Annotated in this window: 104 protein-coding genes and 1 pseudogene (2 of these 105 only partly in view); 37 read left to right on the top strand and 68 right to left on the bottom strand. The window is 41.3% G+C overall.

Annotated elements, in window-relative coordinates; translation table 11 throughout:
• Positions 1-1,180 carry the start of an isopeptide-forming domain-containing fimbrial protein gene (locus M2353_RS04025; protein ID WP_284725000.1) on the bottom strand. Its footprint begins 1,799 nt before the window's first position, so the window shows 1,180 of its 2,979 coding nt (coding positions 1-1,180); the start codon lies at positions 1,178-1,180; its stop codon lies beyond the left edge, outside the window.
• 55 nt (positions 1,181-1,235) lie between these two features.
• Positions 1,236-1,988, bottom strand: a complete 753-nt coding sequence (locus M2353_RS04020) for a hypothetical protein (protein ID WP_284724999.1) — start codon at positions 1,986-1,988, stop codon at positions 1,236-1,238.
• Between the two features lie 384 nt (positions 1,989-2,372).
• Between M2353_RS04020 and M2353_RS04015 the strand changes: the two genes are divergently transcribed.
• The gene (locus M2353_RS04015) at positions 2,373-3,875 is read left to right on the top strand and encodes an AcpB/EbpR/MafR family transcriptional regulator (RefSeq protein WP_284724998.1); all 1,503 of its coding nucleotides are present in this window, start codon (positions 2,373-2,375) and stop codon (positions 3,873-3,875) included.
• 254 nt (positions 3,876-4,129) lie between these two features.
• Here M2353_RS04015 and M2353_RS04010 read toward each other — a convergent pair whose 3' ends face one another.
• The 4 genes from M2353_RS04010 to M2353_RS03995 form a co-directional block, all read right to left on the bottom strand.
• Complete coding sequence (locus M2353_RS04010; protein ID WP_284724997.1) at positions 4,130-4,942, bottom strand: leucine-rich repeat domain-containing protein; 813 nt, start codon at positions 4,940-4,942, stop codon at positions 4,130-4,132.
• Between the two features lie 416 nt (positions 4,943-5,358).
• Positions 5,359-5,685, bottom strand: coding sequence for a hypothetical protein (locus M2353_RS04005; protein WP_284724996.1), 327 nt, complete (start codon positions 5,683-5,685; stop codon positions 5,359-5,361).
• Positions 5,678-6,280, bottom strand: coding sequence for a class D sortase (locus tag M2353_RS04000; protein WP_284724995.1), 603 nt, complete (start codon positions 6,278-6,280; stop codon positions 5,678-5,680). Before M2353_RS04000 ends, M2353_RS04005 begins: the two co-directional genes overlap by 8 nt.
• 21 nt (positions 6,281-6,301) lie before the next feature.
• Positions 6,302-12,454, bottom strand: a complete 6,153-nt coding sequence (locus M2353_RS03995) for a SpaA isopeptide-forming pilin-related protein (RefSeq protein ID WP_284724994.1) — start codon at positions 12,452-12,454, stop codon at positions 6,302-6,304.
• A gap of 681 nt (positions 12,455-13,135) precedes the next feature.
• On the opposite strand from M2353_RS03995, the gene M2353_RS03990 reads away from it, so the two are divergent.
• Entirely contained in the window at positions 13,136-14,644 is a 1,509-nt protein-coding gene (locus M2353_RS03990) for an AcpB/EbpR/MafR family transcriptional regulator (protein WP_284724993.1), read from the top strand.
• Positions 14,645-14,701: 57 nt separating this feature from the next.
• Here the strand turns inward: M2353_RS03990 and M2353_RS03985 are convergent, their stop codons facing one another.
• The 10 genes from M2353_RS03985 to M2353_RS03940 all read right to left on the bottom strand — a co-directional run bounded on the left by M2353_RS03985 (position 14,702) and on the right by M2353_RS03940 (position 23,675).
• Positions 14,702-14,983 (bottom strand): hypothetical protein, encoded by a 282-nt coding sequence (locus M2353_RS03985; RefSeq protein WP_017366847.1) that lies wholly within the window; start codon positions 14,981-14,983, stop codon positions 14,702-14,704.
• A 370-nt stretch (positions 14,984-15,353) separates the two neighbouring features.
• Positions 15,354-16,628 (bottom strand): hypothetical protein, encoded by a 1,275-nt coding sequence (locus tag M2353_RS03980; protein WP_284724992.1) that lies wholly within the window; start codon positions 16,626-16,628, stop codon positions 15,354-15,356.
• Positions 16,629-16,659: 31 nt separating this feature from the next.
• Complete coding sequence (locus M2353_RS03975; protein WP_284725986.1) at positions 16,660-17,229, bottom strand: hypothetical protein; 570 nt, start codon at positions 17,227-17,229, stop codon at positions 16,660-16,662.
• Positions 17,230-17,468: 239 nt separating this feature from the next.
• Positions 17,469-18,299, bottom strand: a complete 831-nt coding sequence (locus tag M2353_RS03970; RefSeq protein ID WP_284724991.1) for a DNA alkylation repair protein — start codon at positions 18,297-18,299, stop codon at positions 17,469-17,471.
• Positions 18,300-18,489: 190 nt separating this feature from the next.
• Positions 18,490-19,677, bottom strand: coding sequence for an MFS transporter (locus tag M2353_RS03965; protein WP_284724990.1), 1,188 nt, complete (start codon positions 19,675-19,677; stop codon positions 18,490-18,492).
• 26 nt (positions 19,678-19,703) lie between these two features.
• Positions 19,704-20,531: a MerR family transcriptional regulator gene (locus tag M2353_RS03960; protein WP_284724989.1), complete on the bottom strand. Its 828-nt coding sequence runs from the start codon at positions 20,529-20,531 to the stop codon at positions 19,704-19,706.
• Positions 20,532-20,665: 134 nt separating this feature from the next.
• Complete coding sequence (locus tag M2353_RS03955; protein WP_284724988.1) at positions 20,666-21,184, bottom strand: hypothetical protein; 519 nt, start codon at positions 21,182-21,184, stop codon at positions 20,666-20,668.
• Between the two features lie 26 nt (positions 21,185-21,210).
• Positions 21,211-21,621 (bottom strand): DUF6508 domain-containing protein, encoded by a 411-nt coding sequence (locus M2353_RS03950; protein ID WP_342394134.1) that lies wholly within the window; start codon positions 21,619-21,621, stop codon positions 21,211-21,213.
• Positions 21,622-21,941: 320 nt separating this feature from the next.
• Positions 21,942-22,247: a hypothetical protein gene (locus M2353_RS03945; protein ID WP_045034484.1), complete on the bottom strand. Its 306-nt coding sequence runs from the start codon at positions 22,245-22,247 to the stop codon at positions 21,942-21,944.
• Between the two features lie 12 nt (positions 22,248-22,259).
• Positions 22,260-23,675, bottom strand: coding sequence for a hypothetical protein (locus M2353_RS03940; RefSeq protein ID WP_045034483.1), 1,416 nt, complete (start codon positions 23,673-23,675; stop codon positions 22,260-22,262).
• A 50-nt stretch (positions 23,676-23,725) separates the two neighbouring features.
• Here M2353_RS03940 and M2353_RS03935 point away from each other — a divergent pair, with 50 nt between their 5' ends.
• A complete protein-coding gene (locus M2353_RS03935; protein WP_007496632.1) occupies positions 23,726-24,088 on the top strand; it encodes a DUF1433 domain-containing protein in 363 nt (120 codons plus the stop codon).
• Positions 24,089-24,359: 271 nt separating this feature from the next.
• Here the strand turns inward: M2353_RS03935 and rlmD are convergent, their stop codons facing one another.
• Positions 24,360-25,745, bottom strand: coding sequence for a 23S rRNA (uracil(1939)-C(5))-methyltransferase RlmD (rlmD, locus tag M2353_RS03930; protein WP_373368004.1), 1,386 nt, complete (start codon positions 25,743-25,745; stop codon positions 24,360-24,362).
• A gap of 102 nt (positions 25,746-25,847) precedes the next feature.
• Positions 25,848-26,717 (bottom strand): DNA-3-methyladenine glycosylase family protein, encoded by an 870-nt coding sequence (locus M2353_RS03925; RefSeq protein WP_282916941.1) that lies wholly within the window; start codon positions 26,715-26,717, stop codon positions 25,848-25,850.
• Positions 26,718-27,150: 433 nt separating this feature from the next.
• Between M2353_RS03925 and M2353_RS03920 the strand changes: the two genes are divergently transcribed.
• The 3 genes from M2353_RS03920 to M2353_RS03910 all read left to right on the top strand — a co-directional run bounded on the left by M2353_RS03920 (position 27,151) and on the right by M2353_RS03910 (position 29,276).
• The gene (locus M2353_RS03920; RefSeq protein ID WP_024720250.1) at positions 27,151-27,657 is read left to right on the top strand and encodes a hypothetical protein; all 507 of its coding nucleotides are present in this window, start codon (positions 27,151-27,153) and stop codon (positions 27,655-27,657) included.
• 131 nt (positions 27,658-27,788) lie between these two features.
• A complete protein-coding gene (gene corA / locus M2353_RS03915) occupies positions 27,789-28,748 on the top strand; it encodes a magnesium/cobalt transporter CorA (RefSeq protein ID WP_007496624.1) in 960 nt (319 codons plus the stop codon).
• A 33-nt stretch (positions 28,749-28,781) separates the two neighbouring features.
• A complete protein-coding gene (locus M2353_RS03910) occupies positions 28,782-29,276 on the top strand; it encodes a DUF2716 domain-containing protein (RefSeq protein ID WP_284724987.1) in 495 nt (164 codons plus the stop codon).
• A gap of 234 nt (positions 29,277-29,510) precedes the next feature.
• Here M2353_RS03910 and pdaA read toward each other — a convergent pair whose 3' ends face one another.
• Both pdaA and M2353_RS03900 read right to left on the bottom strand, forming a co-directional pair.
• Positions 29,511-30,302, bottom strand: coding sequence for a delta-lactam-biosynthetic de-N-acetylase (gene pdaA / locus M2353_RS03905; RefSeq protein ID WP_284724986.1), 792 nt, complete (start codon positions 30,300-30,302; stop codon positions 29,511-29,513).
• A gap of 102 nt (positions 30,303-30,404) precedes the next feature.
• Positions 30,405-30,596, bottom strand: coding sequence for an SE1561 family protein (locus M2353_RS03900; RefSeq protein WP_003218031.1), 192 nt, complete (start codon positions 30,594-30,596; stop codon positions 30,405-30,407).
• Positions 30,597-30,743: 147 nt separating this feature from the next.
• On the opposite strand from M2353_RS03900, the gene yfkAB reads away from it, so the two are divergent.
• The 3 genes from yfkAB (at position 30,744) to M2353_RS03885 (ending at position 33,710) form a co-directional block, all read left to right on the top strand.
• Positions 30,744-31,865, top strand: coding sequence for a radical SAM/CxCxxxxC motif protein YfkAB (gene yfkAB, locus M2353_RS03895; RefSeq protein ID WP_017358799.1), 1,122 nt, complete (start codon positions 30,744-30,746; stop codon positions 31,863-31,865).
• Positions 31,866-31,872: 7 nt separating this feature from the next.
• Positions 31,873-32,709 (top strand): mechanosensitive ion channel family protein, encoded by an 837-nt coding sequence (locus tag M2353_RS03890; protein WP_025206933.1) that lies wholly within the window; start codon positions 31,873-31,875, stop codon positions 32,707-32,709.
• Positions 32,710-32,990: 281 nt separating this feature from the next.
• Entirely contained in the window at positions 32,991-33,710 is a 720-nt protein-coding gene (locus M2353_RS03885; protein WP_007496614.1) for a YebC/PmpR family DNA-binding transcriptional regulator, read from the top strand.
• A 374-nt stretch (positions 33,711-34,084) separates the two neighbouring features.
• Here M2353_RS03885 and M2353_RS03880 read toward each other — a convergent pair whose 3' ends face one another.
• From M2353_RS03880 to M2353_RS03870, 3 genes are all read right to left on the bottom strand, one after another.
• Positions 34,085-34,867 (bottom strand): YfkD family protein, encoded by a 783-nt coding sequence (locus M2353_RS03880; protein ID WP_396466804.1) that lies wholly within the window; start codon positions 34,865-34,867, stop codon positions 34,085-34,087.
• 67 nt (positions 34,868-34,934) lie between these two features.
• A complete protein-coding gene (cax, locus tag M2353_RS03875; protein WP_060832170.1) occupies positions 34,935-36,002 on the bottom strand; it encodes a calcium/proton exchanger in 1,068 nt (355 codons plus the stop codon).
• A 65-nt stretch (positions 36,003-36,067) separates the two neighbouring features.
• Positions 36,068-36,445, bottom strand: coding sequence for an OsmC family protein (locus M2353_RS03870; RefSeq protein ID WP_024720244.1), 378 nt, complete (start codon positions 36,443-36,445; stop codon positions 36,068-36,070).
• A gap of 75 nt (positions 36,446-36,520) precedes the next feature.
• Here M2353_RS03870 and M2353_RS03865 point away from each other — a divergent pair, with 75 nt between their 5' ends.
• The gene (locus tag M2353_RS03865; RefSeq protein ID WP_284724985.1) at positions 36,521-37,684 is read left to right on the top strand and encodes an MFS transporter; all 1,164 of its coding nucleotides are present in this window, start codon (positions 36,521-36,523) and stop codon (positions 37,682-37,684) included.
• 14 nt (positions 37,685-37,698) lie between these two features.
• Entirely contained in the window at positions 37,699-38,208 is a 510-nt protein-coding gene (locus tag M2353_RS03860) for a GNAT family N-acetyltransferase (RefSeq protein WP_284724984.1), read from the top strand.
• Positions 38,209-38,415: 207 nt separating this feature from the next.
• On the opposite strand, the gene M2353_RS03855 is transcribed toward M2353_RS03860, so the two are convergent.
• From M2353_RS03855 to M2353_RS03845, 3 genes are read right to left on the bottom strand one after another with little or no spacing between them, the layout of a single operon-like run.
• Positions 38,416-39,234 carry a YihY/virulence factor BrkB family protein gene (locus M2353_RS03855; RefSeq protein WP_008341753.1) on the bottom strand — a complete coding sequence of 273 codons (819 nt, stop codon included), beginning with the start codon at positions 39,232-39,234 and terminating at the stop codon, positions 38,416-38,418.
• 18 nt (positions 39,235-39,252) lie between these two features.
• The gene (locus M2353_RS03850) at positions 39,253-39,585 is read right to left on the bottom strand and encodes a hypothetical protein (RefSeq protein WP_284724983.1); all 333 of its coding nucleotides are present in this window, start codon (positions 39,583-39,585) and stop codon (positions 39,253-39,255) included.
• A 20-nt stretch (positions 39,586-39,605) separates the two neighbouring features.
• The gene (locus M2353_RS03845; RefSeq protein ID WP_045034476.1) at positions 39,606-40,076 is read right to left on the bottom strand and encodes a low molecular weight protein-tyrosine-phosphatase; all 471 of its coding nucleotides are present in this window, start codon (positions 40,074-40,076) and stop codon (positions 39,606-39,608) included.
• A 174-nt stretch (positions 40,077-40,250) separates the two neighbouring features.
• On the opposite strand from M2353_RS03845, the gene M2353_RS03840 reads away from it, so the two are divergent.
• A complete protein-coding gene (locus M2353_RS03840; RefSeq protein WP_284724982.1) occupies positions 40,251-41,606 on the top strand; it encodes an alanine/glycine:cation symporter family protein in 1,356 nt (451 codons plus the stop codon).
• Positions 41,607-41,681: 75 nt separating this feature from the next.
• Positions 41,682-41,897, top strand: coding sequence for a DUF1128 domain-containing protein (locus M2353_RS03835; protein WP_008341757.1), 216 nt, complete (start codon positions 41,682-41,684; stop codon positions 41,895-41,897).
• 107 nt (positions 41,898-42,004) lie between these two features.
• Here the strand turns inward: M2353_RS03835 and M2353_RS03830 are convergent, their stop codons facing one another.
• Positions 42,005-42,523: a type 1 glutamine amidotransferase domain-containing protein gene (locus M2353_RS03830; protein ID WP_041090693.1), complete on the bottom strand. Its 519-nt coding sequence runs from the start codon at positions 42,521-42,523 to the stop codon at positions 42,005-42,007.
• A 254-nt stretch (positions 42,524-42,777) separates the two neighbouring features.
• On the opposite strand from M2353_RS03830, the gene M2353_RS03825 reads away from it, so the two are divergent.
• Positions 42,778-47,058: a multifunctional 2',3'-cyclic-nucleotide 2'-phosphodiesterase/3'-nucleotidase/5'-nucleotidase gene (locus tag M2353_RS03825; protein WP_284724981.1), complete on the top strand. Its 4,281-nt coding sequence runs from the start codon at positions 42,778-42,780 to the stop codon at positions 47,056-47,058.
• A 213-nt stretch (positions 47,059-47,271) separates the two neighbouring features.
• On the opposite strand, the gene M2353_RS03820 is transcribed toward M2353_RS03825, so the two are convergent.
• The 7 genes from M2353_RS03820 to M2353_RS03790 form a co-directional block, all read right to left on the bottom strand.
• Positions 47,272-47,706 (bottom strand): terpene synthase, encoded by a 435-nt coding sequence (locus tag M2353_RS03820; RefSeq protein WP_284724980.1) that lies wholly within the window; start codon positions 47,704-47,706, stop codon positions 47,272-47,274.
• A gap of 64 nt (positions 47,707-47,770) precedes the next feature.
• Positions 47,771-48,487 (bottom strand): trehalose operon repressor, encoded by a 717-nt coding sequence (gene treR / locus M2353_RS03815; protein ID WP_284724979.1) that lies wholly within the window; start codon positions 48,485-48,487, stop codon positions 47,771-47,773.
• A 19-nt stretch (positions 48,488-48,506) separates the two neighbouring features.
• Positions 48,507-50,207: an alpha,alpha-phosphotrehalase gene (gene treC / locus M2353_RS03810; protein ID WP_284724978.1), complete on the bottom strand. Its 1,701-nt coding sequence runs from the start codon at positions 50,205-50,207 to the stop codon at positions 48,507-48,509.
• A 15-nt stretch (positions 50,208-50,222) separates the two neighbouring features.
• Positions 50,223-51,656, bottom strand: coding sequence for a PTS system trehalose-specific EIIBC component (treP, locus tag M2353_RS03805; RefSeq protein ID WP_284724977.1), 1,434 nt, complete (start codon positions 51,654-51,656; stop codon positions 50,223-50,225).
• Between the two features lie 162 nt (positions 51,657-51,818).
• On the bottom strand, positions 51,819-52,205 hold the full coding sequence (locus M2353_RS03800) for a DnaJ family domain-containing protein (protein ID WP_041506607.1): 387 nt from the start codon (positions 52,203-52,205) through the stop codon (positions 51,819-51,821).
• Between the two features lie 82 nt (positions 52,206-52,287).
• Positions 52,288-54,012: a methyl-accepting chemotaxis protein gene (locus tag M2353_RS03795; protein WP_024720238.1), complete on the bottom strand. Its 1,725-nt coding sequence runs from the start codon at positions 54,010-54,012 to the stop codon at positions 52,288-52,290.
• Between the two features lie 31 nt (positions 54,013-54,043).
• On the bottom strand, positions 54,044-55,702 hold the full coding sequence (locus M2353_RS03790; protein WP_008341763.1) for a pyridoxal phosphate-dependent decarboxylase family protein: 1,659 nt from the start codon (positions 55,700-55,702) through the stop codon (positions 54,044-54,046).
• A gap of 578 nt (positions 55,703-56,280) precedes the next feature.
• Here M2353_RS03790 and ltaS point away from each other — a divergent pair.
• Together ltaS and M2353_RS03780 are read left to right on the top strand one after the other, a co-directional pair.
• Positions 56,281-58,263 carry a lipoteichoic acid synthase gene (gene ltaS, locus M2353_RS03785; protein ID WP_008341764.1) on the top strand — a complete coding sequence of 661 codons (1,983 nt, stop codon included), beginning with the start codon at positions 56,281-56,283 and terminating at the stop codon, positions 58,261-58,263.
• A gap of 102 nt (positions 58,264-58,365) precedes the next feature.
• Positions 58,366-58,953, top strand: coding sequence for a YjgB family protein (locus M2353_RS03780; RefSeq protein ID WP_284724976.1), 588 nt, complete (start codon positions 58,366-58,368; stop codon positions 58,951-58,953).
• 42 nt (positions 58,954-58,995) lie between these two features.
• Here the strand turns inward: M2353_RS03780 and M2353_RS03775 are convergent, their stop codons facing one another.
• On the bottom strand, positions 58,996-59,499 hold the full coding sequence (locus tag M2353_RS03775) for a DoxX family protein (RefSeq protein ID WP_017366814.1): 504 nt from the start codon (positions 59,497-59,499) through the stop codon (positions 58,996-58,998).
• Positions 59,500-59,693: 194 nt separating this feature from the next.
• Here M2353_RS03775 and M2353_RS03770 point away from each other — a divergent pair, with 194 nt between their 5' ends.
• The gene (locus tag M2353_RS03770; RefSeq protein WP_039168058.1) at positions 59,694-60,452 is read left to right on the top strand and encodes a DUF817 domain-containing protein; all 759 of its coding nucleotides are present in this window, start codon (positions 59,694-59,696) and stop codon (positions 60,450-60,452) included.
• An 18-nt stretch (positions 60,453-60,470) separates the two neighbouring features.
• Here the strand turns inward: M2353_RS03770 and nagE are convergent, their stop codons facing one another.
• Positions 60,471-61,835: an N-acetylglucosamine-specific PTS transporter subunit IIBC gene (gene nagE / locus M2353_RS03765; RefSeq protein WP_284724975.1), complete on the bottom strand. Its 1,365-nt coding sequence runs from the start codon at positions 61,833-61,835 to the stop codon at positions 60,471-60,473.
• A 190-nt stretch (positions 61,836-62,025) separates the two neighbouring features.
• Between nagE and map the strand changes: the two genes are divergently transcribed.
• The 3 genes from map (at position 62,026) to M2353_RS03750 (ending at position 63,332) form a co-directional block, all read left to right on the top strand.
• Positions 62,026-62,775, top strand: coding sequence for a type I methionyl aminopeptidase (map, locus tag M2353_RS03760; protein WP_008341769.1), 750 nt, complete (start codon positions 62,026-62,028; stop codon positions 62,773-62,775).
• Positions 62,776-62,898: 123 nt separating this feature from the next.
• On the top strand, positions 62,899-63,060 hold the full coding sequence (locus M2353_RS03755) for a hypothetical protein (RefSeq protein ID WP_008341770.1): 162 nt from the start codon (positions 62,899-62,901) through the stop codon (positions 63,058-63,060).
• A 134-nt stretch (positions 63,061-63,194) separates the two neighbouring features.
• Entirely contained in the window at positions 63,195-63,332 is a 138-nt protein-coding gene (locus M2353_RS03750) for a YflJ family protein (protein WP_008341771.1), read from the top strand.
• 41 nt (positions 63,333-63,373) lie between these two features.
• On the opposite strand, the gene M2353_RS03745 is transcribed toward M2353_RS03750, so the two are convergent.
• Positions 63,374-64,024 (bottom strand): MOSC domain-containing protein, encoded by a 651-nt coding sequence (locus tag M2353_RS03745; RefSeq protein ID WP_035703652.1) that lies wholly within the window; start codon positions 64,022-64,024, stop codon positions 63,374-63,376.
• A 122-nt stretch (positions 64,025-64,146) separates the two neighbouring features.
• On the opposite strand from M2353_RS03745, the gene M2353_RS03740 reads away from it, so the two are divergent.
• Positions 64,147-64,419 carry an acylphosphatase gene (locus M2353_RS03740; protein ID WP_039962563.1) on the top strand — a complete coding sequence of 91 codons (273 nt, stop codon included), beginning with the start codon at positions 64,147-64,149 and terminating at the stop codon, positions 64,417-64,419.
• 14 nt (positions 64,420-64,433) lie between these two features.
• Here the strand turns inward: M2353_RS03740 and M2353_RS03735 are convergent, their stop codons facing one another.
• The 3 genes from M2353_RS03735 to M2353_RS03725 all read right to left on the bottom strand — a co-directional run bounded on the left by M2353_RS03735 (position 64,434) and on the right by M2353_RS03725 (position 66,728).
• Complete coding sequence (locus M2353_RS03735) at positions 64,434-64,859, bottom strand: hypothetical protein (protein WP_284724974.1); 426 nt, start codon at positions 64,857-64,859, stop codon at positions 64,434-64,436.
• Between the two features lie 100 nt (positions 64,860-64,959).
• A complete protein-coding gene (locus M2353_RS03730; protein ID WP_047946767.1) occupies positions 64,960-66,066 on the bottom strand; it encodes a nitric oxide synthase oxygenase in 1,107 nt (368 codons plus the stop codon).
• A gap of 104 nt (positions 66,067-66,170) precedes the next feature.
• Complete coding sequence (locus tag M2353_RS03725; RefSeq protein ID WP_284724973.1) at positions 66,171-66,728, bottom strand: PadR family transcriptional regulator; 558 nt, start codon at positions 66,726-66,728, stop codon at positions 66,171-66,173.
• Positions 66,729-66,840: 112 nt separating this feature from the next.
• Here M2353_RS03725 and M2353_RS03720 point away from each other — a divergent pair, with 112 nt between their 5' ends.
• Positions 66,841-67,326 (top strand): phenolic acid decarboxylase, encoded by a 486-nt coding sequence (locus tag M2353_RS03720; protein WP_025206914.1) that lies wholly within the window; start codon positions 66,841-66,843, stop codon positions 67,324-67,326.
• Positions 67,327-67,389: 63 nt separating this feature from the next.
• Here M2353_RS03720 and M2353_RS03715 read toward each other — a convergent pair whose 3' ends face one another.
• From M2353_RS03715 to M2353_RS03660, 12 genes are all read right to left on the bottom strand, one after another.
• On the bottom strand, positions 67,390-69,030 hold the full coding sequence (locus M2353_RS03715; protein WP_216895728.1) for a M14 family metallopeptidase: 1,641 nt from the start codon (positions 69,028-69,030) through the stop codon (positions 67,390-67,392).
• Positions 69,031-69,211: 181 nt separating this feature from the next.
• The gene (gene citM / locus M2353_RS03710) at positions 69,212-70,510 is read right to left on the bottom strand and encodes an Mg(2+)/citrate complex secondary transporter CitM (protein WP_024719341.1); all 1,299 of its coding nucleotides are present in this window, start codon (positions 70,508-70,510) and stop codon (positions 69,212-69,214) included.
• A 191-nt stretch (positions 70,511-70,701) separates the two neighbouring features.
• Positions 70,702-71,679, bottom strand: a complete 978-nt coding sequence (locus tag M2353_RS03705) for a tripartite tricarboxylate transporter substrate-binding protein (protein ID WP_284724972.1) — start codon at positions 71,677-71,679, stop codon at positions 70,702-70,704.
• Between the two features lie 2 nt (positions 71,680-71,681).
• On the bottom strand, positions 71,682-72,380 hold the full coding sequence (locus tag M2353_RS03700) for a response regulator (protein ID WP_025206910.1): 699 nt from the start codon (positions 72,378-72,380) through the stop codon (positions 71,682-71,684).
• Positions 72,381-72,383: 3 nt separating this feature from the next.
• Positions 72,384-73,979, bottom strand: a complete 1,596-nt coding sequence (locus tag M2353_RS03695; RefSeq protein WP_212361153.1) for a sensor histidine kinase — start codon at positions 73,977-73,979, stop codon at positions 72,384-72,386.
• 142 nt (positions 73,980-74,121) lie between these two features.
• Positions 74,122-76,644 (bottom strand): exosporium glycoprotein BclB-related protein, encoded by a 2,523-nt coding sequence (locus M2353_RS03690; protein WP_284724971.1) that lies wholly within the window; start codon positions 76,642-76,644, stop codon positions 74,122-74,124.
• A gap of 116 nt (positions 76,645-76,760) precedes the next feature.
• On the bottom strand, positions 76,761-77,843 hold the full coding sequence (ribD, locus tag M2353_RS03685) for a bifunctional diaminohydroxyphosphoribosylaminopyrimidine deaminase/5-amino-6-(5-phosphoribosylamino)uracil reductase RibD (protein WP_284724970.1): 1,083 nt from the start codon (positions 77,841-77,843) through the stop codon (positions 76,761-76,763).
• A gap of 281 nt (positions 77,844-78,124) precedes the next feature.
• Entirely contained in the window at positions 78,125-79,882 is a 1,758-nt protein-coding gene (locus M2353_RS03680) for a WD40 repeat domain-containing protein (RefSeq protein ID WP_284724969.1), read from the bottom strand.
• Between the two features lie 4 nt (positions 79,883-79,886).
• Entirely contained in the window at positions 79,887-80,690 is an 804-nt protein-coding gene (locus tag M2353_RS03675; RefSeq protein WP_024718589.1) for a formylglycine-generating enzyme family protein, read from the bottom strand.
• A gap of 32 nt (positions 80,691-80,722) precedes the next feature.
• Positions 80,723-81,448, bottom strand: coding sequence for a GTP cyclohydrolase II (locus M2353_RS03670; protein ID WP_017360404.1), 726 nt, complete (start codon positions 81,446-81,448; stop codon positions 80,723-80,725).
• A 517-nt stretch (positions 81,449-81,965) separates the two neighbouring features.
• Positions 81,966-82,622: a class I SAM-dependent methyltransferase gene (locus tag M2353_RS03665; protein WP_284724968.1), complete on the bottom strand. Its 657-nt coding sequence runs from the start codon at positions 82,620-82,622 to the stop codon at positions 81,966-81,968.
• A 934-nt stretch (positions 82,623-83,556) separates the two neighbouring features.
• Positions 83,557-83,904, bottom strand: coding sequence for a YflT domain-containing protein (locus M2353_RS03660; RefSeq protein ID WP_017360406.1), 348 nt, complete (start codon positions 83,902-83,904; stop codon positions 83,557-83,559).
• Positions 83,905-84,126: 222 nt separating this feature from the next.
• Between M2353_RS03660 and M2353_RS03655 the strand changes: the two genes are divergently transcribed.
• The gene (locus tag M2353_RS03655) at positions 84,127-84,504 is read left to right on the top strand and encodes a YfmB family protein (protein WP_017366799.1); all 378 of its coding nucleotides are present in this window, start codon (positions 84,127-84,129) and stop codon (positions 84,502-84,504) included.
• A 121-nt stretch (positions 84,505-84,625) separates the two neighbouring features.
• Positions 84,626-85,630 (top strand): annotated as a pseudogene (locus M2353_RS03650) (NADP-dependent oxidoreductase).
• 35 nt (positions 85,631-85,665) lie between these two features.
• Here the strand turns inward: M2353_RS03650 and M2353_RS03645 are convergent.
• Positions 85,666-86,808, bottom strand: a complete 1,143-nt coding sequence (locus M2353_RS03645) for a DEAD/DEAH box helicase (RefSeq protein ID WP_159159447.1) — start codon at positions 86,806-86,808, stop codon at positions 85,666-85,668.
• Between the two features lie 152 nt (positions 86,809-86,960).
• Here M2353_RS03645 and M2353_RS03640 point away from each other — a divergent pair, with 152 nt between their 5' ends.
• Entirely contained in the window at positions 86,961-88,514 is a 1,554-nt protein-coding gene (locus M2353_RS03640) for an ABC-F family ATP-binding cassette domain-containing protein (RefSeq protein WP_008343192.1), read from the top strand.
• A gap of 48 nt (positions 88,515-88,562) precedes the next feature.
• On the opposite strand, the gene M2353_RS03635 is transcribed toward M2353_RS03640, so the two are convergent.
• Together M2353_RS03635 and M2353_RS03630 are read right to left on the bottom strand one after the other, a co-directional pair.
• Positions 88,563-89,753: an MFS transporter gene (locus M2353_RS03635; protein ID WP_039168586.1), complete on the bottom strand. Its 1,191-nt coding sequence runs from the start codon at positions 89,751-89,753 to the stop codon at positions 88,563-88,565.
• Positions 89,754-90,012: 259 nt separating this feature from the next.
• A complete protein-coding gene (locus tag M2353_RS03630) occupies positions 90,013-90,438 on the bottom strand; it encodes a MerR family transcriptional regulator (protein ID WP_017366797.1) in 426 nt (141 codons plus the stop codon).
• 143 nt (positions 90,439-90,581) lie between these two features.
• Here M2353_RS03630 and folE2 point away from each other — a divergent pair, with 143 nt between their 5' ends.
• Entirely contained in the window at positions 90,582-91,478 is an 897-nt protein-coding gene (gene folE2 / locus M2353_RS03625) for a GTP cyclohydrolase FolE2 (protein ID WP_284724967.1), read from the top strand.
• Positions 91,479-91,506: 28 nt separating this feature from the next.
• Here folE2 and M2353_RS03620 read toward each other — a convergent pair whose 3' ends face one another.
• Positions 91,507-93,399: an ABC-F family ATP-binding cassette domain-containing protein gene (locus M2353_RS03620; RefSeq protein ID WP_284724966.1), complete on the bottom strand. Its 1,893-nt coding sequence runs from the start codon at positions 93,397-93,399 to the stop codon at positions 91,507-91,509.
• A 133-nt stretch (positions 93,400-93,532) separates the two neighbouring features.
• Between M2353_RS03620 and M2353_RS03615 the strand changes: the two genes are divergently transcribed.
• Together M2353_RS03615 and bcaP are read left to right on the top strand one after the other, a co-directional pair.
• Complete coding sequence (locus tag M2353_RS03615) at positions 93,533-94,606, top strand: tetratricopeptide repeat-containing glycosyltransferase family 2 protein (RefSeq protein ID WP_041090656.1); 1,074 nt, start codon at positions 93,533-93,535, stop codon at positions 94,604-94,606.
• A gap of 179 nt (positions 94,607-94,785) precedes the next feature.
• A complete protein-coding gene (bcaP, locus tag M2353_RS03610; protein ID WP_284724965.1) occupies positions 94,786-96,177 on the top strand; it encodes a branched-chain amino acid transporter BcaP in 1,392 nt (463 codons plus the stop codon).
• 35 nt (positions 96,178-96,212) lie between these two features.
• Here bcaP and M2353_RS03605 read toward each other — a convergent pair whose 3' ends face one another.
• Positions 96,213-96,446 carry a hypothetical protein gene (locus tag M2353_RS03605; protein WP_284724964.1) on the bottom strand — a complete coding sequence of 78 codons (234 nt, stop codon included), beginning with the start codon at positions 96,444-96,446 and terminating at the stop codon, positions 96,213-96,215.
• A 6-nt stretch (positions 96,447-96,452) separates the two neighbouring features.
• A complete protein-coding gene (locus M2353_RS03600; protein ID WP_212361132.1) occupies positions 96,453-96,710 on the bottom strand; it encodes a hypothetical protein in 258 nt (85 codons plus the stop codon).
• A 65-nt stretch (positions 96,711-96,775) separates the two neighbouring features.
• On the opposite strand from M2353_RS03600, the gene M2353_RS03595 reads away from it, so the two are divergent.
• Positions 96,776-97,255 (top strand): Hsp20/alpha crystallin family protein, encoded by a 480-nt coding sequence (locus M2353_RS03595; RefSeq protein ID WP_008344182.1) that lies wholly within the window; start codon positions 96,776-96,778, stop codon positions 97,253-97,255.
• Here the strand turns inward: M2353_RS03595 and M2353_RS03590 are convergent.
• Positions 97,236-97,463 carry a hypothetical protein gene (locus M2353_RS03590; RefSeq protein WP_058336484.1) on the bottom strand — a complete coding sequence of 76 codons (228 nt, stop codon included), beginning with the start codon at positions 97,461-97,463 and terminating at the stop codon, positions 97,236-97,238. The two genes, M2353_RS03595 and M2353_RS03590, sit on opposite strands and share 20 nt — an antisense overlap.
• A gap of 91 nt (positions 97,464-97,554) precedes the next feature.
• Between M2353_RS03590 and M2353_RS03585 the strand changes: the two genes are divergently transcribed.
• On the top strand, positions 97,555-97,959 hold the full coding sequence (locus tag M2353_RS03585) for a hypothetical protein (RefSeq protein ID WP_056705609.1): 405 nt from the start codon (positions 97,555-97,557) through the stop codon (positions 97,957-97,959).
• Here the strand turns inward: M2353_RS03585 and M2353_RS03580 are convergent.
• Positions 97,891-99,321, bottom strand: a complete 1,431-nt coding sequence (locus tag M2353_RS03580; RefSeq protein WP_284724963.1) for an SLC13 family permease — start codon at positions 99,319-99,321, stop codon at positions 97,891-97,893. The two genes, M2353_RS03585 and M2353_RS03580, sit on opposite strands and share 69 nt — an antisense overlap.
• Before the next feature lie 231 nt (positions 99,322-99,552).
• Here M2353_RS03580 and pbp4 point away from each other — a divergent pair, with 231 nt between their 5' ends.
• The 3 genes from pbp4 to M2353_RS03565 all read left to right on the top strand — a co-directional run bounded on the left by pbp4 (position 99,553) and on the right by M2353_RS03565 (position 104,437).
• Entirely contained in the window at positions 99,553-101,592 is a 2,040-nt protein-coding gene (pbp4, locus tag M2353_RS03575; protein WP_284724962.1) for a penicillin-binding protein PBP4(5), read from the top strand.
• A gap of 146 nt (positions 101,593-101,738) precedes the next feature.
• Positions 101,739-102,977 (top strand): MFS transporter, encoded by a 1,239-nt coding sequence (locus M2353_RS03570; RefSeq protein WP_056408120.1) that lies wholly within the window; start codon positions 101,739-101,741, stop codon positions 102,975-102,977.
• A gap of 104 nt (positions 102,978-103,081) precedes the next feature.
• Positions 103,082-104,437, top strand: coding sequence for an IS1182 family transposase (locus tag M2353_RS03565; RefSeq protein WP_284724961.1), 1,356 nt, complete (start codon positions 103,082-103,084; stop codon positions 104,435-104,437).
• 106 nt (positions 104,438-104,543) lie between these two features.
• On the opposite strand, the gene M2353_RS03560 is transcribed toward M2353_RS03565, so the two are convergent.
• From M2353_RS03560 to rfbF, 5 genes are read right to left on the bottom strand one after another with little or no spacing between them, the layout of a single operon-like run.
• A complete protein-coding gene (locus tag M2353_RS03560) occupies positions 104,544-105,473 on the bottom strand; it encodes a putative nucleotide-diphospho-sugar transferase (RefSeq protein WP_284724960.1) in 930 nt (309 codons plus the stop codon).
• Positions 105,474-106,664 (bottom strand): glycosyltransferase family 2 protein, encoded by a 1,191-nt coding sequence (locus M2353_RS03555; protein WP_284724959.1) that lies wholly within the window; start codon positions 106,662-106,664, stop codon positions 105,474-105,476.
• Positions 106,661-107,572, bottom strand: a complete 912-nt coding sequence (locus tag M2353_RS03550; protein ID WP_163116088.1) for a putative nucleotide-diphospho-sugar transferase — start codon at positions 107,570-107,572, stop codon at positions 106,661-106,663. The genes M2353_RS03555 and M2353_RS03550 overlap by 4 nt, the downstream gene beginning before the upstream one ends.
• Before the next feature lie 12 nt (positions 107,573-107,584).
• Positions 107,585-108,556: a GDP-mannose 4,6-dehydratase gene (locus M2353_RS03545; RefSeq protein WP_133124489.1), complete on the bottom strand. Its 972-nt coding sequence runs from the start codon at positions 108,554-108,556 to the stop codon at positions 107,585-107,587.
• Between the two features lie 4 nt (positions 108,557-108,560).
• Complete coding sequence (rfbF, locus tag M2353_RS03540) at positions 108,561-109,325, bottom strand: glucose-1-phosphate cytidylyltransferase (protein ID WP_096881107.1); 765 nt, start codon at positions 109,323-109,325, stop codon at positions 108,561-108,563.
• Between the two features lie 354 nt (positions 109,326-109,679).
• Here rfbF and M2353_RS03535 point away from each other — a divergent pair, with 354 nt between their 5' ends.
• The gene (locus M2353_RS03535; RefSeq protein WP_008344201.1) at positions 109,680-109,829 is read left to right on the top strand and encodes a DUF1540 domain-containing protein; all 150 of its coding nucleotides are present in this window, start codon (positions 109,680-109,682) and stop codon (positions 109,827-109,829) included.
• Between the two features lie 200 nt (positions 109,830-110,029).
• Complete coding sequence (locus M2353_RS03530; RefSeq protein ID WP_017360425.1) at positions 110,030-111,109, top strand: DUF3900 domain-containing protein; 1,080 nt, start codon at positions 110,030-110,032, stop codon at positions 111,107-111,109.
• 63 nt (positions 111,110-111,172) lie between these two features.
• Here M2353_RS03530 and M2353_RS03525 read toward each other — a convergent pair whose 3' ends face one another.
• Entirely contained in the window at positions 111,173-112,372 is a 1,200-nt protein-coding gene (locus tag M2353_RS03525) for an MFS transporter (RefSeq protein ID WP_284724958.1), read from the bottom strand.
• A 103-nt stretch (positions 112,373-112,475) separates the two neighbouring features.
• On the opposite strand from M2353_RS03525, the gene M2353_RS03520 reads away from it, so the two are divergent.
• Positions 112,476-113,384, top strand: a complete 909-nt coding sequence (locus M2353_RS03520; RefSeq protein WP_284724957.1) for a LysR family transcriptional regulator — start codon at positions 112,476-112,478, stop codon at positions 113,382-113,384.
• Positions 113,385-113,416: 32 nt separating this feature from the next.
• Here the strand turns inward: M2353_RS03520 and M2353_RS03515 are convergent, their stop codons facing one another.
• Positions 113,417-113,896 carry an aminoacyl-tRNA deacylase gene (locus tag M2353_RS03515; protein WP_073414509.1) on the bottom strand — a complete coding sequence of 160 codons (480 nt, stop codon included), beginning with the start codon at positions 113,894-113,896 and terminating at the stop codon, positions 113,417-113,419.
• A gap of 146 nt (positions 113,897-114,042) precedes the next feature.
• Here M2353_RS03515 and M2353_RS03510 point away from each other — a divergent pair, with 146 nt between their 5' ends.
• Complete coding sequence (locus M2353_RS03510) at positions 114,043-115,245, top strand: MFS transporter (protein ID WP_284724956.1); 1,203 nt, start codon at positions 114,043-114,045, stop codon at positions 115,243-115,245.
• A 13-nt stretch (positions 115,246-115,258) separates the two neighbouring features.
• On the opposite strand, the gene M2353_RS03505 is transcribed toward M2353_RS03510, so the two are convergent.
• Positions 115,259-115,343, bottom strand: the 3' end of a protein-coding gene (locus M2353_RS03505; RefSeq protein ID WP_045034443.1) for a MurR/RpiR family transcriptional regulator. The gene runs 647 nt beyond the window's last position; only the last 85 of its 732 coding nucleotides appear in the window; its start codon lies off the right edge, out of view — the gene reads right to left on this strand; it ends in the stop codon at positions 115,259-115,261.

Raw genomic sequence — 115,343 nt, 5'->3', positions numbered from 1 at the left:
GATCCCCATCCAAATTACTGCCTTTTGGCCATACAGCTAGATCTGAATTTGTTGATGTGAAGCTTGAGGTGCTATTAAGCTGAAAAATAGATCCACCTCCACTTCGATTATTTCTAAAATCATAGAATTTTGGATTATCTACTTTGACTGTGGCATGTCCAGCATTAAATATGCCATTATTAATACCACTTGTTCTGCCTTCTGCTATGAAAGTCGTTCCTCGGCCAGCTTCAATGCTGCCTCTGTAACTTTCCATATCAATAGCAGGACCATTCTCTGCTTGAATATTCATGATAGAGTCTTCATCTTGAATGTCAAAGATGGCATCATTTCCAGCGGTGAATAGCATACCTTGATTTGCTGCATCGCTTCCTCCATTTGCAGGGGAGCCATTACCAGCATTTTCAATACTAACCTTTCCACCGCTCCTTACAATAAACTTGTTATTGTCGCCGTACATTCGAACTGCCGGCGCATTACCACCGGTTTTATTGATATTGATTTCAGCATGATCCGTTACATTAAAGGTCATATTACCTGACAATCGAAACCTTAATGTGGCACCTAAATTATTGGTATTATCATCAGAACGTAAGTTTAACTTTGAATTACCACTGACATTAAAAACGCCCCCACTACTATTCATTAACATAGCGGTTGTCCGTTTACTGTTTACATTGATTTCGGCATGGTCTGTGATATTTATGACAGCACCGTCACCAACCAATGAAATAAGTGCCCCGGCATCTCCGGTTTGATTTGAATTTCCTTCTACTTTTAGCAAGGTGTGTTGACCTGTTACATTAAAATCTGTTTTGGCGTTCATCTGCATAGCCACATCATATTCACTATAAAAGGAAACTTGAGACCCTTCACTGATTTGAACAGTAGAACCATCTATGTCAGTGTAATACAACACGTTTGAACCACTTGCATTCAAAATGGCTCCATTCTTTATAATGAAATGCTTTGCAATAAACGCTGTATTTGTTGTGATATTGTAGGTGTTTTGCCCGCCATCAAACTGAATTGTTCCCTGCGGTAGATTGGCTAGTCCTGAGGTCGTGCCATCTTCACTTTCAACGTTTTGAAAAACAACCGTCCAGCCGGCACCATTGCTAAGAATCGTTGATGTCAAAATAGGGATATTACCCGTTTTTTTGACCTTTACATTTTTCATTGTGAATGTAGCTTCTGATACTTGTCCTAATGTCAAAGCACTTAGTGTCCCAAAATCAATCGTATGACCATTCCCCGTTAATTGTAATGTCCCTTCGGTAAGTGCCTAAGCTGATACCAAAACCTTTGGAAATACTTTGGCTAAGCGAAATCACATGTACAGCAGGATCAGCAAGTGCTTGAATAAATTCACTCCAGCTTGAAACAATCGTCCCTACATCCTCTGATTGTGTAGATAACGCTTTAAATGTTGAATTTTGCACCATTTGTTGTTTAATTCGTGCCAGCTTTTTTCCCTCATTTAATTTGAGTTCAGCTGTCTCTTTATTTAATTCGGTCTCTTCTTTTTTCTTCTCGACGTTAATTACCAAAGGGGGTGATTGAACCATTGTGTTTTCAATTACTGCTTCAGCTGTTAAGCTGTATGTTGAGGCTTTACTCAATTTAAAAACCATGAAGACGTTCCCTATGGCTTTCTCTTCTCCTTCACCTTTTAAGGAGGAAATTGTCACTGTAGATGAAAAAGCGTCCCAATTAAATTGGACATGTTCATTCCTTTTATCTTCTTTCATTTGTTGAAGTGAAATGGATAAACCATTGGGTATTTTCACTTGAATCTTTTGAATTGGATGAAGGATGTCCAATGTGGTTTCAAATAAATCCCCTTCATTGAGCTGAACTGAATCACTACCCCATGACAGGTCCCCTTTATTCGAATCTTCATCAACAGCTGCTGCTGAGGGTATTAACTTCTGGGTGAATATCATAATGATGATCATAAAAATGCTGATAGCCTTACTTTTATTCACTCCATCCTCTCCTTTGTATTCACAAAAGTGCCGCCTTCTGGATCTAAGTCATTCTTTTGATGTATGATCTTAGAACCTTTTATTTCCTAGCACCCTTCATTTATCATAGTATACTTTTGTAAGTTAGTTATTTTTTATTTTTAAAAATAGAATGCAAAATTCTATTTAATTTATTATAATAAATCAACATTTCTTCATCATTATCTACACATTAGACAAAAAAAGAGCGATTTCACACCTCATTCTGACTGTAGTCGCTATTTTCATTTTAAAAATTGCTGCACTCTTTGCATTTTTTAAAACAAATTTGATTTGATAAAACAAGACAATAATTCAAATTTCAATTCTTATTCTGATGGAATTCGTTGGAGGAACTTCATTTATATGAAATTAATAGATACTAAGTCTAAGAGAATGATCAGCATTTTAAATTTACTCGTTTCCCAGAACAAATGGTGGACAATTCAGGAGTTTGTCGATCTCGAAATTGGATCCTTCCGTGCCATACAACATGATCTGGAAATCATGAAAAGTTATTTAACTGATGACAATGAACCACTTTTACAATTTCAGCTAAGGAAAGGAATGAGCATTCAATTTTCTCTGCGGCTCCGAGTTGATGACTACATCAGGCAAATCTTGCTTGAAAATACAACCATTCAATTAGTGACTGGCATTATATTTGAACCTCCGAAGCCATTTGGAGATTGGGTGAATGATTTAAATGTTAGTCGATCGACTTTATATTCAAAGATTAAAAAAATTAATGAGGAATTAAAAGAGTATGATATAGAGTTGAGATCCGATACAATGCAATTTCACGGAAACGAAAAAGAGATTCGACGGTTTTTCGTCGAATTCTCATTTGAAATCTATGGAAATCACTACTGGCCATTTTTGCGAATTGAAAAACAATCTGTCTCCGCTTTTCTTTCAAAACTTTGTGAACTTTTTCATACCAACTTACCAGAAATAACGATCAATAAATATTCTTTTTGGTTGGCCATCATTATTCAACGTTTAAAAGAAAATCAAACGATTCAGCCTGTTACCTATCCAATCTATTCGCAACCAATATCATACGAACTTAAGAAATCAGGGGAATCAATTCAGGACTGCTACCATGCTTTATATGAAGAATTCTTCAAGCAGTTTAAGATAAAAATTCCCCATGCAGAATTAACTTATTTTCTAGTCCTTATTCCAATAGTAGGAAATTTCAAATCCATTTACTCTATTCAAGAAAATGTTAATTTATTACAAATTCATTATCCTGATCTTTATAATAGAATTCAATGTTTTATTGAACAACTAGATAACATTTATTCTCAAAAAATTAGCAATCGTCAAGAGCTTACGATCCAATTAATACAATTTTACTTAAGAACAAAGGAATTAAGAGGTGAAAGTGAATTCATCTTTAATACAAAAAGAAATCTTTTGGAACAGGTTAAGCTCCGTTTACCCTATTTCTACAAACGAATGACTCAGATTATTCAGCTATTGAATGCAGATGATCTTCTAGCATCTTTTGTACATAATCAAGATGCTCTCATATGCCTTATTACCTCTAACTGGAGAGGACTATACTCATTAGAATTACAGAAAAAACCTACTATCAATATGTTCATCACTTCTTCATTGGGAAATAATCATGCATTGTTGATCGGAGAATTAATGAGAGAAAATATACCACATCACCTTCAAATCATTACGGATTACGACCAAATATTAGATGAACAGTTTTTATTTGATCAAAAAATTGATTTGATTATTACCGATATTAGATTACCTAAAGACGTGAATTTACCCATAATCAAGATAAGTGCTTTTCCTACACAAAAAGAATTTGAATGTATTAACAATATAATCATCGAACTGTTCTGATCATGGCTCTGTCTTGTTTCATATGATTCTATTTAAAGAGCTGAAAAACATGATTTGCATACTTAGCTTGCTGCTGATTGTGATTGGTGTGGTTGGGCTGAAGTTATTTGCGTAATTGAATAACAAAAAAGGAAGGGATTAAAGCCTGATGGAAAATATCAATTAGAACACTGTGACATGAAATGTATGATGGTATTAGCCATTAATTTAGCGATAGAAAAAGCAATGGACTTGATTTCCCATTGCTTTTTAAGTTAATTTATATACTTTTCTTGGTACGCTTTAAATTGTTCTTCGTATTTTTGTAACTTTTTCACATCGACTTTTGAATTTAATTTCGGTTTCCGCTTTCCAATTACCATTACATCTTTATCTACAATAGGACTTGATAAAAAGATGTATGGTGCAAAACGATCACACTTCGTATTTGGAAGGGTTACGGATAATCTAGCGTATTCTTCTGTCGGGAATTGGTTTGAAATGTCAAGTTCCTTGAGTCCCTCTAATGCCGATATTGGCTCTAAAGACTCGTCCTTCACTTTTATATTTGATAAGCACAGATATTTTAAATTCTTAAGGTATCTTAAAGGTTGAAGAGTATTTAAATTTAATGTATTCCAAATCCCGCCTGACAATTGCAACCATTCTAAACCAGTGTTTTTTTGCAAAGGGGCTATGTCATTCAACTTTGAAAAATCTGTTAAGGATAAAGATTTTAAAAAAGTGTTTTTTGATAGATCCCATAAACTTTGTGCCTTTGTATTCCATTCAAGTGCCAATACCTCAACATTTTCAAGAGAACTGATGATTGATAAATCTTCTACTCTCAGTTCACGCATATAGAGCATTTTGGGATTAACTAAGCTCAAGATCGTATTGAATTCCTTTTGGCTCACTTTGTAAATCCATAATTTCGTGAGGTTAGAAAAAGAGTTCAACCTTTCAATATTTTTTGTTTTTCCTGTGATTAACAACTCGGTGGAATTTTCATCTACATCGGCTAAATCATGAACAACTTCTGGTTGGGCATCATGATGAAAAATATAATCAGGGTCTTCTTTGTGCATTCTTTTACCTCCACACCTACGAATGATGGATATCTAAATGAATTTTATCAGAAGTTTGGAGTCAAAACATTATTCTTTCCGATATTTCTGCCGAAGAAATAGGGGAAGGGATAAAAACTAGATGATCTTCTTTGGTCCGTTTAACCACAATCCGCTGATGATTACGTCTATTTTCAAATCCATTTTATAAAATCTTTATCATCTAAAATATGGAACAACAACATATCAACGACTTCGCTTTCACTATACTCCATATATTCTGCACAGGTCTTGACGATAGCTCGTACTCTTTCATATAAACAAATAAAAGAACTCCAATTCATATACGAATTAGAGTCCTCATTATATGACTAATACAATTTTCCCACCTTAAAACCGTACCCGTTAATCAAAGGCCTTCCTTTTTTATTTCTCGTTTAATGTGGATCATGCTGCTCTAGCAAGAGATCCATTGCGTAAATCGATTCGCCTTTTTCATCCAATAAAAAGTACACAATCAAAGGCTCTCCAAAGGACCCTGTCTGCTGCGTGAACAAAACACATGTGAATTTTTCAATACCTGCCGGAATCTTTCTTCTTAATAAAGGATGAAGAATAGGCGAAGTCCGAATTGTATCTATATCCACATCCCAGCGTTCGTTTTTTAAAGTGGGATAATGCTCTACTAACAGTTGGTGTAACATGTCGGTCGTGAACACTGCTTTTCCAGCATACCCATCATCTATTATGTTGGTGTTATACATCCGACGGTTGCTTATCCTTTGAAGCATTGATTCGTATTCCTTTTAAGACAAATCGTTTCTGGCCATCAAGAGTACAAGTGATTAATGTCAGTTCTTTTATCCCGCGATCCTTTAGTACATCAACATCCGTCGGTTCAATCGTAGCTGAGCTGACAATTTTGTATTCGTATGTTTCTGCTTGATGATGTAAGACGACTTTTTCTCCTTTAGGCACCTCTGGCAGCTGCCGGAAAAGCCGGTCGCCTCTATACCCTCTATGGCCTGCAATCGTGAAATTTCCTTCACCTGGCATTTGATGAGATTTGATTTGAGTCAGTGCAATACCTAAATTTTCTTTTGTTGTAACAGGAAGCACTTTTTCGTTTAAATCAATTGACGGGATCTCAAGCTCCATCGTATCTCGCAGGTCTTCTTCGGACACTGTTAAATGTGGAATAGAAGAAAGGGCATCACTGTCATTTTCTTCAATCATTTTCAATGCCTGTTCCATGGCTGCTGTCTCCTGAGAAGTTCGCCACTCATATAGAAAAGGAACGGAGATGAGCATTAGTCCCGCGACCACCAAAAAGCTGCCTAATAAGGTTCTTTTTTTCATCAATACACTCGTTCCTTCCTTTTACTGAATGGTTCTTCTTCTGACTACAAGAAGAACAGTTCCAGACACTACTAGTAAAATCCCTGCATACATCAAATAACGTAGCCATTCTTCTCCAGTCTTTGGCAATTCACCGTTTGAGTCATGAGGCGGATGTTGATCCCCTTGATCTGAGGCTGGAGGATTCGTGTGGTCCCCTTCATTCTTCATTGGAGCATTTTTCACAATCAATGTCTTGATCTCCACTTCGCCCATTTGAATTGTAAAAGCGAGTGGTTTTTTTAACGCTACATAACCATTTGGAGCTTTCGTCTCTGTGAGTGTATAATCACCAGGTTTAAGCCCTTTGACAATGGCTTCTCCGTCTTTTCCTGTTGTCACAGATTTTATCGTTTTCCCAGCTTTTGTACGAATGTCAAAGGCTGCACCTTTTAAGGTTCTATCTGTCTGCTGGTCTACCTTTATGATACGCAGACTTCCTAAAATCAAGTGATTCTTCGCTGTTAATTGAAGAGGCTTCTGCTGATTTTTCTCAATCGTAAACCGGATCGGCTGATCATCTAATTCATAGCCGTGAGGCGCTTTCGTTTCAACGAATTGATATTCTCCCGGTTTTAGATCGTTGATGTGAAGCTTTCCTTTTTGATCCGTTACAAGTGATTTCTTCAACGTTTTCCCGTCTTTACTCATAAGCGTGAACTCTGCATGTTCGAGCGTATGTCCCTCATCATCTACTTTGGTCAGTTCCACTGCTCCACGCGTCAGTTTGTTGATCATTTCTACTTTTGCTGGTTTGTCTTGACCTAATCGAATCGTAAATGAGACAGGTGTCTGATCCAATTCATAGCCGGCAATGCTTGCTGTTTCGACAAATCGATAGGTTCCTGGCTTCAGTTGATCGACTGTCAGTTGACCGTTTTTGTCTGTCTTTAAGTCTTTCTTCACACGCTGACCGTGCGCATCAATCAGGTCAAAGGTCACGCCAGCGAGCAATTGACCATCCTCCCCTTTTTTCTCAAGCTTCACAGCACTTGTCGTCCGAATATTTTCTTTTGTCACTTTCACCAGTTGATTTGGATTGAAATCAATCTTGAAGTCTACTGGTTCTGCATCAAGTTGATGTCCAAAAGGAGCCTTCGTTTCAACCAATTGGTAAGCGCCTGGTTTCAAATCGTTGACAGTGATGATGCCTTTTTCGTTGGTTGTTAAACCTGACATCAATTCTTTACCATCGTCATTGAAAAGTGTAAATTCTGCGCCTTTCAATCTTTCTTTTTCTTCCCCTATTTTTGTGAGTTCTACAGAGCCTTTCTTGAGCTGATTGATGGCTTCCACTTGAATCAATTCTTTTTGACCTAATTCAACTTCAAAGACAAGTGGTTTCGTACTCAATTCATAGCCTTCAAGACTCTTTCTTTCAACAAATTGATAGGTTCCAGGTTTTAGACCTGTGAAGGTAATCTTTCCATCCTGATTGGTTGTAATCCCTTCTCCTCCTGCCACTATCTTTCCTTTGGCATCAGATAGATCAAAGACAACCCCTTCTAATGATTTCCCATCTTCACCTTTTTTGTGTAACAGCACTCCGCCAGTTGTGCGGCTATTTTCTTTTGTCACACTGACCAGCTTCTCAGGGTTAAATGGCATAGCAAAAGTGACAGGTGTTTCGTCAAGCTCATGACCGAAAGGAGCCTTCGTTTCAACAAACTGATAGGTTCCAGGTTTCAGATCGTTGACGATGATCTTCCCGTTCTCATCTGTGACGAGACCTGTTTTTATCTCTTTTCCATTTGCATCTACAAGCTTGAATTCTGCTCCTTCAAGCGCTTCATTCTTTTCACCAAGCTTCGTGAGCTGGACAGCTCCAGTTTTGAGATCATTGATCACTTTGATCTCTGCCGGTTTTTTTTGTGCGATTTCGATGGTAAACGGATAAGGTTTATTTTTCTTTTGGTAACCATCAATACTCTCTGTCTCCACAAGCTGATATTTGCCCGGTTTGAGGTGATCGACCAAAAGCTTCCCATCTTCATCTGTTGTCAAATCTTTACGCACGACTTTGTCATTTTGATCCGTGATTTCAAATCGAACATCTTGAAGCTTCTTGCCATCTTCTCCTTCTTTCAACACTTCTAATGCACTTGTTTCATAGAGGTTCTTTTGTGAAATGATGACTGGTTCTTTCGGATCGAGTGGGATTTCAAATGTGATGGGTGTTTCATCTAATACATAACCGTCTGGTGCTTTCGTTTCAATGAGTTGATACGTACCCGGTCTTAGTTCGTTGATCGTGATCTTGCCATCTTCTCCTGTGACAAGCGCATCATTTAGCTCATGTCCGTCTTGATCTAAGAGCTTGAACTGTGCACCTTCTAGTCTCTCTCCGCCTTCACCTATTTTGCTCAATTCTGCAGAGCCTTTGATGATGTCATTTACTGCGGTGACAACCGTTGTTTCTGTTTGATTTTCTTTAATGGTGAACGGCCATTTTTGCTGATTTAATTGATAGCCTTTCGGTGCGTTTGTCTCAACAAAGTAATAAGAACCTGGCTCAAGATGTTTGAAAAGGATTTCTCCTTTTTCATCCGTTTTCAAATCGGTTTGAACGGTATCTCCAGATTCATTTTTCAGTTCAAATTCTGCATTTTCTAATGCCGCACCCGTTTCTTTATCTTTTTTCGTGAGTTTCACATGCTGGCGGATTTCTTGGTTTTGCACCGTCATGCTATTTCCTGTTTTCGCTTGATCTCCTGATTCGTAAGGCTGATCAATCGTGACATTGGTCGGTTCCTTCGTTTTCAAATAACCATCTGGTGCTTTCTCTTCTGTCACGATATAGTCACCATACAGAAGACGATCAAATCGAAGAGCTCCTTCTTCATCTGTTGTCTTTGTTCCAATGACGATACCGCTCGCAGCATCTGTCAGTGAAAAGCTTGCTCCTTTTAGCGCTTTTCCACTACTCGCATCTACCTTATGAATGGTTAAAGCGCCAATCGCTCCAGTGCCATCTCCCATGCCAGCGGTACGTTTGACCACAATTGAGGCTTCGGATTCCTTTTTGATTTCTTTTACATTTTCACCTCTAAACGTTACTTCGTTTTGAAGTGTACTTCCCACCTTATCTAAAATGAGAGATTGGTATTCTAAAATATAGGGTCTCGTGATTTCTTCTTTAAATTTGATTTGAAAAGAATCTGGATCGAATTCAAGGTCTAGTTCATAATCCTTCCCTTTTTCCAGCTCTTCCTTTTTGGTCACTTGCCCCTTTTCATCTATTGTTGTCGAATACAGATGAAATGAGTTTTCTATTATGGCTTGGTTACTGCTCGGATGGTCTATAATCGTCGCATCTTGGACTGTTGATTGACCAAAGTTGATATTCAGTTTCCAATCAATGACTTTCCCTTGTTGATTTCCTGATTTGCTCGTGTATTTCCCTCCATTTGGAATGGACACCTCAGCATTCACGTCTGATTCTTTCGTCTTTCCATCATACAGGGTCGCTTTATTTTCATAGGTTTTCTGTACTAAATCCATTCCTTCAACACTTGTTTGATACGTGATTTTGTATGGGGAATCAATGGCATGTTTGAAAATGACTTCGAAGCCTGATTCTCCCTTTTCATTTTCAAGGAATTTGATGTCATAATGTTCTTTCGCTAATACCTCTTTTTCTTCCGCACCATTTTCCCCACCTTGTAAATCAAGCGAGTAGACGATAATTGAATCTTTAAGCAAACGCTGATTTCCTTGAATGAAATCCTCGATTTTCGCCTCTTCTAAATGTTTCAAATTATAGTTCACACCAATATTCCATGTGATCTCTTTTTTCTTTGCATCATATGTTCCGTTCTTGAATCCATTTGACTGCGTGTATGTGTCAGGCGTAAAGACAGATTGATTTTCCTTCGTCAAATCCTTGCCATCTTCATTTACCCATTCAAGTTTTACATGGTTACTCAGGTTCTTTTGATCTTTATCTGCTCTTTTTTCATAATCAAAAGACGTTGTATATGTGATGGTATGTTCTGTCTTGATTTCTTTCGTAAATTGAATATCAAATCCATTTGCATGTTCAACGATTTGATAATCTGTACCTTCTTCAAGCACTGTATTACCTGTCGTCACTTTTAAACTATCTTTTTGCAGCGTCAATCCTTCGTTTGTGAACGTATCTTTTAATATCACGTTGTTCATGGTTTGTTGATCTTTGTTAAAGGTGATATGCCATGGAATGGTCTTGTTCTTGTAATTCGGTGTTCCGTGGTTTTTCGTTAGGATTTGCTGATCAATTCTTTGCTTCGCTTGTTTGCTCTCTTTGCCAGCTGTCACAGTATTGATAATCTCTTCAGCTTCGAAAATTCGATCAGTTGCTTTTGTTTGATATGTGATGAGATAAGCCGATTGAATTTCTTGATTGAATTGCAAGGTAAACCCGTTTTGTTCATCCTTTTTTTGAGGTTGAACCACGTAATTTTCAAATGCTTTTGTTCCTGCTTCGTTGCCGTTCTGATCAATTGTGACTTCTTTGACTTGAATTGAGTCAGATATTAGCGCCTGTGTACCGTTAAAGAAGTCTTCTATCAAAGCATCCTTTTGAGCCAGCTTTTTTTCGTTATAGTTATACCGAATTTCCCAAGTAATCGTTTGTGTGACTGGATCGTAGTGGGCGGCTTTTTTATTTAAAGGACTGCCTCTTGTCACATTCACTGTTCCTTCTGCTGAACTAATCACTTTATCAGCAGAAACAAGGGACGCTTTATTACGAAACGCAGACTGATCTTGATTCGTAATGTCCGTTTCATACATTAAACGGTAAGCGAGATGCACGTCATCTTTAAATTCAATCGTGAAATCTTGACCATCTGCTGTTTGGCCGATTGTGTAGTGGTTTTCGTCAAGCAGCTGTCCAAGCGATGTTTCACCATTTAGCTTTGTATCTACACGATAAAGCTTGATTGAATCTTTTTTTAACGCTTGACCTTCTTGAATCGGATCTAACAGTTTCGCTTGTTTCACATCATCTAAGTCCATATTAAAATCGACTGTCCATTGAATGGTTTCAGCATTGTAAGATCGATTGGGTTCTCCCTTTTTAGAGACATTTGGACCATTTGGAATGTATTGAATCGGGATCGATATCGTATCTTTGCCTTCAATCGGGGTAATCACCACTTCTTTTTCTTCAGTGATCACTGTTTTTTTATCTAATTGTGTCCATACTTGAAGTGTTCCTTGGATATTTGAATATTGTTTAATAAAATCTGTGAACTCGATGGAGGCATTTCCGCTTTCATCTACAGAAAAATAACCGATGGTCGATTGATTAAATTTCATCTCGAGACGATCGATTTTTTCGTAAATGACTAATTCCTCTGGAACCTTGAAATGGAATTCATCGCCGCCATTATAGTTATGACCATTAGGGATGGCCCACTTATAGTTAATGGAAATCAGTGAGTTGATATCAGGCCTTTCTACTGAATTTCCTTCTTGATCTTCAAATATCAATTGCGCATCAGTGAGAAGATTTTCTTGGATCGTCATTTGTTTTGAGACACTTTGCAATCCTACACGTTTAGACACGTTCACTTTGTTTTTTAGTAACTCATCTTCATCGCTTTGTGTCTTTTGAACATTTTCTTGATTGTTAGCAGCTTTGTCTTTCTCCGATGAGGTTGAATTATCTTTTGAAAGATTTCCTTCACGCTCGTTTTGCTTTGTTTTCTCTTTTTTCTCAGCTATACTGGTGACGTCAATATCTATAGATCCTTCTAAATTCGGATCAAGCTCAATATCCTCATTGAATGTTACTGTCACTTCATTTTGTTTCGAAACGGTATACTCACCAACAGGTATGTCATCGACAGTAATGAGTTCTTTCTGCTCCTTCTCTACCTGAATGACTGAAGGAAGAGAGAGAATATAAGGATATTGCTTTTTGAGATCAATTCCTTTAATAGACCAATGCACAATGGCCTTTCTAACTTGCTGATCTTCTATGCTTGATAACTTGTTGCCTTCGCTATCAGCAAACTCAATATTCCCATAAATGTTCTCTTGAATGTCTTTAGCTTGTGCCCCTGCTAAAGGCAAGATTCCTAATATACTAGACTGTATGACTAACACGGTCATCAGTGCCACCGATAATATTCTTTTCAATACATCCACCCTTTTCTACAATTATTTTTCAACAACGATTAAAAAATCATTTGTATACTGTCTGATCAATCACTCCGCTTCTGATCAAATTTTTCTAAAAATTGCACCTTAAGACCCTATGAATAAAATGAGTTGATCAATCATTAGTAGTAGATATAGTAGCTGGATAGGGGTCTATAGCAATGGGGAATAGTGAGAGGGAACATGAAAAGAAGACATGTGAATTTTTCTATTTATACTGGAACGAACAACAAATGATTAGTACATGCATATATAAGCATGTATTCACATATAGAACGTTCATATAAAACAAGCATGACTCATATGGTATGTATGGTGAGATAGTTCAGCATCATATAGATCGCATTCCTTCTACTCCCTTCCATATGGTAATCAAAAAGCCGATGCTTTTTATTCTTACATTTACCGTTTAAGCAGCAAAAAAATAAACAAAATGATCCATTTTTATAGGATTCATGGCATACTTATCACCTTTTAAAAGAAAAATATGGAGAATCAGCGAATAACATTTGTTTTCGTCTAATTTTTTTCTCTTTTATCGTCAAAAGTGAAGACAAAACGATTTAGGCAAAACATTACAATCATTTCATGCCTATTCTGAGCTCAAATGTTCTTCATCTGAACTTCATAATATATAGAGGCAAGTCAAAGGAAGGAGTTAGTTGTTTGATGGAGCTCATTGATAATAAATCAAAGAGATGGATAAACATTTTAAAATTGCTTGTATCCAAAAATAAGTGGTGGAGCCTTCAAGAGATATCGAATGAAAATATCGGCTCGGTTCGTGCGATTCAAAGCGATTTAGAACAAATGAAATCGTTCCAAACAGAGAATGGAGAGCCGTTAATCCACATAAAGCCAAGACAAGGCATTTCCATTTGTAATACGCAGACGATACGAGTGGACTACTATATTAAAGAAATTTTAAAAGATACGATTGAAATCCGATTGATTGACGGCATTTTTTTCGAAGAAAACAGATCTTTCTATGAATGGATGGACACGCTTAATATCAGTAGATCCACACTGTATAACACGATTCATAAAATCAACTCGATCCTTACATCCTATGACATCGAGTTACGCCCAGATAGTATGCAGTTTCATGGGAATGAGAAGGAGATTCGTCAATTCTTTGTTGAATTTTTGTTTGAAGTGTATGGAAGCCGGCTTTGGCCATTCGATGATATTCCAAAGCAAGACGCAGTTGATTTATTACAGGAGCTATTTCAGGTGCTTGAAGTCAATGTGCCAGATGTGGCGATAGATAAATACTGCCTGTGGCTAGGCGTTTCCATTCACCGAATGCGAAAAGGTTTTACAATCAGCCGTAAATATACATACTCAATGACTGAAGAAAAACAAACCTCTACAGCTAAAGGAATCTATGATCAAATTAGAAGATGGGAAGAGCACATCTGCCGAATGGCCAAAGACGTATTTGATGTGACGCTGGATCATCATGAATTTGTCTTTTTGCTATTGATCGAACCAGCTATTGGGCACTTTAAATCAATTGAAACTGTCGAAGAAAAATTGACGTTCTTTCAGTCGCATACACCACGCCTCTATGATGCCATTCATTCATTTATCACCCAGTTGGAGTCGATTTTTCATCAAGAAATAGCAAATCGTAAGGTGATGACACTCGTTCTTCTCCAATATTATGTGTATTCCAATGAAATTACCGTGAGAGATGGATTCCTTTTCAAAAAGAAATCGAGCTATTTATCAGAGGTGAAAAAACAGTTTCCCTACTTCTATTCGAGGATTAGTCATATCATCCAAGAGTTAAAAACAGACGATATCCTTGCTTCTTTTGTGAAAAATGAACGGGAATTGATTCGTATCATTACATCTTCTTGGAGAGGGCTTGTTCATTTGGAGATGGAACGGAGAAACGTGCTGAACATTTTTGTTACTTCAACATTAGGTTATTATCATAGTTTGTTTATTGCTGATTTAATTAAATTAAGCGTGCCTCCTCTCATTCACATTTTCACAAGTCCAGAAAATTCGTTAAATGATGTCACGATGGATCAACTTGGGATTGATATGATTGTGACCGATACTGAGCTTCCTCTTCAATTCGGTCGATCTACGCTGCTGATCAGCTCTTTTCCAACAAAAAAAGAATTGGACAACTTACACCGAAGATTGGTTGATATGACAAACTAATGTTCATCATAAAAAAAAAGCTGCTGAGACATTCTCAAGCAGCTTTTTGGTTCTGTATTAATGAAGCACGATTTGTTCATTCATCAAATCAATGGCGTAAAGCGATTGCCCATATTCATCTAATAGAAGGTATACTTTGAGCGGGGCAGTGGTTTGATCTGTTTGCTGCGTGAATAGGACACAAGTGAATTTTTCAATCCCATCTGGCAGCTTGCTTTTCAGAAAAGGATGAAGAATAGGAGAGATTCGAAGGGTATCAACATCTTTCAGCCAAAGCTCATCTTGTAACGCAGGATAATGGTCAACCAAAAACTGACGAAACACTTCCAATGTACTCAAGGTAGATATCCTCACTTTCTTCTAACTTGGCTTCAAACTCACCTAAAAACAAACGGAACCAACTCATCATATGATCTCGGTACACGTATTTTCGCATACGGCTTGAGACACGATCACTCACTTTTTAGACATGAACTGTAGATCGACTGTACTGTAATGAATGTTCAATATGTATAACGTTTCCTATGTCATCTCATTGACTCCACCACGAATTCAAACAATGGACCTATGATCATATTCTTACCTGTTTTCTTTCGTGATGAAACGACAACTTCCTGCTACAATATTCCATTTTTCTGCAAAAAAGAGGGAGTTGGGACAAAAAAAAAGAACAGCACTGACTGTTCTTTCAATAGCGTAAAGTGCCAATTCAAATATCCTGTAAAGGAATGACTTCCCCGCTCACTGCATCCACTCCATCATGACAATCTAGTTTTCCACATAAGACATACTGCTTTTCTGTAAAATCATATACATAGATGGGGGTCAGCTCTAACCGATTTTTTAATTTTTCGAAGGCTGCTTGTTTTGTCATGGTGATTTTACCAGGGGGGTGGAGTTCATCCAACATGCCACACTCCTTAAACATTTCTTTTCTATCTATGTAATTAACGGCTTCAAATGTAAGGGCATCAATGAATATCAAGATTTTATCTGTAAGCAAGCTTCTCTCTTGTCTATTTGCTTTTACTGTTGCATGAATGTAATGATCACGATGAAGAGAAATGCAAACCCATTTTCCGGTGTCGTTAGGATATTCCTGACTCAACAAATTTTGAACTGCTTTCAAACACTTATCTTTTTCTTCCTCTGTTATGGGCGTTGTATCTGGTGAGGGTTCAATTGAAAAGGCTTGATCATCTGAGATGTCTTCTTGAATATTTAATTCCTTTCTTACAAAAGGTTCAGTTATTGGTTCATCCCATTTGATGATTTGGTTGATATTGAGACATTGATGTTCCTGTATCGTACCTTCAAACGAGAGGATTCCGGTTCCATCATTCTTTACATACACTTCTTCTAACGCATAAATTGGACGAATTTTATTCTGATCAAAGGAAGGCCATTCGATTCGTTGCACTTGCTGAAGGACTAAGCTTTCAATCTTCTCAATGAGCAGCGTATATTTTTCAGCCCTGTGCTTTTTTATTGAGACAAATGGGCCGTGATGAACAAAGTAAATGAGTTGTCCATGTTCATCCCATTTCACATCAATCATGCCCGAAGGGGTCACTGGTACACCAGCAATTTTTTCCTCAAAAATAAGCTCCCCTTTTTCCTCCTTATGCAAGTGAAAGTGCTCTCCATATATCAACCCTGTTTCTTGTTCAATCCATTTGATGACGTCATTCTGGGCGCTATCAAAGCACACACCCTCCTTTGCATATGTTTTACCCATGACAAAAACAGCACTCTCAACCTTTCCTGTATTCAAATTCACTTCTATCACGGCTGTGCCATCCGGGTTTAAATCTTCGTCCACAGGTTCCGTTTCATGTGGAGGAAACCATTCCATACACAATTTATAAATTGTTTCATTAAACATATTCACATTTCGGTAATACTCGTAGTTTTTTAAACGATAATCATCTAAGCCGAACTTCTTTCTTGTATCATCTATTAGACGCTGTAGAGTTTCATTCATTTGTTTCACCTCAATCTGTTAAGTGATTATCTTATGGAAGGACGAATATGACGATAAAGCCAAATAGGATGATGATGGTCAAGAAACCTAAAGCCATTGCCATCATATTTGACTCTTTTGTATAACCTTTTAATTCGTGTTTCTCAGTAGATCGATCAATTTTTCTAATTCGAAAAAGCATACTTACATTGATAAGAGCTAAAGAAATAACCAAGAAGAAAATGAGAAAAATAGGTTCTATGTCAAAGAATGGATTCGGTATATTTTGAATATTAAACGACTGAAAGAACATAAGTCCACTCAATATCAATTTCCAAATATTCTCCATCTTTTTTTCTTTGTACCACTCTTTACCCAGTTTTTCCTTTTCATAAATAGCTACCTGCTCGAAAAGAGGAATGAAAGACTTTGTTGTTCCTTTTTTGATAAAGCCCAATACACCTTGAAAAAGCATTAGAATACCTAAACAAAAAAAGAAATGTGTAAATCGTATTTCAGAAATTTGAATAATCATAAAAAAGATCACCATCATGATGCCAAATATTAAATTAGACGCAGCTATTTGTTTTAGTCGCAGCTTTTTTAATGCAGCTTGTTCCATACTATACTCCTCCCCGTTTAAATGGTTTGATAATCGCTCTATCTGTACTACGTTTTTATCGGAAAAATGTTTCAATATTTTTCCTTTCTATTGTGAATTTGGTTTTTCACACACGAAAAAAGTAAAGAGTAATTCCCTTTACTTTTTCGCTTGCCTCTATGGGTTTAGTCCTATTCTCAAACCGCTGAATTGACTGCTTACTCATTTTCATGAACTGTCTAATCAGTTCATATTAGTGTTTAAAAATTCCCCTTCACAATCGTTCTTTTGGCTTTCTTGACAATTCTGCTGGTTGCTTTTGTATCAGAATCTTTTAACCACTGTTCACACAGGTTTATGACCCAATTCGGCTGTGTTTTACTAGCGTCATTCAGCCAGTTTCCTACAGAATCTTGAACATATGTTGATGGATCAGATTTGAGCAAGTCTAGAATAGGCTGTGCCCTCATTGGCTCTTGTTTTAATGACTCAATATGCTTTGTCCAAACACCTCTTGGGCGAATAGCTTCTACTGAGAATCGGCGAATATTTTCATCATTACTTTTAGCCCATGCTGTTAAATGTTCTATACTTTGATCGAGCTGATCCGTTAGGCTTTCTCTCACTGACATCCACGCAATTTCTCGAACTCCAAAATGATGATCAGCTGCAAATGGCTGAATGTACGCCAATTTCTCTTCCAAAGTTGATAAACGGTGTTTGTTCATATAAGCAGCCCAACAGCGGACGCTATCAGATACATGTTGAGTAAATGCCTGTAGCACTTCCGCTTGTTTTTCCCCATTCTCTTTCTGTAGCCATTCATCTAACAATTGACCGATAAGACGAATTGCTTTCATTCCAGACTCAGCCTTTTGTTGAGTGATCTTAGATGTTAAACCGTCTAAATGATGGTCTAAACCAACGGATGGCAAAACATGACGTAATAACGTCATGTGATTGACAGCCAGCCATTCAGTTAAATTCACACTCTCTATTTTTCCCTGATTCAAAAGGAACAAGACGTCATGAGGGATATCAGTCCCCTTTCGAGCACCTTTTCGATTGATGATCTCCTCGCTTATTTGCATTTATTTTCTCTCCTCGTCTAGTGGTGCTTTTGTTTGATATTCATCGTTTTTAAAAGAAATATATGAATGCCTTCAATCTTTGGATATTGCCCCCTATTGTATCAAATAAACAACTTTACTGGTGCATTCTTCAAATCAAAAAGAAACTACCCGAAATAAGTAGTCCCTTCCATACAAAATTGAATTTAAGTTACCTTCCTTGCTCGATCACCTTCAAACTCTTCTGCTGAGAGATTCTGTCAAACGCCACCATCAAGCTGGTCATGAGTAAAGCGAGAAGAACCGTTCCAGCACTGATCCAGCTCAGGTGCAATATAGATGTCCTGCTCAATACAATCCCCCCTAACCCCGACCCTAAAGCAAATCCGAATTGAATAAATGATGTATTGACACTTAATGCGATATCAGGAGATTTCGGAACAAGGGTTACAAGATATAGCTGCTGAGCTGGTGATGTACTCCATGTAGCGATCATCCATATCATGATAACAGCCACCATGACCACGAGATTCCCTGTGACAAATGCTAGTAGCATGAGCATCATGATTTGCAAGATGATGCCAGAAAAAATCGTGAAGATGGGTCCTTTTTTATCTGCTGCCATCCCTCCAAGGCTTGATCCCAAAAAGCTGCATATTCCCGCTAGTAACAAAATGCCACTGATTTCTGTGATGCTTAGGTTGGCTGATGCTTGCAGGAAGGGCGTTAAATAGGTAAATAACATGGAATATCCACCTACATAAAATAGCGTCACTGCCACCGCAAGTAATATCCGCTTGTCTTTTAAAATCGATAATTGCATACGAAGCGTCACCGGTTCTTGTTCTTTCATAGAAGGGATCCGCCTATACACCACAATCAGCGGAATAAGCGTGATCACTCCACTGGCTGCGAATAATGCTTTCCATCCGATCATACTGCTTAGAAATGTCCCGATTGGAACACCTAAAACCAAGGAGCTGCTTAAACCCATTAAAATGATGCCAATCGCTGTTCCTCTTTTTTCCCGTTCTACAAGACGAGTTGCAACCGCCATCGCCACTACAATCGCCGTTCCCCCACTGATTCCTTGTAAAATTCTTGTGATCATGACCATTTCAAACGAATGGCTGATACTTGTGATGAAGTTACTTAAAATAAAAATGATCAGCGTCCATGTTAATATTTTTCTGCGGTCCATATTGATGGTTAGTGCGATGACAATCGGTGCACCGATTGCGGCCGAAAGTGCTAAAGATGTGACCAATAAGCCAGCAGTAGACGTTGTGACATGTAAATCATGTGCGACCATTTGAATAATGCCAGTAATGATGTATTCGATCGTTCCGATTAAAAAAGCTGCTAAAGCAAGTAAATAGACAACGGTTTTATTTTGCATCGTGACGTTTCTCCTTTGGGCCATGTTTACGATTTGATTTCATTTTTAATAGGAATTTGAATTTCAATGAGTCTGCCTTCTTCATTTTCTGACAATGGGTAATAGATTTCTCGGCCCGGCTGATCATCTTTCACGCGGTATCCGTTATGTTCAATCCATGTCGCCAGGTCAACACAAGCAGTTTGTGCGGATGGAGAATGGGAATGAAATAAGAGTGTTGCCATGGTGTCTTCTGCAGGTAACGTGCGAATTGTCATTCCCTGAGGAAGCGAGCACCTTAACGATTTGACGGAATACCCCACCTCAAATTCGAACTCACTTTCTTTATCCAGTGATTCTCTCCATAGCACCACTTGTGGTCCCGAGATCGATTCTTGTTGATGTTTATGTAATAAATGATGAAACATTTGAAAGAGTGAAGGGATTTCTTCAACAGTTCCGTTGGATTGAAAAGACATGATGCGTTTACTTTCAACAGATTTAATGATGACCTCCTGTTCTTTTTCAACACACCCCTCTCGTTTGATGAGGTGCATCCGCTCCTTAATACGGGCTAATTTCTGTTGTTCTCTCTCGATCAATTGCTGAATCTCACTCTCTTTCAAGAGAAACATGCCCTGAATTTGCTCTACTGAGATATCTTCACGAAGAAGCTGCCCCATTTGTTTTAACGTAAAGCCTAATTCCTTATAAAGAAAAATTCGATTGACCTCAAGCAGCTGCTCAGCTGAGTAATAACGGTATCCCGAATCTTGATCGATCTGCTGAGGCTTTAATAAATCAATTTGGTCATAATATCTTAAGGTTTTGACAGGCACTTTACTTAACATAGAAAAATCGCCGATCTTGAACATCCTGCATCTCCTCCGATTTGTTGATCTGATCACAGTATAAACCTTTCAGTTAAGGGGAAGGTCAACAAGAAGTTGATTAAATTTTTCAAAAGCACGAAAAAACCTAGATTTCTCTAAAATCTAGGTTTTGCTCATTATCCTACTATTTTTTCTAACAATCCCATCTCTTCAACAATCTTTATATCATCCATAAATCGTTGCAAACTTACTTTATGTTCTTTCTTTTGTAAATCTGTTGAATAACCTAAGCATAGATTAAAAATACAATCTAACCTTTGTCCGACTCCACTATAAAAATAATTCGTCAATATTCCATTATTTTCACTTGCAAGAACCACAACTGTAGCGATCTCTAATACATATTCTATATCTTCTATAGAAATCGTTCGATCCTTTTTCTTAGCAGTCATGAATTCATGACTATGAATAGAACGAAGCCTACCTTCAAGTAAATTGAGTATAGACCTTTTATAGATGACATACACACTGTGAATATGATGTTTATCAGGACAATAGGGATCTTGTAAAATGAATTTTATACGTTCATCTTCTTTTTCCATTTTTATTGCATCAAGATCATATAATAAAATATGATCAATTTCTTCTATTTTCATAGGAGGAAACATGTGGGCTACATCTGTTTTGTTTTTCATTTGATCACCCCGAAAACTAGTCTCTCTTACTCCAAACGTTCCAATCTTTCAAGCCACTTGACAATAGTTCCGTTTGTAAAGACATCGAGTATGACCCCCTCGCAAAATCGTTCAGCTCTCAGAACCCCCATGATGAGAGCCAGTACACACTGCGCATTTACATTTGAGATGTCCACATTCTCCATATCGTTCGTTCCACCCTCAATGCCATTTTCTTTGAGGATCTCACTGTAGCGGGTAAGCTCCATTTCTTGATGTTGTTCTGCAAAGGTATAGACATCCTCGATAAAACGACGGACCGTTTCGGAATAATTCACATAGGGCATCTGAATCGGATGTTCCGCTGTTCCATCATTTTCTTGATCTATGACCCATTCACCAATATCATCTCCTTGAAGCATAGGGATATAGTTTGTTAAGATGTTAAATTGACTCAATCTCATCCTCCACCTTTCTGAATTAAAAATTCTTTGATCGATCTCTCTCAATAAGTTAATAAAAAAGTCCGTGATGATCGTACAAACTAGAAGCCAGTATTCAAATCACGAACCATTTTTATTCATTTCACTTTTTACACTCGTACCATCGATAGAACTGTCTTCACATACACGGTATTAATCATCTTGCTCGTCAACGTTTATGTGTCATATTAAATAATAAGCTGATACCAGCTGTGAATAAAGCGTCAAGGAATTTATAAGACGATTCCCAAATAAAAAAACACCTCTGTCACATCGTTGCGAAGAGGTTATGTTCACTATTTTGTCTTTATAGTTCTTAGAAAGGCACTTCTGTTCTCTGTGGCATTTGTCAGCATCTTCGCATTTTCATTGAGTCTTTGTATCAATGCATCCTTAGCTTTTCCTTCAAATGAAGAGAGTAAAGCAACATACACTTCAGCTACAACCTGTTGTGCTGAAGAAAAGTCTGACGCATGTTTTGTATCTTCTTTTAGATTCTGACAATGCGTTTTTAAACTTGAACCTACAATTTTTTTTAATTCCTCATTCTGTTGTAATCGTCTGTAAAACTCATCTGCATCCATATTAACTCCATATGGCAATTGAAATCCCCCTTACAACCGTAACCATCTTGCTAATTCATTATCCTTATCTTTTAAATCCTCCGCCATTTTCACAATAAACTCACTAATATCCTCTAAATCTCTAATCAAATAATGTAGAGAAGCCTCAGTTTGATACTGTTCTTCTGAGTCATAAAATGCTGCTCCATCTTTCACAAAAGGGGCGTGAAACAATATAGCTTTTTCAACGTCACTTGGATCTAAATCCTTGAATTCTCCTAACCTTTTTCCGCAAATAGATTTCACGTCATACACCATTTTGCTGTGATCATGAGGGAATTGTTCAATTGCTTGTTTTTTTGTTTTTAAGTCTTCGATAGCTGCCTGTAATCGACGAGCTAATTCTTTTGCATATTTGGCATCCACTTTGATGGTTTGTCCATTCATACCTGAATAAGATGAGAACGATTCGATATTCTGGTTATAAACACCTTTGCTTCCATCCACACTTTTGATATGACCATTCTTATCAAAAGTAAAGTTCGACTCATTTAAACTATGAGTATCCGGATTTTTTGCGAATGCTTGGCCATAGAAGGAAGTAATCAAATTTCCTAAAACCCCAGGAACACCAAGCGGTGACACAAACCGATCTATACGCTCTCTTCGTGATTGACTAGGATTTTTCGTATAAATTGTCGTTCCGTTGTGCCTGTCATATTCTAATAACCAACCTGCCCCCACCATATCATCGGGATTAATGATGGCTTTATGATACAAATCAAATTCACCGTTTCTGATTTTCTTCTGAGTTTCTTCATCATGCAGCTTAACAATGGAAGGGTTGTTAAAGGCTACACTGTAAACATGATTGTTTACACCAGCGTATTCCGCATCTGCCCCTCCAAGTGAGTGACCCGTTGTTGAAATCACTGTATTAGTGCCAGCATACTTTTTCACTTCATTGGCGACGAGCTTATCACCTTGATCAAATTGAGATGTCTTAGTGACAATTTTGTAATCTCCACTTTTCAACAACATGGCTTGTTCCATACTACCGTTATACTTGGTAATCGCTTTAGAGTTTTCAGGTGCCTCTTTTTTCATGATGTATTTGACTTTCTTTTTCGGGTCTTGACCCATTACCACGTTGCCGCCATCTGCACTTATCACGTCAGCTTTGATTTGTTCTTGATTTGTTCCTTGAAAACCTACGACAACATTCTCAGGTTCTTTTGGTTTAACCCATTTACCTTCTTTTTTCTTGGCTTGGACAAATACGTAAACATCTAGGCCTGTGTCTGGGTCTTTTTTGATTTTGTCTACATAAAAAGCTTTTTTTGAATCATTTACAAGTGGTGTCTTATTCTCATAGGCTTTTCTCATTTTCTTTTCACTATATGTATTTTGGCTCAGAGAAAAATAATCTTTATCTGTTAAATTAGGTATGTCCGTCTTTGTATTCATGTACAATGCCCCTTCTCTCATGTAAAATCTAAGATAGAAAGGATGGTTTTATGAAAAAATACATAATTATCCTTGTGACTTTGGTTATTATAACACTTGGAGGGATATTTATGAAGGAACAACACGACAAAAAAACAGCTGCCCAAGAAGCTAAAAAAGAAGAATTGTATTCCTTGGCTAAGAAAAGAATGACTGACTTTATTAAAACAAACTATAATGATATTAAACGAATTGATTATACTGATGATTATGAGATAAACCCAATGGGCGGTATTGAAATTAATGGTTATCTCAATGAAAATAAGAAAAAAGAAATATGGGGAATCTATGATAAAGGCAATGACGAAGTCATATCTTTCACTGTAGATGCTAAAGAAAAACCCGAGTGCGAAGATAAAGTATGCGAGTATTAAAAAGAGGATAAATCATCGAATAAACAAAAACGTCCCCTTGGAATTTCAAGGGGACTATTTGTTTACTTCAAGAAGGCTTCGAACTGCGCCTTTTTCTTTGGTTTTGGACCATATATACCATCTGCGATAACACCATGCATATATTCATATAAAACTTCCATTGATAAAACATGACTGGTGATATTTATGCTCACTTAAAAAAAATTTGGTGATTACTTCATATTAGAAGGTTAAATGATCATAATGGCCTTTCGCGGTTCTTTGCCCACTATTATTTAAGGACTAAAGACACCACACACTCCACATGTGCCGTATGCGGAAACATATCCACTGGTTGCATGTATTCGATCTTGTAGTCTTTTGACATGTATTCGAGGTCTTTTGCTAGTGTAGATGGGTTGCAAGAGACGTAGACAAAGCGTTTTGGTTTGACTTGTTTAACGGTGTCTAGGAAAGTGCGTTCGCAGCCTGTTCTTGGCGGGTCGACGACGATAACATCGGGACGGAAGCCTTCTTTGACCCATTTTGGCAGCCAGTGTTCGGCTGTGCCTGTCACATAAGTTGCGTTTTTCATGCCGTGTTTTTTGGCATTTTTCTTCGCGTCATCAATTGATTCTTTGATGACATCCATACCTCTTACTTCTTTTGCTCCATCTGAGAGCCACATTCCAATGGTTCCAACGCCGCAATACGCATCGACTACCTTTTCTTTGCCAGTCAGTTTGGCCGCTTTTTTCGCTTCATCATAAAGCTTTAGCGTCTGCTTCGGATTCAATTGGAAGAAAGCCCGTGCACTCAATTCAAATGAGACGTCTCCTAAAAATTCTTGGATGACCATGTTGCCAGCTAGGAGCGATGTTTTATGCCCAAAGATGACTGACGTTTTTTCGCCATTGATATTGTGCATAATAGACGTCACTTCTGGCAGACGTTTTTGAATGGCTTCGGCGATTTCTTTTTTCTTTGGAAACTCAGGCTTTGATGTGACAAGGACGACTTGTACTTCACCTGTTTCAAAGCCGACACGCACAACAATCGAGCGCACGTCGCCTTTTCTTGTCCGCTCGTTGTAGACAGATACGCCGAATTTCTCTAAAATTTTGCGGACGACGCCTGTTGTTTTGTTCGTTTTCGGATGCTGGACGATACATTCCTTGATCGGAACAAGTTTATGAGAATTCAGCCCATAAAGCCCTGCGATGATGTCGCCGCTATGTGATCTTCCGACTTGGAACTGACTTTTATTCCGGTAGTGCCATGGATCTTCCATACCGATTGTTGGTCTAATGTCGATCTTTTCAACCGACAGCTTTGTATGACGCTCCATTGATTGAATGACAATATCGCGTTTTTCCTTTAACTGCTGCTCGTATGCCAAATGCTGAAGCTGACAGCCTCCGCACTCTTCGTATACTGGGCACGGCGGTTTCACTCGATGTTCTGAGCGCTTGCGGACTTTCCTCACCGTACCTTCTGCATATTTCGCTTGAACATTCGTTGCTTCAACTACTACTTCCTCACCTGGAAGTGCACCTGGGACAAAGACCACTTGCTTTTTAAAATAACCGACCCCTTCCCCATTAATGCCAAGGCGTTTAATGGTAAGCGGGAACTGCTGCCCCTTTTGCAGAAGGGCTCCTTGCTGTTTTTCTTTCACGTTTATTCTCTCCGTTCTATTTAAACCTTTATCGGTTGTCCTCATTTTATTCCATCTGAATAGTATATCACGACTTGGACGAAGAGAGAAAATGCCTTTCAATTATTTATCCGTCTCTATACTTCTCCATAAATAAAGGGAGGCGTAGCTTAAATAAGGTGCCCACTCCTTGCTTAAAACTGCCATCTCTTCTTTTGTTGGCTTTTCTGGCAGGTCAAAGTGACGTTTGATCGCATTTTGAATCCCGATATCTGCCATTGGAAAGAGATTTGGTCTTCCAAGTCCATTCATGAGGACATTTTGAACCGTCCAAGGTCCAATCCCTCTAATCGGAAGCAGACGTTCTTCAATTTCAATATCCGTTAAGTCGTGTAATTCTTCTAAATTCAGAGAGCCACTCACTATTCGCTTTGAGACATCAATCACATATTCCGCTTTTCGCTGACTGAATTGCAGTTTTCTCAAATCGTCGGTTTCAAGTGATGCAATGGTATCCGGTAAAGGGTCAAACCAGACGCCGTCGATTTGCTCACCATACGTATGAACAAACCGTTTCGTCAGCTCATAAGCAAATGCAAGATTGAGCTGCTGATGAATGATGCATTTCATCAAGCAATGATATAGATGGAAATCCAGCATAAGCGGCGTTCCGATATGACGTTCAAAAATGGGCGCAAGATTTGTTTGAGCAAAATGGTCATGCACGGCGTGTAATTGATGCTCCATGCCAAATATCCGCTTCACCTCAGAAAGGATCGCTTCCTCCGGCCCGTTAGCCTGCACACGGAACGAAGGCGCTTCTTTTGTTCCTGTCGCTTGAACGACTGCAACGTACGGTTTATGATTCAGCCTCATCGGTACTTTGATTTCTCTTTTATCCAGATCGACCGCCTTTAATGGATCGCTCGACAAACGTCTCAGCACTTGATCGAAGTGATAGGGCGGTTCAACCAATAGGTGTTTTTCCCACATGTTTTTCCTCTTCCTTTCTGCCAACACACGCAGATGTGATTGTTTCACTTTGCATGAATGATTCTCTATATTGAATACTTTTAAATATAAAGAGTACAAGAATTTATCAGTTATATCTTCCTTATTTATGGTCATTCTCCTTTTGGATAGATGAAAATTTTTAGTCGAATTCAGCTAAAATTCGACAGCAATCTTCAACATTTTAGGATCATTTTCCTTAAATTAGAAATAGAACCTATGGGTGATATCTTCTATTTCAAAAATATTTGTATAATTATGACATATCAAGGAGGTGAACAAAGGAATTAGCGGATTAGGCAATCATTTGTTTCATCTTGCAGGAACATATTTACCTCATTGATCACCGGCTTCACCTAGTTTCACGTTTTACTAAAAGAAGACCCAAAATTTAAAAACAAAGGAGATCCGACCAATGAAAAAAACAATTCTTTCTGTTGCCCTTGCCACTGCTGTTTCTTCGACACTACCAGTATTCGCTGACGCTGCTGAGCAAAAAACTGCTCCAGTTTCAACAACTATTCAGCAAACTGTGTTAAACAAAGCTGCTGAAGGTAAAGCTTCAACAAATGCGACAAATGTTAACATTAACTTTGACGTACTTGGAATTGCCAATGCATTAATTAATGCTGCAAATGCTAACACAAACCGTGAAGGCTTTGTCAAAGGATTAATGGAGTCTGCTTTCTATGCTGCTGGCGCAAAATACAATGTTATGGTATTTAACTTAAGCCAAGGCTATGAGACTCGTTTCAACGGTGTTAAAACGTTTGCTACTGTTAAATACGGAAGCATTACGTACGGAGTTTGGGTATTTGAAAATGGATCTTTCACAAACAAAGGTGATGGCGGTTACATCAACTGGGCATTTAGAGGTTGGTTCGACCGTAACGGTGGTTTCGTCAACTTCCGTCGTCCTTAATTCTCGCTTTATCCATCAATCATACACGCACATTGGACCGATCTCAGCGATGAGATCGGCTTTTTTATGGTGAAAACGTATAAGTTCACCGCTGCTGCTTCATGATATAATGCAAGTCTGGAGGGGTGCACATGCTGAAAAAACTTGCAGTGACAAAAAACGGCGACTTGATTGAACATGCAACATTGCAGCAGCTTTCAAGCCCCGATATTGCCTGGTATTGGATTGATTTTTATGCGCCAACGGAAAAGGAAGCAGCACTGTTAAAGGAATTTTTTCAGTTCCATCCGCTTGCGATTGAAGACTGCTTCCATTATTTACAGCGGCCGAAGCTTGATTTTTATGAAGGGTATTTATTTTTCGTCCTTCATGCCCTCAATCAAAAAACACTTCGATCTGAAGAAGTCGACCTGTTTGTTGGAGAAAACTATATCGTTACTTTTCATTTGAAGGAAGCACCCTACATTGATCGAGTCATTCGAAAGCTCAAAGGGTCTGATAAAGCACGAGAGAGCGGTCCAGAGCATATGGCTTATATGCTGATTGACCAGCTCGTCGATGATTATTTTCCTATTATTTATCAAATTGAGGACAGGCTCAATGAAATCGAGGATGAAGAAGGGCATAAAACGTATGGTACATTAATGAACGAAGTATTCGGTATTCGATCCGATTTGCTCAAACTGCGCAGAACCATTATCCCGATGAGGGACCTCTTATATCGAATTGTGAACACGAATATGATGAAAAGCGATGCAAACCGGCAAGCATATTTTAATGATATTTATGATCATCTATTGAAACTAACAGAAATCGTTGAGTCAAACCGTGATATGACAGCCGATTTACGAGACAGCTATCAAACACTAAATTCCAATCGAATGAATGCCATCATGATGACACTGACCATTGTCTCGACGATTTTTATTCCACTGACCTTTATTGTTGGGGTATATGGGATGAACTTTGATAACATGCCTGAATTACACTGGAAATATGGCTATTTTGGCGTACTGATTTTCATGGGTTTGCTTGTCTCAGGGATGCTTTTGTGGTTTAAACATAAAGGATGGTTTAGGATTTTTAAATAGTTTTTTGAGAGAAGTGCTTGAAAGGGAGATACTATGGAAAACTGGATTCCACTGACAGACAAAGAACTAAAGTACGCATGGAAGACATTTGATCAAAAGTTTAAATTTAACCCAAGCATCTCTCGCTTTCCCGGTTTTCAAGCACCATCTCCTTACATCACATATGATATCTCTGCTTATTTCGAGTACCCTTCTCTCCTAAGTGCGGATGAAGACCTTGAAAAGAAGGCACTGCTGTCTTTTCAGGAGAATATCACCGGAACGGACGAATATATGCAGGTACTTGATTGGCAGCACGACTGCTATTGGATCACACCATACGGCTCATTTGAAAAAGATGAATTTGGAGAATGGAGAGTTCCTGTGCTCCCAAATGGAGATGACTATTTCTTTTTATCAAAAGAGATGACCTGGGGTTTACTAGGACATCCTTGGGAGCAAAGCATCACGATTTTCGGTGAGGGCTTGATTAACTCCTTTACTCGTCATCGTCCCCTTTTGTTCCAGCGTAAAATAAGAGAAGGATAATTCAAAAAGCTTGCAGATGTCTGCAAGCCTCGGATTGTTGACAAAGGGCTAAAATGAACTTGATTTTAGCCCTTTGTCTTCGTTTCAGCGTGATAGAAAACCTTTGCAGCCCTAGGAAGGACGAGTACTGGCGCGGAGCGAATTTCACATTCGTGAGCACCAGCACGCAGGACTGACAACGAATGCGAGGGTTTGGCTACACGCTGAAGCTTGCAGATGTCTGCAAGCTTTTTTCTATAGCTGAGGGAGATGCCATACTTTTTCAAGCATGAGATCGTCTAAGCTTTTAAAGGTATATCCTTGTTTTTTTAAAGCAGTGATGGCATCATCAAGTGCCTCGGCATTGTCCCTTGAGACGGTATGAAGTAAGTAAATGGCACCCGGATGCGCCTGTTTCATCATTTGATTGTACGCATACTGTTTTCCTTTTTGATGGTGGATGTGCCAATCTACAAACGCCACTGACCAGAAAACGGTTTGGTAGCCAAGCTGTTTCGTTTCCTTTAGTACCCTTTCACTGAACACCCCGCGCGGTGGACGAAGGTAGAAGTTATCTTGTTTTCCTGTGATTTTGTATACCGCTTCATTGACACGATCTAGCTCTTCTTTGATTTCTTTCGTACTCTTTGTTGTTAAATCTGGATGGTGATAGGAATGGTTGCCAATAATATGACCTTCCTCTGCCATACGTTTGACGAGCTTAGGCTGGTCCTTTACGAAGTGCCCAGTCACAAAAAAGGTGCCGGGTACTTGATGTTTTTTCAGCACGTCCAAGATTTTGGGTGTGTATCCATTCTCATAGCCATTGTCGAATGTAAAATAAATCTCTTTCTTTTTCGTATTTCCTAAATAGAAAGCATCATATTTCTTTAAGAGTGTCGTCAGTTCCTTGCCGGCATCTGCTGGCTTATGCTCTTTGCTTTTAGCAAATCCCCAATGAATCGGCTGATTAGACACGGCTTCTAAGTTTGAAAAAGGCATCGATACAAAAAGCGCACATAGACAGATCAGTATGCATTTTTTCATTTACGTCACTTCCCGGTTTTTCTTCTATTGTGCAGAATATACCGGGTACTCATACACTTTTTGACCTGCCAATTTAAAGAAAAAAGCCCGCATCAGCGCGAGCTATTCTTCCTTCCAATCGGTTTTAAACCGTTCATATTTCGCTTCTAGGTCGTCAATCATCTGGATGAGTCTGTCTATATCCTCAACGTCTGTGGATTCAGGATCTAATGAATCAATCACATTCATAAACATATCTAATCGGTTCTTTAAATAATCAACCTGCTGCTCTTTGCTGTCTGCTGCCTTGCCCATAGATACACTCCCTTTAGCATTTGTTTATAGCTTATCTTTTTTTCCTTTGTAAATCAATTGTGTCCCCTCTTGCGTATAACGGTGATGGGGCTTAAAATTAACTGTTGGCGGGTCTATGTTTGCCCGAATGAAAAGGAGATAGATACCATGAACCAAAAAACAGCACTTCGTCCGATTACACCTGCATTCGACCCTTGGGAAGCCTATCTCGATGTGCAGGATTACGGAGAAATGAAGCTGACAAATATTGAATTGACGACAACGACGTTGTGTAACATGAGATGTGAGCACTGTGCGGTTGGCTATACTTTGCAGCCAAAAGATCCGAATGCACTGCCACTCGATTTACTGCTTCGCCGTTTAGATGAAGTACCGCTCTTGCGTTCCCTTAGCATTACAGGCGGAGAGCCGATGCTGTCTCTGAAATCTGTACGGGAATATGTCGTTCCTCTATTAAAGTATGCCCATGAACGCGGCGTCCGTACCCAAATTAATTCGAATTTAACACTTGATTTGGCTCGATATGAAGAGATTATTCCATACTTGGATGTCCTACACATTTCACATAACTGGGGAACAGTCGAAGAGTTTGCTACGGTTGGTTTTGCAATGATGGACCGAAAGCCAACCTTTGAGCAGCGCGAGAAATTGTTTAACCGCATGATTGAGAATAGTCAGGCACTTGTGAAAGCGGGTGTAACCGTATCTGCTGAAACGATGCTGAATAAACGTACGCTTCCTTATATTGAACACATCCATCGTCAAATCGTGGACGAGATGAAATGCCAGCGCCACGAAGTTCATCCGATGTATCCAAGTGATTTTGCCAGCGCCCTTGAATCATTGTCGCTTCCGCAAATGCGGGATGCGATTCATCAGCTGCTCGATGTTCGTGATGAGAACACTTGGATGCTGTTTGGCACATTGCCATTTTATTCATGCAGCACAGATGAAGAAGACCAGCGCCTCTTGACTCGATTGCGTCAAGCGAAAAATGTGACAGTACGAAATGACCCTGATGGCCGTTCACGGTTGAATGTGAATATTTTTGATGGGAATATTATTGTGACAGACTTTGGCGATACACCGCCATTAGGAAATATTGAAACCGATACGTTGCAATCAGCTTATACACGCTGGATGAACACAAAATTGGCAAAAGAACTGAATTGTCATTGCCCAAGTGTGCAATGCCTTGGTCCGAATGTTCTTGTGAAAAACAGTTATTATCAAGATGTTGATTTTACTTCTCGTACAGCCAGGGGGTAACCGATAGATGGACGAAACATTTCTGACAGTGGTCAAGAACAAATACATTGAAATTCTCCTTGTTGGCCTCATTCTTTGGCTTGCCGTCTTTATGATCAACAAAGCGCTTCAGATTTTCTTTAAACGCACTGAATTCATTGAAGACAAGAAGAAAAAAACGATTGAGAGCTTGGTCAAATCGGTTTCAAAGTATACAGCTTCCATATGTTTTGTCTTATATGTGATTTCTCTATTTTTTCATGACTTTGGGAAGATTCTTGCGGGGGCTGGTGTTGCTGGAATTGTCATTGGTTTTGGCGCTCAGACCTTGATTCGTGATATTTTAGCCGGCATCTTCCTCATTTATGAAAGGCAAATTCATAAAGGTGACTATGTGACGGTCAATAATCTTTTTAACGGAACCATTGAAGAAATTGGTCTCCGGTCTTTGCAAATTAGAGAATGGAGCGGCAAGCTGTTAACCATTTCAAACGGAGACATTCGTCAAATCCAAAACTACAATATGCACTACATGCGTATCACAGAGTCAGTCTTGATCAGCGCAAACCAAAATCCTGACATTGCTTTCAAGGCGCTAGAAACAGCATGTGATCAGTTAAATCAAATGCATCATGATTTACTGAAAAAAGATGAATTCCAAAACGCCATTGAACCTTTTCAGGTTCATGGCATTATGGGGCTCAATAAATTGAATCGCGGGATTGAGATCACCGTAAAAGGAATGGTCGAGGATGAAAAATACTTCGAAGCCGCCCTCGCTGTGCGAAAAGAAATGATCACACAACTTCATCAGCATGATGTGAAATTGCTTGAGGATCTCGTCTATCCACAGCCTGCAAAATAACCTCATTTGTGATGGGGTTATTTTTTTGATCACTTTTTGTTAATTAGTTAATTATCATGCATGTAGTTCACATGATCATTCGGTGTGATGAGCTGACTAGACCGCATGAGAAAAATAAGACGCTTGAACAACTTGGACATATCAGCTAAGGAATTCTTTTCTTTTCAGCCCTCTTACTTCTATCCTCTTGACTGATTCATGTATAATAGAAAGCAGATTGATTTCATGCAGCATGGGGACCCTCATACTGTGTATTTACTAAGTGAAAGAGAGTGAATAAGATGGGTCGTAAGTGGAACAACATTAAAGAAAAGAAAGCATCAAAGGATGCCAATACAAGTCGTATTTACGCAAAATTCGGGCGTGAAATCTATGTGGCTGCCAAGCAAGGTGAGCCAAACCCAGAATCAAACCAAGCACTTCGCTTTGTCCTAGAACGTGCAAAAACATATAGTGTCCCAAAACACATTGTGGACCGTGCGATTGAAAAAGCAAAAGGCGGCGCAGAAGAGAACTTCGATGAGCTGCGTTACGAAGGATTTGGTCCAAACGGATCTATGGTGATCGTTGATGCCCTGACCAATAACGTTAACCGCACAGCGTCTGATGTTCGTGCAGCATTTGGGAAAAACGGCGGAAATATGGGCGTCAGTGGATCTGTTGCTTACATGTTTGACCAAACAGCGGTGATCGGTGTCGAGGGGAAAAGTGAAGAAGAAACGCTTGAACTTTTAATGGAAGCAGACATTGATGTACGTGACATTATGGAAGAAGATGATACGGTGATCGTCTACGCTGAACCAGATCAATTCCATCAAGTACAAGAAGCGTTCAAACAGGCAGGCGTAGAAGAATTTACTGTCGCTGAAATCACAATGCTGCCTCAAAACGAAGTGACATTAGATGATGAATCGAAAGCACAATTCGAGAAACTCATCGATGTATTAGAAGAGCTTGAAGACGTGCAGCAAGTTTATCATAATGTGGATTTAGGGGAATAATCAGCTAAGCCATCGTAGTTGTTGGATTCATTCAACTTCCGCGTTGGCTTTTTTATTGTCTAGGTAAGGTTTACGTTCTACTCAAGACCATGTAATATGAAGAAACAGTCGTTTCCACAAATAACCAAGGAGCTGAGTTTCATTTTTAAAACATGGTGGTTTTCGTATTATGGCTTTATGATCCTCCCTTTTATTGGCCTATGCTTAATTTTCAACAATTTGACGATATTCACTAAAGTCTTTCTCTTTCTTTTCTTTGTATGGTTTTTATATAACGCCTTTGATTTTTACATTCATGAAATGAAAAAGAAAAAAGATAGGACATCTTAATCAAAAAACAGTCATCTCCCCTTGGTAAGAGGAGATGACTGTTTTTAATTCATCCCTTGAAACCCAAACGTCAGGTGATCCTGAACAGGAATCCAAGCGCCGATTCCTTGTGAGGTCACATTTTTTACGACAAGTTTGCGTTTATTTCCCTTGAGCACAAGGTACACTTCTCCGTAAGTAACCTTTCCTTTTTCGTTAATCGCTGGAGCGTACGCATGCAGGGTTGCTGCTTTTTTCGGAGATACGTGGTAGGACTGATCTCGCTTTGTTCCTGCACCAATCACTGTGTCGAAGGCGAGCGGAAGTTTTGTTTTTTGGATGGCTTTTTGCATCATCAACGTTTTTACATCTTCTGGGTTTGGTACTTTTGCTGTGAGCCCTCCACTTACTTTTACTTGTTGCTTTTGCACATATTTGCCGATGGCTGTTTTGTTTCCGCCTCTATTATCAATGTGATTCGTGTTCACTTTTTTGTATTCCCAATTGGCGACGGTTTCGTTTGAATCATAGCTGAGTGCCCATCTTCCAAGAAAAATCGTTGCCCTGTAGCCAACTGCTAGCGGTGTACCTGAGATACTGGATTCATTCAGCATTTTAATTAAATGTGTATTTTCAATTGGTACACTTGTTGTTTTAAATAATTCGGCCGTCAGCTCGCTCGGCTGTAGCAGCGGTTGATCTTGTGACGCATTTGGATACGTATTTTCCTTTGAGATACTGGCGACAGACGATGGCACCTTAAACGACTTTGCTGCCTCGGCTGGAAAGCTGTATAGAAAACTTAAGGATAAGAGAACAACAAACATGATGCGGGGCATCTTTTTCATATCATCACTCTTTCTCATTCATTTTTCCATAGTATTTTCCCGAAAGACGTCCCTTATCCACAAAAGATTATAAAAGGAAAAATCCAATCGCCATAATGAAATAGGCAGCGAGCAATGTAGCACCTTCAAACCAGTTCGTATCCCCATCATTTGAAAGGATGACCGTTAGTAAAACAGAGGATGCCATGGCAATGAGCTCTGGTAATGAGAAGATCAGTGGCATTTGCTTTTCAAAAAACAGAGAGCTGATCACAAGGATCGGTGCGACCATCATGGCGACTTGAAGCGTAGAACCGAAAGCAATTTCGACCGCGACATCCATTTTGTTTTTATACGCCATAATGACAGCAGAAGCGTGTTCTGCTGCATTACCGACAATCGCAACAATGATGACCCCGATAAACAGTTCACTCCAGCCAAACTGTTCTCCGACTGTGTCAAATGTATGGACGAGCCGCTCTGAAATATACGCCACAGCAATTGTCGCAAGGAGTAAAATCGCCGTGGCAAACTTCCCAGACCATTCTGGTGTTTCTTCTTCCGTCGCTGCTTCCCCTTCCGCAATTTCCTGCTTGGCAACATAAACACCTCTGTGGCTCACCAGTTTGAAATAGAGTGCTGCGACATAAAGCAAAATCATCACAATGCTAATGCCAATACTTAAAACAAATTGACGATCTTCTGCCATCCCTATGGAAAAGACTTCTGGAATGACAAATGCCACAATAATCGCAAACATAAGCAGCCCAGAGTTATGCCTTGCATCGTGGACATTGAACTCTTGTCGTTTAAATTTCAATCCGCCAACGAAAAAAGACAGTCCAGCCACAAGCAGTAAATTGCCGATCACTGAGCCAGTGAGTGAAGCAAGGACAATGGCGGTGAGTCCTTGTTTTAATGCAAAAAATGAAATAATTAATTCCACTGCATTCCCAAAAGTAGCATTTAACAGCCCGCCAATTCTTGGTCCCGCTATAATGGCAAGACTCTCTGTCGCTCTTCCCATAAAACTTGCAAGACCGATGATGGCGATACAATAGACGGCAAACATGACAGCCTGCGGGAAATGAAGAAAACTGCCAATTACAGATAATGGAACACCAATTGCGACAATCACAAGAAACAAACGATTCATACAGCCAATCTCCTTTACATCATATCTGACTGTTATTCTTTCGTGAGTGCCGGCATCATATACATTTAGATTCGTTCGTGTGAAAGGGTGATATCAATCGTTCCTTTCACGGATTGCACCATGGAGCAATGCTTCAACGCAAGTTTCATTACTTTTTCCAGCTGTTCATCAGAGGTGCTGATGCTTTCAAAGATCATATGTAAATGAATATGAGTGATTTTGTTTACAGTTCCTTCTCTTGTCGTTTCAGGCGTAATGGTCAGTCCTTGATAGGATATTCGTTTTTTCCGGCATACATGAATGACCATTTCTCCAAAACAGCCCGCAATAGCCGAGGTGAACAATTGATACGGCCTGTATCCCGCTTCTTTATTTCCCGAAATAGACAGCTGCCTTTGATCAGCATTTGCGACCCACCGATCATTTTCGTATATCAGCTTCATTCCTTTTCCACCTTTCTATTGAAACCCCTATGGTTCCATTGTACGATGAAAGCATGAACTTGTAAGGAGCTTCTTATGTCGAGAATTCATTTTATGATTTTAATTTTACTTGTATCCGTATCTGGTTTTTCGCAGGGAGCGTTACTGCCAGTTATTTCGATTATTTTCGAACATGCCGGCACTTCCCCGACGTTAAACGGACTGCATGCCACCGGCTTATATCTCGGCGTGCTGCTTGCGTCTCCTTTTATGGAAGCCCCGCTTCGCCGCTTCGGATTTAAGCCATTGATCGTCATTGGGGGCGCTGCTGTCTTTTTAAGTTTGTTTAGCTTTGTCTTTATTGAATCTTATGTCGTCTGGTTCTTCTTGCGGCTGATGATTGGCATCGGTGATCATATGCTTCATTTCTCCACACAGACGTGGGTAACCTATGCCTCATCATCTAGAAATCGCGGGCGAAATATTTCATTGTATGGGTTATCCTTTGGACTCGGTTTTGCCGCTGGCCCTTTTTTAACACCACTCATTGAAATCAATCCATCCTTGCCGTTTATTGTGTCTGGTGCAGTTAGTTTGTGTATTTGGCTGCTTGTGTTTGTTTTAAAAAATACATATCCTGATACAGGTGAAATGCAGACGTCAGAGCAGACAAATAGTTTGAAGCGCTTCAAGAAGGCGTTCCAATTTGGCTGGGTAGCGTTTATGATGCCGTTTTGCTACGGCTTTTTAGAAACGACACTCAATAGTAACTTCCCTGTGTATGCGCTGAGAAGCGGGGTGACGATAGATGCTGTTGCGTTTATTTTACCTGCGTTTGCGATTGGGAGTATTGTTTTTCAGCTTCCTCTCGGGATGCTGAGTGACCGTTTCGGCAGACGACGCATGATTTTAGTTGTGACACTCGTCGGTTCATGCTTTTTCCTTTTAGCAGGGATTTTCATTCAGTCCGTTTTGGCTGTTGCGATCTGTTTCTTTATCGCCGGTATGGCTGTAGGTTCGACCTTCTCACTTGGCATCAGTTATATGACGGACTTATTGCCAAAGCATCTGCTGCCTGCTGGAAACTTAATGTGCGGGATGGCGTTTAGTGCAGGAAGTATTCTCGGTCCGGTTCTTGGCGGATTCTTTGTGCAGACGTTCGAGGGCATGAATTTACTTTACCTTGTCAGCATTGTGATTTTATTTGTATTTTGTTGTGTTCGATTTGGGAAGACGCTGGCAGTGGTTGAAAGTAACTAAATGGAGGATCTATTTTGTTTACATTTAACATTTCAGATGACTTAAAATTGGCGTGTTTACATGTAACCGATGCAGAGGCATTATTTGCACTTATCCAGCAGAATAAAGATCACTTGGGAGAGTGGCTACCATGGGTGAATCACTGTCATCGCATAGAAGATGTTCAATCATTTATTCAATCTGCCCGCACTGCCTATGCTGAAAAAAAAGATATAGAAGCGGGTATCGTATTAAACGATCAATTAATCGGTGTATTCCGCATGACGTTTCAGAATCCGATAGGCAATATTGGGTATTGGATTGGTGAAGATGCACAGGGGCAAGGTATTGTGACCAAAACAGTGAAATGGATGACAGATACTTTTGCTCCTGAAGTCGATGGATTTGAAATCTTTTGTCCTGTTGGGCATGTCAGAAGTGAACGTGTTGCGATGAAAGCAGGCTTTCAGCTCGATCCAAACTATCAGCCAAAGCCTGAAGCAGCTTTTCTCCTGAAGCGTTATATACGGAAATTGAATCATTAAAAACTCCCCTGCACCTATGCAGAGGAGTTTTTTCATCTAGTGATACCCATTTTGCCCATTCGCACTTCCACTTGTTTTGTGCTTTGGCTGATGGCCTTTGTTTTGTTTTGTGTTGCTTCCGCCTTTTTTCGATTGTTTAGACATTCGTTATTCCCCCATCCGTCAAGATTGAACATGTTCGTTCTTCTTTAGGATGCCCGTATTTCTTCACACCTTGCCTGGTACGATTTTACGCTTATGTAAAAGCGCATTGAGCTCGCCGCCGAGGATGATCATAATGCCGGTTAAATAAAACCAGATCATTAATATAATAATTCCCCCAATGCTTCCGTACATCGCACTATAGTTGGCAAATTCGCCTACGTAAAATGAGAATAGCATGCTGACGAGAATCCAGCCAACAGATGCAAATATGGCGCCTGGCAGCACAAATTTCAATTTCAGCCTGATGTTAGGGGCAAAATAATATAGGGATGTAAAAACAATCAGTAAAATCAGTGGACTAATAATCCATCTCATGGCGGTCCAAATGGTGAGAAACGCATCTGACTGTCCTACTAATTTGGCAACGAATAAGCCAAGTTCTTTTCCAAAGACAGGCAGCATCAAGGCAAAAATAATCGTAAGCACCATCGCAATGGTTAAGATGATCGATGTTAAACGTACGAGAATGAAGGAACGATTTTCCTCAACTTCGTAAGCGTGGTTAAATGCTCTGACCACCGCATTAATGCCGTTTGATGCAGACCAGAGTGCCGCAATAATCCCGAATGACAACAATCCGCCGTTACGGTTATTCAGCGTCTCTTCGGCAATGGATTCAATCATCGAAAGCGCTCCCTCTGGCGCATAACCAGAAATGACGCTTAGAACATCCTTTGATGTCAGCGGCAAATAACCAACAAGTGTCAGCACGAAGATGAGAAACGGAAATAATGAAAGCAAAAAGAAATACGCAAGTTCAGCTGATTTTGCCGGTCCTTCATGCAGCAAAAAGCGTCCAATTAACGCTTTAACAAAACCCATACGCCTCATCTCCAATGATCAATCTTTCTGTTTCTTTTGAAAGTGATCCTTTGTTTCTTCAATAATCTCTAATACCTTTGGTGTTGTTTCCTTTAACTGATTCACCTGTTCATTCAGAAAAGACAAATCATCTGAGACCGTTCTCATCAATTGCTTCGTTTCTTCCATTTTTTCCTTCACGCAAGCAGACATCCTGCCAGGCTCCAGGCGGTATTCATCCAGCTTTTGCTGGCAGTCATTCCATTTTTCTTTTAATGCAATCCTTGTTGGGCGATGAAATAATGTCAGCAATATGCCGCAGGCTGCGCCTATAACAGCTCCCCGAAGCACGATTTGATTGTTCTCTTCCATCTCATCTGATCTCCTTTCAGTTAAAGGTGTTTCTCTTTTTTTACATACGTCAAAAAACGATCAATTCCTGTTTCGATTAAATCATGTACTTCCTCAAAATTCCCAGTGTAATAAGGATCTGGCACATCGTCTCGATCGTCGTCTTCTACAAAGTCAAGAAGACGGCCAATAAAGTGATGTTTTCCATAGCCGGCTATACTGCGGAGAGCGCCTACATTTTCAGCATCCATCGCAATGATATAGTCGTATGTGGTGATATCCTTATCCATGATTTGTCTTGCAGTCATTCCTTCATAGCTGATGCCCTTTTCATCAAGCAGCTTTCGTGTTCCTTCATGCGGAGGACTGCCTTGATGCCAGCCGCCAATGCCTGCTGAATCAATCACAAAGTGTTCACTCAGCCCTTCGTCTTCGACTCGTTTTCTAAACATCGCCTCTGCCATCGGTGACCTGCAAATATTGCCGAGGCACACAAATAATACATGAATCATCCTTCATTCTCCTCCTATCTTTTCCCTAAGAATCCCTTTGGAAAACCTTTTCTCTATCATATCAAGCCCTTTTTCTTTTGGAAACTTTGCAAGAAAAACTCCCATCGCCATTGACAAAATACACAAAAAAAGGAGAAACTTTAGGAGAATTACACAAACAAAGGGGGACATTAGATGGGAATCATTGAGCAGTTTGTCACGACGATGAACAATTTTTTGTGGGGGCCTCCCCTGTTGATTTTAATTGTTGGTACTGGAATCTACCTCACCTTTCGCATCCTCTTCATTCAAATTAGATTACTTCCTTATTCTTTAAAGCTCGCTTTTTCAAAACAAGACAAAACATCAGAGGGAGATATCTCCCATTTCCAAGCATTAATGACGGCTCTTGCTGCAACTGTCGGTACAGGGAATATCGTCGGTGTTGCCTCAGCTGTCATTGCAGGTGGTCCTGGTGCAGTATTTTGGATGTGGTTTGCTGCATTTTTCGGGATGGCCACCAAGTTTGCAGAAGCTGTTCTGGCTGTAAAATACAGGGTCAAAAACGAAAAAGGCGAAATGTCTGGCGGACCTATGTATTATTTAGAGCATGGTTTAAAGCAGAAATGGCTAGGGGTGCTATTTGCTGTTTTCGGTGCCAGTGCTGCCTTTGGGATTGGCAACCTGGTACAGTCTAATTCCATCTCAGGCGTCATGAATTCTACTTTTCAAATTCCAACATGGGTAACAGGTATCATCATTACCGCCTTTACGGCGCTCGTGATTTTAGGCGGAATTAAAAGTATCGGCCGAGTGACATCTATTTTTGTACCAGTCATGGCTTTATTTTACGTCATTTGTGGTCTGATCATTCTTGTCATGAATGCTGATCTTGTTCCAGGCGCAGTTGGGCTGATTTTTTCAGATGCCTTTACAGGTCAAGCCGTAGCAGGTGGTGCGATTGGAACCGTTATTCGCTGGGGTGTCGCACGAGGAGTCTTTTCCAATGAAGCAGGTCTTGGATCAGCACCAATTGCTGCTGCAGCTGCGAAAACGGATATGCCTGCCCGTCAAGCTCTCGTCTCTATGACGCAAGTGTTTATTGACACCATCATTGTTTGTTCTATCACTGGCATTACGATTGTCATGGCAGATATGTATTTAACAGAAAAAAGTGATGCGCTGACTTCGTTATCCTTTGCTCACTTCCTCGGTCCAGCTGGCTCAATCATCGTGGCAATCGGGCTGCTCCTGTTTGCCTATTCAACCATCATTGGCTGGTCCTATTATGGAGAGAAATGCTTTACATATTTGGCGAAGGATTCGTACGTCATGTATTACCGTATCGTGTTTGTGATAGCTGTCTTTTTCGGTGCCGTGTTTAAGAATGACTTCGTCTGGGGCGTAGCAGATATGCTCAATGGACTGATGGCCATTCCAAACTTAATTGGCCTCATCGGTTTATCAGGTGTTGTGGTGTTTGAATCCAAACGAATCATTGATAAGATCAAAGAGGAGAAAAAGGAAAAAAACATTTCAGTGTCGTCATAATAGCCCTTTTATTCTTTTGCTTTTCTGTTAAAATAGACATATTATTCGACACATGCAGGAAAGGACGTGCCGCCCTTGTCACAGCAAAAAGCGGCTGAAGTCAATCAGCTGATTGAAGACATTTCGCAAAAGCTCAATATGCTGAATATTGGAGTCATCAAAGCCGAAGACTTCAGTCCAGATAAGTATGAAGATATTGAATTTCTTCACCAAATGGTGATGAAAAAATCTTCATTCAGCCCAAGTGAAATGCAAGCCATTGCAAGCGAGCTGAAAAGCTTAAGAAAATAATCGTGCACCTGATACTGAATTTCGGTTGACGCCGCTTTCTTACATCCATGCACAGAAAAAGCCAGCACCTCGCAAGGTGCTGGCTTTGTTTATCCTGTCAAAACTACTTATTTTGCGAGCAGTTTTAATGATTCACGGTTAAATGCTGGAATGTCATCAGGTGTACGGCTTGTGACAAGCTGATCCTGACAAACGACGACTTCTTCATCTTTGAATGTGGCGCCTGCGTTTTCCATATCTACTTGAATGGATGTATAGCCGGTTGCGCCTCTTCCTTCCAGCGTCTTCGCTGTAATAAGCAATTGCGGTCCATGACAGATCGCAAATACTGGTTTTTTCTCGTCCATAAAGGCTTTTGTGAATTGCACATAGCGATCATCCGCACGCAGAATGTCTGGTGAGAAGCCGCCAGGAATCAGAAGTGCATCGAAGTCTTCTGGTTTCACGTTATCGATAGACGCATCGACTCTTACTTCTGCCTCTCCTTGCTTTCCTTTCACTGTTTTTCCTTTTTCGTTTTCAATCACTGTGATCTCATGGCCTGCGTCTTTAAAGGCTTTTGCAGGCTCGGTGAATTCAACATCCTCAAAGTAATCTGTTAGGACAACTGCAATTTTCTTACCCATGTAGAAACCCTCCTGCTTGATTATCGTTTACACTACACACTATACCCCCGCCAATTGAAATCAAACATCCTATCCCTATGAGAAAACCCCCTTTCAGAAAAATAAGCATTTAGACTCATTCACATTCCCTTAACAAGGTAATTCGTATGATTTATGTTATCTTTACAATAATCTGCAAAAAATAACTACAAAAGTTAACGAAACATTTCTACAATAGGTATTGTGGTCAAAAAAATTAGAAAGGCGGAGATCAGGTGAAGAAGCAAGCACATAGGTCTAAACGAAGGAAAAACCTGTCTATTCTGCTCACTTCCATGATGTTGATTAGTCTCATTCTCCCAGCAGTACCTACTCATGCAGAAACAGAAAGCGGCAGCGCCGTAAAGGTCAGTATCTTAGCCACAACGGATGTTCATGCGAACATGATGAATTATGATTACTACAGCGACAAAGACACAAATGAATTCGGTTTGGCAAAAACAGCCGAGCTGATTGACAAGCACCGTTCACAAAATCCCAATACACTCCTTGTTGATAACGGAGACCTGATTCAAGGAACCCCTCTTGGAGAATACGTTTATAAAAATGAAAAAGACAGCATCATCAATCAAACAAAGGTTCACCCCATTATTCATACACTCAACAAATTAAAATATGATGCAGGTACACTCGGCAATCATGAATTTAACTACGGTTTATCTTTTCTTGACGGTACCATTGCGGGCGCCAACTTCCCGATTGTCAATGCGAACGTCAAAAAGTTAAACGGAGAACACCGATTTACTCCTTATGTCATTCAGGATAAAACCTTTAAAGATGCAAACGGAGCCTCCCAAACTGTGAAAGTCGGTTACATAGGATTCGTACCACCACAAATTATGACGTGGGATAAGAAACATTTAGATGGACAAGTTCAAGTGCAAGATATTGTGGAGTCTGCCAATGAAACCATTCCAGAAATGAAAGCAAAAGGCGCAGATGTCATCGTCGCTCTTGCTCATACAGGAATTGAAAAAACAGCTTCACCTAAAGGATCAGAAAATATGATCTTTGACCTTGCCACGAAAACAAAGGGCATTGATGCGATTGTGTCTGGCCACCAGCATGGCACATTCCCAAGCGCTGAATATAGCGGCGTAGACAAATTTGATGTCGCGAAGGGAACCATTAATGGCATTCCTGTCGTCATGTCAAAAAACTGGGGAAGCTACCTCGGGGTCATTGATTTAACGCTAGAACCAGACGGCAGCAACTGGAAAGTCACAGATGGAACAGGCAAAATCGAATCCGTTGCCGGGGTGACATCTCAAAACAGTACAGTGAAAAATGCCATTCAAACAACTCACCAAAACACCCTGGATTATGTCAGAAAGCCAGTTGGAAAAACAGAAGCAGACATTAACAGCTTTTTCGCTCAAGTGATGGATGACCCTTCTATTCAAATCGTGACAGATGCCCAGAAATGGTATGCACAAGAAAAAATGAAAGATACTTCGTACAAAAACTTGCCGATACTCTCTGCGGGTGCGCCATTTAAAGCCGGCGGACGCAATGGTGTGAACTATTATACAAATATCGCAAAAGGTGATTTAGCGATTAAAAACATCGGCGATCTCTATCTTTACGATAACACCGTACAGATTGTAAAACTAAAAGGCAGTGAAGTAAAAGACTGGCTTGAAATGTCTGCTGGTCAGTTTAACCAAATTAAACCAAATACTTCAAATGAACAGCCTATTTTAAACGAAGAATACCGCTCATATAATTTTGATGTGATCGATGGTGTGACGTACCAAGTAGATGTCACACAGCCTGCTAAATACAGCACAACGGGCACACTTGTTAACGCTAGTGCGAACCGCATCAAAAACTTGTCTTACAACGGAAAACCCGTTTCTGACAATCAAGAATTTTTAGTCGTGACAAACAACTACCGTGCATCTGGCGGCGGAGGCTTCCCGCACCTCACACAAGATAAAGTCGTGCTTGCCTCAGCAGATGAGAACCGCCAAGTGCTGATGGATTATATTATTGAACAAAAAACCATTAACCCAAGCGCAGATCAAAACTGGTCCATTGCACCAGTAAAAGGCGCAACCGTCACCTTTGAATCCTCTCTACTTGCAAAACCGTTCGCAGAGAAATCAAGCAGCGTCGACTTTATTCGGAATGCCAGCACAGACGGACTTGGCGTGTACAAGCTAGCGTTTAAAGATGATGGTACAACAGAACCACCTGCAACAGACAATTGGCATTTAACGGTGATGCATACAAACGATACACATGCCCATCTGGATGATGCAGCAAGACGCGCAACCAAGATCAAAGAAGTTCGCGCCCAAAGCGAAAACAATATTTTATTAGACGCTGGAGATGTCTTCTCTGGTGATCTCTATTTCACAAAATGGCAAGGACTTGCCGATCTGAAACTGATGAACTTAATGAAATACGATGCCATGACGTTTGGGAATCATGAATTTGACAAAGGTCCATCTGTCCTTCGTCAATTCCTGACAGGTGATGCATCCAGTGTAGATGCTCAAAACCGTCATCAGTTTGAAAAACCGAACTTCCCGATCGTGTCATCAAACGTGAATGTCTCTAAGGAAAAACAGTTAAGCGACTTAGTGAAAAAACCAGCAACATTTAAAGCTGGTGAGAAAAAAGAAGCTGGCATTTACCCTTACATTCTGCTTGATATAAATGGTGAAAAGGTCGCTGTATTCGGTCTAACCACTGAAGACACAGCCATTACATCCAGCAGTGGTCCAAACATTCAATTTCAAGATGCATACAAAAAAGCAAAAGAAACAGTCAAAACCATTCAAACTGAAGAAAAAATCAATAAAATTATTGCGCTCACACATATTGGCTATAACCGTGATCTAGAATTGGCTCAAAAAGTAGATGGCATTGATCTCATCATTGGTGGTCATACCCACACCCTTGTTGAAAAATTAAAGGTCATCAATAAAAAAGAACCAACGATTGTTGCGCAAGTAAAAGACTACGGACAATTTTTAGGAAAAGTAGACGTGGCCTTTGACAAAAAAGGCGTCGTACAGCCAAAAGAATCTACTTTTGACCTCATCACGATCGACGACTCTGTGAAAGAAGATGCGGACGCAAAAGCGATTCTTGATCAGTACAAGGCAGATATCCAAGATTTAAAAACCGAAAAAGTCGGGACGTCAGATGTCTTCTTAGATGGACAGCGTGAACACGTCCGTGCAAAGGAAACGAACCTTGGAAACTTTATTGCAGATGGCATGTTAAAGAAAGCACAAGAATCTGCTGGGGCTGACCTTGCCATTACAAACGGCGGCGGTATTCGAGGCAGCATTGAAAAAGGAGATATCACATTAGGGGATATTTTAACCGTGATGCCTTTTGGAAACACACTATATGTCGCAGATTTAAAAGGCAGTCAAATTAAAAAAGCGCTTGAACAAGGTCTTTCAGGCATTGAAGAAGGCGGAGGCGCATTCCCTCATGTAGCCGGTATTGAATATACGTTTACACTGAGTAAACCAGCTGGCAGTAGACTGATTGATGTCAAATTGAAAGATCAAAAGGGTAATCTGACTGACATTGATGATCAGAAAACATACCGCGTGGCGACTAACGCATTTGTCGGCACAGGCGGTGATGGCTACAGCGTCTTTACAGAAGCGTCTCATGGTGAAGACTTAGGCTATGTTGACTATGAAATTTTCAAAGAGCAAATTGAACAGGCAGACGGTCATATTTCTCCAGTCATCGACCATCGAGTGAAAGAAGTATTCCTTCCTCGCTTGAAAGGAAAAGGCACCTATGACATTCAAGATGATGAGAAATTCCAAACGTATGTGCAGCATACGAACAAAGCATTGCTCTATTTAGACAAAGCAACCGAAGCGAAAAAGGTTCAATTGTCTCTATCAAAAGGGCAAGTAGCTGAACTGAAGAAACGAGAGCAAGATCCAAACGTCACCATCTATCATGACAAAGTCGGTCTAGCATTACCGCTCTCCAATTTGTCAGAGCAACATGCAGATATATCGATGGCAAAAACAAATAAGGTGAAAAACGCATTAACCGACACATACGATTTCCAAATCAAACAAGATCAGAAAAATGTGTCTACCTTTAAAGATCCCGTCACACTGTTCTTTACATTAGATGCGCCTGAAAAAGCGAAAAAACCAGGTGTCTATTATGTCGATCGTGAGAAAAACCGCTATGCCAAAACAAGTAACGGTTCATTCGAAAACGGGATTGTCTCAGGTAAAACGGAGCACTTTAGTGAATACACCGTACTCAATCAAAGTGAAGCTGCTGGAACAGCTCCAGACCAAAATGGCGGAGACGGTGGAACTTCTGCTCCAGGCGGTTCGGATCCAAGTCAGGATGGAAGCGGCATGCCAGGCGGCACACTACCGAATACCGCAACGATGATGTATACAGCGGTATTAATTGGCTTGCTCATGCTCGCCTCAGGCGGTATCCTTTATTACTACCAGCGCAAGCGTACAAGAAACAAAGTATCATCTTAAAAGAAAAGGACAGAGGGCTAAAATGGACTTGATTTTAGCCCTTTGTCTTCTTTTCAGCGTGATAGAAAACCTTTGCAGTCTAGGAAAGTCGAGCACCGGAGCGGAGCGAATTTGACATTCGTGAGCACCAGCACGCAGGACTGACACCGAATGCGAGGGTTTGTCTACACGCTGAGGACAGAGCTTCGGCTCTGTCCTTTTTCCATCTCACTATCAATCTTGGGATAAATACATCCAATTACGGTCATCAAATTCTTTCACATCATCTGACCCTATATGACGCAGCATTCTATTAAAGAACGTGATATCATCTTCATCATCAACGGCATATAAATCCTTTTGAACATATTCTCTCGTAATGAAATTCGTTAAGTTCGTGTTATTCACAAATTCAGCAAAGTACGATTGCACAAGGGTTAAATCTTCTTCATTTAATGTTTCATCACTGATAATTGAAATATGAAACACATTCAAAATCGCTTGAATGTCTTCTTCATCCATATAACATAATGGCTCTAATTTTCTATCTTCTTCCGTAAACGGTTTTCGCGTGTCTTCAATGATGACATAACATAAAATCCTCTGATCTTTCATCACGCTAAAAATTTCTACATCTCTTAATTTTAATGGTCTATTCAGTCTGATCATTTGTCCTCCTAAAATGTTGCTCTTGTTTCCCTAAAACCTGAAATAGACAGAGCCTCGGCCCTGTCTACTTCTCTCTTCTAGCAAAATCCACGAATCTGAAACGATCTAGCCGGTGGCGGCTTTCGGTGTATTGGAATAGACTCGTATCCTCCAAGAACACATAATTCTTCACCACCACCACATGATCAAACCCGTTCAAATCGAGATACCTCTCATCTTCTTCAGTACATGGCTCGACCACAAATTCTTTTTGAGCATAACTAATCGAGACCCCAAGTTCTCCTTCAATATACTCATAGATCGATCCTTCACAAATGTCCTTAGACAAGAACGGCACATGTTTTTGCAAGAAGTAATCTTTGTCTAAAATGACTTCTTCTCCGCTAATATTGCGAGAGCGAATGACTTCCCAAACGTCCTCCTGCCCACTGATTTTCAGCTGAGACTGAATATACTGATCTGGCTTGATTAAACCGAACTCATGAACCGTTGTTACCGTCTTTCGCCCAAGCGTTTTGGAAAGCTCTTTAAAGCTGACAAGACCCGAAACTGGGAACTGCATTTTCTCTCGATTCAGCAATACTGAGCCTTTCCCACGAATTTTTTGGATATAGCCATTTTGCACAAGGATGTTTAATGCCTTTCTCACCGTCTCACGGGATGTGTCATACATGACAGATAGCTCATGTTCTGATGGGAGGATGCCTTTATCCTGCCATTCACCTTGTTCAATTCGTCTAGCGAGCTGATCATAAATCACTCGAAACTTATTCTCTTTCATTTTCCCTCCGCCCCATTTACTAGCGTTTGGTTAAATGATAAACGATTGACTCATATGGGCGCAACGTAAATCCCTTGATATCTGCCGGCATATCCTCATAATTGGACAGCAGGACTTGCCCTTCCATTTCATTGACATCCTTTGCAAGCTCATCTGGAAGTGTAAAGTCCGTCTCGCCTGCATAAAAATGGTTGATCACGAGAATCTTCTCATCTTTGCCTTCCCGTACATACGCAAACACCTTTGGATCATCTGCCAGCAATAAAGTAAAGCTTCCATAGGTGATTACATCAAGTTCCTTACGAAGCCTGCAAAGGGCTTGATAATGATAAAAAATCGACTTCTCATCTTTTAAGGCAGCTTCTACTGAAATGCCGTTTTGAGCTGGTTCAATCCAAGGCGTACCTTTTGAGAACCCCACATTTTTTTCCGACGTCCATTGCATAGGTGTCCTTGCGTTATCTCTTGATTTGACCTGTAAAATCGCCAAAGCTTCTTCCTTTGTTTTCCCTTTTTCAAGCATGACTTCGTACATATTCAGTGATTCGATATCGCGGTATGACGAAATGTCCTCAAAACGAGGATTCTTCATCCCAATTTCTTCACCTTGATAAATATAAGGAGTGCCTTGCATCAAATGAATGGTGGTCGCCAGCATCTTCGCTGATTGCTGATGGTACGTGCCATCATCACCGTATCTAGACACGATGCGTGGCTGATCATGGTTGCACCAAAATAGTGCGTTCCAGCCGCCGCCCTCATGCATTTTCGTCTGCCATTCTGACAGAATTGATTTCAACTCTAGAAAATCAAATGGCGCAATGGCCCACTTTTCACCGTTAGGATAGTCAACTTTTAAATGATGAAAATTAAACGTCATATCCAGCTCCTGCCGATCAGGTCTTGTATACCGAATGCAGTCTGCAATATTCGTTGAAGACATTTCCCCCACGGTCATGCTATCGTATTTCGAAAACACTTCCTGGTTCATTTCATGCAAGAATTCATGAATTCTCGGCCCATCTGTATAGTACATACGCCCGTCACCTTGCACTGATTGCCCGGCATCATCTAAAAAGCGTTGATCCTTTGAAATGTTATTGATGACATCCAATCTGAATCCATCGATCCCTTTTTCAAACCAAAAGTGCATGATGGCATATACTTTCCTGCGCACTTCATCATGTTCCCAATTGAGGTCTGCCTGGGTAACATCATATAAATGAAGATAATAGTCACCTGTCGCTTCATCTAATTCCCACGCTGGCCCGCCAAACTTTGACTGCCAGTCATTCGGAGGAGAGCCGTCCGCTTTCGGCTCCTTCCAAATATAATAGTCTCGATACGGGTTTTCCTTCGACTCTCGGGAGGCTTGAAACCACTCATGGAAAATAGATGTATGGTTCACAGCGAGATCCATGATGACACGAATCCCTCGTTCATGTGCTTCTTTCAGCATGTGCTCAAAATCGGCCATTGTGCCGTACATGTCATGGATTTTTGTATAATCACTAATATCATAACCGTTGTCATGCTGTGGTGACTCATACATTGGAGTCAGCCAAATACAATCCGCCCCTAGCTCTTTAATATAGTCGAGCTTTTTCGTCACGCCATTGATATCACCTGTACCAGAGCCTGTTGTGTCTAAAAAGCTCTTCGGATAGATTTGATAGACCACGGCTTTTTTCCACCACGGTTCGTTTGTTTGTTGATTCAATTTCCTTCACCACCACTAGTTAAGTTCTTGTGATACATCCTTCTTTTTAAGTTTTGCATATAAAAGGGTACCAATGAATGGGACGATCAGCACAATCACCATTCCGATGGCAAATGCACCCCAATATTTCGGAATGATCGAGAAGATTCCTGGAATGCCTCCAACGCCGACTGAACTTGCCAGTACCCCTTGTGAGGCAATAAACATACCAGCTATCCCCGAACTGATCAGGGCAAAAATAAACGGGAATCTATAGCGCAAGTTCACCCCAAACATCGCCGGTTCAGTAATGCCCAAGTAAGCAGAAATACTTGATGTCAGCGAGAGCCCTTTTTGCTTTTCATCTTTTAAGATAAACATCATCGCAAGTGCCGCTGATCCTTGAGCAATATTAGACAGGGCGAGCATTGGCCATAGGAACGTGCCGTGCAGTTTTGAGTTAATCAGCTGAATATCGACTGCTAGGAACGTATGGTGCATGCCTGTAATGACTAACGCTGCATATAATCCGCCATATAAAAGGCCGCCAAGTGCTGCGAATTGCTGAAATACGGTGACGAGTCCAGATGTTAAAACGTTTCCGATCGCAAATGTAACGGGACCAATGACGATAAATGATAAAAATCCAATGAGTAGTAATGTAATTGGTGCAACAACTAACAGCTGAATACTTTCAGGTGTCCTTTTTGTTATAAATAATTCGAGCTTTGCGAGTAAATAGGAGGCAACGAGTATCGGAAGAACCTGTCCTTGGTAACCTACCTTTTGTACTTCAAGTCCAAACAAATTCCAGACAGGAATGTCACCTGTCTTTTCCGCCGCTCCATACCCCCACGCATTCAACAGATCTGGATGTACAAGCATCAGTCCGAGGACCATCCCTAAAAGCGGATTTCCTCCAAACCGCTTGACAGCCGACCAGCCGATTAATGCTGGCAAAAAGGTAAAGGCAGTACCTGCAATCAAGTTGATCATATTTGCTAAATCCGCCCATGCCGGATACACATCCACAATGGATTTTTGATCAAAGAAAATATCAGGAGCTGTTAAAATATTATTAATCCCCATCAATAAACCGGCTGTCACGATAGCTGGAAGGATTGGAATGAAGATATCTGCAAGCGTTTTCACCGCACGCTGAAGTGGGTTTAATTTCTGATCAGAGGCACGCTTGACGTCCTCTTTTGTCGCTTCGCCGATTCCCGTCTGTTTGACCATTTCGGCATAAACCCGATTCACCACTCCTTGACCAATGACCACTTGGTATTGGCCATTCGCTGAGAAAGATCCCTTCACTTCATCAATTTGTTCTAGTGCTTTCTCATCCACCTTACCTTCATCTTTTAGCACAAAACGAAGTCTTGTCACACAATGTGTGGCTTGATCAATGTTTTCTTTGCCGCCAATGGCTTTCACAATCTGATCTGCCGCTGCCTGATAATCAGCCATGCTATCCCCTCCGAGATCGTTTTTTTATAAGAAAAAAGAATCAAAACTTGTATATACATGTTTACTTCATATTTTATATTTGTATATACATGTAGTCAACAAGAAAATGTAGCGCTTTCATAAAAAAAGCTCCCTCAATGTGCTCAGAGAGGCAGCGTGTCATCATCTTTTTTTATGCTCCGTTAGTTTTTCGTAGACCCTATTCTTATAAAAGGAGGAGGCTGGACGAGCAAATGTTTGGCGCTTGGATGTGAGTTCATCGAGGCGTTTTTGTTTTTCCTCACATACGATAGAGAGTTTTTTTCTTTCTTCTCCATCTATACTCGTTTTCAGTAACTCTTTGACCGTCATTAGTTCTTTTTTCAAAGCTGTTTCTTCCCCGGCAAAGCCAGCATTTTTCATGATTCGATAGCCCATCCTCAGTTCTTCAGGTACATGAGCAGCATCATCCTTTGGCAGAGGTTTCCCAAAACCTGCTAGTCCTTCAAAAGCTCCATGGTCCATCGCCTTTTTGATCCGTTCTTCTGACAATCTCTGCGCAAAATCCATGACACGTCTCCTTTCAGATCGTCTGATATTTTGGTTAAGCATAGCAAAAAAGCTGACTCTCTCACAAGAGCCAGCTTTCTCGTTATTTTTTGTCGATTTTAAAAGTAGATACCATTTGTGCCAAGTCCTCTGACATGTCAGAGAGCTGTTCAATGGCACTTGAAATTTGCTGCATGCCAGCACTTTGTTGTTCTGTTGCTGCCGCTACTTCTTGAGAGCTTGCCGCATGTTCTTCTGACACGACCGAAATTTGTTCAATCGATGTAGAAATTGTTTGATAAGCGCGTTCTACCTGCTTAATAGATTGAAGCAAATTGTTCGTTCTGCTTGCAAATTGAGACACTCCATCATAAATACCTGCGAAGTTCTGCGAGGTGCCTTTCATTTGCTCACGGCCTTCTTCCACTGCTTTACTGCTTTCCTCCACGCTTTCAAGGACACGCTGACTATTTTCCTGTGTGCCAATGACTAAGTCTGAGACCGTTTTAGCTGCATCAGCTGACTGTTCAGCTAACTTACGGACTTCATCAGCCACAACAGCAAATCCTTTTCCTTCTTCTCCTACACGTGCTGCTTCAATAGAAGCATTCAGTGCAAGCAGATTCGTTTGCGCTGAAATGTCCGTAATAATGGAGATGACACTTTCAATTTCTGTTGAATGTGATTGCAATTCTTCTGCCGCCTGCTTTGAGCTTGTCATCATGTCGTGTAACATGTTGAGATGTTCAAGCACATGCTGCACCAATTTTTGACCAGATTCTGACTGCTCTTGTACTTCTGATGAAACAGATTTCATTTCATCCACTTCTTTTGTCACGCCTTCGATTTGAGTATCGATTTCCGCAACAGATGTTGTGCAGTCTGTAATGTTTGCGACTGAATCATTGATTCCTTCACTCATATTCGTCATCGCTTCTGACACTTGTTGTGCACTTTGACTAGATTCTGTTGTCACTGTGCGAAGCTGTGAAGACATTTTCGACACTTCACTTGATGAGTTTGAGATCTTTCCAATAAGCTCTTTGATCCGTCCCTGCATTTTCTGGAAGGAAGCTGCTAATTGACCGATCTCATCTTTACTTTGAACTTCTACCATGCCAGTTAAATCACCATCTGCAATTCGATCTGCTGATTCCATTAATGAACGTGCTGGTTTTGCAATTCTTCTTCCCATGAAGAATGAAAAGAGTAATCCACCGATGAGCACAATCGCAGATGCTACTGTGATATAAATTGTCAGCTTTTTCGTTGTTGCTGGAACAACAGACGCATCTAAGTCAATTCCTAAAATCCCCGTGAGTTCACCGCCTGAATCTTTAATTGGTAAAAAGACGGATTTATGAGTCCCATACGAATCAACGTAAATGTCACTTTTGACCATTTTATCTTCAGAAAGAGCTTGTTTCATTTCATCTGAAAAGACATAATCTTGATCAAAATCATTGTCTTCCCCTGTTAGTACGATGATTCTTTCTTTGCCGCCCTTATTTGATAACACGTATAAGTTCTCAAGCGTATGATCTTCTTTCAGTTCTGTGAATTTCTTTTTGATCTCCACATAAATAGGATCATCCTTCCCGCTAATGCTAAGGACATTTCCATCCATATTATCGATTTCTTTTTTCGCTGTATCAATATCTGTTGTTAATCGATAATCAAATTGCTTTAATAATTGGGAAGATAAATCCTGGCTGACTAAATAAAATGTTAGAACGAATAATGCAACGGTTGCGAGTAATGTTACGACAACGACTGACATGATTTTGGAGGATATCGTAAGTCCTCCAAACTTCCTTTGTTTCGCCATTTTTTTCTACATCTCCACTCTCAATTTTAATTTAAGCCTCTACACTTTCAAATTGTCCACAAACAGATGCAATGACATCTTTTAAATAAGATACGATATGAGGGATATGCTCCGGTAACGTATAAGGTGAAATCACAAAAAATTTACTCACACTTAGATAGAATTCTTGACCTTCTTTGGCATTGACTTGTAAAAACTTCGTTGTATCGCCAAAGAACATTTCGTCTCTTTTCTCTCCAAGCTTTTCAAAGAGGATTTTGTTCAAATCATTGTTGCGCTCAATTTCCATAGCAGTTGCTTCTCCAGACACTTCTTCCTTAAAACGAGGAGAGCCGTCTAGGTAAATTCTAAACAATGTAGCCATTCCGACATTGTCATCATTGACGACTTCTGCTTGTGGAATTTCCTGACGAAGTGCTTCTCTAAATGCAAGGTTCACCTCTAAAAATTGACCGAGCAAGCGCTGGTATCCTTCAATTCCAAACGTTAACAGCACACTTAGCATGCTGATGGAGCTTCCCATTCTTGAGCATTCCAGTGTATAACCGGTATGGTATTCCCCGTATCCTCTATGTCCAACGTATGGTGTTTCTTGTTCTTCTAGGTCCAAGCGCTTTAAGTCAGCAGCGTTTTTCACCAAGAATAAACTAGATGTGTACGGCGTTTGGCCGAGCTTTTGAAAGTCAAAGCACATCGTGTCAGCAAGAGAAAGATGCTGGAATTTCGCTTTGATTTCTTTTAGCATACGAAGAACACCGTCTGAGAATTGCAGCGGGTTTTCAGATACATCATACTCATTAAAGAAAGCAAAGAATCCACCAAGCGCCGAATCTGCATGAATATGCGGCACCTTGAGACCATACTCCTCAGCAATGGCTTCTGCCGTTTCACGTACCCCTTTTACATCATCAATTGCAATGGCATCTGTTGTTCCGGTTGTTGCCACAATATAAACGGGAATTCCGCCATTTTGGGCAACACGTTCCATTTGACAACGCAAATCTTCCATATCCATCGAATGATCTTTATTCGTCTTAATTCTGATTAAGTTGTCTGTGCCAAGCCCTGTTGCTTCCATTGACTTAAATAAGCTGTAATGTGCTGCATCAGAACAAAACGCATAAAGATTTTGCGGGACACCTTTTCGTAATGACTCCGGTGCAACTTTCGAAATTGCTAAACGAAGCCCCGAGAAAATAGCCCCTTGACCTCCCCATGTTGTGTAGCCCCCGCTCACATTTGGATCATATCCGATGAGCTTAGACATCATTGAGACCACTCTGACCTCAGCTTCTGCGCCTGCTGGTCCATACACATCCCATAGGTTGTTTCCGTTAACCAGCATAGCCGTCAGCATGCCTAGAATTCCTGGTGTACTTGCCATTGGCAAAATGTTCGTGAAGAAATACTTCGTGTGGTATGGATGATTATGTAAAAGCTTCAGTAATTCTTCATTCACAAGTTCCGCTTGTTGTCCGTTCATCGGAATTTGACTTGTTTCAGTGAGCTTTTTGTAAAAGTCCTCCTCACGATTCTTTTCACCTTTTAGGTGAGCACGGTTCGGATCCTTCAGGTCATCGACCCCTGAAATGATCTGTTCCATTAATTTAATGAGTTCTTTCCGCTCTTCTGCATTTCCGTCCTCACTCGGAAACCAGTTCTGAACGAGGTTCTGTGCTCGTACAGTCATATACTATCAATCCTTTCAATGGAAGATTTCCTGTCACTGTCTATATCGACCCCGTTTCAAAAGTTTATAGTGTCGAACTGTTCGCTTAAGTATATTTAGATAATTTGTTCGCTCATCAAAACGAATAAAACCCTTACACTGCACATCAAAACCTTTATGTTTATGAAGCAATAAAATATATCAATATATTTTCATGGAGGAATTATTATCCAGTGATTTCATCCATTCATTCCCTCATTTTTTTTACTTAACCTGCATAAACATTAATAAACACTGGAAATTCACCTAAAAGCACCATTGTAGAAATCAAATTAATTCTTTAGACTTGTGTCTTTTTACCTGTTTTATTGATATAGCAACAGGAAAATACCAGAATTTTCTGTCAATAATAGGATGAATTTCATAAAAAGTTTTTCGGAAATCGAATGTTTTCGATGTCTTCCCAACTCTAGCTCGGACAGGCTGCCTTAGGTGCTGACCGGTTATGACTTTTCTATTTGTGCATTTCATGGTATATTCTAATGGTTCGTTTTCTTTCGTTCCGCCTCTTCCGTTTAACGGAGAAAAGGAGTGTTTAAATGAAAACATTTATTCAAAAAAGAGGCCTCGGCTTCTTTGTGATTGCAGCCATCTTGTTATGGCTCAAGACGTATACAGCTTATTTAATCGAATTTAAACTTGGTATATCAAATGTGCTTCAGCATATTTTGCTTTTTGTGAATCCTATTAGCTCCAGCTTGTTCTTTCTTGGCTTTGCTTTATTGTTCAAGAAAAAATGGCAGCCTGCCGCTATCATTGTGATTCACTTTTTCATGTCTTTTTTACTTTACGCAAACATCGTGTACTATCGATTCTTCAATGACTTTATCACGCTGCCTACAGTGATGCAGGCAGGAACGAATGGCGGACAATTAGGTGATAGTGCATTTTCACTCATGCGTTGGACTGATATGTTTTACTTTCTCGATACCATCATCTTGATCGTACTCGCAGTCCGCATGAAAAGACAGCAGCAAACAAGTACAGCGACTGTACCTGTTCAAAAAACAAAATCGTTTAGACTCGTTCTTGTGTCCTCTGTTCTGATTTTTGTTGTCAACTTAATCGCAGCAGAAATTGATCGCCCAGAGCTTTTATCAAGATCGTTCGACCGCAATTATTTAGTCAAATACTTGGGTGCTTATAATTTTACGGTGTTTGATGCCATTCAAAATGTGAAATCAAACAGCCAGCGTGCCCTGGCAAATTCAAGTGACGTAACAGATGTAGAGAATTATCTAAAGGCGAACAGCGCTGATCCTAACCCAGCTTATTACGGGAAAGCGAAAGGCATGAACGTCATTACGATTTCTCTTGAATCACTGCAAAACTTTGTCATTGATTACAAGGTGAATGGAAAAGAGGTCACTCCTTTCCTAAATTCATTAGCCCATGACAACAAAACGTTTTATTTTGATAACTTCTTCCATCAAACAGGACAAGGAAAGACATCTGATGCGGAATTTATGATGGATACGGGGCTTTTCCCATTATCACAAGGCTCTGTATTTATTAACAAAGCTCAAAACACATATCAGGCGCTTCCTGGCATTTTGAAAAAGGACCAATACACGTCCGCAGAATTCCACGGGAATACGAAAACGTTCTGGAACCGAAATGAAATGTTTAAGTCCTTTGGATATGACAGATTTTACGATTCTGAGTACTACGATATGAATGAACAAGATACGAAGAACTATGGATTGAAAGACAAACCGTTCTTCAAAGAATCCATGCCAATGCTTGAAAATCTGAAACAGCCGTTTTATTCAAAATTCATTACGCTGTCAAACCACTTCCCATTTGGTATGGATGAAGGTGATACTGATTTTGAACCTGGCGACTTCGGAGACTCCGTCGTTGATAACTACTTCCAATCTGCTCATTATTTAGATGAAGCCATTGAACAGTTCTTTAATGACTTGAAGACATCTGGTCTCTATGACAATACCGTCGTCATTATGTACGGTGACCACTACGGCATTTCAGAAAACCATAATGAAGCGATGGAAAAAGTGACTGGCGAAAAAATTGGAGATTATGAAAATGCCCAGCTTATGCGTGTGCCGCTCTTTATCCATGTGCCAGGCGTAAAAGGCGGACAGATTCATAAATACTCTGGTGAAGTGGATGTTGCGCCTACCCTTCTCCACCTGCTCGGAGATGATACGAAGAACTATTTAATGTCTGGTTCTGATATCTTATCGAAGAACTTTAAAGAGCTTGTGCCATTTAGAAATGGAGACTTCGTGTCTAAGGACTACACGAAAGTAGGCAACAACTATTACAGCAACAAAACAGGTGAAAAAATCGAGCCGACTGAAAAGGCATCACAAGAAAACGAAACGGTGAAAAAGATGCTAGAGACATCTGATAAGATTGTCACGGAAGATTTACTCCGTTTCTACAAACCTAAAGGCTTTACACCAATTGAGCGAAATGATTATGACTACACAAAGAAAGTACAGGATGAAAAAGATTCTTCTTCCGCCAAAGATGAATCCAGCTCGTCTTCCAAATAACTTTCTCATTTAAGGCCCCAGCCGATCCAAGATCAGCTGGGGCTTTTTACGTTTGATCCACATGGCACCGGGTATAGTTGAAGAAGGAGGGATTGATTATTCATGAAAAAAACAGCAGCTTTTGTCGTGACCGCTTCACTCGCTTCTTCTACCTTATTCGGTTTTAGCCCGGCGATTTCAGCGCACGCCCTGACCCAAACGCAGGCAGAACAGTCCATTCCTCAAGGTCCGAAAGCAGCGCTAAACAGCATTTATCAGCTAGCACATCAAGGACAAATGCCATACTATGCAGAAGGACTCAAAATAGAGGTTCAAACAAAAAAAGACGTTCGGCATAAACTAGGACAGCCTTATCCAGAAACGGGTCAAAACGGCTTTGATTTGTATCATGCTGAGATGGGGAACCCAGGATTTGCTTTTCACTATGACAAAAAAGGCAAGATTAACGAAATCCGTTATTTTGGAACAAATGTAGAAAAAGAAACGAATATCGGAGGAATGACTCCTTCCCTATTAAAGAAACAGCTTGGACCAGCAGATTCAGTCAGCACCATCCCGCAAACAAAAGAGAAGAAATACGTTTATCAGACCGGTGATCATGAGCTCGAATTTATCGTCGGACATGATCCAGATATCAGTCAGCACGAGCTGACTGTGGTGCATATTAACCTCATCAAAGCCGGTTCCTAAATAAAAAGCATCCTGAATTTTTGCTCAGGATGCTTTTCTTTATTATGATGCCACTTCTAAATGCGGCTTTCTTTTCAGTTTTCGCTTAAGGACTGGACCTGCTACATAATCAAGACCAAATTTTCCGGCATTTCCTTTCGCTGCTATGATAAAGACGGCGATCAGAAGAAGAAGCGGGTTAACAGAGACGGTTCCAGCTAGTAAGAAAGAGACATTCATCACGCTTCCAAAAAAGGCTGCTGTTGTTGTGAACAATCCAACAATTAGTCCTAGACCAACTAAGATTTCTCCCCACATGACCATGACACTGAAGAGTCCGGCATTTGGCAACGCGACATTTTCTAAAAACCAGACATAGAACGGATAAACAAGATGTCCATCTTTCACAACAGGTTCAGCTATGGCAAATTGCAAATATCCTGATGCATCGAATCCACCTGTTAGTTTTCCAATACCAGATGTCAGCCAAGTCCATCCGATATAAAGTCTTGCTGCCAAAAGGATAACCGCTGCCCATACATTCGTTTGTAAGAATTTTGTAAACATGATGATGCCTCCTTTTAAATTATGTGAAATATTTCACATTTTCTTTATGATCTTATTATACTATGTAAATATCATTTGTGATCCCTTTCACATATATATTCACAAATTGTTCATGAATATCTAGTCGAGGTAAACTTTTCCCTTGCTATTTCCGTCTAAGTTATTTCAGACAGTAAAAAGGGGTTACATTTTGTATGAAAACATTATTTCATTTTGCTTATTTACAGGCTATTTCATGCCTATTCCCCGTCATGATCTTTACAGCGCTTGCCCTATCAAAGATCGTGTCTATTCCTTTTCTTCCTCGATATGATGTTATTCTTCTGCTTTGCCTTATCGCACAGCTCCTCATGCTGATGCTGCGGCTTGAGACACTGACAGAGTTGAAGGTTATTTGTCTCTTTCATGTGATTGGAATAGGCTTAGAAATCTACAAAGTACATATGGGTTCTTGGTCCTATCCTGAAGAGGCTTATTCGAAAATTTTTGGGGTTCCGCTCTATAGCGGTTTTATGTATGCGAGCGTGGCAAGCTATATTTATCAGGCACTGACTCGGCTTCGCGTGAAGGTGAATGCGTGGCCTCACCCGTATCTTTCGATTGGGATCAGTTTATGTATTTACCTCAATTTCTTTACTCATCACTGGATTTATGATCTACGCTGGTGGCTGACATTACTCCTAGTGGTTGTGTTTCGAAAAACAACCGTGTCCTTTCAGGTCGGTTCATCGACCTTTCGTATGCCGCTTGTTATCTCGTTTTTGCTGATTGGCTTTTTTATTTGGGTGGCCGAAAATGTCACGACCTTTTTAGGAGCATGGCAATATCCAAATCAGCAGCATGCTTGGTCTCTCGTCCATCTTGGTAAAATCAGTTCATGGTTTTTACTTGTTGTCATCAGCATTGTACTGGTGATCGAACAGCGAAAACAAAAAAACGTTCAGCCCATTTGATCTGGCTGAACGCTTTTTTTAGTCCCGAGCGACTTCCTTGCGAAGATCATCGGCGACAAATTCGACATTTGTTCCAATGATGATTTGTACGGAAGTTTTTCCTGACGTCAGTACCCCTTTTGCACCTGCTTTTTTCAATGTACCTTCATTTAATAAATTGGTATCATCTACTGTTAAACGAAGACGGGTCGCACAATGGTCAATTGTGGTGATATTGTCTTTGCCGCCTAGTCCCTCTACGAGCATACTTGCTCCAGCAGTATGTGTATCATCACCTGAAATATCTTCGATGTCATCATCTTCCCTGCCCGGTGTTTTTAGCTTTAACAATTTAATCAGGAAATAGAAAACAACAAAGTAAATCACGCCATAGATGACCCCAACCACAAGTAACAGAATGGGCTTTTGCGCAATTCCAAAACTTAAAACGTAATCAATCGCACCCGCTGAAAAAGCGAAACCGCTATGAATGCCTAAGGTGTTGACAATAAAGAGCGAAAGACCAGTTAATATCGCATGAACACCATATAAAAGTGGAGATAAAAACATAAATGAGAATTCAATTGGTTCTGTGATTCCTGTAATAAATGACGTCAGTGCCATTCCAATCATAAGACCGGCTGTTGCTTTTCGTTTTTCAGGCTTTGCGGTCACAACCATCGCGAGACATGCCGCCGGCAGCCCGAACATCATCACTGGGAAGAAACCAGTCATAAAGACACCTGCACTTGGATCACCTTTGAAGAACCGTGCTAAATCACCTGTCGCTCCGCTGAATTCACCGAATTGAAACCAAAATAGATTATTCAACACATGGTGAAGTCCTAATGGAATGAGCAAGCGGTTAAAGAAGCCAAACAGCCCGGCACCCGTTGCTCCAAGACTTAAAATCCACTCTCCCAAATCATTGATCACACTTTGAATTGGAGGCCATACATATCCAAAAACGGCTGCTAATAGAATGGTAAAAAGTGCTGTCATAATTGGCACAAGCCGTCTTCCACTAAAGAAACCTAAGTATTCCGGCAGTTTCGTGTCCTTAAATTTATTGTAAACGTAACCTGCCAAAAGTCCGCACAAAATACCACCCAATACCCCCATATTGTTGGTCGAATTGATCGACGTGGTACCAGCTGACAAAATAAAATAAGAGATCGCTCCAGATAACGCCGCTGCCCCGTTACCGTCCTTTGAAATACCGATCGCTACACCCATAGCAAAAATTAAAGCCAAATTCGCAAAAATTGCATTTCCCGCCGCATGAATAAACGGGATATTAAATACATCCTCCCGCCCAATAGCCAAAATGATACCTGCTGCAGGAAGCACAGCGATTGGAAGCATAAATGATTTTCCTAACTTTTGAAAAAACTGAAACACCATCTTATTTCTCCCCCCTTCGTCATCATCATGAACAAATCTCTCATGATGTTCATAAAAAATATATCATATGCACATCTAGTTATCTATACCAATTTGTCCACATCTCACCCGAATCTCAGCCTTTACTCTTTTGGCGTAAAATGTGGTAAGCTATTGAATAGAATGAAGTTATAGAAAGCGGGAATGAACAGTGATTGTCAAACATGATCATGAGTTAGAAGCCTTAAAAAAAGTCGGCCGAATTGTCGCTTTGGCAAGAGAAGAAATGAAAAGCCAAGCGAAACCAGGCATGTCTACAAAAGAATTAGATTTGATTGGGAAAAAAATATTAGAAGAGCATGGAGCCAATTCAGCTCCTGAAAAAGAATATGATTTCCCCGGTACGACTTGCATCAGTGTCAATGATGAAGTCGCACATGGCATTCCAAGTGAAAAAACCATTTTACAAGAGGGCGACCTCATTAATATTGATATCTCAGCAGAGCTTGATGGATATTATTCCGATACTGGGATTTCATTCGTTTTAGGTACAGGAGATGCTCGTCTTGAAGCATTATGCCAGTGTGCAGAGGATGCATTCCTTGAAGGATTAAAGCACGCGAAAGCCGGTAAAAGACAAAATCAAATTGGCCGTGCGGTCTACAATACAGCGAAAGAACAAGGATTTACCGTCATTAAGAACTTGACAGGACACGGTATTGGGAAAAGCCTGCATGAAGCACCTAACCATATTTTGAACTATTATGATCCATTCGATAATGCTTTGTTTAAGAATGGGACAGTCATCGCCTTTGAACCTTTTATTTCAACAAATGCTGAATCGATTTATCAAGCGGATGACGGCTGGACATTTAAAACACCTGATAAGAGCCTGGTCGCACAGATTGAACATACGATTGTGATCACAAAAGACGAACCGATTATTTTAACAAAGCTGTAAGCAAGCAGGTCCCTTCCTTCACTGGAGGGGATTTTTTCATGCCCGTTTCACGAATCTGTCACGACTAAACAAAAATGCCTGTGGTAAAATAGGCAAAGATATGCGAAAGGGGTCTTATTTGATATGTGGTTCATCATCATCGGTGTTATCTTCTTTATTGAAAGTATTATTTTAACGGTTGTAGGTATTAAGAAAAAACAATCCATGATGACCTACCTCGGTATTGTCATCATGATTATGACAGTCGGCATGATCATCGTTACCCTCAACCCGCCAAATTCATAAATGATTATTTCCAGCATATACATAGATCATAGGCAGATAGAATCAGTTTTCATTTCTAAACACCTGCACACTTTTCACGTCCTTTTTTGAGATGTTACAATGCAGGCAGTTTCCATTGAAAGGAGTTTTCTATCATGCATTATGGTAGCAAAGGCTGGTATGTCGAAGAATTAAAGAAGCTTGGTGTGACCAAGCATGAAGGAAGAAAGCTTCAAAGCTTTAAAACTTATTTCCTTGCAAATCTTCTTGAGCAAAAGAAAACGAGCTCTTAAATGTTGAAAAGCCGTACATCCATATCAGATGTACGGCTTTTTTATATGGGCTGAACACGTTTTTCTAAAGACTTCCTGACCACATCTGCTAAGGCATCTACTTCAAGAACTGCTTTCAGCCTGTTTTGATCTACTTGACGGTATTTAACTTCATTGACTTCGTGGACAGTGATGGGATGGGGCGCTTTTTCGACTAACACAAGAGCTTCATCAGGAGAGACCATTCCTTCTTTCAGCACACGCAAATAAAAACCGGTATATCCCGTTTGCTGCACTTCCTTCACAAGCTTCATGTTTCCATGCTTAAGAGAGAGCTTCACACATGGCTGTCTTGGCTGGCTGACCTCAACAATCGCTTCCCCAAACTGAAATACATCACCAATACGGACTTCTGTCTCTACAAGCTGATGCACGGTCACGTTCTCACCGAAGGCTGCCTCCTGTAACGGCACCCCTAAAAATTGCTCAAAATAAGTATAGTGATCATATGGAAAGACGCAAACAGCTTTATCATCACCTCCGTGATGAACCAAATCACCTTGGCCGTCTCCATCAAAATTGAGCTTACTCAAATAAACAGGCTCGTGAATACGCTTTTTGTTGATGGCTGTTTTGATTTCTTTACCATTCACATAGGTGGTGATAGGTTGTCCTACTTGAATTCCTTCGATGTCGTACCTTGTCTGCCCCACTCTCGCCATCTCCTTTGATTGTCTGATTACTTTTATTTTACATGGTTTGACAGTCAAATCATAGTCGGTACGTGAAGGAACGAGGCAGGTTATGGTACGATGAGAAAAAAGGAGAGATGACATTGGTTCATTATCACGCTATTGTAAAAGGACGAGTGCAAGGAGTCGGTTTTCGATATTTTGTTCAAGGAGAAGCCGTCAATCGAGGGATAAAAGGCTGGGTACGCAACACAGATGAGGGTCACGTGGAGTTAAAAGTAGAAGGAGAGCAGCAGGAGGTTTTTGACTTTTTAGAGACCGTCCGTAAAGGTAGTCCATTTTCAAAAGTCACACATTTGGACATGGAGCCGCTCACCAAGTTCGCCCATTATCAAGACTTTCGGATTAGAGGATAGTTGATATGTGTCCTTTATTTCACAACAGTAAATGGGTTTGCAACATAATAACCAATCAAGGTTGTACGTGAAGCATCTTTGTAGAGACTCACATGAACATCATAGTTGGCTGATCCACTGTTAGGAAGTAATAAACGAGTAGGTGCTGCGAAAGCGTTTTGTCCAGATATAGACCCTTCGTGTGTAAAGACTGGTGTCACTGGGAAAGTAAGTTTTCGAATAGCAGCTGTATAATAAAGTGTTTCATTTGTTGTTGCGGTCATGTTGACGTTGACCTGAGGATGAATCGAAGTATAAGTTGAACGATCGGTTGTCACCTTTAAATCGATGACATTCTGAACTATTGTTCCAGTAGTTGCTTTAGCTCTCTCATCACCTAGCGGTAGAAATCCGTTGAAACTGAATACAGCCAAAAATATGAGCAACGTCATTTTTTTCATCTATATTCCCCCTTTTTGATTTCACCGCCATTAAACCATCATTTACCAAATCAAACAACATTCAAAAGACTCATTTCATACAAAAAAACCCAGCTTTTCGCTAGGCTCTTTCCGTCCCGTGGTAGGGTTTTTCCTGATAAAAATAATTCGGTTTCACGATCGTATTGTCATAGTGACGATGGAAGATATGCGTAGCAGCTGGTGATACTGGCGGAATCAGCCATGTCCAATCACCAGTCAGCTTACGGTCAGCCTTTTCTTCCTGTTTTTCAAATTGTTTGAACTGATGGGCAGCTGTATGATGATCCACAATGGTCACCCCTGCTTCCCGGTAAGAATGAAGAACCGCCACATTCAACTCGACAATGGCTTTGTCCTTCCAAAGTGACGCATTCTTTGTCGTGTCCAGTCCTAAAATAGAAGCAACTTTTTTCAGCATATTGTAGCGGTTTTCGTCAGCTAGATTTCGTGCGCCAATTTCTGTTCCCATATACCATCCATTAAACGGTGCCGCATTGTAATGAATGCCGCCAATTTCTAATTTCATATCAGCAATAATCGGAACAGCATACCATTTCAGTCCTAAATCACCGAACCCATCATATTCAGGATGAGTGATCTCTACCTCTTGAACGATCTCTCTCGGAAGATCATACAGAACCGGCGGCTGATCTTTTAGCTGAAACATAAGTGGCAGAAGGTCAAAATGCGTGCCTTCGCCTTTCCAGCCATGCGCTTCACACAACTTGGTTAATTCAAGTGATGCCTCGTCCCCAATGATGCCATATTCCGACTCATATCCCGCATAACGAACGAGCTGATGATTATAAATAACGACTTCCTTCCGTCCCTTATTCTCTGGTGGGAAGATGGTAATGGACGGTTTGATTTTACCCCCATTTGTCGCATACTCAATATGATGAAAGAGTGCCTCTTTCACCTCATCTTCTGTTGTCACGTGCCGGCAGTCATGCACATGCAGTGTTGACCAAAACAAGCGCCCAATGCACCGGTTGCTGTTGCGCCATGCCATTTTTGCCCCGTGAGCTAATTCTTCCTGCGTATGAGTATACATCCCGTCAGACTCAATTTCTTTTTTTATTTCATGCAGACGTGCTGCTTTTTCTTCATTTGACTTGCCTAATTCTTCATAGCATACAGAAATAAAAGCTTCTGCTTCATTCCACAACGCTTCTTGGTTACTCAAACATACTCGCCTCACTTTAATACGAATATATCCATTGTAGCGGTTTCTATTGATAAATTCACTTGTTTCAAACCATTTTTTATCATATCGTGCGACGATTGTCCTTAGACAATGGATGAATCAATGACTTCAAGGGTCTTTTGGAGCCAGCGAACATACCCTTTTTCCCTTTCAATTGCTCTTGTCAGTACTAAATAATGCCCGAATTGTGTTGAATGCAGTGATTGGGCAGATGGATCTTCTTCTGTTAAAACGTTCAGTTTCTGTTCAAGCATCTCTACTTTCTTTGTTCGCTCCTGCAGCTGATGTGAGAAGAGACCGGCCGCTTCTTTTTGATCCATAGATGAGATAAAGAACGTTTTTAACATAAATTCATCTTTTGTTGTGTCTGGAATCGGGCCTTTTTTCCTTAACCACTGATGCAGTTCTCTTTTTCCTGCATCAGTGATTTGATAAACCTTCTTCTCTAGCTTCTTTCCTTGTATGTGAATATCAAATTCAATAAAACCCTCTTCTGTTAGCCGCTTTAATTCAGGGTATATTTGACTATGCTTCGCACTCCAAAACTGTCCAAGGGAATCTTCAAAGTGTTTCTTCATATCGTATCCCGTTAGCTCACGCTGATCTAGTAAGCCAAGAATGGCATATTTCAGTACTCTCATGACATGCCTCCAACGCATATTCTTTGACAATAGTATACCATACACCTAAAATAAACATGTAAATCGTGACATGTTTGAAACAACATCATTTTAATTGAAAGAAGGAATAAACATGGATCAATTCGTTGGACTTCATATGATTTATACGTATGAAAATGGCTGGGAATATGAGATTTACATTAAAAATGATCACACCATTGATTACCGCATTCATAGCGGAATGGTTGGAGGCCGCTGGGTTCGTGATCAAGAAGTGAATATTGTGAAACTGACAAAAGGGGTATACAAAGTTTCCTGGACGGAACCGACTGGGACAGACGTGTCTTTAAACTTTATGCCTGAGGAAAAACGCATGCATGGCGTCATTTTCTTCCCAAAATGGGTGCATGAACGTCCAGATATCACCGTTTGCTATCAAAATGACTATATCGACCTCATGAAAGAATCCCGTGAAAAATATGAAACCTATCCGAAGTATGTCGTACCAGAATTCGCAGACATTACGTACATCCACCATGCTGGGGTAAACGATGAAACGATTATCGCAGAAGCACCGTATGAAGGCTTGACCGATGAGATCAGAGCTGGACGAAAATAGAAAAAGCGGCACGCACTGTGCCGCTTCTAGGTTGGTTGACAAAGGGCTAAAATGAACTTGATTTTAGTCCTTTTTATTTATACCTAACGTCTTTTGAGATAACAAGAATCGGTAAACTGGTAGCTCATCGCCTACTTTCGATGCAATAAAACCTGATGACATATAGCTGTCTTTTGATTCTGGTTCAAGGGCAAGTGACAACAAATTGGTCTCTGGCTGTGCAGTCACATATACCTTTGTTCCTTTTGGTAGCTGTCGTTTCTTTTCAACGAGTCTCGTTTCAAGCTGAATCTCTGTTTTGCTTGTTTCCACTCGTTTTGTCACCTCATAGGCTTGAACTGGCACTTTCATGCCAACTGGCAAAGTCACACTTTTCAGTCCTAAAGTTCTAAGTTTTCGATCTACCCCTTCATGTCCAGGGAGAATGAGATAAGCTGTTGGCCGTTCTCTTGTCAATACAGGTACCGCATCACTTGCACTATGAAAACGTACCGGGACATTGGTGGTTTGTCCTTTCTCAATATCCACCATTTCAAGTGAATCGTTCACAGGCGCCTTGAAAGCATCTTGAATGACCACTTGATCATCATCGTTTGATTGAAGACCTTTTTTCACAAGTTTCAGCCGCTCCGTCACCATTTGCTGCTTCACCTGCTTAGCATGCTTCACTGTTGTCTCAATGATTTTTTCATGAGTGGTGACTTGTGCTGCCACGCGCCGGGTAAAGTCCTCTCTGCCAATTCCAATCCCCCTACTTTCTACAAGAAAGGATAAAGCTGGTGAAAGCGCCAAGGCATTTCGGCCAATTCGTGCATCAGTTCCGCCTTCATAAAGGTCGATCTTTCCGTCCTTCCCTCTTGTGTTTGTATAATATAAATCGTTGGAAAATCCCTTATTCGTCAATGCTTCACGCACTCCGTTGACGTACAATTCATTTGACGTGAAACGAATGCTTTCAGGAATGTTCAAATTCTTACCGGATAATATTAGCAAATCGTGATACTTGAGAGCACCTGATGCACCGATATCTTCAAACTGCTTTTGACCGACATCATATTCATGGGCATCAATGACGACCTCTGGCGCATAGCGATTAAATTCTTGATGAAGGGCTGTCAGCTCTGGAGATTCTAGTGTCATGTGGTCACGGTTGCCATCCATTCCGTTTGCAAGCCTGCGGTCAAATGCATAAGAACCATCTGGGTTGATTCTTGGGACAATGATGACGTTGACATGGCTCAGGATACGCTCTCCTTCATCACCTGCTAGTCGTTTAGCGATGACAAGGGCAGATTCACCTGAGGCTGGTTCATTTCCATGTATTTGTGCTTGAAGCCAGATCGTTGGCTTTTTTGACAGTGGAGAGATGTGACGATCCTTTGTAAAATAGAGGGCTGGAATGGACCTGCCTTCAATGGATGTTCCAATCTGTTTCTGCGTGGCGTAAGGACTTTTACTGACAATGTCACGTAAAAAATCTTGAAGCTCTTCTTGTGTGGTAAATGCTTTTCCTTTTTTCTGAAAAGCAGGGGTATCAAACGTTTCGTCAGGCTCAGGATACAGTTTTTGAACCGAGGCTGGCTGCTCATAGCTTTTTCCATAATAAGGGGTCTCTGCATTCGCTGAAGCTGGGGTCACCATCGACAAACTTCCTGCCATGAGGCATACAGCAGCAAAAAGAATGGTACTTTTCTGTTTGGACATGCTATCCTCTCCCTTCGTTGATTTGCATTATAAAGAAAAAAACAGCAAAAGTGTCAGCATTTTTCAAAAATATATCTTTTGGAGGAATCATGCATGGCTTTATATAGGGCAAATGAATGGAGCTTGCCCTGCAATAGGACCTAAAAAAGAGCGCCTGCATGAGCAGCAGACACTCTTCTCATTACCAGATCGAAATGGCTCCAATGAGAACCGCCATCACTGTCATGGCGACGACTGCAAGAACCGCCCATTTCATGCCAAATTTCTGATGCTGATCTAGTGATACCCCAACGAGTCCAACAAGTAAATGAGTCGATGGAACAAGTGGGCTTAACATGTGAATCGGCTGACCAATGATAGATGCTCTCGCAATCTCAATTTTATCGACACCGTATGCTGCCGCTGTTTCTGATAGGATCGGCAGTACCCCATAAAAGTATGCATCATTCGGCATAAAGAAAGTGAAGATCCCGCTTGTTAGCGCGACAATGACTGGAATAAACCCGCCAAGCTGCTCTGGAATAGCTGAAACAATCGAAATCGCCATTTCATCAACCATTTTCGTCCCAGTTAAGATGCCTGTAAAAACACCTGCCGCAAAAATCATCGAAGCAATCGCCAAAACATTTGTTGAATGAGCCGCAATCCGCTCACGCTGCTGCTCTAAATTCGGATAGTTCACGATAATGGCAACACAGAAGGCAAGAACAAACAGAACCGTTAAGCTTACTTTTCCTGACACTAGCAAAAGAACCAATAGCAAAGTCAGTGTCAGGTTAAACCACCAAAGTTTCGGTCGCTTAATATCATCTTGCAGTGCCGCTGCCATTTCATTGGCATGAATCGGCTGTTCGAGCTCAATAACACCAAGACGTTTTCTTTCAGACTTCCCAAGAAAGTATGCCACCACAATCATGCTCAAAACCCCTGCGCCAATGACTGGAATCATCGGGCCAAATAAAAGTGATGGATCAACGCCAAGTGCACTTGCCGCTCTAGGTGTTGCCCCTCCCCATGGAATCGTATTCATAATCCCCATGCCGACTCCGGCGATACCCGCTAAAATAATCGGACGAATGCCAAGCAATGTAAATAACGGAAGCATGGCTGTTGTTGTAATCATGTACGTTGTGGTTCCATCACCGTCAAGTGCGACAAGCATCGTCAGGACAGCTGTTCCGACAACAATTTTTAATGGATCGCCTTTGACGATGTTTAAAATTTTTGCCACCATCGGATCAAATAAACCTGCATCAATCATAATCCCGAAGTACAAAATGGCAAACATGATCATGACCGCCGTTGGTGCAACTTGCTGTACACCTTTGACAATCATGTCTGAAATTTCTGTAAAATGAAAACCTGCAATAAGAGCAAATGCAATCGGTGTTAATACCAATGCCGTTAGAACAGACATACGTTTCGTCATAATTAAAACCATAAATACAACCATCATAAGAAATCCTAAGATCGCTAACATTTTGTTCACCCCTTATGTTGTATACGCTTTCATTAAATGTTGGTATCCCATTTCCAACCCTTTCTGTCATGATATCTGACGCCTGAATTGAAGTAAATATTATGAATTTTAATTCTTTTTTGGTCGATAAATGCTTTTTGTTCATTTTGTGCAATTGTTGTTCTTTGTTGGTTCCATGAAAAAAAGCGGTCTCATTTGACCGCTTTTTCTCCTTGTATAAATTGCTCATATCGCCTTAATTGCTCTTCCATAAAGACCTTTGCTTCTTTACTGTTCATATAACGGCCTGTCCAGCCTTTTTGTTTTAACTGCTTTTTCCACGACTTCGTTTGCGTCATTTTTTGAAGAAGCTGATCCCATGCTCGAATGTCGTGCTGATTCATTTGCTTTGGTCCCATCACACCACGCCAATGAGAGAAGATGAGCGGAATCCCCTGTTCTTTCCAAGTGGGCACGTCTTTGAATCCTTCTAAACGCTGATTCGTTGTGGTCGCAACAAGCTTCAGCCTTTTCTTTTCATAATCATGACGAACCTCTGTAATGGTCGTGGTTGCCGCATCTACCTCATGGTCAATGAGTGCTTGAAATAAATCATCTGCACTGTCAAATTTTAAAAACTGAATGCGGTACGGATCAATTCCTGCCATTTCGGCAGCCCGTGCGAATGAGATTTGATCATCATTTCCAAAGTCCGGGGCAAACCCAATTTTTAAGGAATCTGGTTTCTTTTTTAATTCGTGTAATAGCTCCTTTCCATCTGAGAAAGGAGAATCAACTGGCACTGCGACTACCTGCCACTCTTCCGCAAGAATAGCAAGCGGGGTGACATCATTCATGGTCACGTTACTGCTGCCCAGCAAATTACGGCTTAATAATAAGCTTGAATTTAAACTGATATAATTGGCATCTCGCTCCATCATATAGGTCCATCCTTTATCAACCGTTCCGCCTCTTTGATAAAGAATATGCACAGGCTCTTCCACTAGCTTTTCTTGTTCTAGCACGGTTTTCATCACTTGAGCTGTTTGGTCAAATCCGCCATCAGGTACACCTGATACCACAATATATAATGGGCTGTGGTCCAGGAAAGAATCTTTTGCTGTTTTTTCATTAAAGGTGAGCGTTGTACAAAGGCAGACCAAAATGAGTAAGAGTATTCCTTTTTTCATTTTTATGACTCCGTTTGTTTTTTGGCGGGATAATATTTCCGTTCTGGTCTACCAATGATTCCATACGCCAGCTCTGCCCGGCATTCTCCCGTTGTCACAAGATACTCTACGTATCGTCTTGCTGTTGTGCGTGATGCGCCCATTTTTTCTCCGAGTTCTTCCGCTGTAATTCCGTTCATCTCTGCTGCCATGAATGTTTTCACTTTGTCCAAAGTCAATGAATTAATGCCTGTTGGCAAGTCTCGCTCATCCTTTTGCTGCGATTCTTCCTGTATTTGACCAAAAAACAGATCAATCATCGTTTGATTGACTTCCTCTTTTGAATTGATTAACTCTCTCTTCTCTTTATATTCGGTTAAAACCTGCGTGAATTTTTGGGCGGTCACTGGTTTGATTAAATAATGAACGACTCCATAATGCAATGCGTCTCTTAACAGCATCGTTTCCGTTGCAGCCGTGATAATGATCACATCCACTTCAGGATGGCGCTCTCTTAACAGCGGCAAAAGGTTCGTGCCGAGCTCATCAGGCATGTAGACATCAAGTAAAATGAGATCCACTTGTTCTTTTTGAAGTGCCTCCCATAGATCCTTTGCACTCTTTGCCTTGCCGGCCACTTGAAAGCCTTGTACCTTTTGTATATAAGATTCATGAATCGCAGCGATTCGAAAATCATCTTCCGCAATGAGTACCTTTATCACAACCTATTCCCCCTTTGTGCCTTTCGGTATATAAACAGTGAAGATGGCACCGCCTTCTTTTTGGTTCGCAACTTCAATCCAGCCCCCAAGTTCATCTAGCACTTCTTTGACATTGGCAAGTCCATAACCTCGCCCTTCTCCCTTTGATGAATGTCCTCTTGTGAAAAGTTGTGAAATGGCTCCTTCATCTACACCGTCCCCTGAATCAGATACCTCTATGATAATATCAAATCCAATATCTGTGATGAACAAGCTGACTTCTCTTTTCTCTTTATTCAATACAGCCTCAAACGCATTGTCTACGAGATTGCCAATGATGGTGATAAAGTGAGATAAACTTAAATGGGCTGGGAGCGGCTCCAATGAACTATTTTCATCAATGTGAAAATGAACCTTTTTCTCAGATGCCTTTCCTAACTTCCCAAGTAAAATGGCTTGTATCTTCGGAGAGCGAATTTGCTTCATGAGTAAATCATGCTGGCGATTTTGAAGTGTATACTCTTCTTTAATTAACTCAATGGCTTCATCCACTTGTTTCAACTCAAGCAAGCCTAAAATAGCGTACAGCTTATTCGAAAATTCGTGTGTTTGTGCTCTAAGGTCTTCTGAATATTGACTGACCTCTGTCAATGTATCCAGCAGCTTTGTCAGCTCGGTTTTCTCCCTGAAGCTCACAATTCCTCCAAATACCCGATTGTCCTGCACCACTTTTTTGACATTTAGCACGAAGGTTTTATCATTGACGACTGATTCTATGTTAGGTTCAATCATCTCTACCTTTAGATAGGAAAGAAGATTGGCATTTGGCAACACTTGATCAATATGAAGAGGCAGCGTTGAAGAGACGCGCAGCATCTGTTCAGCTGACGTATTCATCATCGTAATGGCACCTTTACGGTCAAATGCAATGATTCCCTCTTTAATCGCATGCAGCATCGCTTCTCTTTCTCGATATAATGAAGCAATTTCATGCGGTTCAAGCCCTAATATATCTTTTCGAATACTCCTTGTTAAAAAAATCGCTCCAAAAACCCCAGGCAGCAAAACAAGAAGGGCAATATAACTTAATTTGAAGAGTTGATGAGCTGTCGCTTGATCGATATCTCTTTTTAAAAATTCGACACTGACTGTCCCAATAATCTCTTCATAACTGCCAGTTTCTTTCATGATCGGAGCACTTCCTCTGACAACGGTTTCACCATCAGAATCACCCGTTGATATGGAGGTTCCTCCAAATAGCAGTGTACTTCTTCCTTCCGACACACTGATGGTTTTCCCTACATCCTCATGATTCGTATGAAAAAGAACCTTTCCTTTTTGATTGGTGATGAAAATGGCATGTGCTCTTACTTGCTCCTTCATTTGCTCAAGCACAGCCTGTTCTTCATTTTGCGAATCTCCCGTGGCCACCGATGTTTTAATGGGCGGCATATAAGATATCGTTCTAGCAGTTTGCACCGCCAGCTGTTCAGCTTGGCTCTGCCTTTCTGATGTCTGCAAAAAACCAAAACAAATGGTCAATAAGGCAATAACAACAAGTAAAAGACCAATAATTAACCCCAAAATTTTTGTTTGTAAAGTGACTTTCCTTTTGCCCATCCTCACTGCCACAACCCCTAATTCAGTAGATTCACCCGAATAGACTCTAAGAAAATCATATCATTTTTTCTCATGAAGTTAAGAGAAAATTCACACAGACAAAAAAAGGATGACTCAGTATTGAGTCATCCCTGTGTGCCTATTACGTGATGGATAAACCAGCACTTGCATAGCCTGCTACAGTATTCACTAAAGAAAGACCTGTAGCTGATGCCGAGAATACGACAAGTAATCTTGTTTCTGGTGTGACTGGTACATTTAGCCCTGTAGCAATTCCGTTTGAGATAGCGCCAAGCGTTAAAATTCCGGTTAATGCTGGAGCTAATGTGACACTTGCTACTTGAGTGAAGCTGTTATTTGGTGTTGGTGAAGCAAATAAGCTAGCTGTCACTGTAATACTCGTGCCAACTAGAGAAAGAGCGGCTGTCGTGCTAAAATAGCCCGCAAATGACGTAATGGTTCCTGCTCTTGGAACTGAGAACGCCATGTTTAACAATGTTCCTGCTGCTCCGGTTAAATCAATGATTCCGCCTACGATACTGACACCAGTTGCCGAGCTACCAAAGCCGACCAAGCTAGATGTACCAACGAGACCGCCTGCGATGGTTGTTAATGCGACAGGTAAACCTGATGCAAATGGGATAATCGCACTCGATCCTGTTGCACCAGTTGCGCCCGTGGCTCCTGTTCCTGTAGCCCCTGTTGCACCCGTATCTCCTGTGACTCCGGTGACTCCTGTTGCTCCGGTTGGACCCGTATCTCCCGTGGCTCCTGTTGCTCCGGTCGCTCCGGTTGCGCCGGTATCTCCGGTGGCTCCTGTCGCTCCGGTTGCGCCGGTATCTCCAGTAGCGCCGGTCGCTCCGGTTCCTGTTGCTCCGGTTGCGCCGGTATCTCCAGTAGCGCCGGTCGCTCCGGTTCCTGTTGCTCCCGTGGCTCCCGTATCTCCGGTGGCTCCTGTCGCTCCGGTTGCGCCGGTATCTCCGGTAGCACCTGTCGCTCCGGTTCCTGTTGCTCCCGTGGCTCCCGTATCTCCCGTGACTCCTGTCGCTCCGGTTGCGCCGGTATCTCCGGTGGCTCCTGTCGCTCCGGTTGCGCCGGTATCTCCGGTAGCACCGGTCGCTCCGGTTCCTGTTGCTCCCGTGGCTCCTGTCGCTCCGGTTGCGCCGGTATCTCCTGTAGCACCGGTCGCTCCGGTTCCTGTTGCTCCCGTGGCTCCCGTATCTCCTGTTGCTCCTGTTGCTCCTGTTGCTCCGGTGGCTCCTGTATCTCCTGTAGCGCCGGTCGCTCCGGTTCCTGTTGCTCCCGTGGCTCCTGTCGCTCCTGTTGCTCCTGTTGCTCCTGTTGCTCCGGTGGCTCCTGTATCTCCTGTAGCGCCGGTCGCTCCGGTTCCTGTTGCTCCCGTGGCTCCTGTCGCTCCGGTTGCGCCGGTATCTCCGGTGGCTCCTGTCGCTCCAGTTGCGCCGGTATCTCCGGTGGCTCCTGTCGCTCCGGTTCCTGTTGCTCCCGTGGCACCCGTATCTCCCGTGGCTCCTGTCGCTCCGGTTCCTGTTGCTCCCGTGGCACCCGTATCTCCCGTGGCTCCTGTCGCTCCGGTTGCGCCGGTATCTCCGGTGGCTCCTGTCGCTCCGGTAGCACCTGTATCTCCTGTAGCACCGGTCGCTCCGGTTCCTGTTGCTCCCGTGGCTCCCGTATCTCCGGTGGCTCCGGTCGCTCCGGTAGCACCTGTATCTCCTGTAGCACCGGTCGCTCCGGTTCCTGTTGCTCCCGTGGCTCCCGTATCTCCGGTGACTCCTGTCGCTCCGGTTGCACCTGTATCTCCTGTAGCACCGGTCGCTCCGGTTCCTGTTGCTCCCGTGGCTCCCGTATCTCCTGTGGCTCCTGTCGCTCCGGTTGCGCCGGTATCTCCAGTAGCGCCGGTCGCTCCGGTTCCTGTTGCTCCCGTGGCACCCGTATCTCCGGTGGCTCCGGTTGCGCCGGTATCTCCTGTAGCACCGGTCGCTCCGGTTCCTGTTGCTCCTGTGGCACCCGTACCTCCTGTGGCTCCGGTCGCTCCGGTTGCGCCGGTATCTCCTGTAGCACCGGTCGCTCCGGTTCCTGTTGCTCCTGTGGCACCCGTATCTCCGGTGGCTCCTGTCGCTCCGGTTGCGCCGGTATCTCCTGTAGCACCGGTCGCTCCGGTTCCTGTTGCTCCCGTGGCACCCGTATCCCCCGCAGCTGCTAGTAATGTATAATCTGGAGACGTACCTGGCGTACCTGTTGGTGAAGCTGTATTCGCCACATACGTACTTCCATCAAATGTCACCACTTGACCTTCTGGATAGGTTGGGGCATCCGCTGGATCAAATGCTACGATACCAGTTAAGCCTACACCGGTTGCGCCCGTTGCTCCTGCTGGACCCGCTGGGCCTACTGGACCCACTGGACCCGCCGGACCTGCTGGGCCTCTTCTTCCTCTTCCCCCTGGCGGTCCTTGAATGACACACACACAAGGATCTTTTCCGCAGCATGGATTTTTTACTGGTTTCCTTGGTTTGTCTGATTTACCTTTCTTACAACTATCACATTCCCAGCCATCATCCTTATACGCATCATACCAGCTTCCTTTTTGGTAGTGGTCTGTCGAATGAGTTGGGTATATCTTTCCGCATTGTCTACATTTTCTCATAGAATCACCCCAATCCATCGTATTCATCATGATCGATAAAGGTGTATGTACAATTTTATTTTTATCAAAAAATTTGAAAGGTCTTGCACTCTGCGTGCAAGGACCTCTCTCCATCGTTAAAATATCATCGTCATTTTTAAATCTTTTCCTACCATACTATATTCAATATCCGCTGGACGGATCGCCTCTTTTAGTTTTTTTACTCCTTCTCCTTCAAAAAAAGTAGGTGCATCTTTCCCTCCAATCAACAAAGGTGCCATATAGATAACAGCTTCGTTCACAAGTGATGCTTCTAAAAATGATGCACTCACACTGCCCCCTGCCTCTACAAGCACTGACATCACAGAGCGCTTCTTCAACAGGTGTAACACATCCTGAAGATCTGTCCGGTGTTCTCCGCTTGTGACAAATACTTGATGACCTTTTTGTATCAACTGTTGATACTTTTGATGATCATAATCTTGTGATGTACAAATTATGGTTTCTGCCCTATAATCTGTTAAGCATTTGGCATGAAGCGGTATCCTTAATGTTGAATCTAAAATGACACGAATGGGCTGATGGTTGAATGAATCCTTTACAATTAAGCCGGCATCATCTTGAATAATCGTTTCCACTCCTGTCAGCACCGCATCTGCTTCTTGACGTAAGCGCTGCACTTCTGTTCTCGCCTCTATTCCTGTGATCCATTTGCTTTCTTGCTCAGCCGTGGCAATTTTCCCATCTATCGAAATAGCTGATTTTAAAATGACATAAGGAAGGTTTGTTTGCATCAAATGAAAAAAAGGAGCATTTAAACGATCTGCTTCCTGTTTACATATACCTTGCTCCACTTCAATTCCAGCCTTTTTCAAAAAGGCAATTCCTTTACCTGCAACAACCGGATTCGGATCTTGGGTGGCAATCAGCACTTTCTTCACACCACTTTTGATGATCGCTTCGGTGCAAGGGCCTGTTTTTCCGTGATGTGTACAAGGTTCGAGTGTCACATACATGTCAGCTCCCTTCGCCTTTTCTCCTGCCATTTGTAGCGCATGAATTTCAGCATGAGGCTCGCCAGCCTTCATGTGCGCACCAATCCCAACAATCTCACCGCTCTGAACAATCACTGCACCAACAAGCGGATTGGGTGAGGTTTGTCCTTTCATCGCCTTCGCGTTGGCAATCGCCAGCTTCATATAAAAAACATCGTCTTTCATCTCGGACTCCTTTCTTCTCTCAAGGGAAAGAACTCCTTCAGAAAATGAAGGAGTTCTATTCTCATGTGCTATACTTTCTCAAGCCGTTTCTTTTCAGATCGATCATAGTAAGGCAAGGAATAAAACAGTTTATATGATGCTCGTTGTTTACAAAAACAGCATTTGCGACATTCATATTTATTAATGAGGAGCACATGCGGACAATTGAGTACAGTCAGACCTTTTTTCATATGTTCCTTGCAAACACTTATCATGAGAATCCCCCGCTTACATTCTTTTTCTTAATGAGAGATTACTTCTTTCGGAAATTGTTCAAATAAGCGCAGTACTTCCGTATGTGTGCCATCTTCTCGAATATGATAAATACCACCGTCATATGAGCTTGCATACACATCATCTCCTAGTTGTCTAATGGCACTAATACCATTCTTAGCAATTCGAATCGGACCTGTATTGACATCTAGCTCTGGATTCCATACCACAATATACCCCCAATAGTCTCCGCTCACAATATAGCCAGAGTCTGTCACAGTGATGGATTTAATGGAATATTGATGCTCGTTGTGCTGATTTAAAATTCTGCCTGTATGCAAATCAAACAATCGGACGTTTTTATCACGGCTGACAATGGCAATACGATCTCTTTTGCTATCAATAAATACATCATTTAACAGCTCTGTCGCCCCGATATATTCTGCTGTTAAGGACAAACTCTTTTTATCAAGAAGACAGATGGTTCCTTCAACTGCCGCTGTGATGATATGATCTCCTTCTACTTTTAATGCTTTGACCGCGCAATCATGTGCTTTAGAACGGCCAATTTCCTTTAAGTGTTCTGTCGAAATGACATGCACATAACCGCCATAAGTGCCGATATAAAATTGACGATCCTTCTCATGGAAATACACACTATTGACAGGACCTGTGTTGAGATCAAAAGAGACCATTTGCTGCAATGACTCGTGTACAATATGCACCTGACTCGCATGATCGCCCCATGCATAATAGCTTCCATCCCGTGCAACAGCCACTCCATTTGTGAGAACACCTGTTGATTTTGCTATTTCGATTCCATTCTTTCTGAATTTTCCGTCATCTGATGCAGTGATAATATCACCCGCTTCAGTCAACGCAATATCATTAATAGAAGGTGTCGCCAATTCCTGCTCATCAGAGATCACTTTTCCTTCTTGAATTGACCATTCACAATACGTTTTCCCAAAGCTGGCTCCTAAAATGGCTTGCTCGTCTTCTGTCCAAACAAGCGAGCGCTCCCATTGATATTTATGAGGCAGCAGCGTATCAATTAAATCACCGGTTTCATAATTCCACAGCTTAATTAAATGGTCATAACCCGCTGTAAGCAAGTAGTTACCGCTCGGAGAAAAATTCACACGTTTCACACCTTGTAAATGAGCTTTAATGATTTTTTTCTCCTGTAATGTAGCGGCATCATAAATGATGACCGTGCCATCGTCTCTACCAAGGGCGAATACTTCTTTTTGATTGCTGCCGCTGATGGTATCCAGCTCATAATCAAACGGGCCAATTTCACCTACAATTTCTCCTGTTTCATAGAGCCATACAAGGACATAGCCATCATCACCAGTTGTATAAGCTTTATCCTCATGAATCCATACAGCTAATACATCCTTGCTATGTCCATGAAATTCTCTTAAAATGGCTCCCGTTTCAATATCCCAAACTAAGCATCTTCTGTCTCTGGACACCGATACAAGAAGCGTATCCTGCTTTGCAAATGCGACAGCTTCCACGTCATCCGCATGACCATATAGCGTACGAATTCTTGTATGTGTGCTAGTATCATATAATTGAATGGTATAGTCTGACGATGCACTCGCTAAATACGTTCCATTTTCCGAAAGGGATAAAGAGTTGATGATATGCTCGTGACTGCCAATGAATGTTCCTTCTCCCGTGGCACGGTCCCATTTATAAATACAGCGGTCATAGCCACCTGTGTAGACAATTTGGTCATGCTGAGTTGATAAAACGGATGTAATCGGTCCTCTATGCATGGTTTTACACTCCCACCTTTATATGTTGTTTTTGACGAGTAACTACACGAAAACCAGTAAATCGAAAAACAGGGTCTGGGTGTTTCCCGTGTCTTCTTGCGACTCTGCATAAATCTCCGCCTCTTGCGAAGGAGCCACCTTTTAAAATGTAGTAATCACTGCCGAGTGTCTCGGTTAAATCATCTACAACCTCAATTCCGCCTTCATATATGTGATACTTGGTGTTGACCCATTCTTCGACATTGCCACCCATATCATATAGTCCAAATAGAGATCTTCCTTTTTCGTAATGACGGACAGGTGTCGTTTTTTCAATATTTGATTCGTGCGTATTACAGTAAGAGGGATCAAACTCATCTCCCCAAGGATATTGATGTCTCGTATTGCCCCGGGCAGCATATTCCCATTCTTCCTCAGTAGGGATCGATACCTCATATCCAAGCTTCCCGCTCAGCCACTGACAAAATGAGAAAGCTTCCTCGATGTCCATGCCCCAAGCTGGATGGTCTTTTCCCCCGCCAAGTTCTAGGTTCGTCAAGCTCTCTGGATAAGGCTTTCCTGTCTCGTCGCAATAGCTTTGATACCATTCATTGGTGACGACCGTATCTGAAATGAAAAATTCGCTCATATACGGCTGATAAGATGGAAATTCTTTGTACAGCCATTTTTGAAATTTTTTCTCACGGCCATAGGCTGGATTCAGAAGTTTGTCCTTCCAAAATTCTGATGCCTTTTTCATATCTTCTTCATTACTTCCAATCGTCGCATAGCCGCTTGGGATTTGAATCCAATTGATATCAGGTTTCACGCTTTTCTCCCGCCTTCTTTAAATAAACTCATCTACTGATTAATTAATTTCTTCTCATCGACCATATGCCCTGATGCTGCTTTTGCCTTTAAATATGCTTCATTATAGAGAGAGGCTTCTACCGTATGATCAAACCTTAAAACCGGAAGACCGTAAGCAGCAATGGAATCGACTTTATCTGGATTATTGGTTAAGAGATGCAATGGTTTCCCTTTGTTTAAATAGTGCAAGACAGCCGCTGCTTCCTCGTAATGCCGATCATCATCTCCGCAGCCGATCAACCTGTTCGCCTCAAATGTATCCAGTTTCATTTCCTGTAATTTATACGTGAAGGCTTTGGCCATTAGCCCAATAGAGCGCCCTTCTTGATTGGCCATATACACAAGCATGCCTTTTCCGTAATCGGTGATTTTTTTTAGCGATGATGCAAGCTGTGGACCGCAATCACATTTCAGTGACCCAAACACATCCCCTGTTTGGCAGACACTATGAATTCGCACAAGCGGCGGCACTTCATTTTCAAAGTCGCCAAAAAGGAGACAAGAGGAAAATGTTTGCTGCTCGGTACTCATTTGTACAATAGACTCAACCGTTGGTGTTGTATCAGCTTCTACAGACGCAAAGGCATACCATGTAAACTGCACTTCTTCATGTTCAATAGAGATCGGCAGGTTCACTGGCCCCACGAGCAAATAGTGTTTTTCTTGAAATGTAAAATGATGAATCATTGATTGTAGTTCAGCTACAAACTTGTTCATTTGTCTCCCCCTATTCATCACTGCACCCCATTGAACTCTCTCAGCGCAGTGATGGCGTGATGAATATGTGTATGCACTCCCTTTGCATCCTGAGCACCGGTTCCAGCTAGAATCATGGCTCAGGAGAAATTTCCTGTCATACTGGCTGAATAGATGTGCGATGCCAATCATCCATCAGTACCTTTCATAAAGACTCTTTTTAGACTGTCACTTGTCCAGTACAAAGGAGCAGAAATCGAGCTTCATACGCTGTATTCTCTGTAAGAGAGCAACACCATTTGATGATTCTTGAATGGAAACTGACATGCTCTTTCTCTAAAAGAATATCTCTGCTAGCTTCGAGCTGCTTTCTCCTTTACTAGAAGCTCTGGTTCTTCAAATGCACGTCATCCGGTTGTACCCTTTGATTGGATGAATAGTCCGTACTTCAATTCAGCTACATTGATTGAAGCATGACACCCGCCTAGGTATGCACCAAGAACCATCACATCAAACATCGCGTTTATCCTCCTTTGCACTAGATTTTGACAGCAATGACATGATGCTGGCTGATCCCAGCCTTCGCTTGTAATGGTGTAATCGAAACGTGCTCAAGTCCTGATGTACAAATCTTTTCTCCAAGCTGAGTATCTGAGAATGAAAAATGGAAGCGTCCATCTTCTCCGATTAAGCCTGTTTTCCACTCTTCTCCCCATACAACAAGGGAAAACACACCACCTTCATGAAGCAGCGAGGAAATCTGCTTTAAGTATCGTTCGTGGTCATCAGGGTGCTGATGGTGAAAGCAGCCATGATCTAAAATCAGATCAAACGTCAGCTCGCGCCCTTGATTCATCGACCAGGACATAAAATCTTGATGATAAAAATGGACAGGAACCTCTTTTCTCTTCTTTAATCCTTGCCATTCCTCATGCTCATAAAGATCAATGCCGGTATATGCCGACAGTCCTTGTAAATGTTCAAGAGCCCTGCCGTTCCCGCAGCCGATATCCAGCACCGAAGCAAGTGCATCCTTTTCCCTGGAACGCCATGCCTTCAGAGACATCACAGCAGCGTCTGTTAATGATGGATCAGTGGACCACATATCTGTTCTTTGCTCATAGTGTTCTTGAAAAGCCATGCGCATTTTCTCTAAATACAACCCGCTGTCTTCATGATACAAAGCCTTTTTCATCACGTGACCTCCTTCAATTCACAATCACCTTTCCTAATAAAGGTGGTTTTCAAGCAAAAAGCCTTATGATAAAATGAAAGATGGATTTTTTAGGAAATCTGTTTTCTGAAAAAGGAGAGAAGCATCCCACATGTCACTCTTCTTTTTCAGCACTCATCTTCACATACAACCACAGCCATTCAACTGTTACAGCGCCTCAGTTTGTTATACATTTTCTTCATATGGGTTCACCTCCTTAACATCGTTTAGAAAGCGCTTTCTTTATGATGATCCTCTGAATACCCTGAATCATATCATTGAGAAATAGGCATAGTAGAAAGACGAATCTACCATTCTAAACTATCTTTCATCTATTCTTTTTTGTCTAATAGATATTTCTTCAGTATCGCTCTGCCTCAGAAGCGCTCTCCCTTAGGTCTTAATGCATCATCATTTACCGAATTGATCCTGAAATCCACCTATCGAAAATTTAACAACTACTTCCATAATAACTTGATTAAGCCAAATATATTGTTTTTAGATTATTTTGTCAACAAATTATTTCCTAAACATTAGAATGATTTTCTAATTGAAAATACAGGTATATTTCGTGGTTTTTTGACCTTAAAACACTTATTTCTACACAAAAATACAACTTAAACCAATAGAACTAAGAAATTTATCTACTAAATTACACAAGATTTTTATTTCATTTTGAAATAAAAATAAAGATATCATAATTATTTCCCGAATGGTTTTTTGTGATATTTTCACTACTTTTTTCATTTTTTTGATGGTACCCTTTGATATTTCTATATTTTCAATTAGACATTTTACTGTTTATCCCAATTTTTCAACCTTTCTTATTATAGTGAAAAAGACAGATGGTAGATTTTAATTATCGCAGCATGAAAAAAAGCCCCTTACAAAAGTAAGAGGCTTTTTACAATGGCATTTATGCCCAATTTTTCACTTTTTCATGGTCAGTCACAAAGAGAAGAACTTTTCCTTCGTCTAAATGTTCTTCAAATGTCTCAGCTTCTTCTTTTGAGAAACCAATTTCGTGAATCTTATTGCGGAGTTCATCTCCCTTTTTGCTAAAGATGTTTCCAACCGCATGCTTGAGTCCAACTTCTTTTGGACCTATCGTATTGGCATCTGTGTTGCTTGCAATACGCTCAGTTCGATCATCGTCATGGGACAGAACATAAATGTCCTCTCTTGCAACACCGAGTTGTTTTAATTGCTCCACATCTCTTTGAAGTGTTTCATCATTTGAATACTCTCTTACAACAGGTTTCATTTATTATTCCTCCTTTAACGTCTTACGAATCTTTTACCCGTCACTTTTGTCATTAAACCTTCCTCCAGCACATCCATTTTTACTCTGTGAACTTAATGCGTCTATGGACTTATTTTTGACAAAAAGACTGTGAATATGACTAAATTTTCTGAAAAATCGTATTCATTCCTTGTCATTTGTTGTACAATTCTTATACTGGAGGCTAGAAATGAGGTGGAGCTGATGTATTATTTTTCAGCTGAGCAGCAGTTTAATGCATGGGTTGTCAGTGATTTGGTGAAACAGCTTTTTCAAAAATGGAATCCTGAAGAATCAAAAGCAAAGCCGCTTACTTTGTTTGCTGAACAGCACTTTCACATCTGCATCGATTATCTCTTTTCTATTATTATTAACATTGGAGATATCGAGTCAATCGAACAAGATCCACAAGACCTGTTGTCCTCATATTTAAATATCCTTTTTCCTTTTGTGACGCACGATATGATGAAAGCCTCCATGCAAAATGCAAATGAATATTTGTTAAAAGAACGTGATGCGGATGAGTATCAACTGTTTGGTTGTCTCCCGCCGCTCCTTTCTGTCTCTCTTCAAAAAAAGTAGTCCCCTTCTTTTAGATGGTGGCTGCTTTTTTGTATGTGCTTGGAAAAGACCGTATGTTTTGAACGAAAAGAAGCATCATGTTAATGTAAATCTAGGTTGCAAGTGAAAGGGAGGATTTGACATGAGTCAACAAAAACAAATTCAATTAGCAAAACGTCCAAAAGGGTTACCTACTAAAGATGTTTTTCATTTTGAAACAGTTGATATACCAACGCCGCAAGATGGCGAAGTCTTGATTCAAACGAAATATGTGTCTGTAGATCCTTACATGAGAGGACGAATGCAAGATACAAAATCCTATACACCTCCGTTTAAACTCAATGAAGTGATCTAGGGTGGAGTGGTCGGAGAAGTCGTCGAGTCCAAATCTCCTCAATTTGAGAAAGGTGATTTTGTACTTGGATTCCTTGGCTGGCAGGAATATTCTACTGCCAAAGCAGAGTCTCTGACAAAAATTGATCCATCCATTGCGCCGTTATCTTATTACTTAGGTATTTTGGGCATGCCAGGACAAACCGCCTATTTTGGACTTCTTGCGATTGGTCAGCCAAAAGAAGGCGAAACTGTTGTCATTTCTGGAGCCGCAGGTGCCGTTGGTTCTGTTGTCGGACAGATCGCTAAAATCAAAGGTGCCCACGTCGTTGGAATTGCCGGATCTGATGATAAGCTGGCTTATTTAAAAGAACTGGGCTTTGATGAAACCATTAATTATAAAACAACAAATGATTTAGATGACGCCATTGCAAAAGCCTGTCCAAACGGTGTCGATGTGTATTTTGACAATGTGGGCGGCGAAATCTCTGATGCTGTAATGAATCATTTGAACCGTTTTGCACGTATTCCAGTCTGCGGCGCCATTTCTTCTTATAACATTAGTGCAAGCGAAGACATTGGCCCTCGTGTGCAAACAAAACTCATTAAAACAAGTGCATTGATGCAGGGCTTCATTGTTGCCAACTACTCTGATCGTTTTGAAGAGGCGGCAAAAGATCTCGCACAATGGGTAAAAGAAGACAAACTGACTTACAAAGAAACCATTATCGAAGGTTTTGACCACATTCCAGATGCATTCCTTGGACTATTCAAAGGGGAAAATGTCGGAAAACAACTTGTCAAAGTTTCATAAAAAGAAAGGACCCTCCATGTGGGAGGGTCCTTTTTTTATGCTTGCTTGGGCGCAAGGTGCAGCTGACCTTGCTTATAAACAATTTCCTGAAGCGAAAGATTTAGCTTTTTCGCCATTTTTTTAAGCATTGAATGCTCTTGAGATGTGACTAGGCTGATAACAGCCCCTTCTTTTCCTGCGCGACCGGTTCTGCCTGAACGGTGGATATAGCCTTCTTCGTTTGGCAGGTCGGCATGGATCACGTAAGGCAGATCGTCAATATCGATCCCTCTTGCTGCGATATCTGTTGCAAGAAGAAGCGGGAATTCACGCTGTTCAAAAGCCTTTAAGATGACAGCACGCTCTGCTTTTTTCGCTTCACTGTGAAGCACACCAAGGTCGACATGGTGATACGCTAATTTTTCTGCATAAATGCTCAAATTCGTAATATCTCGCACAAAGACGAGTGCCTGCATATCCTCAAGCCGTGATAGCTTTTGCAGTAATTTCACCTTGTCGCGCTGATCACATAACAGGTAATAATGCCCTACCTTCTGCGCTTCTTCTTGGCTTCTGCTAATTCTCAATACCTCTGGTTCAGATGCAATGTCTTTGATCAGTTGAACGGTTTCCTCTTTCAACGTCGCAGAGAAACAAAGGATTTGTCTTTCTTTTAATGTGGATTTAATGATCGCTTGGATCGTTTTCATATGCTCTGGGACAAGAAGCTGGTCTGCCTCGTCTAACACGATCGTTTTCACTTCATGCATTTTCAGTTTCTTGATTTTGATTAACTCTTGTACGCGACCCGGTGTCGCCACCACGATATTCGGGTGTTTTTTTAGCTTTTCCTGCTGCTTCTTGATGTTTGCCCCGCCTATTAAGGAAATAGCTTTGATGTCTGAACCTTGTTTGAACTCTTGCACGACATCAAAAATTTGCATCACAAGCTCTCTTGAAGGTGCCAAGATTAAGACTTGCGGGTGTTTGATACTCACATCAATTTTATTTAAAAGCGGCAGAACATACGCTAGGGTCTTCCCTGTTCCAGTCGGTGATTCTGCGATCACATCGCGTTTTTCCGTAATCCACTCTGCTGTTTGTTCTTGTATCGCTGTTGGCTTCTCAAAGCCAGCCGCTTCAAAGTTCTTTTGAATAAATGGCTTTGCTTCTTTCAAAAATGCCCAATTTTCCGTCATGTTGATCTCCTTTATCCTCATTCAATCTATCCTTAAGTATCTCAAAATCAGCTTTGAAACGCAATTTTTCTTTTGATGCTTTTATCGAGCCGTACAGTTCGATATAATCATGAGAGGCACTAGCCGTTTTGAATCTATTTGAGGTGTAAAAAATGATATTATCTGTTAAAGATTTAAGTCATGGCTTTGGCGACAGAGCCATTTTCCACGAAGTCTCCTTCCGGTTATTAAAAGGCGAGCATGTCGGCTTGATCGGCGCCAACGGTGAAGGAAAGTCAACGTTTATGAATATTATTACTGGCAAGCTTGAGCCAGATGCAGGAAAGGTCGAATGGGCAAAAAATGTCCGTGTCGGCTACCTCGATCAGCATACCGTGCTTGAAAAAGGAAGAACCATTCGTGAAGTCCTTCAAGATGCATTCCATTATTTATTCTCAATGGAAGCCGCAATGAATGACATTTACGAAAAAATGGGTGAAGCAGATCCTGATGAGCTAGAAAAGCTTTTAGAAGAAGTAGGCGTCATTCAGGATGCCCTGACGAACAATGATTTTTATATCATTGATTCCAAGGTAGAGGAAATTGCAAGAGGTCTTGGGTTAACAGATCTCGGGCTGGACCGCGATGTGACAGAGCTGAGCGGCGGACAGCGGACAAAAGTACTGCTTGCGAAATTGCTGTTAGAGAAGCCTGAAATTCTCCTTCTTGACGAGCCGACCAACTATTTAGATGAACAGCATATTGAGTGGCTGAAGCGCTATTTGCAGGAATATGAAAATGCATTTATCCTCATTTCACATGATATCCCGTTCCTAAACAGTGTCATTAACTTGATTTATCATGTTGAAAATCAAGAACTCACGCGATACGTTGGTGATTATGATCAATTTAAACAAGTGTACGAAGTGAAAAAGCAGCAGCTAGAGGCAGCGTATAAAAGGCAGCAACAAGAAGTAGCTGAACTAAAGGATTTCGTCGCGAGAAACAAAGCACGTGTCAGCACTCGAAATATGGCGATGTCTCGTCAAAAGAAACTCGATAAAATGGACATGATTGAATTAGCAGCAGAAAAACCAAAACCAGAATTCCACTTTAAACCTGCACGCACATCAGGGAAATTGATTTTTGAAACGAAGGATTTAGTCATTGGGTATGACGAACCGCTCTCTCGTCCATTGAATTTAAAAATGGAACGCGGGCAGAAAATTGCGTTATACGGTGCCAACGGTATCGGAAAAACGACACTGCTCCGAAGTCTTCTTGGAGAAATCTCCCCCATTTCTGGTGAGGTGGAACGCGGAGAATTCCTGCATATAGGCTACTTTGAACAAGAAGTAAAAGAGCAAAACAGCAACACTTGTATCGAAGAGGTGTGGAGCACCTTCCCATCGTACACACAATATGAAGTCAGAGCTGCCCTTGCCAAATGCGGTTTAACGACAAAACATATTGAAAGCCGTGTGTCTGTTTTAAGTGGTGGTGAAAAAGCGAAGGTCCGCCTTTGTAAGCTGATCAATGAAGAAACCAACCTACTTGTTCTCGATGAGCCGACAAACCACTTGGATGTCGATGCCAAAGAAGAATTAAAGCGCGCGTTAAAAGAATATAAAGGCAGCGTCCTATTGATTTCCCACGAACCTGAATTTTATCAAGATGTGGCCACTGAAACTTGGAATTGTGAATCCTGGACAACCAAAGTATTATAACGACAAAAAAGCCTCATATCTTTTCAAAAGATATGAGGCTTTTTTCTATTAATGACCTGCCTGGATATTCACCAAATGCTTACGGCCAAGAAGCAGGATGACCATTCCTAAGAGAACAACAGCCGCCCCTACATAATAAGGGGTGCTTGCTGTGTAAGTTTCAGCGAGAACTCCCGCAATCCAAGGCGCAATCGCACCACCAATAAATCGTACAGCACTGTATGAAGATGATGCAATTGAACGCTCAACAGGAGCTGATCCCATCACAGCCGTCGTAAGCACCGTATTGATCATGCCGAGGATTCCCCCAGCAATGACAATACCGCAAATGACCACGACCACATGTGATGTCCATATTCCAATGCCGAATAAAATCACAGCAAACGAAGCAAAGAGAACAACAAGAGCTGTTAATGTACCCAATTTACGATGAATGACCGGCGCTGAGAAGACAGATGTCACAGCCAAAAATAATCCCCATCCAAAAAAGACATAGCCAAGACCATGCTCATCAAGATGAAGCACAAATGGCGAATAAGCTAGAAGAACAAAGAATCCAAAATTATATAAGAAAGCAGCAGATGCCATCGTTAAAAGCCCCTTATATTTCAAGGCTCCAACAGCTTCAAATAACTTCACCTTTTTCTGCGGCTTTTGCATAGGTGGCAGCATAAAGGTAATGGCTAAAAGAGCAACAAGCATTAACACCGCAACGCCAAAGAATGGACCGCGCCAAGAGATCGTCCCAAGCTCTCCGCCAAGCAGCGGTCCAACCGAAATCCCAAGACCTAGTGCAGCCTCGTATAAAATAATGGCCTTCGCACTTCCTCCAACAGACACGCCGACAATGACAGAGAGAGCCGTTGAAATGAATAAGGCATTCCCAATGCCCCATCCCCCTCTAAAGCCGATTAATTCATTAATCGTTGAAGAGGTACCCCCTAAAGCAGAAAAGACAATAATAAAAATAAGTCCGATTAATAACGTCCATTTCGCACCAATCCGACTAGAAATAAAACCGGTAAAAAACATCACAAAGCCGGTGACAAGCAAATAGCTCGTAAATAAAAGAGAGACCTGACTTGGAGATGCATCTAATTGTGATGCAATGGCTGGCAAAATCGGGTCTACAAGCCCTATGCCCATAAATGAAATCACACAAGCAAAGGCCACCGCCCAGACGGCTTTTGGCTGTCTAAGCAGACTCGTACGCTGTTTCAATACTTCTTCTTCCTTCATTCCATCAGAACCTTTCCTACAGTTGTTTAACAAAATAAAATAAACACACTGAGGTGTTTATTTTATTTTGTTGACAAAGGGCTAAAATGAACTTTATTTTAGCTCTTTGTCTTCTTTTTCAGCGTGATAGAAAACCTTTGCAGTCTAGGAAGGACGAGCACTGGAGCGGAGCGAATTTGGCATTCGTGAGCACCAGAGCGCAGGACTGACAAAGAATGCGAGGGTTTGTCTACACGCTGAAATAAACACGCTGAGGTGTTTATTTTTGTAATTGCTCAATCGCATGAGCCGCTCTTTCTTTCATCATTTCAAGATCCTTTTTAAAGGATTGAATCGTTTCTAGCTTTTTTGTAATCAATTGATGCTGCACAGTCAGCTGCGCATCAATATCTAACAGTTTCTCTAATCGTTCCTTCGGGTCAAGTGACAGCAAGTAGCCTTCTTTATTCAGCTCAAGCTGTTTTCCGATTTCCATAAACGATTGAAGCTCTTGTAAAGAAAATCCAAGTACTTCTTTGGCCTGCATCACTTTCTCCAGTTCTTCCATGTCATCCTCTGAGTAAAGTCTGACACCGCCCTCTGTCCGCTTTGGTGCTGATAATAAACCAATCTCTTCATAGAAACGAATCGTCCGTTTCGTCAGACCGCTTCTTTTCGCCACTTGATCAATTTTCATCCATTCCATCGCCAGTGCCTCCTGCTCATCAATTCATGTTTTATTATACACCTTTATAACCTTAACGTAAACGTTAATGTTTGATCACTTGATTTCTGTTGTGGTTTGATGCGGAATAAATAGGAATCATTACGTTTTAAAGGAGGTACCCTATGCGTTCATTTCCATCCAAAAAAGAACGTCACGCACAATTCGGTTCTGTCCCGCCAAGCGCTAGAACAAAACCTTGTCAAAAAGAGAACATGATAGACATCCAACAAACCGAACAGGACTTTTATTTTGATCTGGAACAGGTCGGAATTTGCCGTGTGTCGTACCCTGTACATATTTTGTCTAAAACGGCTCCACAGCACCAAACCTCTTCCGCTAATTTTACGCTGAGTACATATTTGCCAGCTCATCAAAAAGGCATTCATATGAGCCGTCTCACCGAGCAGCTTCACTCATTTTATGAGAGCGGAAAGCCGGTTGATGTGGATTCCTTAAAAGAATTGACCGCACAGCTTGCCACGCAAATGAATCAGCCTTCTGCCTCGATTCAAGTTTCCTTTCCGTGGTACATGGAAAAAAAGAGTCCCATCAGCGGAAAGTCCGGTTTGATGCATGCAGACGTGCAATATGTCATCCACTTTCATGAAGAAAACGGATGGATTTGTCATATTGGCTGCACTGCTCAAGTGACAACGTTATGTCCTTGTTCAAAAGAAATCAGTGAATACGGCGCACATAATCAGCGCGGCACTGTATCTATTCAGGTAGAGCTGTTTGAACAAGGTCAACTCCCTGATGACATGAAAGCAGATCTACTGCAGATCATCGAGTCTAATGCGAGTGCGCCCCTTTACCCTGTACTCAAAAGACCAGATGAAAAACAAGTGACAGAAGAGGCCTATGAAAATCCACGTTTTGTAGAGGATGTTGCGAGGTTAATTACAGCAGAGCTATATGAACAAAACTGGATTAAAGGCTTTCAAATTGAGTGTCGAAATGAAGAATCCATTCATCAGCACGATGCTTATGCCAAATGTTCTTATCAAAAAAAACTGTAGATTGTCTCTACAGTTTTTTTGCCAACCTTTATTTTTCATTACTTTCTAATTCCTCAATCATCAGCGACAGTTCTGTCCAGCGGTCCATCGCTTGTTCTAATTCTTCAGCGACGGCTTTTTGCTTGTCCATCAGCTCTTGAATTTTCCCAAAATCACTGCCAGCCTCAGCAATGCTGGCTTCGAGCTGCTGGTGTTTGTCCTCTAGTGCTTGTATCCGATCTTCAATCCCATCCCATTCAAGCTGGTCCTTATAGGATAGTTTTTTCCTCTTTTTCGGTGCAGCTTCTACTTGTTTTTCAGCTGGTTTTGTCTCTGTCCGCTTCTGTTCTTTTTCTTGCTCCATGTAATCGCTGTAAGCACCTTGGAAGTGTGAAATACGTCCATTCCCTTCAAACACAAGCAGACGATGGACGACTCGGTCTAAGAAATAACGATCATGCGACACGGTGATGACTACGCCTGGGAACTGCTCCAAATAATCCTCTAAAATGCTGAGCGTCTCTGTATCAAGATCATTCGTCGGCTCATCTAAAAAGAGAACATTCGGCTCTTCCATCAATACCTTCAATAAATACAATCTGCGGCGCTCTCCCCCTGACAGCTTGCGGATAAACGTGCGCTGCATGGATCTAGGGAATAAAAATCTCTCCAACATCTGCTCTGCTGTCACAATGACGCCATCTGCCGTTTTGACAATTTCAGCTGTTTCTTTGATGTAATCAATGATATTCAGCTCTTCATTCATTTCGTTATGGTCCTGCGTGTAATAGCCAATGCGGACTGTTTGTCCAATGGTCAATTGTCCGTTCGTCGGTTCTATTTTACCCGCCAGGCAATTGAGTAAAGTTGTTTTGCCCACTCCATTCGGTCCGATAAATCCGATGCGATCACCTGGCACGACTAAATCGCTGAACTGATCCACAAGGGTTTGACCAGCAAATGTGATGCTGATCTCTTCTGCCTCAATCACTTGTTTTCCAAGCCGGTGAGAACCGATCGCAAAATCAAGCTCTCCTTTTGCATCAGGTCCCTTTTGATCCTTCAGCTCTTCCACTCTGCCGATACGTGCTTTTTGCTTTGTCGTTCTAGCCTTTGCCCCTCTTCTCAGCCATGCAAGCTCACGTCTAAGCAGGTTTTGACGTTTCGTTTCTTTTACTTGAGCTTCTGCTTCTCGTTCCGCTCTTTTTTCTAAAAAGACTTCATAATTTCCTTTATATGTGTAAAGCTGCCCCTGATTTAATTCATAAATCCGATTAGCGACGCGGTTTAAGAAATAACGATCATGGGTGACAAGAATGACAGCCCCGCTGTATTGACTCAAATATCCTTCAAGCCATTCAATGGTTGCGTTGTCTAGATGGTTTGTCGGCTCATCTAAAATCAGCAAACCCGCAGGCTGGATTAAGTTTTTGGCGATCGCCACACGCTTTTTCTGTCCGCCTGATAACGCATGAACAGAACGGCTCACATCTTTGACACCAAGCTTTGTCAAAATCGTTTTCGCCGAAAGGTTCGCATCCCATGCGTCGTCCTGATCCATTTTATTTTGCATACGCATAAGCGCTTCTTGTTTTGCCTCGTTTTGTGGATCATGCTCTAAATCAGCCAGCGCCTGTTCATAGGCTTTCATCGTTTGAATCATTGGTGCTGTTCCTGAAAAAATATAGTCGAGAATCGTTTCATCTCCGCTCATTTTAGGATCTTGCTCAAGAAATTCGATATCAAGTGTCCCTGCCTTTGTAATGTCGCCTTCCTCAAATGATTCAAGTCCTGCAATGACTTTTAAAAGCGTTGACTTCCCTGTTCCATTCGGTCCAATTAACCCGATGCGTTCCTTTGGTTCTATATGAAAAGAGATATGATCAAACAGCGTTTTTTCGCCATAGGTTTTATATAATCCTTCTACATTCAATAAACTCATTTTATCAGCCCTTACATAGATTCTTCCTTTATTTTAAATCAGCCAGTAGCAGAAAACTAGTTTTAAAAAAACCCGCTGCTGAAAAGAATGTTTCCTTTTGATGCTCGATACACTATGAAGAGGTGATCTAAAGATGATAACCATTAGTTTATGTATGATTGTGAAAAATGAAGAAGAGGTTTTGGCTGACTGCCTGTCTTCTGTTCAAGACATTGTAGATGAGATGATCATTGTTGATACAGGATCAACGGATCAAACAAAGGACATTGCTCACTCCTTTTCAGCAAAGGTACTCGACTTTGAATGGGTCCAGCATTTTGCAAAAGCACGCAATTTCGCTTTTTCCCATGCGACAAAAGAGTATATCTTATGGCTGGATGCCGACGATGTCCTACTTGAAGAGGACCAGCAAAAACTGCTTCAGCTCAAACAGACGCTTGATCCCGCAGTAGATGCCGTCTCGATGTTTTACCATGTTGGATTTAGTGAGGACGGTCAGGTGAATTTTAAATATAGAAGAAATCGGCTCGTCAAGCGTGCCTTGAACTTTCAGTGGTATGGGGCCGTTCATGAGTTTCTTCAGGTGTATGGCAACATCTTACCGGCTGATATCGCCGTCACCCATCAAAAGCGTAAGAAAACAACCGCTGGAGAGCCTGGACGCAATCTGCGCATTTATGAAAACATGCTTGCAAAAGGCGAAGAGATGACGCCTCGCGATCTCTTTTACTTCGCCAATGAATTACGAGATAACAAGCAGCATGTGAAGGCGATTCGCTTTTATCACAAATTTTTAGCCACAAAACAATGCTGGATTGAGGATGAAATTCGCACATGCCAAAATTTAGCTGACTGCTATTATGCAGTCGGTTTTGAGGAAGCCGCCTTATCCTCCTTATTGCGATCCTTCTTATATGATCAGCCCCGTCCAGAATTTTGCTGCCGGATTGGGGATCATTTCAAAGCACAAAATAAATACAAAGCGGCCATCTATTGGTATGAGCAGGCACTGAAGGCACCTGAAATCGAAACAGCCTTTACACTAACACAATATAAAACATGGTATCCTCACCTTCAGCTTTGCTATTGTTATTATCAGCTCGGTGATTTGGCTCAAGCCAAAACCCATCATCTTGCATCCTCAGCCCATTACCCAACCCATCCTAGTGTGCTGTACAACGAAAAAATATTTGCTGAACAAACGTAAATCTCCTGTTATCACATCCGCCTGTCACATGACGGCGGATGTTTTTTGATACACATTAGCCTTTTGTGACATTTAATACTTTAGCGATTTAAAGCGTTTTTCAACCAATTGACTAAATTGTCATTTACGCATATACTAACATTCGTCTTACGAAAAGATTTATCCATTAGGAGGTCAACATGAGTTCTTTATTTAGAAAAAAGTCTCTCGACCAGCTCATGCTTGAAAGTCAAACGAAGCGGTTGAGCCGTTCTTTGAATACATTTGATTTAATCTTGCTTGGCATTGGCTGTGTGGTCGGGACTGGCATTTTTGTGATAACGGGGGTTGCGGCTGCGAAAGATGCGGGACCTGCGATTATTATATCTTTTATTTTGGCTGCGATCGCATGCGCCCTTGCTGCTTTTTGCTACGCTGAATTTTCCTCGTCCATTCCAGTGTCAGGAAGTGTCTATACGTATTCTTACGCAACACTTGGGGAGTTTCTCGCCTTCTTAATGGGCTGGGATCTCATGCTTGAATATGTGATTGCCCTCTCTGCTGTTGCCAGTGGATGGTCGTCCTATTTTCAATCACTGCTCAGTGGATTCGGTCTGCATATACCGAAGGCTTTATCGGCTGCACCTGGAACCGTTGATGGGGCCGTCTTTAACCTGCCAGGCGCACTTATTATTTTGCTCATCACCTTTATCGTCTCAAGGGGTGTCAAAGAAAGCACTAAGCTGAATAACATCATTGTGCTGATCAAAATCGCGATCGTTCTTCTATTTATCATTTCAGGCTTTGCTTACGTCAAACCTGAAAACTGGACACCTTTTATGCCGATGGGCTTCGACGGCGTGATCGCAGGAGCGGCAACTGTCTTTTTTGCTTACCTTGGTTTTGATGCAATCGCTAATGCATCAGAAGAAGTCAAAAACCCGCAAAAAGCAATGCCAATCGGAATTATTGGCGCGCTCGGTGTTTGTACGATTTTATACATCGGGGTTTCATTTGTCTTAACAGGCATGGTTCACTACACGAAGCTGAATGTCAGTGACCCTGTCGCTTTTGCTTTACAAGTGGTTGGCCTAAATAGTGTCGCTGGTATTATATCGGCAGGTGCTATTATCGGGATTACGACAGTGTTAATTGCACTTGTCTACGCTCAGGTTCGTTTAACCTTTGCTATGAGCCGAGATGGACTCATGCCGAAAATCTTTTCAAACGTTCATCCAAAATCGAAGACACCGGTTGCCAACACTTGGCTGACAGGCGCTGTTGCGGCATGTATCGTTGGTTTCGTCAACTTATCAACACTTGCTAATTTAGTCAGCATCGGTACACTTGCGGCCTTTACGGTGATTTCAATTGCAGTGATCGTTTTACGGACAAAACACCCGAATGTCAAGGCAGCTTTTAAAGTACCATTTGTTCCTGTTCTCCCCATTATTAGTGCAGTCGTATGTATCAAACTTGCCACGACACTTTCATGGGTGACATGGAGAGCCTTCCTCATCTGGGTAGCGATTGGTGTCGTTGTGTATTTCACCTACGCAAGACGAAAAAGCCATTTGAATCAAACCCATTAGAAAAGAGACACGGGGAATCCCGGTCTCTTTTTTGTTTAAATCACACTGTTTTTCACTGAATTCGAATCCACCATATCTGGATCGAGTACGCTTGAAATCGGAATGACAAGCGGTGAACAATCTCCATTGTCCTCACCAAAACCCCGGTTCAATTTCATCGAGAGAAAATAATCGATCTGCTGATAAGGTCCTAGCGTCAGTGATGCCCCCCGATCCATTGCATTGATTTTAAAAGCACCGACATTGACGACTGAGGGTGAGAATAACATCACACATCACTTCCTTGAAATAGGTTTAGCTGCTGGCGAAAAAGAGGCAGGTGAGTCCACTTGATCTCGATCATCTACATGGCTCTTTGTTCCGACAAAACCGCTGGCATCTCCAAAATTCTGTCCGTACCCCTGATTTTTTTTATCTGAGTTTTGCCACTCTGCTAACAAATTTTGTCCGACATTCACCGCCGACGCATTTTCAAAGGAATTAATTTTTAACATGAAAATATTAATATTGATATACGGAGTTGGTTGAACCACAGATAAACCTCCTTTTTATAGGTATATGCGAGCACCCATCAAGTATGTTAACAGGAGGTCTTCACATGGACTTCGAAAAAATGAAGCAGTGGATGGACATTGCCCAGCAAATGCATGGAGATGATTTTTGGAAAATGATATTCGATGATGAGCAAAGATCTCCCTTTATGGCAAATGGTCCGTCTCCCTTTACATTCTCGCAGCAAGATCAGCGAGGAACAGATGCATCGTTTCCACCAGTCGACATTGTGGAAACCCCTACTGAATTTCAGTACTTAATTTATCTGCCTGGCTACCGGAAGGAAGATGTTCAGGTGCTGTCATATGGTGAATATTTAGTTGTAAAAGGACAGCGTTTTTCCTTTTTTAACGAACAGGATTTTCGCCAAAAACAAGGGAAGTATGGTCCGTTTGAAAGAAAAATTCGGCTCCCAGATATGATTCTTGGTCAAATGAATGCGGCTTTTAAAGACGGCGTGCTATACATTCGCTTGCAAAAGGATGAAGGAAAAGCAACTGCGATAATCATAGATGACGAATATTGATACTGACTGCGTCTATTAGATCACGATCATCAATCGTTTCAATCGGCAAGATCGTGATCACGTCATCGGCATTTTGTTCACCAAAACCATTGTTTCTTTTGATCGTCGAGCAGTGATTTCGTACGATCGTCGAACCGAATGTCATCGAGGACCCTGTACCAATCGTATTCGTCTTCATATGGGTAATCTGAATGCGTGTAGGCAGCATGCACTTCTCCCCTTTCATGTATCTCTATAAGTATATACCGGGCAGCTTTTCCATAGACTAGAGCAAGGCGAAAGAAAAGGTTGTGGTCCACTTGAAACATTTCATTCAATCACTCTTTAAAAAAACCGAAGCCAGTCCATCCCCATCTGTCGTCGAGCTGGAAAAAAGACTCACCGCTCTTGAGCAGAAAATGTCTGCACCTGCTCCGCCTGTCTCGGAGGATACGCACATTCACATTGAATCACTGCATGTGGACAAAATTGACTACCATTTAGAGTTTGGTGAGCTTTCCATTGATCAGCTTAAAGGCAGACTCAACATTGGAGCCACCTATTACACGCCAAAGGACCCGCACCTCAAAAAGGCAGCTTCAGTACCGAAGCCAAAAGAAACAAAAACACCAAAAGTCTCCATTCGATCAAAGTCTTCATCTCAGCACGACCGGAAGCCAGAAATAAACCGCAAGCACAATCGCTACAATACTGATCACATTTAGCCAAAAACCAGCCTTGACCATATCAGATATTTTCAGCACGTCCGCACTAAAGACAGCCGCATTTGGTGGTGTGGAGATTGGCAACATAAACGCACATGAAGATGCTAACGCAGCCGCAGCCATTAAGCCGTACGGCTCCATGCCAATTGCAAGTCCAAGCCCTACTGTAATCGGAATGATCATGTTCGCAACTGCTGTATTAGACATAATTTCGGTCATAAATAAAATAGAAGCCGTTAAAATAATTAGCAGCATGAGGTACGACAGCCCATTTAAATGCTGTAAATTTTCCCCGATCCATCCTGTTAGATTCGTTTCCGCAAATCCTGTAGCAAGCGAAAGCCCGCCTCCAAATAAAAGCAATAGCCCCCATGGCAACTGCTTCATATCCTGCCATTCTAGTATTCTCTCTCCATTTGTCGCTGGAATGAGAAATAACAGCATCGCCCCAAAGATTGCGATCGACGTATCCGAGACAGGAAGCCCGCCAAACAAAAAGATTTTAAAAATCCATAAAAAAGCCGTCATAAGAAAAATAGCAAAAACCCATTTTTCTTCTTGTTTCATTTTGCCTAAATCCTCTAAACCCTTCTGTATAAACGCCGCTCCCATTTCACCTGTGTGCTCTACCTTGAACTGTATCTTGGTCAAATACAGAAATAAGAGAATGAGCAGAACAGCCGCCACCGGAAAACCAAACAAAAACCATTCAAAAAACATAATTTCTCGATCTAATAGCTTTTTTGACATCGCTGCAAAAACAGCATTTGGCACAGACCCAACGAGTGTCGCCAGTCCGCCAATAGAGGCTGAATAAGCGACCGATAATAGGATGCTTTTACTGAATCGGTCAAGAGATGCACCAGACAAAATATCGTTCGCCTTCACCTCTTTAATCACAGCCAGTGCCACAGGCAGCATCATCAGTGCTGTGGCTGCATTTGAAATCCACATAGATAAAAAGGCCGTTGCCATCATAACCCCTAATACAATGCGGTCACTTCTTGTGCCTATGATGTTTAAAATATGTAAGGCCATTCTTCTATGTAAATTCCATTTTTCAATAGCAATGGCAATCATAAATCCGCCCATGTACATAAAAACAATCGGGTCTCCATAAGCTCTTGATGTTTGCTCCATCGATAGCCCGCCAAGTGTTGGCAAAAGGATGATGGGCAATAAAGAGGTAGCCGGTATAGGCAAAGCTTCTGTGACCCACCATGTCGCAGTCCAAGCCGTAACGCCCAGTACCACTCTTGGTGCATAGGTCAATTCACTTTCTGGAATGAGCAAAAAAATAAGCAAAAAGAAGATCGGTCCAAGAACAAGTCCAGTCAGATTCACTTTTTTATAAACGATCACAATTCCTCCTTCATGAAAACGCTTTTAATTTTTTCTAATTTTTCACATTCGATGATCACATAAAAAATCCTTTAAATCATAAGAAAAAATGAAGAGATCCTTCAGCAGCAACTGTGTCTTGCTTCATATTTCCACTTCATGACTTGGTCTATTTTCATAGGAGAAACTATACAAATCCTACACAGTAACTGTAAACTATAGAGGATCTAATCAAAAATTGAGGTGTTTTCATTGTATACAGATCAACGAAAATCATTTTGGAAACAGAAAAAAGTCATCATTCCCCTTCTTAGCATCATCGCGATTGCTGCTGCTCTCTTTTTCTTAAAAGATACGCTTTTCTCCAAAGAAAAAGAGGCGCTGAAAGCCGCTGAATCCTTTACGAAACATCTGGAGAAAAAAGAATTCACAAAATTGGCAGATGAGGTCACAAGCGGCTCTCTGAAAGCCAATGACTTTTCTAAAAAACAACTTGCCGAAAAATACGATCATATCTTTAGCGGCATCGGTGCGAATGATCTAAACGTCTCAAACGTCAACGTAGAAAAACAGGACAAAGGAAATGGGTATCAATTCACCTATGAAGTCACGATGAAAACGTCACTTGGAAAACTGAACAAACTCTCTTACAATGGCGTTCTCTCCGAAGAGGATAACGAGTGGAAAGTAGACTGGAAACCAAATCTCATTTTCCCGCAAATGGAAAAGGGTGACACCATCAAAGTGACAACGGATCCTGCGGTACGCGGAAATATTGTAGATCGAAAAGGGCGCACGTTAGCAGAAACAACTGGTGGACACGCACTAGGCATCATCCCTGGAAAGCTCGGGACAGGCACGGAAAAAGAAAGCAACATCAAAAAAATCAGCAGCGCTTTTGATATAGATGAAGAGCTGATTCAAAATCAGCTGAAACAAGCATGGGTCACAGATGACACATTTGTCCCGCTAAAGTCTATGTTAGAGCAAAAGCCGATTCCAAAAGACATAAATGGCGTCACCTATCAAACGAAGGAAATGCGCTACTATCCATATAACGAAGCCGCTGCTCATCTGACAGGCTATGTGGGAAAAGCAAATGCGGATGATATCAAAAGAAATCCAGCTTTAAAGGCGGATCAAATCATCGGCAAAACCGGCCTTGAATTCACATTTGACAAGAACTTAAGAGGACAAGATGGCGGAAGCATCCTCATTATCCATGATGAAACAGGTATTGAAGAAACATTACAAAAAACAGACCGAAAAGACGGAAAAACAGTCAAGCTGACCATTGATGCATCTTTACAGAAAAAAGCCTATCAACAGCTGAAAGGTGAAAAAGGGGCTGTCACCATTATGAATCCATCATCAGGTGATTTATTAGCGCTTGTTAGCACCCCTTCTTACGATGTCAATTTAATGACCAACGGGATCACGCCTAAACAATACCAAGCATACAGTGAAAATCCTGATCTCCCATTCCAAGCTCGATATGCGAGCAGATATGCACCAGGATCTACATTCAAAACCATTACAGCAGCGATTGGACTGGAAACAGGTGTCACAAAACCTAATAAAGTGCGCACCATTCATGGACTGAAATGGCAAAAGGATCAATCATGGGGAAATTATCGCATTACACGGGTTCATGACAAAGAACAAGTCAATATGGTCGATGCCCTCGTGTACTCAGATAATATTTATTTTGGACAGGAAGCCCTTGAAATCGGCAAAGATCAATACGAGAAAAAAGTGAAAACATTTGGGTTTGGCGATGATTTAAACATGCCGTTTACAATGAAACCGGCACAAGTGTCTAACGACGGGATCCAATCAGACATCTTACTCGCCGATTCAGCCTATGGCCAAGGAGAAATACTCATGTCTCCAATTGAACAAGTACATGCCTATTCTCCATTTGCAACAGGAGGAAAGCTTGTGTACCCTCGAGTCATTCAGGATGAAAAAACAACATCACCAAAACAGATCATCAAAGAAGATACAGCAAATACGGTGAAGGACGCACTAACTCAAGTCGTCACCAATTCAAACGGAACCGCTCACTCGTTGCAAATAAAAGGGGCTGATATAGCCGCTAAAACGGGAACAGCGGAACTAAAGAGCAAACAAGGTGCGACAGACGGTACTGAAAATGGATTTTTACTTGCGTTTAATCCTAAAAAAGAAGATTATGTCCTCGTCGGCATGATTGAAGGTGTGAAAAACCGTGGAGGCAGTGGACTTGTCATTCAAAAAATGAAGCCTGTCATCGCTTCTTTCTATAAATAACCCTTAAGAGACACACGCTCCATCAAGCGCATGTGTCTCTTTTTTTCTAAATCATGACAATTTGCTATTGTTTTATAGTTCACCTTATGAATAAAATGAGGAGAATGAAAAAAAGAAAACAAGTTGAATGAAAGGAGGAAGTCTCATTGGCTATTGCTGCTCAAACAAAGAATAAACCTCAAAAAGCGGTCACCGGTTCAACGGTTTATCCTATTTTATTGATTATTGGTATTTGCCATATGCTCAACGACACATTGCAAGCCGTGATTCCTGCCATGTTCCCTATTTTAGAACGCTCAATGGGGCTGACCTTTACTCAATTAGGGCTAATCGCCTTTACATTAAATATGGTCTCCTCTGTCATGCAGCCTGCGATCGGGTGGTACACAGATAAACGGCCGATGCCCTATGCACTGCCTATCGCATTATTTTCAAGTGCTGTCGGCATTTTCGGCCTTGCGTTTGCGCCATCATTTGCGACCATCCTACTGTGCGTCGTCTTTATTGGACTCGGCTCTGCGATTTTCCATCCAGAGGGCTCACGGGTTGCCAACATGGCAGCTGGTCCTAGACGCGGTCTTGCTCAATCTATCTATCAAGTCGGTGGAAATACAGGTCAAGCCTTTGCTCCGCTAATCGCTGCATTAATGCTCGTTCCTCTCGGTCAGCCAGGTGTGGCTTGGTTTACGATTGTTGGAATGATTGCTGTCGGTTTCCTTCTCTATATTTCGAGATGGTACGCAAGAAAGCTTCAAACCATTCGAGCACAAGCGAAAAAAGCGCCTGCAAAAGCAGCAAGATCTGAACTTCACCGCAAGTCAGCGCTCACAGCACTTGGCATTATCGTCTTTCTTATTTTCGCGCGTTCTTGGTATGGAAATGCGATCTCGAATTTCTATGCGTTTTATGCGATTGAGCAATATGGTTTGACGATTAAAGAATCACAAACTTATATTTTCTTATTTCTTATATTGGGTGCGATTGGGACATTTTTAGGCGGGCCGCTTGCAGACCGCTTCGGCAAGAAAACCGTCATTTTAATTTCTTTATTAGCATCCTTTCCGCTTGCCCTGCTTCTCCCATTTGCCGGACCAGTTTTTGCTTATGTTTTACTTGGACTCATTGGGATCATTCTGACCTCAAGCTTCTCTGTCACCGTGGTCTATGCCCAAGAACTATTTCCCGGGAAAATTGGCACAATGTCTGGTTTAACTGTTGGGCTTGCGTTTGGTATGGGAGCGATTGGATCCGTTGCCCTCGGCTCATTAATTGATGCAGTCGGTTTAACGCCTACCATGATCGGTGTCGCCTTTTTACCGATATTAGGCATCCTAGCCTTCTTACTGCCAAGCGATCAGACCATAGCGAAATGGAATGAATCATAAAAGGTAAAAACCGCTCAATAAATGAGCGGTTTTCAGCTTGTAGACAAAGTCTACAAGCTTTTTTGTATAATAAGGGTAATAACACATTTCTGTGGGGGATGAACATGTTATCGAAACGTGAAGAAGAAAGAAGAAATCAATTAGAAGTAGTGGCCTTAGATGAATTAGTGCCTGAAGATCATCTTGTACGAAAAATTGATCAAGCGATCGATTTTGATTTCGTGTATGATCTTGTCAAAGATCATTATAGTTCTGATAACGGCAGACCAAGTGTGGATCCCGTTGTTCTTATTAAAATGGTTTTGATCCAATACCTATTTGGCATTCGCTCTATGCGTCAAACCATTAAAGAAATTGAAACTAATGTGGCTTATCGTTGGTTTATTGGATATGGATTTTCGGAGAAAATTCCGCACTTTTCTACCTTCGGTAAGAACTACGTGAGACGCTTTCATGATACAGATTTATTCGAACAAATTTTTTATCGAATCTTAAGAGAAGCGATGAAAAAAGGTCTAGTTGATCCATCTATCGCTTTCATTGATTCAACTCATGTAAAAGCAAACGCCAATAAGAAAAAACTTGAAAAGAAAATTGTTCGAGTAGAAACGAGAAGTTATCAAAATCAGCTTCATGAGGAGATCAATGTTGATCGTGAGGAACATGGAAAAAAGCCGTTACCCCTACAGAATAAGAAAGAGAAAAAAGAAATCAAGGTCAGTACAACTGACCCAGAGAGTGGCTACTATGTAAAGGATGAACGTGAAAAATTATTTGCTTATTCATTTCATACGGCTTGTGATTCAAAAGGATTTATTTTAGGATCACTGGTCACTGGTGGAAATGTTCATGATAGTCGTATGTTAGATTCACTCGTATCAAAGGTGACAAAGAAAGTCGGAAAACCCAATGTAGTCGCAGTTGATGCTGGATATAAAACACCATATATCGCCAAGTTTTTAATGGATCAAGAGATAAGACCTGTCATGCCTTACACCCGCCCGAGAACAAAAGCTGGTTACTTGAAAAAGAATGAATACGTATATGACGCACATTTTGATTGTTACATTTGCCCAAACGGGCAAATTCTTTCTTATCGTACAACGACTAGAGAGGGATATAAGCAATATGCGTCCGATTCAGAGGTATGTAAATCCTGCTCGTTTTTAGATAACTGTACACAAAGTCAAAATCACACCAAACAGATTCACCGACATATTTGGCAGGACTACCTAGACGAAGCAGACCATCTGAGACTCACTGAAATGAATAAGAACATCTATGCAAAACGGAAAGAAACGATTGAACGCGTTTTTGCGGATGCAAAAGAAAAGCATGGAATGCGATGGACGAAACTTCGAGGATTGAAAAAAGTTTCGATGCAGGCGATGCTTACTTTTGCTGCCATGAATCTTAAGAAATTAGCAAACTGGACATGGAAAGAGCCATGTCCAGCGTAAAGCAACTGATCAATTTTATCAAAATAAGTGAAAACCCCACTTTTACTTGAAGTAAAGGTGGGGTTTGTCTACGGTCTGAAAACCGCTCAATAAATGAGCGGTTTTTTCATATCTCATAAAAATGCGTGTCCGGAACATGCTTCTTTGCAATAAACCCCTGCTGAAAGTCTGGAAAGACCTTTTGCACCTGTTTAATTTTCAGATGAATCAAATCCGCATACGGAATATACAAATGATCCACCAGCTTTTGTTCTGTCATATAGTAATACCAATTCAGATTAAAGGTATTTTCATCAATGATCGTAAAGGCAGAAAAATGATAGAACAGCAGTGGACATTCATCGAGGTACATATCTCCTTCCACAACGGAAAGCTTATAGTTTTCAATATTCCAAATCGCTGCATTGGCACCTTTAGATGCCACCACATGGACACCCTCAAAATCATCGACCCATCTTTCAACATACCGCTGATCACCATATGTCTTTTTTTCCGTATCCATTTCTACTGTACAGTGCGCAATACAGTTCTCTTTCCACTGCGTCACAGCCCGTTTGGCCACATCTGTGTTTCGGCAACCTACAAACCCCGTATTAAAACGGCCGGATAATTCATAAAAGTGATAGAATCGCTTGGAATTCATATGATCTGTCAAAAATACATGAGCGAGTGGATTTTCTGCAAATATCACCTCTGGATCATGATAAAAATATAAATCCGTATCCAAATGAGCGAGATAATCTGCATCAGAGGACTCTAAAATTTTGAGTAGAAACGCAGGCTTAAGCGTCCAGCAATACTCATGGAACGTACGATCCGCCTTTGCTTTTCGCAGCGAATCATCTTCCACATCTTCAAGCTGTTCATATTGGACATGTGGATGAGGAAACTGACTTAACACTGTGTAAGCCAAAGGATCAGCACATAAGACAGAAAGTTTGTATGATTGAGCCGTCTGCTCAAGTGAATGAATCAGCGCCAGCAGCTTAAATACATGGGTATTCGACACAATGGTTGTGAAATGATAGGATGCCATCTACAACACATCCACTTGGAACAAGTCAACATGCAGCAGCTCTTTTGTGAGCCCTTGAATGGCCTCTGCCAGCACCGTGCATCCATGTTCCTGCTTGGCAAGCTGGACCGCCTCTGACAGCTTTTTCAAAGGGAAATGCTTTGCCGTCAGCACGTCCTTTTGATCACGTTTAATGCCCACATTCCGCTCTGTGATCATATGAAGCAGCTCCAAAAAATAAGCGAGCAGATCATCATATGCTTCATTCTTACGCAGCTGGCGAATGTCTTTCACGATATCATTTGTCACGGTATGAGAAAATGGTCCAGAGAAAGCCAAATGAACATCAATCGAATCAATATTGTTGTACTTCTCGCACATATACAAAATGTTATATTTGATGTCATCGAATGACGTTAAATTACTTGGATGTTCCTGATGCACACTTAAAATATCCTCACGCAGCTCAAATGAGAGGCCAAGCTGATGCAGACGAATGCCTAAATCATAATCCTCAAACCCGTATCGAACGATTTTTTCATCAAACATCCCTAGTTCCATAACATGCTTTCGCTTGACGGAAGAGTTATTTGTGATAAAAAATCGCCACGGCAATTGATAAGAACTTAAATCATAGTCGTACGTGTTTAAAATGTCTTTCAGGATATCAATAAATTCGGACTGCAAGTCGAAGCTTCTCTCTAGAAATGCGCCGCTTTTCACTTCCTCCATCGACACAAGAGACGTTTTGTCTTTCATTTTCCGCTGATACAGCCCTTGTTTTTTTAATCGTTTCATATGATCTTGATCAAAACCGGTGTAAAAATAACGGTAGATTCGCTTCCAGCATACACCGCAAATGACACGGTCCTCATGATCAGCATGTGCCTCTGCGTGCTTTTGAATAAATTGGGGCTCTGCCAACATATCACTGTCATGGAATATTAAAAGGTCTCCCTCTGCCTCACGAATGGCATGATTGCGCCCCTTGGCAATTCCTTGATTGACAGGAATACGCACCTTTTTGAATGGAAAGTTCACCTCAATGTGTTCGAGCATTTCCATCGTGCCGTCCGTTGACCCATTATCAGCAACAATGACCTCAAATGGAATATCGGTTTCCTGAAGCGTTAAGGAAAAGAGGCTCCCTTCTAAACGCTCTTTCGCATTATAACTCGGAATAATGACGCTGACCTTCGGCTTTTCATTCATGCGCCATCCTCCTCCAGTTTGGCATAGCCGTTAAACATAGGATGGACTTGTTCTACCGATTCAATCACATGACGCAGCACTTCCCGATAGGCTTCTTGGAAAAATGGCAAGTCATCTCTTCCTTTTTCATGGATTTGCTGCATATCATCTTTGCTTAAGATCCGAAAACCACTGAAATGATAGCAAATGAGTGGGCTTCCATCCTCAAGCAAAATACGTCCATTCTCTTCCTGATAAGAATGCTGGCCATAATTCCAGTGACCAATATTCACACCCTTTGTTTGAATATCTTCTACTTTTTCAAACAGCACCGGCATATGATCCAAATACCCTTGATCGCCAAATTTTCCTTCTCCAGGCGCATTTTTGCATTCTTTTAGACATTCTTCTTTCCACCAGCTCAGGCACTTCCGGCCGGCTTCATCTCCTTTAAAATGCAGGAAGCCTGAGTTATAACGCCCTAAAAGTTTCTGAAGCATCTTCACTTCCTCTGGATCAAAGCTTGGAATGACAATATCCCCTCTTGATAGAAGCACAGACGCATCAGGCTGATTTTGAAAAATCACTTGTGGACTCTCATAAAAGAACAAATCCGCATCAAGATACGTCACTTCCTCCGCCTGGCTCTGCTTAAATAGCCACTCAATCCAAATCGGTTTTAATGTCCAGCAATATTCCGAATCATTTCGTTCCTTTTTGATCTCTAGAAGCTCAGGCGTTTCAAGCTCACGCACATGAACAAGATCGACATGCGGGAAATTCATTTGATGAAGCAAATCAAATGCAGCATCATCCATACATAACGTCTTGATGACAGCATCATCTTCTACTTGCTTCAACGATAAGAAAAACGCAATGGCTTGATAAAGTCTTCCACTTGATAGAACCGTACAATATATGCTGTTCATCTGTTTACACCTCTATTTTTGAAAGAATTCGCGGTACCATTCAATTGTCTTTTCTAACCCTTCATCAATGGAGTAATCAGGCTTCCAATCAAGCAGCTTTCTCGCCTTTTCTGCTGATAAATATTGATGCTTAATCTCATGCGTTCCTTGATTCAAAATACGAGGTTTTAGTTCACTGCCCATCGCCTTTAAGATTTTATCAACGAGCTCAAGCACGGTCAGCTGAATTTCATTACTAAAGTTAAATGCTTCTCCTGCAAGCCCTTTTTCCTCCATTTTTTCAGCTAGCAGTAAATAAGCCTTGACCGCATCTTCAATATAGAAATAATCACGGATAAAGGTTCCGTCACTTCTAATTTCTGGCGCCTTTCCCTCTAACACAAGCTGGATGGTTTGCGGAATGATTCGGTTAAAATTCAAATCCCCGCCTCCATATAAATTACCGCAGCGCGTAATACAAACCGGAAGACCATATGTGTTGTAGTACATGTGAGAAATTAAATCTGCACAGCTTTTTGACACATCATATGGGTGCTTACCGTTAAGTGGCATGTCTTCATCATAAGGAAGCTGCTCTTGATCTCCGTATGCTTTATCACTTGATGCCACGATCACTCGTTTGATAAGCGGCTGCCTTCTGCACGCCTCCAGCACATTCCATGTTCCTAAAATATTGGCTTCAAATGTAGAGACCGGGTGACGATTTGCGACCCCAACAATCGCTTGGGCGGCCAAATGAAAGACTGTATCAATCTCATATTCTCCTAACGCACGTTCTATCGTTTGCATGTCCTCAAGTGCGCCTTGGACGACATTCATCTTTTCAAATTGACTGCCTTGATATAAGTTCGATCTTGGCACCTGATCACGTACAAGCCCTGTTACGTTTGCTCCTTGATCAATCAATTCCTTGACAAGGTAACTCCCTAACAATCCCGTACACCCGGTCACAAATACGTTTTTCCCATTCCAAAATCCGCTCATGCTGTCACCAAACCTTCCATGGTTGTTTTCCATCTGCCCACATGCCGTTGATTTCTTTCAAGTTTTTATACGTATCAATTGCTGTCCAAAATCCGTGGTGCTCATAGACTGCAAGTTCACCATCATTCGCCAAGTTTTGAAGAGGCTCTGCTTCAAAGACGCATTGATCATCATCTGTTAAATAATCAAAAACCTTTGGAGACAACACAAAAAATCCTCCATTGATCATCCCGATACTGTCTGTCTTCTCAGAGAAGGATTGTGCCATCCCGTTATACACCTTCAGCGTGCCGTACTGTGATTTCTTTTCAATACCTGTGACAGTGGCAGCTGCTCCAAGCTCTTGATGGCGCTTGAGCAAATGAAACATATTGATATTGGCAAGTCCGTCCCCGTACGTCATCATAAATGTCTCATCACCAATATAATCCTGTACCTGCTTTAACCGCCCGCCTGTCATCGTATTCTCACCCGTATCTAAAAAAGTGATTTTCCAGTTCTCCGAATTCCCTAAAAGCTTTATTTCCCCTGTCGACATATCCAGCTGCATGCTGTGATGCCGCCAGTCGTAGTTGAGAAAATACTCTTTGATTTTCTCTCCTTTATATCCAAGCAATAAGATAAACTCGTCTACACCGTAATACTGATAGATTTTCATAATATGCCATAGAATAGGCCGATCTCCGATCATAGCAAGTGGTTTAGGAAGCGCTTGTGTGACCTCACTCATTCTCGTTCCCTTTCCTCCGCAGAGAATGACTGCTTTCATCTTCTCCCCTCATCTCTCTATGAAAATTTTTGATTGAAAACCCTATCTTCATGCGGAAAATCAGTACATGTACCCTTATACTTTGTCCGACATCAGGTTTTGAATCTACTCTATTCATATGTTGGAATAAGAGAGGGTGCCACCTAGCATTTAACTATTTTTACAAACAAAAAAGAGCGAGATTTGCATTCTCGCTCTTTCAAAGTTTAAATTGTATATTTTCAGGGTAGATGGTATGATAAACATGTGCATATACAGCACAAACAGCCTCTTTCGATAAAGAGACTACTAGATTGAATGAACTCAAGTGGCAGCTTGCTTCATTCTTAATATGAATCACGGAGGTGAATTCCCATGGCACAAAATGTACTTTGTGAAGTGAACTCTTGCCGTTTTTGGGCTGACAACAGCTGTACAGCTTCTACCATTAAAATTGGTAAAAGCACAATGACTGACGTGACTCGCAATGCTGAAACGGATTGCGAAACATTTGAAACAAAATAATACATGATTTTCTGAGATGAAGGAACTGGCAGGTTCCTTCTTTTCTTTTATCATTCTATCAAGAATGATAATTATTATCAAGCGTTTTTCACGAAACATTTCTCGGGAAATAATGACACGATATTTCTCCATTCGTTGACGATTTTCACTCCTTTTTCTATACTCAACATATCCAAAGAAGAAAAAGTGGTGACCAATCAGTGGATTTTACGATACGTTTTCTATCATTCTATGTGGTTGAAATAGAAGGCAAAGAGGAACAAGCAAATAAACGGTTTAAACATTACCAAACATTAGACCAAGAGGAATTTGAACAAAGTGAGCTGAAAGACTTTCTAGACGGTGAGCTTAAAAAAATCGTCAAACGAAAAGTGGACAGACACCCTAAGTCTGAGCAAGTACCGACTAAAATCGGACGTTTCATTGTCGAACCCGGCCATGAACTCGATTCAAATCCAAACTACAATTTATTTCATCAGACGAGATTTGCAGATACAAAAGAAGTATTTAACGAATGCAGTGAACAATTTGTTCGCACCTATTTAGATACAAGTGCTGTCAGAGGCGGCGTGTTTCTGGTTGCATCTGCGGTTCCTAAAAAATATTTCGATGACTCTTTTGTCTTTATCATGAAATGCGATTTTGAACAGAAAGTCGCTTCTATTGCTGATACATCTACCTTGATCAAAAAAGTAGAAATGGCGATTACAACAAAAAACATGAAATCGATTCAATACCCGTTTATGCCAGAAGAGGGCATGACAGAGGAAGCCGAAGTGAAAATTCATCAATCCTCACACGCTCGTTATTTTGAGGACTTTCTAAAATTCGTCGAATACGGGGAATCGATGCCTGAAATCATGAAATCACAGGTCATGAATATGGTGCAGGAACATGTATTTGAAACATTTCAGGATGAAAGTGAAGAATTAAAACAATTTGAAGAGGACCTTGAAATATGGGAAGCAAGTGAAAAACGGGAGATTCGGGAAACACTCGATACAGAACAGGTCACGCTAGCCGCTTCACATATTGTTGAACAAACCCCTGATATCACGATGAAGATGCGTCTAGGCGAAACAGAAATTAAAGGACTTTTAGCCGACTTCGGCCACTCGATTCATATTGCAAAGGTCAACAATCGATATGTCGTGCTCGTTGAAGCAGATCAAATTGTATTTGAAAAAGGAAGCACACCTGTTGAATTCCATAAACCCAATGGCTTGAAAGAGGTCGTCAGCCAGCTGACGCAAAAAGCCTATGATTCAGACTTAGAATAAGAGAATATGACTGCCTCCTGCGATCAGCTGCATGAGGCAGTTTTTTATATAACGCTTTATTTTTTACACTGCACTAGAAGAAACATGCTGCCCGCTTCTTATCCACATGCTGACGAGCATTAAGCTTATGATAAGCATCAGCCAAAAGACGCTGTTTGTTCCGAAAAACTGGATCAACGTATACCCACACAAAGGTCCTAAAGCAGCCCCCATATCTTGAACAAAAGAATAGCTGGCGAGAAAGCGGTTCTTATCTGTTTGAGCAGAAGCTTTTTGAAAGGCAAGTGTATCGGTGAACGTTGTGACAATTGTTGCCATTAGTTGAATCAAAAGCAGCATCAATAGGAACCAGCCGCTTACCTTCAACATGATCACAAGAAAACTGAGCCCTCCAAATGAAAGAAACATCCAGCATAACATTCGTTCCTTCATCACAAGACGATCAAACCATTTGCCCGTTCTCGGTGCGAGAAATGGTTCCCATCCCCACCTGAGTGCTTGAATAACACCGCTTAAAGCCGAAGCTCCGATGACAAAGCCAAACAGAGTCAATTCATCTTGGTCAATCTTTGCTTCAATGACATGACTCAGCGTGGATGCGAATAAACCTTGGATGATCAGTGCGATCAGCATGCCTGTTATCAGTACTTTTACCACATCTCGTGTAAACCACTTCTGTTTGATGCCATGATACACCTGCGTGCCTTCTCTCTTTTCAATTTCATCCAACGATACATAAAAAATGCAGCCCATTAATGTGAGTAAGCCAAAGACAAGCGTCATGGACTGAAAACCGATCAAGCTGGCAAGGATTCCACCAAATAACATGCCAAATAAACTGCCAAGCCGGTAAAGCCCATTATAAAGACCCGTCAAATGTCCTTGTGAGCCTACGTCCATTTCAGCCAAGACCCTCATCCCACTCATACGGAGTAACGTCCAAGCGAGACCCCATGCACAGCGGCAAATCAATAGCAGCCAAAATCCACTCATACCATATAATATCGTGGTCACTGACGCGATCATAATTGCGATCAGTACACCGGTCTTCATTGGGATATATCGATAAAGCCACCATACGACAGGTGCTAGCGGGATACGAATGAATCGGTTGATAGACAGCAGTAACCCCACCTCCCAAATGGATGATAAACCAATCTCTTTCCAATAGACCGGGAGAACAATATAGAGCATTGAATCCGCAATAAGGGCAAATGCTGTGATGAGCGCAATTGACACCACTTGCTTTTGACGACGATCCATTTTTTCTTCCCCCTTCGCTACCTTTACGATAAGGGATACCTTATAATAAATCTAATGAATGTTTTTGATTGAATCATCAAAATAATTGATAGGCGGTGCAAAGATGAATTTACATGCCCTCCGTATTTTTGCAAAGGTAGCCGAAACAAAAAGTGTCACACAAACGGCAGACGTGCTGTCTTTGACGCAGCCGGCTGTGACGGCACAATTACGAAGCATTGAACGAGAGATCGGTTTTCGTCTTTTCAAACGAAACGGCCGGGGGATTACACTGACAGAGATGGGAAAGATCCTGTATCCATATGCCCGGCAAGTATTCGAGGCGGAAAAAGAAGTAGAATATCAGATCACCCTTCTGCAAAACGGAAAAAAAGGAAGACTCAGAATTGCTTCTACCTACGTACCACTTAACTTTTTACTGCCTGATTGGCTTGCCTCTTTTAAAACAGCATCGCCACAGACAGACATTGAATTAAAAAGCGGAAACTCCGCTCAAGTGATCGAAAGCCTGCTTCAATATCAATCAGATGTGGCGATCGCCGTAATAGAAGATCTGCACCACGAAGATCTTCACACCTCTCACTTGACTGATTTAAGTTATGACTTTATCGTGCCTGTGGATCACCCGTTAAATGGACAAACCGTCCCCCTAGAACGCCTAAGCCATGAACCTTTTTTAATGCGAGAAGAAGGCAGTTCGACGAGAGACAAGCTTTTTTCCCTTTTTACCGCTAAAGGAATTAAAAAACCGACCGTTGATTTACAATTCAGTGATGTCCACGAAGCCATTCAAATGATCAAAGCTGGCTATGGCATCACCCTTGTTCCTCGTGACGCTGTTCAGCGAAGCTTAGAACGTGGAGAGATTGGGCGCGTGTATATCGAAGGAATTGACATTATCAGACCTGTTGTGGTCTGCAAACGGGCGAATGACCTTGAGGAAAATAGGACGGTGAATGCTTTTCTGCAAATGAAAGACATCGGACCCTTTATAGCACCTGACTCCAATTAAAAAAGTGCCTGCTTCAGCAACAGGCACTTTTTCTATTCGGATGGCTGAACAAGATCAAATGGGACCGCTTTTGAGGCTTTTACTAGTTGTTCTGGGGTGATGAGTATTTCATTTCCCCATTCTCCCGCTCCAACGCCTAATATCTCTTCTTCTAATAGCGATGCTTCGATAATCGTGCGGAACCCTTCAGGCTGCCAACAAAATGGCGGAATAGAGCCAATCCGATAGCCTGTCACTTCAAGCACCGTGTCAGGTGAAGCCATTTTGATATTGCGAGAGCCTGCGGCTTTCTTTAGTTTCCCTGATTTGATGTGCTGGTCAGCACCCACCATTACAAGTAGCTGCTCCCCTTCCCCTGTTTCAAAGATCAATGTTTTGATCATTTGTCTTTCTCTAAAACCAAGAGCTGCCGCTACATTCGCTGCGCCCTTCTCTGTGTCGGCAGAAAATGTTTTGATGTCATACGGGATGCCATGCTTGTCCAAAAAGTCATGTGCTGGTAATTTTTTCAATGGATTAAACCCCTTTCCTTACGATGTTCATTCATTTAGCTTATCACAATCCTCTCATCCTTAAGATGTATTTTTCAATGGAAAGCCTCTAGCTCCTTCACTCTCATGCTATACTGAACTTGTTTTTGAAAAGGAGCCGATTCGATATGGGAAAAAAGTTTTGGTTTTACACAGGCAGTAAAAGCCTCCTGATGCTGAGTGATATCGTTTTTGTGATGACGATTACTTTTGTCATTTATCAAGATACACAATCTGCTACCTATGCCGCATTATTTCCACTAATAAGAACGCTATGTCAACTATTGGCTGGGCTCCTCTCTCCTGTTTTAACGGATCGCTTTCAATCCTATCATCTATTGAAATGGCTCCCTCTTGCACGTCTTGTGATGTTGATTGTATTTACAGCGCAATTCCCTTTCTTTCAGCAGCATATCGTCTGGCTGTTTGGTGCACTCATACTCATTTCGATGACAGGCGGATTCATCAGTCCTTTATTACAGGCGATCATGCCAATCCTTGTGCAGGCAAATCAGCTTATTCAAGCGAACAGCACAGCCTCCATTTTTCAACAAATAGTTCAAATCGCCGGCTATTCGTTTACCGGAATGCTCGTCTTATGGATTGGGCCAACTTATTTATTAGGTTTCACTTGTCTCATGATCGCATGTTCTTATCTATTTTTCGTGCCCGTTTTGCCTTTGCTTAAGCGAGAAAACACGACCCAAAGAACGAATCAATTAAACAGTTTCAAAGATGGCTGGACGATCATTTGGAAAAATAAAACGGTTCGTACCCTGACTTTCATGGATGTAAGTGAAAATATAGCGGGGGCGATTTGGATTGGAGCCATTACACTCGCCTTTGTCACGCACGATTTGAATGAAAGTGAGGACTGGTGGGGATTTATCAACGCTGCTTATTATGCCGGTGCTATTATAGGCGGACTGCTCGCTGCGTGGATGAGCCGGCTGATCCAAAAGCAGCTGCTTCTTTCTATGGCAGCAGGTTCATTCATCTATGCAGGACTGACGATTCTTTTTGCCATGAACACTCTTCCATGGCTTGCTCTTCTGCTTTGTATTCTGATGGGGCCTGCCTATCAAATTCGAGATGTCTCACAGCAAACCATTCTTCAAACGGAAACGCCTATCCATGATTTATCAAAGGTGTACGCCGCTCACTACGTGCTTTCATCTGTCTCTGTCGGTTTATCTATTTTCTTTGTTGGGATGATTGCAGATGCCTTTGGCGCGCGGTTTGTGTATTTGTTAGGCGGACTGTTTGTACTCATCTGCTCAAGCATTGCCATCACCACTTTCATGATGCAGAAAAAAAGAGCGGCTGTTTAAGGCAGCGGCTCTTTTACTTTTCTTTTAACATCGCAAACATGTCACGCGCCATTGCTTCTAGGATATATACAACGGGTGTCTGTGTAGTAATGTTGGCT

This window comes from Bacillus aerius (assembly GCF_029894105.1).
Taxonomy (GTDB): domain Bacteria; phylum Bacillota; class Bacilli; order Bacillales; family Bacillaceae; genus Bacillus; species Bacillus altitudinis.
This window is presented reverse-complemented; position numbering and strand designations above follow the sequence as displayed.

Bases quoted from the DNA above. Each gene is read 5' to 3' on its own strand.
- nagE (WP_284724975.1), bottom strand. From the start codon at position 61,835: ATGGTGTTTCAGTTTTTTCAAAAGTTAGGAAAATCATTTATGCTTCCA.
- M2353_RS03780 (WP_284724976.1), top strand. From the start codon at position 58,366: ATGAAAAAAACAGCAGCTTTTGTCGTGACCGCTTCACTCGCTTCTTCT.
- M2353_RS03545 (WP_133124489.1), bottom strand. From the start codon at position 108,556: ATGAGCGGATTTTGGAATGGGAAAAACGTATTTGTGACCGGGTGTACG.
- M2353_RS03630 (WP_017366797.1), bottom strand. From the start codon at position 90,438: ATGGAATGGATGAAAATTGATCAAGTGGCGAAAAGAAGCGGTCTGACG.
- M2353_RS03880 (WP_396466804.1), bottom strand. From the start codon at position 34,867: ATGAAAAAGATGCCCCGCATCATGTTTGTTGTTCTCTTATCCTTAAGT.
- M2353_RS03560 (WP_284724960.1), bottom strand. From the start codon at position 105,473: ATGGCATCCTATCATTTCACAACCATTGTGTCGAATACCCATGTATTT.
- M2353_RS03870 (WP_024720244.1), bottom strand. From the start codon at position 36,445: ATGAAGCTGATATACGAAAATGATCGGTGGGTCGCAAATGCTGATCAA.
- M2353_RS03595 (WP_008344182.1), top strand. From the start codon at position 96,776: ATGGACTTCGAAAAAATGAAGCAGTGGATGGACATTGCCCAGCAAATG.
- M2353_RS03635 (WP_039168586.1), bottom strand. From the start codon at position 89,753: ATGAAGGAAGAAGAAGTATTGAAACAGCGTACGAGTCTGCTTAGACAG.
- citM (WP_024719341.1), bottom strand. From the start codon at position 70,510: ATGTTAGCGATCTTAGGATTTCTTATGATGGTTGTATTTATGGTTTTA.
- M2353_RS03605 (WP_284724964.1), bottom strand. From the start codon at position 96,446: ATGTTATTCTCACCCTCAGTCGTCAATGTCGGTGCTTTTAAAATCAAT.
- M2353_RS03970 (WP_284724991.1), bottom strand. From the start codon at position 18,299: ATGCAAATAAGCGAGGAGATCATCAATCGAAAAGGTGCTCGAAAGGGG.
- M2353_RS03695 (WP_212361153.1), bottom strand. From the start codon at position 73,979: ATGGGCAAAAGGAAAGTCACTTTACAAACAAAAATTTTGGGGTTAATT.
- ribD (WP_284724970.1), bottom strand. From the start codon at position 77,843: ATGAAAGACGATGTTTTTTATATGAAGCTGGCGATTGCCAACGCGAAG.
- M2353_RS03850 (WP_284724983.1), bottom strand. From the start codon at position 39,585: ATGGAAGAGAACAATCAAATCGTGCTTCGGGGAGCTGTTATAGGCGCA.
- folE2 (WP_284724967.1), top strand. From the start codon at position 90,582: ATGCGTTCATTTCCATCCAAAAAAGAACGTCACGCACAATTCGGTTCT.
- M2353_RS03555 (WP_284724959.1), bottom strand. From the start codon at position 106,664: ATGAATGAAAAGCCGAAGGTCAGCGTCATTATTCCGAGTTATAATGCG.
- M2353_RS03910 (WP_284724987.1), top strand. From the start codon at position 28,782: ATGGAAAACTGGATTCCACTGACAGACAAAGAACTAAAGTACGCATGG.
- M2353_RS03520 (WP_284724957.1), top strand. From the start codon at position 112,476: ATGAATTTACATGCCCTCCGTATTTTTGCAAAGGTAGCCGAAACAAAA.
- yfkAB (WP_017358799.1), top strand. From the start codon at position 30,744: ATGAACCAAAAAACAGCACTTCGTCCGATTACACCTGCATTCGACCCT.
- M2353_RS03565 (WP_284724961.1), top strand. From the start codon at position 103,082: ATGTTATCGAAACGTGAAGAAGAAAGAAGAAATCAATTAGAAGTAGTG.
- M2353_RS03720 (WP_025206914.1), top strand. From the start codon at position 66,841: ATGGATCAATTCGTTGGACTTCATATGATTTATACGTATGAAAATGGC.
- M2353_RS03655 (WP_017366799.1), top strand. From the start codon at position 84,127: ATGTATTATTTTTCAGCTGAGCAGCAGTTTAATGCATGGGTTGTCAGT.
- M2353_RS04000 (WP_284724995.1), bottom strand. From the start codon at position 6,280: ATGAAAAAAAGAACCTTATTAGGCAGCTTTTTGGTGGTCGCGGGACTA.
- M2353_RS03840 (WP_284724982.1), top strand. From the start codon at position 40,251: ATGGGAATCATTGAGCAGTTTGTCACGACGATGAACAATTTTTTGTGG.
- M2353_RS03510 (WP_284724956.1), top strand. From the start codon at position 114,043: ATGGGAAAAAAGTTTTGGTTTTACACAGGCAGTAAAAGCCTCCTGATG.
- M2353_RS03705 (WP_284724972.1), bottom strand. From the start codon at position 71,679: ATGAAAAAAGGAATACTCTTACTCATTTTGGTCTGCCTTTGTACAACG.
- M2353_RS03975 (WP_284725986.1), bottom strand. From the start codon at position 17,229: ATGGAACAAGCTGCATTAAAAAAGCTGCGACTAAAACAAATAGCTGCG.
- M2353_RS04015 (WP_284724998.1), top strand. From the start codon at position 2,373: ATGAAATTAATAGATACTAAGTCTAAGAGAATGATCAGCATTTTAAAT.
- M2353_RS04005 (WP_284724996.1), bottom strand. From the start codon at position 5,685: ATGTATAACACCAACATAATAGATGATGGGTATGCTGGAAAAGCAGTG.
- M2353_RS03980 (WP_284724992.1), bottom strand. From the start codon at position 16,628: ATGAATGAAACTCTACAGCGTCTAATAGATGATACAAGAAAGAAGTTC.
- M2353_RS03770 (WP_039168058.1), top strand. From the start codon at position 59,694: ATGAAAACATTATTTCATTTTGCTTATTTACAGGCTATTTCATGCCTA.
- M2353_RS03750 (WP_008341771.1), top strand. From the start codon at position 63,195: ATGCATTATGGTAGCAAAGGCTGGTATGTCGAAGAATTAAAGAAGCTT.
- M2353_RS03925 (WP_282916941.1), bottom strand. From the start codon at position 26,717: ATGTGGGAAAAACACCTATTGGTTGAACCGCCCTATCACTTCGATCAA.
- M2353_RS03920 (WP_024720250.1), top strand. From the start codon at position 27,151: ATGAAAAAAACAATTCTTTCTGTTGCCCTTGCCACTGCTGTTTCTTCG.
- corA (WP_007496624.1), top strand. From the start codon at position 27,789: ATGCTGAAAAAACTTGCAGTGACAAAAAACGGCGACTTGATTGAACAT.
- M2353_RS03690 (WP_284724971.1), bottom strand. From the start codon at position 76,644: ATGAGAAAATGTAGACAATGCGGAAAGATATACCCAACTCATTCGACA.
- M2353_RS03845 (WP_045034476.1), bottom strand. From the start codon at position 40,076: ATGATTCATGTATTATTTGTGTGCCTCGGCAATATTTGCAGGTCACCG.
- M2353_RS03960 (WP_284724989.1), bottom strand. From the start codon at position 20,531: ATGTTCAAGATCGGCGATTTTTCTATGTTAAGTAAAGTGCCTGTCAAA.
- M2353_RS03900 (WP_003218031.1), bottom strand. From the start codon at position 30,596: ATGGGCAAGGCAGCAGACAGCAAAGAGCAGCAGGTTGATTATTTAAAG.
- M2353_RS03680 (WP_284724969.1), bottom strand. From the start codon at position 79,882: ATGCATAGAGGACCGATTACATCCGTTTTATCAACTCAGCATGACCAA.
- M2353_RS03955 (WP_284724988.1), bottom strand. From the start codon at position 21,184: ATGAAAAACAAAACAGATGTAGCCCACATGTTTCCTCCTATGAAAATA.
- treP (WP_284724977.1), bottom strand. From the start codon at position 51,656: ATGGCTGATTATCAGGCAGCGGCAGATCAGATTGTGAAAGCCATTGGC.
- M2353_RS03865 (WP_284724985.1), top strand. From the start codon at position 36,521: ATGTCGAGAATTCATTTTATGATTTTAATTTTACTTGTATCCGTATCT.
- M2353_RS03525 (WP_284724958.1), bottom strand. From the start codon at position 112,372: ATGGATCGTCGTCAAAAGCAAGTGGTGTCAATTGCGCTCATCACAGCA.
- M2353_RS03550 (WP_163116088.1), bottom strand. From the start codon at position 107,572: ATGAACAGCATATATTGTACGGTTCTATCAAGTGGAAGACTTTATCAA.
- M2353_RS03940 (WP_045034483.1), bottom strand. From the start codon at position 23,675: ATGAATACAAAGACGGACATACCTAATTTAACAGATAAAGATTATTTT.
- M2353_RS03620 (WP_284724966.1), bottom strand. From the start codon at position 93,399: ATGAGTTTATTGAATGTAGAAGGATTATATAAAACCTATGGCGAAAAA.
- M2353_RS03670 (WP_017360404.1), bottom strand. From the start codon at position 81,448: ATGAACAAGTTTGTAGCTGAACTACAATCAATGATTCATCATTTTACA.
- bcaP (WP_284724965.1), top strand. From the start codon at position 94,786: ATGAGTTCTTTATTTAGAAAAAAGTCTCTCGACCAGCTCATGCTTGAA.
- M2353_RS03855 (WP_008341753.1), bottom strand. From the start codon at position 39,234: ATGGGTTTTGTTAAAGCGTTAATTGGACGCTTTTTGCTGCATGAAGGA.
- M2353_RS03715 (WP_216895728.1), bottom strand. From the start codon at position 69,030: ATGTCCAAACAGAAAAGTACCATTCTTTTTGCTGCTGTATGCCTCATG.
- M2353_RS03535 (WP_008344201.1), top strand. From the start codon at position 109,680: ATGGCACAAAATGTACTTTGTGAAGTGAACTCTTGCCGTTTTTGGGCT.
- M2353_RS03735 (WP_284724974.1), bottom strand. From the start codon at position 64,859: ATGAAAAAAATGACGTTGCTCATATTTTTGGCTGTATTCAGTTTCAAC.
- M2353_RS03660 (WP_017360406.1), bottom strand. From the start codon at position 83,904: ATGAAACCTGTTGTAAGAGAGTATTCAAATGATGAAACACTTCAAAGA.
- M2353_RS03790 (WP_008341763.1), bottom strand. From the start codon at position 55,702: ATGACTGTACGAGCACAGAACCTCGTTCAGAACTGGTTTCCGAGTGAG.
- M2353_RS03990 (WP_284724993.1), top strand. From the start codon at position 13,136: ATGGAGCTCATTGATAATAAATCAAAGAGATGGATAAACATTTTAAAA.
- M2353_RS03615 (WP_041090656.1), top strand. From the start codon at position 93,533: ATGATAACCATTAGTTTATGTATGATTGTGAAAAATGAAGAAGAGGTT.
- M2353_RS03725 (WP_284724973.1), bottom strand. From the start codon at position 66,728: ATGAGAGTACTGAAATATGCCATTCTTGGCTTACTAGATCAGCGTGAG.
- pdaA (WP_284724986.1), bottom strand. From the start codon at position 30,302: ATGAAAAAATGCATACTGATCTGTCTATGTGCGCTTTTTGTATCGATG.
- M2353_RS04010 (WP_284724997.1), bottom strand. From the start codon at position 4,942: ATGCACAAAGAAGACCCTGATTATATTTTTCATCATGATGCCCAACCA.
- M2353_RS03640 (WP_008343192.1), top strand. From the start codon at position 86,961: ATGATATTATCTGTTAAAGATTTAAGTCATGGCTTTGGCGACAGAGCC.
- M2353_RS03965 (WP_284724990.1), bottom strand. From the start codon at position 19,677: ATGCAAAATAAAACCGTTGTCTATTTACTTGCTTTAGCAGCTTTTTTA.
- M2353_RS03820 (WP_284724980.1), bottom strand. From the start codon at position 47,706: ATGATCAGACTGAATAGACCATTAAAATTAAGAGATGTAGAAATTTTT.
- M2353_RS03830 (WP_041090693.1), bottom strand. From the start codon at position 42,523: ATGGGTAAGAAAATTGCAGTTGTCCTAACAGATTACTTTGAGGATGTT.
- M2353_RS03755 (WP_008341770.1), top strand. From the start codon at position 62,899: ATGTGGTTCATCATCATCGGTGTTATCTTCTTTATTGAAAGTATTATT.
- M2353_RS03590 (WP_058336484.1), bottom strand. From the start codon at position 97,463: ATGCTGCCTACACGCATTCAGATTACCCATATGAAGACGAATACGATT.
- M2353_RS03775 (WP_017366814.1), bottom strand. From the start codon at position 59,499: ATGTTTACAAAATTCTTACAAACGAATGTATGGGCAGCGGTTATCCTT.
- rfbF (WP_096881107.1), bottom strand. From the start codon at position 109,325: ATGAAAGCAGTCATTCTCTGCGGAGGAAAGGGAACGAGAATGAGTGAG.
- M2353_RS03935 (WP_007496632.1), top strand. From the start codon at position 23,726: ATGAAAAAATACATAATTATCCTTGTGACTTTGGTTATTATAACACTT.
- treR (WP_284724979.1), bottom strand. From the start codon at position 48,487: ATGAAAGAGAATAAGTTTCGAGTGATTTATGATCAGCTCGCTAGACGA.
- M2353_RS03665 (WP_284724968.1), bottom strand. From the start codon at position 82,622: ATGAAAAAGGCTTTGTATCATGAAGACAGCGGGTTGTATTTAGAGAAA.
- cax (WP_060832170.1), bottom strand. From the start codon at position 36,002: ATGAATCGTTTGTTTCTTGTGATTGTCGCAATTGGTGTTCCATTATCT.
- ltaS (WP_008341764.1), top strand. From the start codon at position 56,281: ATGAAAACATTTATTCAAAAAAGAGGCCTCGGCTTCTTTGTGATTGCA.
- M2353_RS03795 (WP_024720238.1), bottom strand. From the start codon at position 54,012: ATGGCGAAACAAAGGAAGTTTGGAGGACTTACGATATCCTCCAAAATC.
- M2353_RS03890 (WP_025206933.1), top strand. From the start codon at position 31,873: ATGGACGAAACATTTCTGACAGTGGTCAAGAACAAATACATTGAAATT.
- M2353_RS03885 (WP_007496614.1), top strand. From the start codon at position 32,991: ATGGGTCGTAAGTGGAACAACATTAAAGAAAAGAAAGCATCAAAGGAT.
- M2353_RS03645 (WP_159159447.1), bottom strand. From the start codon at position 86,808: ATGACGGAAAATTGGGCATTTTTGAAAGAAGCAAAGCCATTTATTCAA.
- M2353_RS03800 (WP_041506607.1), bottom strand. From the start codon at position 52,205: ATGGATTTTGCGCAGAGATTGTCAGAAGAACGGATCAAAAAGGCGATG.